At 70.9% G+C, this 114,833-nt stretch carries 96 protein-coding genes and 3 pseudogenes (1 of these 99 running past the window's edge); 51 read left to right on the top strand and 48 right to left on the bottom strand.

All coding sequences use genetic code 11. The features are described 5' to 3' along the window. Window positions 1-1,894, top strand: the 3' portion of a protein-coding gene (locus G3I71_RS00500; RefSeq protein WP_164311833.1) for a SpoIIE family protein phosphatase. Its footprint begins 257 nt before the window's first position; only the last 1,894 of its 2,151 coding nucleotides appear in the window; its start codon lies off the left edge, out of view; its stop codon occupies window positions 1,892-1,894. Between the two features lie 130 nt (window positions 1,895-2,024). On the opposite strand, the gene G3I71_RS00495 is transcribed toward G3I71_RS00500, so the two are convergent. Then, entirely contained in the window at window positions 2,025-3,425 is a 1,401-nt protein-coding gene (locus G3I71_RS00495; RefSeq protein ID WP_203728956.1) for a S1 family peptidase, read from the bottom strand. Window positions 3,426-4,444: 1,019 nt separating this feature from the next. Between G3I71_RS00495 and G3I71_RS00490 the strand changes: the two genes are divergently transcribed. The 4 genes from G3I71_RS00490 (at window position 4,445) to G3I71_RS00475 (ending at window position 10,661) form a co-directional block, all read left to right on the top strand. Next, window positions 4,445-4,663 carry a type A2 lantipeptide gene (locus G3I71_RS00490; RefSeq protein ID WP_164311832.1) on the top strand — a complete coding sequence of 73 codons (219 nt, stop codon included), beginning with the start codon at window positions 4,445-4,447 and terminating at the stop codon, window positions 4,661-4,663. A 154-nt stretch (window positions 4,664-4,817) separates the two neighbouring features. After that, a complete protein-coding gene (locus G3I71_RS00485; RefSeq protein WP_164311831.1) occupies window positions 4,818-5,624 on the top strand; it encodes an HlyD family efflux transporter periplasmic adaptor subunit in 807 nt (268 codons plus the stop codon). Next, window positions 5,621-7,843 (top strand): NHLP family bacteriocin export ABC transporter peptidase/permease/ATPase subunit, encoded by a 2,223-nt coding sequence (locus G3I71_RS00480; protein ID WP_164311830.1) that lies wholly within the window; start codon window positions 5,621-5,623, stop codon window positions 7,841-7,843. Before G3I71_RS00485 ends, G3I71_RS00480 begins: the two co-directional genes overlap by 4 nt. Window position 7,844: 1 nt before the next feature. After that, the gene (locus G3I71_RS00475; RefSeq protein WP_164311829.1) at window positions 7,845-10,661 is read left to right on the top strand and encodes an NHLP bacteriocin export ABC transporter permease/ATPase subunit; all 2,817 of its coding nucleotides are present in this window, start codon (window positions 7,845-7,847) and stop codon (window positions 10,659-10,661) included. Between the two features lie 13 nt (window positions 10,662-10,674). On the opposite strand, the gene G3I71_RS00470 is transcribed toward G3I71_RS00475, so the two are convergent. Then, window positions 10,675-11,529 (bottom strand): alpha/beta hydrolase, encoded by an 855-nt coding sequence (locus tag G3I71_RS00470; RefSeq protein ID WP_343242796.1) that lies wholly within the window; start codon window positions 11,527-11,529, stop codon window positions 10,675-10,677. A gap of 182 nt (window positions 11,530-11,711) precedes the next feature. Between G3I71_RS00470 and G3I71_RS00465 the strand changes: the two genes are divergently transcribed. Beyond that, window positions 11,712-13,223 carry an MFS transporter gene (locus G3I71_RS00465; RefSeq protein ID WP_164311828.1) on the top strand — a complete coding sequence of 504 codons (1,512 nt, stop codon included), beginning with the start codon at window positions 11,712-11,714 and terminating at the stop codon, window positions 13,221-13,223. Window positions 13,224-13,456: 233 nt separating this feature from the next. After that, window positions 13,457-13,861, top strand: coding sequence for an STAS domain-containing protein (locus G3I71_RS00460; RefSeq protein WP_239148764.1), 405 nt, complete (start codon window positions 13,457-13,459; stop codon window positions 13,859-13,861). Between the two features lie 177 nt (window positions 13,862-14,038). On the opposite strand, the gene G3I71_RS00455 is transcribed toward G3I71_RS00460, so the two are convergent. Beyond that, window positions 14,039-14,473, bottom strand: a complete 435-nt coding sequence (locus G3I71_RS00455) for a protease inhibitor (RefSeq protein WP_164311826.1) — start codon at window positions 14,471-14,473, stop codon at window positions 14,039-14,041. Between the two features lie 333 nt (window positions 14,474-14,806). Between G3I71_RS00455 and G3I71_RS00450 the strand changes: the two genes are divergently transcribed. Continuing rightward, entirely contained in the window at window positions 14,807-15,502 is a 696-nt protein-coding gene (locus tag G3I71_RS00450; RefSeq protein WP_164311825.1) for an alpha/beta fold hydrolase, read from the top strand. 105 nt (window positions 15,503-15,607) lie between these two features. Here the strand turns inward: G3I71_RS00450 and G3I71_RS00445 are convergent, their stop codons facing one another. The 5 genes from G3I71_RS00445 to G3I71_RS00425 all read right to left on the bottom strand — a co-directional run bounded on the left by G3I71_RS00445 (window position 15,608) and on the right by G3I71_RS00425 (window position 24,080). Then, window positions 15,608-17,272 (bottom strand): RICIN domain-containing protein, encoded by a 1,665-nt coding sequence (locus G3I71_RS00445; protein ID WP_164311824.1) that lies wholly within the window; start codon window positions 17,270-17,272, stop codon window positions 15,608-15,610. A 430-nt stretch (window positions 17,273-17,702) separates the two neighbouring features. Then, entirely contained in the window at window positions 17,703-18,080 is a 378-nt protein-coding gene (locus tag G3I71_RS00440; protein ID WP_164311823.1) for a toxin Doc, read from the bottom strand. Between the two features lie 3 nt (window positions 18,081-18,083). Next, window positions 18,084-18,332 carry a hypothetical protein gene (locus G3I71_RS00435; RefSeq protein WP_053745132.1) on the bottom strand — a complete coding sequence of 83 codons (249 nt, stop codon included), beginning with the start codon at window positions 18,330-18,332 and terminating at the stop codon, window positions 18,084-18,086. Window positions 18,333-18,431: 99 nt separating this feature from the next. Next, complete coding sequence (locus tag G3I71_RS00430; RefSeq protein ID WP_164311822.1) at window positions 18,432-20,675, bottom strand: glycoside hydrolase family 9 protein; 2,244 nt, start codon at window positions 20,673-20,675, stop codon at window positions 18,432-18,434. A gap of 312 nt (window positions 20,676-20,987) precedes the next feature. After that, a complete protein-coding gene (locus G3I71_RS00425) occupies window positions 20,988-24,080 on the bottom strand; it encodes a glycoside hydrolase family 2 TIM barrel-domain containing protein (RefSeq protein ID WP_164311821.1) in 3,093 nt (1,030 codons plus the stop codon). A 267-nt stretch (window positions 24,081-24,347) separates the two neighbouring features. Here G3I71_RS00425 and G3I71_RS00420 point away from each other — a divergent pair, with 267 nt between their 5' ends. The 3 genes from G3I71_RS00420 to G3I71_RS00410 all read left to right on the top strand — a co-directional run bounded on the left by G3I71_RS00420 (window position 24,348) and on the right by G3I71_RS00410 (window position 28,812). Beyond that, complete coding sequence (locus G3I71_RS00420) at window positions 24,348-26,732, top strand: SpoIIE family protein phosphatase (RefSeq protein WP_164311820.1); 2,385 nt, start codon at window positions 24,348-24,350, stop codon at window positions 26,730-26,732. 124 nt (window positions 26,733-26,856) lie between these two features. After that, window positions 26,857-27,435, top strand: coding sequence for a DUF4232 domain-containing protein (locus tag G3I71_RS00415; protein WP_164311819.1), 579 nt, complete (start codon window positions 26,857-26,859; stop codon window positions 27,433-27,435). Between the two features lie 75 nt (window positions 27,436-27,510). Further along, entirely contained in the window at window positions 27,511-28,812 is a 1,302-nt protein-coding gene (locus G3I71_RS00410; protein WP_164312041.1) for an arsenic transporter, read from the top strand. A gap of 21 nt (window positions 28,813-28,833) precedes the next feature. On the opposite strand, the gene G3I71_RS00405 is transcribed toward G3I71_RS00410, so the two are convergent. Further along, entirely contained in the window at window positions 28,834-30,753 is a 1,920-nt protein-coding gene (locus G3I71_RS00405) for an RICIN domain-containing protein (RefSeq protein WP_343242795.1), read from the bottom strand. A gap of 494 nt (window positions 30,754-31,247) precedes the next feature. Then, on the bottom strand, window positions 31,248-32,246 hold the full coding sequence (locus G3I71_RS00400) for a helix-turn-helix domain-containing protein (protein WP_164311818.1): 999 nt from the start codon (window positions 32,244-32,246) through the stop codon (window positions 31,248-31,250). 62 nt (window positions 32,247-32,308) lie between these two features. On the opposite strand from G3I71_RS00400, the gene G3I71_RS00395 reads away from it, so the two are divergent. Then, window positions 32,309-33,148: a phytanoyl-CoA dioxygenase family protein gene (locus G3I71_RS00395; protein ID WP_164311817.1), complete on the top strand. Its 840-nt coding sequence runs from the start codon at window positions 32,309-32,311 to the stop codon at window positions 33,146-33,148. An 18-nt stretch (window positions 33,149-33,166) separates the two neighbouring features. On the opposite strand, the gene G3I71_RS00390 is transcribed toward G3I71_RS00395, so the two are convergent. The 3 genes from G3I71_RS00390 to G3I71_RS00380 form a co-directional block, all read right to left on the bottom strand. Beyond that, on the bottom strand, window positions 33,167-34,135 hold the full coding sequence (locus tag G3I71_RS00390; protein ID WP_164311816.1) for an aldo/keto reductase: 969 nt from the start codon (window positions 34,133-34,135) through the stop codon (window positions 33,167-33,169). 57 nt (window positions 34,136-34,192) lie between these two features. Then, on the bottom strand, window positions 34,193-37,039 hold the full coding sequence (locus G3I71_RS00385; RefSeq protein WP_164311815.1) for a LuxR family transcriptional regulator: 2,847 nt from the start codon (window positions 37,037-37,039) through the stop codon (window positions 34,193-34,195). A 188-nt stretch (window positions 37,040-37,227) separates the two neighbouring features. Then, complete coding sequence (locus G3I71_RS00380) at window positions 37,228-37,833, bottom strand: NADPH-dependent F420 reductase (RefSeq protein WP_164311814.1); 606 nt, start codon at window positions 37,831-37,833, stop codon at window positions 37,228-37,230. A 239-nt stretch (window positions 37,834-38,072) separates the two neighbouring features. Here G3I71_RS00380 and G3I71_RS00375 point away from each other — a divergent pair, with 239 nt between their 5' ends. Then, window positions 38,073-38,951, top strand: coding sequence for an endo alpha-1,4 polygalactosaminidase (locus tag G3I71_RS00375; protein WP_164311813.1), 879 nt, complete (start codon window positions 38,073-38,075; stop codon window positions 38,949-38,951). 184 nt (window positions 38,952-39,135) lie between these two features. On the opposite strand, the gene G3I71_RS00370 is transcribed toward G3I71_RS00375, so the two are convergent. Next, window positions 39,136-39,687 carry a flavoprotein gene (locus G3I71_RS00370; protein ID WP_164311812.1) on the bottom strand — a complete coding sequence of 184 codons (552 nt, stop codon included), beginning with the start codon at window positions 39,685-39,687 and terminating at the stop codon, window positions 39,136-39,138. Window positions 39,688-39,845: 158 nt separating this feature from the next. Here G3I71_RS00370 and G3I71_RS00365 point away from each other — a divergent pair, with 158 nt between their 5' ends. Next, complete coding sequence (locus tag G3I71_RS00365; protein WP_164311811.1) at window positions 39,846-40,469, top strand: LysE family transporter; 624 nt, start codon at window positions 39,846-39,848, stop codon at window positions 40,467-40,469. Window positions 40,470-40,573: 104 nt separating this feature from the next. Beyond that, window positions 40,574-41,023 (top strand): nitroreductase family deazaflavin-dependent oxidoreductase, encoded by a 450-nt coding sequence (locus G3I71_RS00360; protein ID WP_164311810.1) that lies wholly within the window; start codon window positions 40,574-40,576, stop codon window positions 41,021-41,023. Between the two features lie 68 nt (window positions 41,024-41,091). Here G3I71_RS00360 and G3I71_RS00355 read toward each other — a convergent pair whose 3' ends face one another. From G3I71_RS00355 to G3I71_RS00345, 3 genes are all read right to left on the bottom strand, one after another. After that, on the bottom strand, window positions 41,092-42,096 hold the full coding sequence (locus G3I71_RS00355) for a cation diffusion facilitator family transporter (RefSeq protein ID WP_203728952.1): 1,005 nt from the start codon (window positions 42,094-42,096) through the stop codon (window positions 41,092-41,094). Further along, the gene (locus G3I71_RS00350) at window positions 42,093-42,485 is read right to left on the bottom strand and encodes a VOC family protein (protein ID WP_164311809.1); all 393 of its coding nucleotides are present in this window, start codon (window positions 42,483-42,485) and stop codon (window positions 42,093-42,095) included. The genes G3I71_RS00355 and G3I71_RS00350 overlap by 4 nt, the downstream gene beginning before the upstream one ends. Window positions 42,486-42,560: 75 nt before the next feature. Beyond that, window positions 42,561-43,289: a TetR/AcrR family transcriptional regulator gene (locus G3I71_RS00345; protein WP_164311808.1), complete on the bottom strand. Its 729-nt coding sequence runs from the start codon at window positions 43,287-43,289 to the stop codon at window positions 42,561-42,563. Between the two features lie 140 nt (window positions 43,290-43,429). Here G3I71_RS00345 and G3I71_RS00340 point away from each other — a divergent pair. From G3I71_RS00340 to G3I71_RS00325, 4 genes and pseudogenes are all read left to right on the top strand, one after another. Then, window positions 43,430-44,965, top strand: a pseudogene (locus G3I71_RS00340) (APC family permease). Window positions 44,966-45,067: 102 nt separating this feature from the next. After that, window positions 45,068-46,699, top strand: a complete 1,632-nt coding sequence (locus G3I71_RS00335; protein WP_164311807.1) for an amidohydrolase — start codon at window positions 45,068-45,070, stop codon at window positions 46,697-46,699. Between the two features lie 156 nt (window positions 46,700-46,855). Next, window positions 46,856-47,218 carry a DUF1304 domain-containing protein gene (locus G3I71_RS00330; RefSeq protein ID WP_164311806.1) on the top strand — a complete coding sequence of 121 codons (363 nt, stop codon included), beginning with the start codon at window positions 46,856-46,858 and terminating at the stop codon, window positions 47,216-47,218. Then, window positions 47,215-47,778: a TetR/AcrR family transcriptional regulator gene (locus G3I71_RS00325; protein WP_164311805.1), complete on the top strand. Its 564-nt coding sequence runs from the start codon at window positions 47,215-47,217 to the stop codon at window positions 47,776-47,778. Before G3I71_RS00330 ends, G3I71_RS00325 begins: the two co-directional genes overlap by 4 nt. A 134-nt stretch (window positions 47,779-47,912) precedes the next feature. On the opposite strand, the gene G3I71_RS00320 is transcribed toward G3I71_RS00325, so the two are convergent. Both G3I71_RS00320 and G3I71_RS00315 read right to left on the bottom strand, forming a co-directional pair. After that, the gene (locus G3I71_RS00320) at window positions 47,913-49,022 is read right to left on the bottom strand and encodes an NAD(P)-dependent alcohol dehydrogenase (protein ID WP_164311804.1); all 1,110 of its coding nucleotides are present in this window, start codon (window positions 49,020-49,022) and stop codon (window positions 47,913-47,915) included. 93 nt (window positions 49,023-49,115) lie between these two features. Continuing rightward, a complete protein-coding gene (locus tag G3I71_RS00315; RefSeq protein WP_164311803.1) occupies window positions 49,116-50,570 on the bottom strand; it encodes an aldehyde dehydrogenase in 1,455 nt (484 codons plus the stop codon). Between the two features lie 103 nt (window positions 50,571-50,673). Between G3I71_RS00315 and G3I71_RS00310 the strand changes: the two genes are divergently transcribed. Continuing rightward, entirely contained in the window at window positions 50,674-51,102 is a 429-nt protein-coding gene (locus G3I71_RS00310; protein ID WP_164311802.1) for a MarR family winged helix-turn-helix transcriptional regulator, read from the top strand. A gap of 232 nt (window positions 51,103-51,334) precedes the next feature. Beyond that, window positions 51,335-51,715, top strand: a complete 381-nt coding sequence (locus tag G3I71_RS00305) for an anti-sigma factor antagonist (RefSeq protein ID WP_164311801.1) — start codon at window positions 51,335-51,337, stop codon at window positions 51,713-51,715. Window positions 51,716-51,752: 37 nt separating this feature from the next. Here G3I71_RS00305 and tuf read toward each other — a convergent pair whose 3' ends face one another. Together tuf and G3I71_RS00295 are read right to left on the bottom strand one after the other, a co-directional pair. Next, a complete protein-coding gene (tuf, locus tag G3I71_RS00300; RefSeq protein WP_164311800.1) occupies window positions 51,753-52,946 on the bottom strand; it encodes an elongation factor Tu in 1,194 nt (397 codons plus the stop codon). A 78-nt stretch (window positions 52,947-53,024) separates the two neighbouring features. Then, window positions 53,025-53,975, bottom strand: a complete 951-nt coding sequence (locus G3I71_RS00295) for a ribose-phosphate pyrophosphokinase (protein WP_164311799.1) — start codon at window positions 53,973-53,975, stop codon at window positions 53,025-53,027. Between the two features lie 215 nt (window positions 53,976-54,190). Between G3I71_RS00295 and otr(A) the strand changes: the two genes are divergently transcribed. The 3 genes from otr(A) to G3I71_RS00280 all read left to right on the top strand — a co-directional run bounded on the left by otr(A) (window position 54,191) and on the right by G3I71_RS00280 (window position 57,639). Beyond that, window positions 54,191-56,077: a tetracycline resistance ribosomal protection protein Otr(A) gene (gene otr(A) / locus G3I71_RS00290; RefSeq protein WP_164311798.1), complete on the top strand. Its 1,887-nt coding sequence runs from the start codon at window positions 54,191-54,193 to the stop codon at window positions 56,075-56,077. Between the two features lie 103 nt (window positions 56,078-56,180). Continuing rightward, the gene (locus G3I71_RS00285; RefSeq protein WP_164311797.1) at window positions 56,181-56,840 is read left to right on the top strand and encodes a DUF4230 domain-containing protein; all 660 of its coding nucleotides are present in this window, start codon (window positions 56,181-56,183) and stop codon (window positions 56,838-56,840) included. 112 nt (window positions 56,841-56,952) lie between these two features. Beyond that, the gene (locus G3I71_RS00280; protein ID WP_164311796.1) at window positions 56,953-57,639 is read left to right on the top strand and encodes a VanZ family protein; all 687 of its coding nucleotides are present in this window, start codon (window positions 56,953-56,955) and stop codon (window positions 57,637-57,639) included. Window positions 57,640-57,669: 30 nt separating this feature from the next. On the opposite strand, the gene G3I71_RS00275 is transcribed toward G3I71_RS00280, so the two are convergent. After that, window positions 57,670-57,909: a hypothetical protein gene (locus G3I71_RS00275; RefSeq protein WP_164311795.1), complete on the bottom strand. Its 240-nt coding sequence runs from the start codon at window positions 57,907-57,909 to the stop codon at window positions 57,670-57,672. 135 nt (window positions 57,910-58,044) lie between these two features. On the opposite strand from G3I71_RS00275, the gene G3I71_RS00270 reads away from it, so the two are divergent. After that, on the top strand, window positions 58,045-59,205 hold the full coding sequence (locus G3I71_RS00270; protein WP_239148777.1) for a PHP domain-containing protein: 1,161 nt from the start codon (window positions 58,045-58,047) through the stop codon (window positions 59,203-59,205). A gap of 4 nt (window positions 59,206-59,209) precedes the next feature. Here the strand turns inward: G3I71_RS00270 and G3I71_RS00265 are convergent, their stop codons facing one another. Both G3I71_RS00265 and G3I71_RS00255 read right to left on the bottom strand, forming a co-directional pair. Continuing rightward, window positions 59,210-60,181, bottom strand: a complete 972-nt coding sequence (locus tag G3I71_RS00265; RefSeq protein WP_164311794.1) for an aminoglycoside phosphotransferase family protein — start codon at window positions 60,179-60,181, stop codon at window positions 59,210-59,212. 289 nt (window positions 60,182-60,470) lie between these two features. Then, window positions 60,471-61,331 carry a DUF3626 domain-containing protein gene (locus tag G3I71_RS00255; RefSeq protein ID WP_164311793.1) on the bottom strand — a complete coding sequence of 287 codons (861 nt, stop codon included), beginning with the start codon at window positions 61,329-61,331 and terminating at the stop codon, window positions 60,471-60,473. Between the two features lie 158 nt (window positions 61,332-61,489). Here G3I71_RS00255 and G3I71_RS00250 point away from each other — a divergent pair, with 158 nt between their 5' ends. Together G3I71_RS00250 and G3I71_RS00245 are read left to right on the top strand one after the other, a co-directional pair. Then, the gene (locus tag G3I71_RS00250) at window positions 61,490-62,746 is read left to right on the top strand and encodes an aromatic acid exporter family protein (RefSeq protein WP_164311792.1); all 1,257 of its coding nucleotides are present in this window, start codon (window positions 61,490-61,492) and stop codon (window positions 62,744-62,746) included. Between the two features lie 65 nt (window positions 62,747-62,811). Continuing rightward, window positions 62,812-63,852, top strand: coding sequence for a hypothetical protein (locus G3I71_RS00245; protein ID WP_164311791.1), 1,041 nt, complete (start codon window positions 62,812-62,814; stop codon window positions 63,850-63,852). 58 nt (window positions 63,853-63,910) lie between these two features. Here the strand turns inward: G3I71_RS00245 and G3I71_RS00240 are convergent, their stop codons facing one another. Beyond that, window positions 63,911-64,636 (bottom strand): DUF2470 domain-containing protein, encoded by a 726-nt coding sequence (locus G3I71_RS00240; RefSeq protein WP_164311790.1) that lies wholly within the window; start codon window positions 64,634-64,636, stop codon window positions 63,911-63,913. A 93-nt stretch (window positions 64,637-64,729) separates the two neighbouring features. After that, window positions 64,730-65,338: a TetR/AcrR family transcriptional regulator gene (locus tag G3I71_RS00235; protein ID WP_164311789.1), complete on the bottom strand. Its 609-nt coding sequence runs from the start codon at window positions 65,336-65,338 to the stop codon at window positions 64,730-64,732. A 107-nt stretch (window positions 65,339-65,445) separates the two neighbouring features. Between G3I71_RS00235 and G3I71_RS00230 the strand changes: the two genes are divergently transcribed. Next, window positions 65,446-66,921 (top strand): cytochrome P450, encoded by a 1,476-nt coding sequence (locus tag G3I71_RS00230; protein WP_164311788.1) that lies wholly within the window; start codon window positions 65,446-65,448, stop codon window positions 66,919-66,921. 105 nt (window positions 66,922-67,026) lie between these two features. Further along, complete coding sequence (locus G3I71_RS00225) at window positions 67,027-67,227, top strand: DUF5999 family protein (protein WP_164311787.1); 201 nt, start codon at window positions 67,027-67,029, stop codon at window positions 67,225-67,227. A gap of 14 nt (window positions 67,228-67,241) precedes the next feature. Here G3I71_RS00225 and G3I71_RS00220 read toward each other — a convergent pair whose 3' ends face one another. The 8 genes from G3I71_RS00220 to G3I71_RS00185 form a co-directional block, all read right to left on the bottom strand. Further along, the gene (locus G3I71_RS00220) at window positions 67,242-68,543 is read right to left on the bottom strand and encodes an alpha/beta fold hydrolase (RefSeq protein ID WP_164311786.1); all 1,302 of its coding nucleotides are present in this window, start codon (window positions 68,541-68,543) and stop codon (window positions 67,242-67,244) included. 112 nt (window positions 68,544-68,655) lie between these two features. Next, window positions 68,656-69,687: a LacI family DNA-binding transcriptional regulator gene (locus G3I71_RS00215; protein WP_164311785.1), complete on the bottom strand. Its 1,032-nt coding sequence runs from the start codon at window positions 69,685-69,687 to the stop codon at window positions 68,656-68,658. A 91-nt stretch (window positions 69,688-69,778) separates the two neighbouring features. Then, entirely contained in the window at window positions 69,779-71,203 is a 1,425-nt protein-coding gene (locus tag G3I71_RS00210; protein WP_164311784.1) for a BNR repeat-containing protein, read from the bottom strand. A gap of 85 nt (window positions 71,204-71,288) precedes the next feature. Further along, window positions 71,289-71,609, bottom strand: coding sequence for an L-rhamnose mutarotase (locus tag G3I71_RS00205; RefSeq protein ID WP_164311783.1), 321 nt, complete (start codon window positions 71,607-71,609; stop codon window positions 71,289-71,291). A 32-nt stretch (window positions 71,610-71,641) separates the two neighbouring features. Then, window positions 71,642-72,724, bottom strand: a complete 1,083-nt coding sequence (rhaS, locus tag G3I71_RS00200; protein WP_164311782.1) for a rhamnose ABC transporter substrate-binding protein — start codon at window positions 72,722-72,724, stop codon at window positions 71,642-71,644. 99 nt (window positions 72,725-72,823) lie between these two features. Beyond that, on the bottom strand, window positions 72,824-73,819 hold the full coding sequence (locus tag G3I71_RS00195; RefSeq protein WP_164311781.1) for an ABC transporter permease: 996 nt from the start codon (window positions 73,817-73,819) through the stop codon (window positions 72,824-72,826). Further along, window positions 73,812-74,852: an ABC transporter permease gene (locus G3I71_RS00190; RefSeq protein WP_164311780.1), complete on the bottom strand. Its 1,041-nt coding sequence runs from the start codon at window positions 74,850-74,852 to the stop codon at window positions 73,812-73,814. Before G3I71_RS00190 ends, G3I71_RS00195 begins: the two co-directional genes overlap by 8 nt. Continuing rightward, a complete protein-coding gene (locus G3I71_RS00185; RefSeq protein ID WP_164311779.1) occupies window positions 74,849-76,366 on the bottom strand; it encodes a sugar ABC transporter ATP-binding protein in 1,518 nt (505 codons plus the stop codon). The genes G3I71_RS00190 and G3I71_RS00185 overlap by 4 nt, the downstream gene beginning before the upstream one ends. Before the next feature lie 288 nt (window positions 76,367-76,654). Between G3I71_RS00185 and rhaI the strand changes: the two genes are divergently transcribed. The 8 genes from rhaI to G3I71_RS00145 all read left to right on the top strand — a co-directional run bounded on the left by rhaI (window position 76,655) and on the right by G3I71_RS00145 (window position 86,818). Further along, the gene (gene rhaI, locus G3I71_RS00180; protein ID WP_164311778.1) at window positions 76,655-77,815 is read left to right on the top strand and encodes an L-rhamnose isomerase; all 1,161 of its coding nucleotides are present in this window, start codon (window positions 76,655-76,657) and stop codon (window positions 77,813-77,815) included. Between the two features lie 161 nt (window positions 77,816-77,976). Beyond that, window positions 77,977-80,016: a bifunctional aldolase/short-chain dehydrogenase gene (locus tag G3I71_RS00175; RefSeq protein WP_164311777.1), complete on the top strand. Its 2,040-nt coding sequence runs from the start codon at window positions 77,977-77,979 to the stop codon at window positions 80,014-80,016. Next, window positions 80,013-81,464 carry a rhamnulokinase family protein gene (locus G3I71_RS00170; protein ID WP_164311776.1) on the top strand — a complete coding sequence of 484 codons (1,452 nt, stop codon included), beginning with the start codon at window positions 80,013-80,015 and terminating at the stop codon, window positions 81,462-81,464. The genes G3I71_RS00175 and G3I71_RS00170 overlap by 4 nt, the downstream gene beginning before the upstream one ends. A 72-nt stretch (window positions 81,465-81,536) precedes the next feature. Beyond that, window positions 81,537-82,292, top strand: a complete 756-nt coding sequence (locus tag G3I71_RS00165; protein WP_164311775.1) for a (Fe-S)-binding protein — start codon at window positions 81,537-81,539, stop codon at window positions 82,290-82,292. Then, entirely contained in the window at window positions 82,289-83,770 is a 1,482-nt protein-coding gene (locus G3I71_RS00160) for a LutB/LldF family L-lactate oxidation iron-sulfur protein (RefSeq protein ID WP_164311774.1), read from the top strand. The genes G3I71_RS00165 and G3I71_RS00160 overlap by 4 nt, the downstream gene beginning before the upstream one ends. Next, the gene (locus G3I71_RS00155; protein WP_164311773.1) at window positions 83,767-84,423 is read left to right on the top strand and encodes a lactate utilization protein C; all 657 of its coding nucleotides are present in this window, start codon (window positions 83,767-83,769) and stop codon (window positions 84,421-84,423) included. The genes G3I71_RS00160 and G3I71_RS00155 overlap by 4 nt, the downstream gene beginning before the upstream one ends. 161 nt (window positions 84,424-84,584) lie before the next feature. Next, window positions 84,585-85,442: a MoxR family ATPase gene (locus G3I71_RS00150; protein WP_164312038.1), complete on the top strand. Its 858-nt coding sequence runs from the start codon at window positions 84,585-84,587 to the stop codon at window positions 85,440-85,442. Continuing rightward, window positions 85,439-86,818, top strand: coding sequence for a VWA domain-containing protein (locus G3I71_RS00145; protein WP_164311772.1), 1,380 nt, complete (start codon window positions 85,439-85,441; stop codon window positions 86,816-86,818). Before G3I71_RS00150 ends, G3I71_RS00145 begins: the two co-directional genes overlap by 4 nt. An 8-nt stretch (window positions 86,819-86,826) precedes the next feature. On the opposite strand, the gene G3I71_RS00140 is transcribed toward G3I71_RS00145, so the two are convergent. The 6 genes from G3I71_RS00140 to G3I71_RS00115 all read right to left on the bottom strand — a co-directional run bounded on the left by G3I71_RS00140 (window position 86,827) and on the right by G3I71_RS00115 (window position 93,004). Beyond that, window positions 86,827-87,192 carry a cupin domain-containing protein gene (locus tag G3I71_RS00140; RefSeq protein ID WP_164311771.1) on the bottom strand — a complete coding sequence of 122 codons (366 nt, stop codon included), beginning with the start codon at window positions 87,190-87,192 and terminating at the stop codon, window positions 86,827-86,829. Window positions 87,193-87,732: 540 nt separating this feature from the next. Further along, the gene (locus G3I71_RS00135; protein WP_164311770.1) at window positions 87,733-88,398 is read right to left on the bottom strand and encodes a response regulator transcription factor; all 666 of its coding nucleotides are present in this window, start codon (window positions 88,396-88,398) and stop codon (window positions 87,733-87,735) included. Then, a complete protein-coding gene (locus G3I71_RS00130; protein ID WP_164311769.1) occupies window positions 88,395-89,654 on the bottom strand; it encodes a sensor histidine kinase in 1,260 nt (419 codons plus the stop codon). Before G3I71_RS00130 ends, G3I71_RS00135 begins: the two co-directional genes overlap by 4 nt. 191 nt (window positions 89,655-89,845) lie before the next feature. Further along, window positions 89,846-90,994, bottom strand: a complete 1,149-nt coding sequence (locus G3I71_RS00125) for an ABC transporter substrate-binding protein (RefSeq protein ID WP_164311768.1) — start codon at window positions 90,992-90,994, stop codon at window positions 89,846-89,848. 177 nt (window positions 90,995-91,171) lie between these two features. Further along, complete coding sequence (locus tag G3I71_RS00120) at window positions 91,172-92,329, bottom strand: alpha-hydroxy-acid oxidizing protein (protein ID WP_164311767.1); 1,158 nt, start codon at window positions 92,327-92,329, stop codon at window positions 91,172-91,174. 81 nt (window positions 92,330-92,410) lie between these two features. After that, window positions 92,411-93,004: a TetR/AcrR family transcriptional regulator gene (locus G3I71_RS00115; protein WP_164312037.1), complete on the bottom strand. Its 594-nt coding sequence runs from the start codon at window positions 93,002-93,004 to the stop codon at window positions 92,411-92,413. A 172-nt stretch (window positions 93,005-93,176) separates the two neighbouring features. Between G3I71_RS00115 and G3I71_RS00110 the strand changes: the two genes are divergently transcribed. The 4 genes from G3I71_RS00110 to G3I71_RS00095 all read left to right on the top strand — a co-directional run bounded on the left by G3I71_RS00110 (window position 93,177) and on the right by G3I71_RS00095 (window position 97,100). Next, window positions 93,177-94,151: an SMP-30/gluconolactonase/LRE family protein gene (locus tag G3I71_RS00110; protein WP_164311766.1), complete on the top strand. Its 975-nt coding sequence runs from the start codon at window positions 93,177-93,179 to the stop codon at window positions 94,149-94,151. A gap of 107 nt (window positions 94,152-94,258) precedes the next feature. Further along, on the top strand, window positions 94,259-95,089 hold the full coding sequence (locus G3I71_RS00105; RefSeq protein WP_164311765.1) for an SDR family NAD(P)-dependent oxidoreductase: 831 nt from the start codon (window positions 94,259-94,261) through the stop codon (window positions 95,087-95,089). After that, complete coding sequence (locus tag G3I71_RS00100) at window positions 95,086-96,318, top strand: amino acid deaminase/aldolase (protein WP_164311764.1); 1,233 nt, start codon at window positions 95,086-95,088, stop codon at window positions 96,316-96,318. Before G3I71_RS00105 ends, G3I71_RS00100 begins: the two co-directional genes overlap by 4 nt. Beyond that, a complete protein-coding gene (locus G3I71_RS00095) occupies window positions 96,315-97,100 on the top strand; it encodes an SDR family NAD(P)-dependent oxidoreductase (protein ID WP_343242793.1) in 786 nt (261 codons plus the stop codon). Before G3I71_RS00100 ends, G3I71_RS00095 begins: the two co-directional genes overlap by 4 nt. Before the next feature lie 27 nt (window positions 97,101-97,127). Here G3I71_RS00095 and G3I71_RS00090 read toward each other — a convergent pair whose 3' ends face one another. After that, window positions 97,128-98,645 (bottom strand): carboxylesterase/lipase family protein, encoded by a 1,518-nt coding sequence (locus G3I71_RS00090; RefSeq protein WP_164311763.1) that lies wholly within the window; start codon window positions 98,643-98,645, stop codon window positions 97,128-97,130. 175 nt (window positions 98,646-98,820) lie between these two features. On the opposite strand from G3I71_RS00090, the gene G3I71_RS00085 reads away from it, so the two are divergent. From G3I71_RS00085 to G3I71_RS00065, 5 genes and pseudogenes are all read left to right on the top strand, one after another. Next, complete coding sequence (locus G3I71_RS00085; RefSeq protein ID WP_164311762.1) at window positions 98,821-99,786, top strand: pirin family protein; 966 nt, start codon at window positions 98,821-98,823, stop codon at window positions 99,784-99,786. 130 nt (window positions 99,787-99,916) lie between these two features. After that, on the top strand, window positions 99,917-100,663 hold the full coding sequence (locus G3I71_RS00080; RefSeq protein WP_164311761.1) for a FadR/GntR family transcriptional regulator: 747 nt from the start codon (window positions 99,917-99,919) through the stop codon (window positions 100,661-100,663). 79 nt (window positions 100,664-100,742) lie between these two features. Further along, window positions 100,743-101,189: pseudogene (locus G3I71_RS00075) on the top strand (MarR family winged helix-turn-helix transcriptional regulator); the annotation flags it as partial. Window positions 101,190-101,216: 27 nt separating this feature from the next. After that, window positions 101,217-101,705, top strand: a complete 489-nt coding sequence (locus G3I71_RS00070; protein ID WP_164312035.1) for a winged helix DNA-binding protein — start codon at window positions 101,217-101,219, stop codon at window positions 101,703-101,705. Window positions 101,706-101,755: 50 nt separating this feature from the next. After that, a complete protein-coding gene (locus tag G3I71_RS00065; protein WP_164312034.1) occupies window positions 101,756-102,097 on the top strand; it encodes a tetratricopeptide repeat protein in 342 nt (113 codons plus the stop codon). A 68-nt stretch (window positions 102,098-102,165) separates the two neighbouring features. Here G3I71_RS00065 and G3I71_RS00060 read toward each other — a convergent pair whose 3' ends face one another. Then, window positions 102,166-103,590, bottom strand: a complete 1,425-nt coding sequence (locus tag G3I71_RS00060) for a PepSY domain-containing protein (protein WP_164311760.1) — start codon at window positions 103,588-103,590, stop codon at window positions 102,166-102,168. 206 nt (window positions 103,591-103,796) lie between these two features. Here G3I71_RS00060 and G3I71_RS00055 point away from each other — a divergent pair, with 206 nt between their 5' ends. Further along, window positions 103,797-104,438: a peptide deformylase gene (locus G3I71_RS00055; RefSeq protein WP_164311759.1), complete on the top strand. Its 642-nt coding sequence runs from the start codon at window positions 103,797-103,799 to the stop codon at window positions 104,436-104,438. A 42-nt stretch (window positions 104,439-104,480) separates the two neighbouring features. Here G3I71_RS00055 and G3I71_RS00050 read toward each other — a convergent pair whose 3' ends face one another. After that, window positions 104,481-105,917 (bottom strand): NAD(P)/FAD-dependent oxidoreductase, encoded by a 1,437-nt coding sequence (locus tag G3I71_RS00050; protein WP_164311758.1) that lies wholly within the window; start codon window positions 105,915-105,917, stop codon window positions 104,481-104,483. A 127-nt stretch (window positions 105,918-106,044) separates the two neighbouring features. On the opposite strand from G3I71_RS00050, the gene trxA reads away from it, so the two are divergent. After that, window positions 106,045-106,422, top strand: coding sequence for a thioredoxin (gene trxA / locus G3I71_RS00045; protein ID WP_164311757.1), 378 nt, complete (start codon window positions 106,045-106,047; stop codon window positions 106,420-106,422). Between the two features lie 38 nt (window positions 106,423-106,460). Here trxA and G3I71_RS00040 read toward each other — a convergent pair whose 3' ends face one another. From G3I71_RS00040 to G3I71_RS00030, 3 genes are all read right to left on the bottom strand, one after another. Continuing rightward, a complete protein-coding gene (locus G3I71_RS00040; RefSeq protein ID WP_164311756.1) occupies window positions 106,461-107,906 on the bottom strand; it encodes an aldehyde dehydrogenase family protein in 1,446 nt (481 codons plus the stop codon). A 223-nt stretch (window positions 107,907-108,129) separates the two neighbouring features. Beyond that, window positions 108,130-109,176 (bottom strand): LacI family DNA-binding transcriptional regulator, encoded by a 1,047-nt coding sequence (locus G3I71_RS00035; protein ID WP_203728950.1) that lies wholly within the window; start codon window positions 109,174-109,176, stop codon window positions 108,130-108,132. Window positions 109,177-109,463: 287 nt separating this feature from the next. Further along, a complete protein-coding gene (locus G3I71_RS00030; protein ID WP_164311754.1) occupies window positions 109,464-110,156 on the bottom strand; it encodes a TetR/AcrR family transcriptional regulator in 693 nt (230 codons plus the stop codon). 116 nt (window positions 110,157-110,272) lie between these two features. On the opposite strand from G3I71_RS00030, the gene G3I71_RS00025 reads away from it, so the two are divergent. Next, the gene (locus G3I71_RS00025; RefSeq protein WP_164311753.1) at window positions 110,273-110,830 is read left to right on the top strand and encodes an NADPH-dependent FMN reductase; all 558 of its coding nucleotides are present in this window, start codon (window positions 110,273-110,275) and stop codon (window positions 110,828-110,830) included. 75 nt (window positions 110,831-110,905) lie between these two features. Here the strand turns inward: G3I71_RS00025 and G3I71_RS00020 are convergent, their stop codons facing one another. Together G3I71_RS00020 and G3I71_RS00015 are read right to left on the bottom strand one after the other, a co-directional pair. After that, complete coding sequence (locus tag G3I71_RS00020; protein ID WP_164311752.1) at window positions 110,906-111,787, bottom strand: LLM class F420-dependent oxidoreductase; 882 nt, start codon at window positions 111,785-111,787, stop codon at window positions 110,906-110,908. 69 nt (window positions 111,788-111,856) lie between these two features. Beyond that, on the bottom strand, window positions 111,857-112,837 hold the full coding sequence (locus tag G3I71_RS00015) for a TerC family protein (protein WP_164311751.1): 981 nt from the start codon (window positions 112,835-112,837) through the stop codon (window positions 111,857-111,859). A 259-nt stretch (window positions 112,838-113,096) separates the two neighbouring features. Here G3I71_RS00015 and G3I71_RS00010 point away from each other — a divergent pair, with 259 nt between their 5' ends. Both G3I71_RS00010 and G3I71_RS00005 read left to right on the top strand, forming a co-directional pair. Further along, window positions 113,097-114,071, top strand: coding sequence for an alpha/beta hydrolase (locus G3I71_RS00010; protein ID WP_164311750.1), 975 nt, complete (start codon window positions 113,097-113,099; stop codon window positions 114,069-114,071). 338 nt (window positions 114,072-114,409) lie between these two features. Beyond that, window positions 114,410-114,833, top strand: a pseudogene (locus tag G3I71_RS00005) (PucR family transcriptional regulator); the annotation flags it as partial.

The raw sequence follows: 114,833 nt of genomic DNA, 5'->3' as shown, positions 1-114,833 counted from the left end.
CGAGCGGCGGTTCATCTGGGTGGGCGGCGAGGAGGACATGGCCCGGCGGTATCCGCGGGTCTCCGTGGTGCTGCCCTACCCCTTCACCCTGGCCGCCGTACCGGTGGCGACCGCCTCCACGGTGTACGGGGCGGTCTTCGTGACCTGGCCCGGCTCGCATCCGCCGGAGCTGTCGGACCGGGAGCGGGAGCGGCTCAGCACGGCCTGCGACCGGCTGGCGCTGCGTCTGGAGCGCGCCGCGGCCGAGCACCGTACGCTGCGGCCCGAGGCGGATCTGCTGGCCATCTCGCCCGAGGCGCCGACGGCCGACCCCCTCGGCACGGTCGAGGCGGCACGGATGGTGGCGCGGCTGCCGTACGGGCTGTGCTCGCTCGACCTGCATGGTCGGGTCGGTTTCGTCAACGCGGCTGCCGCGGACCTGCTGGGTGTCCCCGCGGATGCTCTGCTGGGCACCCAGCTGTGGGTGTCGGTGCCCTGGCTCGACGATCCGGTGTACGAGGACCGCTACCGCGCCGCGCTGTTCAGCCTGCACGTCACCTCGTTCGTGGCGCTGCGCCCGCCCGGCGACTGGCTGTCGTTCCGGCTGTATCCGAGCGCGACCGGGCTGAGCGTCCGTATCACCCGGGCGCGGGCGGTGGCCGAACTGGACCGGGCGGGGCGCAGACCGGGCGGCCCGTCCAGCCTGGTCACGATCTCGCAGGTGCTGTCCCTGGCGGGCGCGCTCACCGAGGCGGCGAGCGTCCAGGACGTCATCCAGCTGGCCGCGGACGAGATCATGCCGGCGGCCGGCTGTCAGACGCTCGTACTGCTGGGCTCGCAGAGCGGGCGGATGCGCGTGGTGGGGCATCGCGGGTACGCCGACCCAGAGCTCGTGGAGCGGTTCGACGGGTTGCCTCGGACCGCGCAGACCCCGGGAAACCAGGTCCTCACCACCGGTGTGCCCGCCTTCTTCGAGTCCCGGGGGGAGCTGGAGCGGGCGTATCCGGCGGTGCGGGAGATGTCCGGTCCGACGGCGGCCTGGGCGTTTCTCCCGCTGATCGCGTCCGGACGTCCGGTGGGCACCTGTGTGCTGGGCTATGCCGAACAGCACGCGTTCCCCGCCGACGAGCGCGCCGTCCTGACCAGTCTCGGCGGCCTGATCGCCCAGGCTCTGGAACGGGCCCTGCTGTACGACGCCAAGCACCGGGTCGCGCACGGCCTCCAGGCCGCCCTGCTGCCGAGTTCCCTGCCGTCGCTGCCCGGCTTCGAGGCCGCCGCGCGCTATCTGCCCGCCACCCAGGGCATGGACATCGGCGGCGACTTCTACGACCTGGTGTGGTCGCACGGGCGGGCCTCGGCGGTGATCGGCGACGTCCAGGGGCACAACGTGACGGCGGCCGGCCTGATGGGCCAGATCCGTACGGCCGTACGGGCGTACACGACCGTCGGTCAGGCGCCGGAGGAGGTCATGAGCAGCACCAACCGACTGCTGATCGACCTCGGGACCGAGCTGTTCGCGAGCTGTCTGTATCTGCGGCTCGATCCGGGCACCGGCCGGGCGGTGATGGCCCGTGCGGGGCATCCGCAGCCGCTGCTGAGACATCCGGACGGGCAGGTACGGGTACTCGACCTGGCCGGGGGTCCCCTGCTGGGGATCGATGCCTCGGCCACGTACCCGACGACCGAGGTCGAGCTGCTGCCGGGCTGCGTCCTCGCCCTGTACACCGACGGGCTGATCGAGTCCCCGGGTGTCGACATCGACGAGACGCTGGCCGCCCTCGGCCGGCGACTCGCGGCGACCGGGGACCGGCCGCTGGACGAACTGGCCGACGAGCTGGTCGAGTTCGGCGCGGGGGTGACGGAGCGGGTGGACGACATCGCGCTGCTTCTGCTGAGGGCGCGGGCGGAGAACTGACGGACGCTCCACGGGGCTCCGGCCCGTTCCGCCGGGCAGCCCCGCGCACGCGGAACGGTCCGGCCCTCCCGCCGGAGGGCCGGACCGTGTCAGTGGCGGCCGGAACTACTGGTGTTGCTGGTGTGGCCGGTCAGTGGTTGTTGTTGTTCTCCAGGCCGGTGCCGTCGTCCACGCCTGTGCCGTCGTCCGCGCCGTTGCCGGTCTGATCGTCGACGCCGCCGAGCTCGTCGCCGCCGACCTCTTCACCGAGTCCGGCCTCTTCGCCCGCACCGGCTTCCTCACCGGCAGTGGCACTGGGACTGGCAGTGGCTTCCTCGCCGACGCCGGCCTCCTCACCGGCACCCGCCTCTTCGCCCGCACCCGCTTCTTCACCGGCACCGGCCTCTTCACCAGCACCGGCGCCCGCACCGGCGTCTGCCGCGCCGAGGGTCGCGCCGACGGCCGCCAGGGCCGTGGTGACCGGCTGGAAGAAGGTCTCGCCGCCGACCGTGCAGTCACCGCTGCCGCCGGAGGTCAGGCCGATCGCGCCGCCGTCCTGGGTGAACAGCGAGCCGCCGCTGTCGCCGGGCTCCGCGCAGACGTCGGTCTGGATGAGGCCGGTGACCGTGCCCTCGGGGTAGTTCACGGTGGCATCGAGGCCGGTGACCTGGCCGTCGTTGAGGCCCGTCGTGGAACCCATGCGGAAGACCTGCTGGCCGACCGCGGCCTCGGCGGCCTGGAGGATGTCGACGGTCTGGCCGTTGCCGACGTCGACGGTGCTGGCCGCCACGGTCGCCGGGTCGTTGTACTTCACGAGTGCGAAGTCACCGTCGCCCGGGAAGGTGGCCGCCTCGACGGTGGCGATGGGTTCGCCGGTCTCCGAGTCCGACCACTCGGCCGCGGCCACGCCGCAGTGACCGGCGGTCAGGAAGCCGGGGGTCCCGTCTCCGGTCACCACGTTGAAGCCGAGGGAGCAGCGGGCGCCGCCGCCGAAGATGGCGTCGCCGCCCTCCACGAACGTCTTGAAGGTGCCCTCGGTCTTCTTGATGGTCGCCATGCCCGAGCCGAGGCTCTTGACGGTCGACTCGATCGTGTTCCAGTTGGCGCCCGTGACCGTGCTGTCCGCGGTGACCTGGATCTTGTTGGTCCGAGCGTCGAGGGACCAGGCGGTGCCCGGGATGGTCGCCTCGGCCTTCAGCGTCTGCGCGCCGGCCTTCAGCTCGGCGATGCTGTTGTCGACCTCACGGACGGCGGCGCCGGCCTTCTTGGCCTGGATGATGACGTTGTTGTTGTCACCGTCGACGACGTTGATGACCAGCTGCTGCTTGTCGGCGTCGTAGTAGGAGCCCGCGAAGGCATCCCCGAGCAACTGCTGCAGCTGCGAGGCGAGATCCGAGGCATCCGTCGCCTTCAGGGTCTTCGGAGCCGCGCTGTCCGCAGAGTCGGTCTGGGACGCCATGGCGTTGGGCAGCAGCAGGGCCGCCACTCCGAGCGCCGCGACACTGCCCACCGCTATCGCGGCCTTACGCTTCGGAACTCGCTTGTGACTCAACTTCTTGACCTCCTGCGGGGCGGGGTCTTAGCCGCCGATCGTTCATCGGCGACCGACTGGGGCGCCTGGATGGCTGTAGGTACGGACGGGTTGCTCGGGGCGTTCAAATTATTTGCCAACTCCCTTTGCGAAAGAGCGAATCGGCCATTGCCAGGGCCTGACCAACGGCTGCCGGGAACAACCGCACATATGGCGATGACGCCCGCCGAAGCGGACAGGATCCTTTCCCCCGGCTTCACACCCCGGACGCACGTCCTCGGCCGGCCGACCGAGGACCCGGGCGAGCACCGCACAGCGGCACGAATGTCCTGGTCGGCGCAGTGCCGGAGCAGGCCCCGACGACTGCCGCGGGCGCCCCGGCCGTGATCGCGGCGCCGACGGCACGCGGGGCCTTTGTCCCCATGACGACGGGCCGGCGGTCCACGACATTTCAGCGCGCGGTGACCGGATCCGATGTCCCGATCGAGGCAGTACTCGCGGCCCGCGCAGACACGGCCGAAACTGCTCACAGACCGACTTCGAGCACAGGAATTACACAGAAAAGCGCTTTCTGTAATCGCCTCATGGCGTTGCGTCGGTCAAACCGACACGAATCCCGGCTTCAGCGAATCTGCACAGCGAATACGCAGCCAGGTCACCGCATATGGCGGTTCCGCACATCCGCTCGTCACACACCACGCCTTTGGTGGCGGAATGTTCGATTCCGCCGTGTACCGGTGACCGACGCGGGTGCCCGACCGCAAGAGTGGAGGTGCGCCGAAGCCGTGCGGCATGTGAAGAAGCCGCCGCCAAGGCGTGCGCACACCCTCACGGTGTGAGGCCCGAGGCTCTCAAATGCCCTGGTGAGGCGGTTGGTTGATTGGAAGCGCGCTGCGCGGGCGTGCTTTGATCCATCGCATCGCAGGGACCGCCGAGGTTCCGGAAACGAGCCTGGGTGGCCCTGCGGTCGCGGCCGTCGTCTGTCCCCCGGCGGGGCCGCTCTCCCCTTGTGAAATCCCCCTATGAAGGGAAGTTCCATCATGAACTCCACCCCCCAGGTCGAGACCGCCGAGCTGTCGGACGCCGCTCTCGACGCCGTCTCCGGCGGCCTGTCCCTGCACGCCGTCGGCACCGTCACGAACCTGGTGGACAGCGTTGCCCCCGGCGCGCTCCCGCTGGTCGGCGCGGTCACCGGCACGGTCGAGGGCCTCACCGGAGTGAACACCGGTGCGGTCACCGGCCTGGTCGCCGGTCTCTGATCGACGCCTCGCACCGCTGAGTCCCGGAACCGCTTCCCGGTTCCGGGACTCTCGGGTTCCACAGACCCCCGCGCCCTTCGCAGGCAGGCAGGCCTTCCTCCAGGCCTCCCTGCAGGTTTTCCCACAGGTCTTCCTACGCAGGTGAGGACAGCCCGTGCAGTTCCGCCAACAGGCCCTCGCCAAGCTCCAGTCGGCCGAAGAGCTGGACCTTCCGGTGCGTTTCGCACGCCCGCAAGGCTGGCTGGTCCTCTCCGTCACGGTCGTCGTCATGGCCGCCGCGTCGGTGTGGGCGGTCACGGGGTCCGTCTCCTCCACGGTCGGCGCGCCCGCCATCCTCACGTACGGGGAGGGCAGTTACGTCCTCCAGAGCCCCGTCTCCGGCCAGGTCACCGCGGTCCTCGCCGACGAAGGCGCCCGGCTGCCCGCCAACTCCCCTGTGCTGAAGGTCCGTACGGCCTCCGGGGAGTCGGTCGTCCGCTCGGTCGCCGCGGGACGGCTCACCGCGCTCGCCGCCTCGATCGGTCAGATCGTCGGCACGGGTACGAACATCGCGGCCATCGAGAAGGTGGCCCGAGCGACCGACCCGCTGTACGCGACGGTGTACGTCCCGGCCGAGAGCGCCGCCACGATTCCCGCGAACGCGGCCGTCGACCTGACCGTCCAGACCGCGCCCACCCAGCAGTACGGGGTGCTGCGCGGCCATGTGAAGTCGGTGGACCGGGCCCCCCGGACCGAGCAGCAGATCGGCGCGTTCCTCGGTGACAGCCAGCTGGGCGAGCAGTTCACCAAGCAGGGCCGGCCGGTCGCCGTGCTGGTGAAGCTGGACAAGTCGTCGGCCACGAGGAGCGGTTACCAGTGGTCCTCTGCCGACGGGCCGCCGTTCGCGCTCACCTCCATGACGCTGGCCTCGGGCTCGATCCGGCTGGCCGACCAGCGTCCCGTCGATTGGCTGCTGCCGTGAGCGCCGCACCGAACTCCCGGGCCAGACGCCGCTCGGCCCCGCCCCGCCGCACGGTCCCCAAGGGCCGCGGCAAGTCCGTGCGCACGCCGACGGTTCTCCAGATGGAGGCCGTGGAGTGCGGCGCGGCCTCGCTCGCCATGGTCCTCGGGCACCACGGACGGCACGTCCCCCTCGAAGAGCTGCGCATCGCGTGCGGTGTCTCGCGGGACGGCTCGCGCGCCAGCAACCTCCTGAAGGCGGCACGGAGTTACGGTCTGACGGCCAAGGGCATGCAGATGGACACGGCCGCGCTCGCCGAGGTGAACGCGCCCGCGATCCTGTTCTGGGAGTTCAACCACTACGTCGTCCTCGACGGCATGGGCCGCCGCCTCGGCCGGCGCGGGGTGTACGTCAACGACCCCGGCAAGGGGCGTCGGTTCGTGCCGATGGAGGACTTCGACTCCAGCTTCACCGGTGTCGTCCTCGTCATGGAACCTGGCCCCGGCTTCGAGCGGGGCGGGCGCAGGCCGGGCGTCCTGGGTGCCATGCCCGCCCGGCTGCGCGGCACTTCGGGCACGATGCCCGCCGCGATCCTGGCGAGTCTGCTGCTGGTGGCGGTGGGTGCCGCGATGCCGGCGCTCAGCCGCACCTACATCGACACGTTCCTGATCGGCGGCCGGACCTCGATGCTTGAGGTGCTGTTCGCGTCGATGGGCGCGTGCGTGGCGCTGACGCTCGTGCTGACCTGGCTGCAACAGGCGAACCTGCTGCACGGCCGCATCATCTCCTCGACCCTGAGCAGCGCCCGCTTCCTGCGCCATCTGCTCCGCCTCCCGGTCACCTTCTTCTCCCAGCGCAGCCCGGCCGACCTGGTCCAGCGCCTCCAGTCGAACGACGCGGTGTCCGAGACGCTGGCCCGCGACCTCGCGGCGGCGGGCGTCGACTCGATCGTCGTCGTGCTGTACGCGGTGCTCCTCTATACGTACGACCCGCAGCTCACGGCCGTCGGCATCGGCGTGGCGCTGCTCAACATCGTGGCCATGCGGGTGGTGATCCGGCTGCGCGCGACCCGTACCGCGAAACTGCGTGCGGACAACGCCCGGTTGATCAACACCGCCTACTCCGGGCTCCAGTTGATCGAGACGATGAAGGCGACCGGCGGCGAGGAGGGCTACTTCCGCAAGTGGGCCGGACAGCACGCGACGACGTTGGAGGAGCAGCAGCGGCTCGGCGTACCGAGTGCCTGGCTGGGGGTGGTCGCGCCGACGCTGGCGACGCTGAACAGCGCGCTGATCCTGTGGATCGGCGGGCTGCGGGCCGTCGAGGGCCATATGTCCGTGGGTCTGCTGGTGGCGTTCCAGGCCCTGGTCGTGCGGTTCACCGCACCCCTCACCCGGCTCAACGGTGTGGCGGGCCGTATCCAGGACTTCGCGGCGGACGTGGCCCGGCTCAAGGACGTCGAGAACTTCCGGGCGGATCCGCTGTACGCCCGTCCGGGCGGCGGCGATTCGACGCGTCGGCTGCACGGCCACGTCGAGTTGCAGAACATCACCTTCGGCTACAGCCCGCTCGACCAGCCCCTGCTGTCGGGCTTCGACCTGACCGTCGGTCCGGGTCAGCAGGTGGCGCTGGTGGGTGGCTCCGGCAGCGGCAAGTCGACTGTCTCCAGGCTGATTTCGGGCCTGTACTCGCCCTGGGAGGGCGTCATACGGATCGACGGGCAGCGTCTGGAGGACATTCCGCGCGGCGCGCTGGCGGCCTCGGTCTCCTTCGTCGACCAGGACGTGTTCCTCTTCGAGGGCAGCGTCCGCGACAACGTGGCGCTGTGGGACCCGTCGATCCCGGACGAGTCGGTGGTGGCGGCCCTCGAGGACGCGGCACTGTACGACGTCATCACGCGCCGGCCGGGCGGTATCCACAGCCGCGTCGAGCAGGACGGGCGGAACTTCTCCGGCGGACAGCGCCAACGCCTGGAGATCGCGCGGGCGTTGGTGCGCGACCCCAGCATTCTCGTCCTCGACGAGGTGACCAGCGCGCTGGACGCGGAGACCGAGCAGACCGTGATCGACAACCTGCGCAAGCGCGGCTGCGCCTGTGTGGTGATCGCCCACCGGCTCTCCACCGTGCGCGACAGTGACGAGATCGTCGTACTCCAGCACGGCACGATCGTGGAACGCGGGCGGCACGACACCCTGGTGGCGGCCGGTGGCGCGTACGCCGAGCTGGTCGGGGAGCGATGAGATGAGAGCCGTTCACGAGGGCGATGTCGTCCTGGCCGCGCTCGGGCAGATGGGGACACGGTTCGACCTGTCCGGGCAGGGCCGCCTCGACCTCGAAGGCCCGCAGGTGCTGTGGCTCGTCGCGTCCGGCGCGCTCGACCTGTACGCGGTGGACGCCGTGGAGCGGGGCCAGTGGCACCACATCGGCCGGCTGGAGGCGGGCGCCCTGCTGCTCGGCCCGGTCACCGGACCGGACCACACCCTGGTCGCCCGCCCGGTGCGCGACTGCGCGGTGCACCGCATCGGCCTGCGGGAGCTGTACCGGTCGCCGGGCACGGAGACCTGGTCGTACGACGAGTACGGCAACGCCCAGTACGTGCCACCGGCGACCAGCCCACTGGAGTACGCCCTCGCCCTGGGCGTCGGACGAGGCCTGTCCGTCCTCTTCCAGGCGCCGATGGCCTCGGAACGGGCCGCCGCGCCGACCGACGACGACGTGTTCTGGATGCAGGTCCCGCCGGGCAGCGTCCGGTACGGGGCGCTGTACGGCGCGGAGGCCGCCGCCGATCTGCTGATGGAGCCCGGGGTCTGGCAGGGCATGGTCGATCAGCAGCACCGGCTGCTCGCCACCCTCGACCGGTGGATCGAGCAGCTGGAACGCAGCCACGAGACCCGTACGGCCGCCGGTATCAAGGCGGGCGAGGCCGTCCGCGCCCAGGCCGACCGGACGCTGCTGGCTTCGATCGGCAGGCCGTCGGCGAAGCGCACGACCACCGCCGACACCGATGCCACGTACGCGGCCTGCAAACTGGTCGCCGAGGCTGCCGGGATCACGCTCGCCGAGCCGGCGCAGAGCGGCACCGAGAGCGACCGGCTCGACCCGGTCGAACGGATCGCGCTCGCCTCCCGCGTCCGCACCCGGGCCGTCCGGCTCGACGGCCGCTGGTGGCACGACAACGTCGGCCCGCTGATCGGCCACCGCAGTCTGTCGGGCTCACCGGTCGCGCTGCTGTGGCGAAGAGGCGGATACGTGGCCCTGCAGCCCTCGTCGGGGCGCGAGACGCCGGTGGAGAAGGCGAACGCCGCGGAGTTCGAGGAGCGGGCGGTGATGTTCTACCGCCCGCTGCCCGAACGCGGAATGAGCCCGCTGCGACTGCTCCGGTTCAGCATGGGCGGCAGCCGGGGCGATGTGGTGAACCTGTTGCTGAGCAGCCTGGTGACGATCGCCATCGGCGCGCTGGTGCCCGTCGCCACCGGCAGGGTGCTCGGCGAGTTCGTACCGAAGGCGCAGACCACGCTGATCGTCCAGTTCTGTCTGGCCGTGATGATCAGCAGTGTGGTTGCGGCGGCCTTCACCCTCATGCAGAACCTCACCCTGCTCCGGATGGAGGGCCGGATCGAGGCAACACTCCAACCGGCCGTCTGGGACCGGCTGTTGCGGCTGCCGACGAAGTTCTTCACCGAGCGCTCGACCGGCGAACTGGCGAGCGCGGCGATGGGCATCAGCGCGATTCGCAAGCTGCTGGCGGGAGTTGCGCCCGTCGTCACACAGTCGGTCACGGTCGCGGCGATGAACCTGGGTCTGCTCCTCTGGTACAGCGTGCCGATGGCGCTGGCGGCGGTCGGCATGCTCGTGGTGATCGCCGCCGTGTTCCTCGGGCTCGGGCTGTGGCAGGTGCGCTGGCAGCGACGGCTGATCGTGCTCTCCAACAAGCTGAACAACCAGGCCTTCCAGACTCTGCGCGGCCTGCCCAAGCTACGCGTCGCGGCGGCCGAGAACTACGCGTACGCGGCCTGGGCGGCCGAGTTCGCGCGCAGCCGCGAGCTGCAGCAGAAGGTCGGCCGCATCAGGAACCTCACGACCGTGCTGGGCGCGGTGTACCTGCCGGTCTGCACCCTGCTCATGTTCATGCTGCTCGCGGGTCCGGCCCGCGGTGAGATGTCCGCGGCGGCCTTCCTCACCTTCAACACCTCGGTGACGATGCTCCTGACCTCGGTCACCCAGCTGACCGGCGCCTTCGTCTCCGGCGTGGCCGCGCTCCCGCTGTACGAGGAGATCAAGCCGGTGCTGGAGGCGACGCCCGAGGTACGCGTCGCCAGCACCCGGCCCGGCGTGCTGACCGGCGCGATCGAGGCCCGCCGTCTCTCCTTCCGCTACACGGACGACGGGCCACTCGTCCTGGACGACGTGTCCTTCCAGGTGAGGGCGGGCGAGTTCGTGGCGGTCGTCGGCCCCAGCGGCTGCGGCAAGTCGACGCTGCTGCGCCTGCTGATCGGCTTCGACAAGCCGGTCTCGGGCAGTGTGCTCTACGACGGTCAGGACCTGGGCGCGCTCGACCAGTCGGCCGTACGGCGCCAGTGCGGGGTGGTGCTCCAGCACGCCCAGCCGATGACGGGTTCGATCCTGGACGTCATCCGCGGCACCGAGCCGTACACACCGGAGGAAGCGATGGCCGCCGCCGGGATGGCGGGCCTCGCCGAGGACATCGAGCGGATGCCGATGGGCCTGCACACCATCGTCCAGGGCAGCGGCGCCGTCTCGGGCGGCCAGCGGCAGCGGCTGATGATCGCGCAGGCGCTGATCCGCAGGCCGCGCATCCTCTTCTTCGACGAGGCGACCAGCGCCCTGGACAACGAGACGCAGCGCACGGTCATCGAGAGCACCCGCGCGCTGAACGCCACCCGGATCGTGATCGCGCACCGCCTGTCCACGGTGCTGGACGCGGACCGGGTGATCGTGATGGAGGACGGCAAGGTCGCCCAGCAGGGCCCCCCGGACCGGTTGCTGGCCGACACGGGCGGCCGGCTGCACGAACTGGTGCGACGGCAGCTGGCATAGGGAGGGGGCAGGGTCAGGGTGTCTCCGGCACGCCCCGCCACAGTGCCGGGACCCTGCCGTCGGCGGCGTACATCTGCGTCGCCAGTACGCGCAGCGCCGCCGCGAAGAGGGACGGGTGACGCAGGAACTCCATGTGGATGCCGGGGAACTCCACCCACGGCACGCCGAGCCGGCGGGCGATCTCGACCGACGGGCGGGCGTAGTACGCGCCCCGGTCGTCCGCGCCGGCGCCCAGGACGATGGGGAACGGAGCCGCCCGCAGCGCCGCCTCGTCGGGGTGGAAGGCGGCGAAGGCGGGCCATTCGTGGCCGAAGAGGTGGTCGGCGTTGCCGAGGAACCGTTCCCACAGGTCGGGGGGCCAGCGGTAGGAACCCTCGCCGCGGACCGTCTCGGCGAAGCGGCGGCCCGCCGCCGGAGCGCCGCCCGCCGTGTACCGGGCGGTCAGTTCGGCGAAGAAGCCGCGCCCGGGGTCGTCGTCGGGGAGGACGTTGACCGCGGGCGGTTCATGGGCGATCAGGCCCACCAGGCACTCCGGGTGACGCACGGCCAGGGTCAGACCGATGATCGCGCCGCCGCTGTTGCCGAAGACCAGGGCCCGGCCGCCCGCGAGTCCGGCGACGAGTACGTGGGCGTCTGCGGCCTGCCGCGACAGCGCCATGAGGGCACCGCCGCCACCCGTGCTGCGGGAGTTGCCGCGCCGGTCGTAGGTGATCACCGTGAAGGCGTCGGCGAGGCCCTCGGCGATCCCGGAGTAGTAGCTGGCGTCTCCCCCGGCGCCGCTGATCATCAGCAGGGCCGGGCCGGCCCCGCGTACCTCGTAGTACAGCTCGGCCCCGTCGACCGTCAGCCTGCCGCTGCGCACTTCCACACATCCTCCCTAACGATACTTTCCCGTATCGATACTTTGCCGTTTCGATGAAAGTGGTCTAATCTCAAGAGGCCGAGAGTACGAAACCGTTTCGTTTACATACTCGTAACCTCTGGTCTTCTTCGCCTTCCTTCACCACTCGTCGCTCCACTCACGAGCGGCCCTCCCTGGAGTGTGCTCAAATGCCGCAGTCCCTTACCGAAGGCGCCCCGAAGGGCGTCGGGCACGACACGGACAAGGGGTCCGCCGCGCCGAACGCGAAGCGGTGGTGGATCCTCGCGATCATCGGAATCGCGCAGCTGATGGTCGTCCTCGACGCCACCATCGTGAACATCGCGCTCCCCTCCGCACAGGCCGACCTCGGCTTCTCCGACGGCAGCCGCCAGTGGGTCGTCACCGCGTACGCACTGGCCTTCGCCTCCCTGCTGCTGCTCGGCGGCCGGATCGCCGACCTGTTCGGCCGCAAGCCCGCCTTCCTCATCGGCGTCGCCGGATTCGCCGGCGCCTCCGTCCTCGGCGGCGCCGCGAACGGCTTCGAGATGCTGGTCGTCGCCCGGGCACTCCAGGGTGTCTTCGGCGCGCTGCTCGCGCCCGCCGCACTCTCGCTTCTCAACACGACCTTCACGGACGCGCGTGAACGTGCCCGCGCGTTCAGCGTGTACGGCGCGATCGCCGGGGCCGGCGGCGCGGTGGGCCTGCTGCTCGGCGGTCTGCTGACCGACGCGCTCGACTGGCGCTGGACGCTGTACGTGAACCTGGTCTTCGCCGTCATGGCCTTCGTGGGCGGCTGGATACTGCTGAGCAACCACCGCGACGCCGCCGACTCCAAGATCGACGTCCCCGGCACACTACTGGTCTCCGCCGGCCTCTTCTCCGTCGTCTACGGTTTCTCCAACGCCGAGTCGCACGACTGGAGTTCGCCGCAGACCTGGGGCTTCCTGGCCGCGGGTGTACTGCTCCTCGCGGCGTTCACCCGGTGGCAGACCCGCGCGAAGCACCCGTTGCTGCCGATGCGCGTCCTGCTGGACCGTGACCGTGCGGCCTCGTTCCTCACGGTGCTCATCTCCGGCGCCGCGATGTTCGGCGTCTTCCTCTTCCTCACCTACTACCTGCAGCTGAACCTCGGCTTCAGCCCGACCAAGACCGGCCTGGCCTTCATGCCGATGATGGCGGCCCTGATGGTCGCGGCCCAGGTGTCCACCACCATGCTCGTGCCCCGCTTCGGGCCCAGGATCATCATCCCGGCGGGCTTCGTCCTCGGCGCGGCCGGCATGGTCTGGCTGACCGGTATCGGCGTCGGCTCGTCCTTCAGCACCGCCGTGCTCCCGCAGCTGCTGGTGATCGGCGCGGGCATGGGCGCCATCATGCCGCCCGCGATGCAGCTGGCCACCAGCGGAATCGGCGCCGAGGACGCGGGCGTGGCCTCCGCGACGGTCAACACCATGCAGCAGGTGGGCGGTTCGATCGGCACGGCACTGCTGAGCACGCTTGCCGCGAGCGCCGCGACCAACTACCTGTCCGGCCGGAACGCGGCCGACAAGCTGGTCCAGGCCCAGTCGACGATCGAGAGCTACACCACCGCCTTCTGGTGGTCGGCGGGCTTCTTCGCCGCGGGCGCCCTGATCACCTTCCTGCTGTACCGCCCCGGCGTCCCGGTGCAGGACGAGAACGCCGCACCGGTCGTCCACATGTGACCCACCCGGGCCACCGAGGCCGAGGGGCCGCCGCCTGCAGGGAGACGGCGGCCCCTCCGGCTGTCGTGCCATACCCGATGCTTTGAATGCACAGTGCACGGAATGTCAATGGGTGTAGCTGTAATTCACCTTGTCGAGTGAACTAGATCTTGTGAACGGCGTGTCAGGGATGGGCCGGGCCCAGCCGGGGTAGCTACCGAGATCGAATGCGCCCCCGCCGAGGTGGAGCAGCCATGACGCCGGAAGCCGACGACCGCACCCCCGGGCCGCCCGAGCGCACGGCCTCGGATTCGTCCGGAGCCCTGCCGCCGACGGCCAACCCGTATGCCCGTACGTACCCGAACGGGCCGTTCACCGTGGTCGAGGTGTCCGGCGAGATCGACCTGGCGACCGCGGCTTTCCTCGCCGAGCATCTGGACGCCGCGACCTCGCGCCCCGGCCCCGACGTCCTGGTCGACCTCCGGCACGTCGGCTTCTTCGACTGCTCCGGCCTGCGCGAACTGTGCCGAGCCGACACCCGGGCCCGCGAGCGCGGCGGGCGGCTGCGCCTGGTCTCCGACACACCCCGCCTCCACCGTCTGCTGCGTGCCGCGCGCCTGCTTCACCGCTTTCCGCCCCTTGCCCGTATCCCGGAGTAGGAGGCGGAGCAAGGGAACCGGTCCCGCCTTCGCGTACACATGCCGATGGGCCGGCCGGTGGCCCCACACCACCGACCGGCCCCGCTACGAGATCGCGCGGCATCCCGCGACACAGGGGTTCGCACTCCCCATCCGCGTGCACCCTGCGTTGCTCACGGAAGCGCGCGACCCCGGTCTCTAGAACGTGAAGACGGCCGCCCCGTAGGTGTTCTTCACGCACTCGTTCGCGAAAGTCCGCTCATAGGCGACCCGCTGCCCCCGCCACACGCCCTCGACGGTGACGACCACAGGGTCGTACTGCTTGGTGCACTTCACGTCACTCTTCGCCGCCAGCAGGTCGAAGTCCCCACCGGCAGCCCGGAGTTCGGCGCACGCCTCGGACGCGGCCGGGTGCGTGCCCGAGGCCGTCGGGGCACAGGTCAGAGTGACGGCACGCTCGGGCGTGACGGCGGCCGCGGTGTCCCCGTGGCCCATGGTGAGCACCAGGGCCGACGGTGCGTAGAGCCCGGAGGCGGCGGAGCCCGGGGCGGCGACGGCGGCCCCGGTGAGAGGGGCGCAGACGGCGGTGGCCGTCAGGGTCAGAGTCGCTGCCCAGCGCGCGGTGTTCGGCATTGTGTGCATCCTTCCGCTCAGTTCGAAGATGCGAATCGAAGGTCCAACGGTCCGCATGGGTACTCGATCCCAGCCGGTCGGGCCGGATCGACGAGCGTGAGTCTGCCGAGTCCGGCGCCGAAACTCACCTCGACCCCATGCGTTTCGGTAACCTTGCGTATTGAATCAGTGGCGTGAAGTTACGTGATTCGAACGCGTGAAGCCCGTAACTGAGCGGCTGTTGATCACCTGAGGCGACCGAGTGGCCGGATCCACCTGCCTTTTTAATCGGCCTGAAACATTCCGATTCGGCGGCGTACGAGCTCCCCGGGCGACCGCGTTACGTTGTGCCCCATGAGCGAGTTCGTGTTGGTCGCGGGTGTGCGGCTCGGTGCCTGGGCGTGGGACGAGGTGGCGGTCGAACTGCGCGCCGCCGGGCACGGGGCGCACCCGTTGACGTTGTCGGGGGTGGCGGAGCGGCGGGGCGAGCCGGCCGGGCAGCAGACGCATGTGCGGGACATCATCGAGGAGGTCGAGCGCCTCGATCTGCGGGACGTCGTGCTCGTCGGGCACAGCTACGCGGGGATACCCGTCGGGCAGGCCGCCGAGCGGATCGGCGAGCGGCTGGGCCGGGTGGTGTTCGTCGACGCGAGTGTCCCGGCCGACGGAAGGTCGTTCCTGTGGGGCTGGGACAGTGCCGGGGTGGAGGCTTCCCTCGCCGAGAACGACGGCTTCTGGCCGACCCCGGCGCCGGACCGCTTCGCGGGCCAGGGGCTCACCGACGAGCAGATCGCGCGGATCGCGAACGGCTCGACACCCCACCCCGGGGCCACCCTCACCGAGCCGGCCGTCCTCACGCGCTCGATGGGTGACCTCCCCGCCACCTACGTCAAGTGTCTGCTCGACGACCCGGAACCGTCCGAGGACGTGGTCGAGCTGCTCAGGAGCGACCGGTGGGAACTCGCCGAGCTGGACACCGGGCACTGGCCGATGTTCTCCCGCCCGCACGAACTGGCCGCCGTCCTGCACCGGTCGGCGACCCGCACCTGACCGAGCGTTCCGCCCCGCCCCGCCGCCCCTACCCGTTCCGTCCCTGGGGGCTGGCGCCCTCAGTCCGGCCGAGGGCGTCGGTCGGGTGGGCGGGAAACACCGCCGCTACCTCGGGTCCGCGTAGACCTGGGCCGCCTTGCCCGGTGAGCCGCCTATCGACAGGGACTCGGGGCTGGCGGTGACCGTGTCGGTGAGCCAGTGTTGGTCCGCGGAGCCGTCGCGGACCTTGACGACCACGTCCGTGTCGGGGTCGCCGGAGGCGGGGGCGACGGCGAGGCCCTCCGCCCAGCGGGGCAGCAACTCGCCCCGCACGGTGAGGTCGTAGCGGACGTCATTACCGCGCTCGGCGGACGCGGCGGCACAGCGGCCGAGGATGACGACGCCGGCGTCGGCATGCGAGTCCAGGCACAGCTCGGGGTTGGCGACACTGCGCAGCTGACCGTCGTCCTCGTACGTCCACAGCTGGGTCCACGCGGTCGAGCAGGAAGCGAGCCTGGCGACAGCACCGGCCGTGGCCCGGCCGCCCCGGATGTCGAGGCACTGGTCGGCGGTGACATCGCGCAGCCGGGTCTGCCGGATGGAGGTCGGGTTGTTGCCCGTCGCGGGCGGCGAGGAGGACACCGCGGGCGTCGCGCCGCGTCCGGCGGTCGCGCTGGAGGAGGCGGCCGGGTCGGCGCCGCTGCCGTCCTTCGGCCACAGTCCGCTGCCCAGCACGACCGCGAGGACGACTGTCGAGGCCAGGCCCACGCTGGTGAGCAGGGTTCTCCTGTTCCGGGTCGCGCCCGGGAGCGGCCGGCGCGGGGAGGTAATCCGTGACAGCAGACGATGGCGCCCCAGGCCGACCCCCCTGCCACCGGCACCCTCGCCACTACTGCCACTGCCGCGGTGCCGGGCATGGCCCCGCAGCCGCGTGCCGCTCTGGCTGCGCCCCGGGCGCGAGTCGAGATAGCGCCGGGCGCCCCAGCCGAGCACCGCCTCGGCGAGCAACGTGCCCAGGCCGCCCTCGAAGTGGCTCAACTGCTCGGCGGCGTAACGGCAGTAGTGGCACACCGACAGGTGCTGCTGGACATCGGGCAGCAGAGCGCCGCCGCGCCGGATGGGTATGTCGAGCAGACGGTTGTAGAACCGGCATTCCTTGGACGGCGCGAGTTCCCGGTGGGCGCGTACACAGCCCTCACGGAATTGTTCGCGGGCCTGTTCCAGCGACGCCGCAGCCATATTCGTGTCCATGCCAAGAAGAACGGCAGGGAAATTCATCGGATCGGCCTCCACCTCGGTGTGCCAGAGCAGGCACTGGGCGAGTCCGGGAAGGGCCTGGAACGAGCGTTCCGCGAGCTTTCGGTTTTCGGCCGTCATGGCCTTCGCCGCGCGCATACCGCGACCGCCCGCCGGTTTCGTCAGATCGGGCAGCACATCGGATATGCGGTCGTCGGCGGACCACTCCCTGACGATGTCGCGCACGGCCACGAGGAACCTCGGGCGCAGCGCGACGGCCGACTCGGCGCGCATCACCCGCTCGAGGACCTGGTGGAAGGCTGCGGTGGTGACCATGGAGGCGGTCCGGGCCGAGGTGGCGAGGCAGATGACCGCGTACTCGTGGGTCGCCTGCCAGTGCCGCGCGGTCAGCAGGGCGACGGGCACGCCCGTCTCGCCCTCCGGCCTGCTTCTGAGCTGGGCCGCGAGACTCTCGTCCGATTCCCCCGGAACCCCACCGGAGTACGGGGGATACGACGGACGAGGGGGGTGGGGGTGGGGGTGGGGGTGGGGCACTGAGCGGTTCCTTCCCACGCGCGGGTAACTCACACTGGACCGCCACCGGATCACCACCGGCGAATTGGGTCCGGCCACTCCCCCTGTACAGGTGGTTCACCATTGCACAAGTCGGTCATGGCCAACAAGGCACTTGGGCAACATCCATTCATTGAAGGAAAGTCAGCAACAGGAGAAACTTCCGACACTCGTACCGGCTTTCGGCACTTTCCCCGCGCCCCGTGTGAACGGCGCGCACGCGCCGGTGCGCCGCGCACACTCCCGGCGCGTGCGGCGGTGCAGTCCACTGGAAGCGGCCCTCCTCGAAGGCCCCGCGCGGAAGGGCGGCTCTCCCGCGCGAAACGGCCGCCGACCCCGTTCTTCCCGCCCTCGGTCGGCGGCCCCGAGGGCGGGTCCGGCTCGACAACCGGGCTGAACTGCGCGAATCCGTTCAGATCTGCCAGGACCGCAGCCGGTCCGCCGCGCCGTAGACGTCGACCTTCCCCGAGATCAGGTCGCGGGCGAGGTCGACGAGGGCGCCGTAGGGCGGGTCGATGCCGACGTCACTGACGAACATGTACGCCACGGCGGTGGCACAGGCGAAGCGGGCGTTGGCCGACGGCAGCGGCTTGAGCAGGGCGAGGGTGTGCAGCAGTGCGGCGGCCCGCCAGGCCGGGTCGGAGTCCACGCCGAGGCGCGGCGGGTCGACCCGGTGCCGGGCCACCGCGGCCACCAGGGCGGAGAAGTCGTTGACCGTGGGCTGGTCCGGCAGGACCTCTTCGTGGCGCTGGAGCAGCCAGGGCACGTCGATGTGGATGACGGGAGCCATCGGTCAGGCGACCTGTCCCTGACGCCCCGGCGCGACCGGTTCGTCCTCGGGGAACGCGGCGGCGAACTCGTCGGCGTGGGCCGCGAAGAACCGCCGGAACTCCTCCGCGCCCTCCTGCAGGGCGCGGTGGCGGGCGATGTCGGCAGCCGCCGCCTCACGCACGAGGGCCTTCATGGACGTACCGCGCTCCTTGGCTATCTGCCGCAGGTCCTCTAGCTCGCGGTCACTGAACTCCACGTTGAGAGCTGGCATGCCCCCACGGTACCGCGCCGGTACTTACCCGTAAATATCCCCAGCTCAGGCGGGTAAGGCGGTGGTACCGAGGGGGCGGGACAGGGCCCAGCCGTCCGGCTATCCCTGGTCGGCCACGAAGGACGCCATCCGGGCCAGAGCCGCGTTCCAGTTGACCGTGTGCTCGTTCGTCGACCAGGACTGGATGTCGTCGATGTAGCAGAACTGGCCTGTGCACCCCTGGAGCTTGCTCTGTGCGTAGGGGTCCTGGATGCTCGAGTTGGGGCCTCCGGCGAGTGTGCCGTCCGGCGGGTCCGGCAGGCTCGGGTCGAGCTGGTGGGCGTACCAACGGCTGTGCTGCTGATGCGAGTCGACCTCGCCGTAACCCGTCACGTACGACATGTTCAGCGCGTTGCGGCCGAAGAGGTAGTCCATGCTCTGGAGCGCGCCGTCCCGGTACTTCGAGGCGCCGCTGATGTCGTACGCCGTGGCGACGACCACGGCGTTGTTGAGGATCTGGGCGTTGGAGCCCCAGTCGTACACGTTGGCGTCGGGGGCGTAGGGCATGCCGTACGGCTGTGCCGCCAGCGTGGCCAGATAGCGGTCGGCGCCCTTGATCACGGACTGGCGGACCTTGTCCCGGCCGGGCAGCCCGTTCGGCACGGTCGCCAGGTCGAGCCGGCCGGCCGCCGCGGTCCTGGCCCAGTCGAAGCCGAGGGGGACGAAGATGTCGGCCGTGTGGATCGGCGAGTTCAGGATGTGCCACTCGAACGCCTTCTCACCGGTGGTGAGGTACAGCTCGGCGGCGGCCCAGTAGAACTCGTCCCGCGCGTCGGTGTCGTTGTAGGCACCACCACCGGTCGCGTCGTTCGGGTCGGCGTGAAGGCCGGGGTGGGCCAGGGCCGCCGTCCAGGCCTTGCGCGCCACCGCGAGGGCACGCGCGGCGAACGCGCGGTCGTAGGGCCGGTACAGCCGGGCCGCCTGCGCCGCCGTGGCGGCGAGGTTCAGGGTGGCCTCGGTGGTCGGCGGGTGCAGCTGCCGCTTCTGCGGGTCGTCGCTCGGCAGCAGCGGCAGCCCGGTCCACTGTTCGTCGTGGATCTTGTGGTGCGCCATGCCGGCCAGCGGCTGCCCGTCCGGCACCTGCATCTTCAGCAGGAACTCCAGCTCCCAGCGGGCCTCGTCCAGGACGTCCGGCACCTTGTTGCCGCTCTCCGGGATGGCGAGCGTGCCGTCACCGAGCTTGTCCCGCTGCCCTGTACGCGCGTGCAGGGCGCGCTCGTAGGTGCTCAGCAGCTCCCACGTGGAGATACCGCCGTTGACGACGTACTTGCCGTGGTCGCCGGCGTCGTACCAGCCGCCGGTGACGTCGAGGCTGTAGTCGCACACGCCCGGCCGGCAGGGGACCTGGGAGTCGCCCTGGTTGGGCGCCACGTCGACGTGACCGGCGGGGCGGGCGTAGCCGGGGCGCAGATCGTCGCGGATCGCGATGCCGCTGCGCTGCGTGTAGTAGTACTTCAGCGAGTCCTGCCGCAGCCGGTCGTAGGCACTCGCGTCGATGTCGAAGGGACGGCTCGTCTCACCGTCGGCGACCAGCGTGAGGCCGGTGCCGCGCTTGCGGTAGGAGCCGAAGTCGATCGAGTGGACGTTCTGCCCGGAGGAGGCGTCGGTGCCGCGCGGTACGGTCCTGCCGTGGGCCACGGTCTTCCCGTCGGCCTTCTTCAGCTGCCAGGGCAGGGGCTGCGTGGCACCGGTGACCAGCGTGGCGTTCTTCGGGCCCGCGGGCAGATAGGCGACCTGGTTGACCCGCACCCGGGGTCCCGTGTCGGGCACGTACACCTCGGGCGGCACCCCGCCCACCAGCGACACGTCGTCCATGCAGAACCGGAAGGGGTCGGCGCTGCCGCCGAGCTGGAAACCGACCTGGCCCTGGGCCGTGTCGGCGGATGCGGTGAACGTGTACGTGTAGGCGTCGCCCGACACACTCAGTTGCGGGCTGACCTCGAAGTAGGTGTCGTACGGGGACACCGACAGGCCGACGATCGCCCGGACGACGTGTCCGGTGGGAGTGCCCAGTGCCTTGAAGGTGAAGCGGTACGACTCGCCCTTGACGAGGGTGATGTCGTTCTGGCCGACGGCGGCGTCCCAGCGGTTGGTGGTACCGCCGGGTACGTCCGCGCACAGGCCTCCGTCGGAGAGGCCGGCGGTGACGTTGCTGGTCGTCCACCAGGGCGCGGTGATGGTGTCGAAGGTGCCGTTCCTGACCTGCTCGATCTCCTCGGCGCCGGCCGGTCCGGCGGGGAGTGCGGTGAGTGCCGCCGCAAGGAGGGCGGTCACCGGGAGCAGGGTGGTTCTGCGTCGTTTCACGTCTGGAGCTCCTCGGGTGAGGGTGGGGGCGCGGGTGCCGGAAGAGCGGCGCTTGCCGTGGGAGCGCTCCCAGATGCGGACGTCGCCATGTTGTGCGAGGTCGTACGGCACGTCAACGGTGCGGACCGTACTGGGCTCAGGTGCATGGCGCTCGCCCCCGCCGCCCCTACCCGTCCCATCCTTCTGGGGCTCCGCCCCAGACCCCGCTCCTCAAACGCCGGAGGGGCTAATTTTTAGCCCCTCCGGCGTTTGAGGACGAGGCCCCTTCAGGGCCGAAGCGGGGGTCTGGGGGCGCAGCTGCGGGGGCGGAAATCAGCCTGCCGGTGCGTCCAGACGGCTGATGCGTACCGCGCCCCGCGCCTCCCCCGGGTAGCGGCTCGTCAGGTCCAGCCGCAGCGCGCTGCCCCGTACCGTCGCGAACGTGATCGCCGAGGGCGCGTCGGAGGCGTCGGCCCACTGGAGGGTCGCGTCCGGCAGCCGTACGTACCGGTCGCCGACCCGCACCGACACCTCGACCGACGCGGGCAGGCTGTGCGTCGCGTCCACCGTGAAGGCGACCTCGACGCGGGTGAAGTCGCGGGCCCGTCCCCAGTCGGCCGAGACCCAGTCCTCGGCGCGGGCCCCGCTGAACGCGGGCAGCAGCGCGGTCGGCGACTTGTAGAACGCGTTGGACCAGCCGGTGCCCGGCGCGCCGTCGAGCATCGCGGCGGGCAGGGTGTCCGGGCGGCCGGAGTAACTGGCGTCCGCCAGCGGGTAGGCGGGGGCTCCCGGACCCGGGTCGGGTGCGAAGAGCGCGGCCGGGGTCAGCGCCTCGTCGCGCGCGGGCGTCGTACGGACCACGGCCGTGCCCGTGCGCAGCCCCGCCGAACGGGCCGTGATTTTCAGCCGCCCGGCCGCCGTTCCGGCCCGGACCATGGCAAGTGCCTTGCCGTGGAAGGCGGTTCGGGTGCTCGCCTGATAGCGCTCGGCACTCTCCTCGCGCCCGTTGTCGAGACCGGCCAGGGAGCCACCGTCGACCTCGAAGGCGAGCAGGTGCTCGGCTCCGGGCACGACCACACCCCGGGCGTCGACCACGTCGGCGGTGACGAAACACAGTGAACGACCGTCGGCCGCCAGGGACTTGCGGTCCGCGGTGAGGCGTATCGCGTGTGCGGGGCCCGCCGTCCGCAGGACGTCCGTCGCCACGACCCGTCCGTCCCGCCGGGCCACCGCCTTCAACTCGCCCGGCTCGTACGGCACATGCCAGGTCAGATGCAGCTTGCCCGCGCTGCCGTTCGGGCTGGTGTAACTGCCGGGCCAGGCGCCCGAGGTGACCGTCTTGTCGTCGCCGGTGGCCTCCGTGGTCTCCAGGTAGACGCGGCCGTCGACCGTCTTCTTCGTGTCGAACCGCCTTGCCCCGAGCGGCTTTCCGTTGAGGAACAGCTCCACGGTGTCGACGTTGGCGTAGGCCCAGACCTCCACCGTGTCACCCGGTTCGTGGTTCCAGGTCATCGGGAGCAGATGGACCATGGGCTCGCTCGTCCACTGGCTGCGGAACAGGTGGTACATGTCCTTGGGGAAACCGGCCGTGTCGACCGCGCCGAAGAAGGACGCCTTCACCGGGAACACGTCGTACGGGGTCGGCTCGCCGATGTAGTCGATGCCCGACCACAGGAACTCGCCCGCGAACCACTTGCGGTCCCGGTCCTTCTTCAGGCCGTACTCACCGCTCATCGTCCAGGAGGCGAGGTTGTTGTCGTACGACGAGACCGCGCGCCGGCCCGGGGTGTGGTTCTCGCCGGTGTTGAGGCGTTCCGGTTCCTGGTAGGTCGCCCGGGTGGAGGTCTCGGACGAGGACTCCGACTCGAACAGGAACAGGTGCGGGTAGGCGACGTGCAGGGTGTCCACCGACTTCGCGGTGTTGTAGTTGAGGCCGAGGCCGTCGAGCTTGGCCAGCATCAGATCGGCCGCGGAGCCCTTCGCGGGCGGGTTGCGGTACTTGTCGGAGCCGATGACGAGCGGGCGGGTGTCGTCGGCCGCCCTGATCGCTCCGATGATCCGGTCGGCCATGGCGAGGCCGTCGGTCCGGGTGGAGTCGGTGATCTCGTTGCCGATCGACCACAGCAGCACGGCGGGCGAGTTGCGGGCGGCGAGCACCATCTCGGTGGCGTCCTTCTCGCACCACTCCTCGAAGAACCGGCCGTAGTCGTAACGGGTCTTGGCGGTCCGCCAGCAGTCGAAGGCCTCCACCATCATCACGATGCCCAGCTCCTCGCACACTTGGATCATCTCCGGCGAGGGCGGGTTGTGGGAGGTGCGGAAGGCGTTGACGCCCATCGACTTCATGATGGTCATCTGCCGGCGGATCGCGTCGATGCTGACGGCGGCCCCGAGAGCGCCCAGGTCGTGGTGGAGATCGACTCCCTTGATCTTGTGAGCAGTGCCGTTGAGCTGGAAGCCCTCGTCCGGGTCGAAGCGGAAGCTCCGGATGCCGAAGGCCGTGCGGTGGGTGTCGACGGTGGTGCCGCCGACGCGCAGTTCGGTCTTGAGGGTGTAGCGGTGCGGGGCCGCGATGTCCCACAACTTCGGTTCGGGGACGGTGAGTTCATGCGTCTCGGTCGAGCGGTCGGTGGCGGCGGCCGTGGTGGACGTACGGGCGACGGTACGGCCGCGTGGGTCGACGATCCGGGAGACGACCTCGACCTCGGCGACGGTGCCCGACGCGTTGACCACGGAGGTCCGCACCCGGACGACGGCCCGGTCCTCGGTGATCTCCGGGGTGGTGACATACGTGCCCCAGCGCTCCACGTGCACCGGTTCGGTGACGACCAGACGGGCCTCGCGGTAGATGCCGCTGCCCGAGTACCAGCGGCTGCTGGGCAGCCGGTTCTGTACCTTGACCGCGAGCACGTTCTCGGTGGTGCCGTCGGTGTGCAGGAGGTCGGTGAGGTCGACGGCGAATCCGGTGTAGCCGTAGGGGTGGCGGCCCGCCTCCGTGCCGTTGCAGTAGACGTACGAGTCCATGTAGACGCCGTCGAACTCCACCGAGATCCGCTTGCCGGCGAGCGTGGGCGGGAGTATGAAGGCGAGGCGGTACCAGCCGAGGCCGCCGGGGAAGAACCCGGTGCCGCTGGTGGTGCCGTGGTCGGTGGTCGGGGCGAGTTCGATGCTCCAGTCGTGGGGGACGGCTACCGTCCGCCACGCCGAGTCGTCGTAGGCGGGGTCGGGGGCGTTCGCGTACGCGCCCGTGGGGTCGGTGATCCCGCCCGGGTCGACCAGCGCGAAGCGCCAGCCGTCCCGCAGCGGGACGGTTCGGCGGCCGGCCCTGCCGGCGGCGGCCCGTGCGTCGGCCGCGGTGCCCAGCAGGGCACCGGCCGCGGGGGCGGACGTACCGGCGACCAGCACCGATCTGCGAGTGACCGTCATGGCGGCTCTCCCTCATCAGGGCCCAGAAGTACTCACAATTGATCGTTAGCAAACAGATTCTGACGGTACGGAACATGCGCCCGTCAAGAGTCCGGTGACGTACTTCGGCCTCACCTGTCACAACGGCCTGAATCCCGCCCCATGCGGCGGCCTTCGCGATGATCCGGGGAGATGGGTGTTACTGACCATGCGGGGACAGAACGCACTAGTGTGGAACACCAGTGACATCCCTTGCTCACTGTGAGTGTTCACGATGGAGTGGCGACGATGAGTCCGGTGTACCCGTTCGACGATGCCGCCACGGCGCGGGCCGTCGTCGACGCGCGGGGCGCACTGACCGGCTGGAACGAGGGCGCCCGTCGGCTGCTGGGCTGGTCGGCGGCCGAGATGCTGGGCCGTCCCGCCGCTTCCCTGCTGGCCGTCGACGGTTCCGAGGAGCCCGGACGGCCTGCGGAGGACATCTGGCACGGCACTCTCGCGCTGCGTCACCGCGACGGCCGGACGGTGTCCTCCTGGCTCCTCGCCCACTACCGGCCGGCCCCGGACGGCGGCCGGGGTGACTGGCTCCTGGTCACCCCCATGGAGAACGGTGCCCGGCCCGCGGACGAGCCGCTGATGGGGGCCGCGCTGGCCCAGGCGCCCTGCGCGACGGCCGTCTACGACGACAGGCTGCGGCTGCACGGCGTCAACGACGCCATGGCCGGGGTCATCGGGCTGCCGCTGGAGCGCGTCCGGGGGCTCAGAATCGCCGAGATAGGGGGCCGGGAGCGCAGCGCGGAGCTGGAGCAGCACATGCTCGAGGTGCTGACCAGCGGCCGGGCGAAGGACGTCCAGACCTATCTGCGCACCGGCGGCGAGGACCACGCGCACGCGTGGCTGGCCCGGCTGGCGCCGCTCAAGGACGCCGAGGGGCGGGTGCGGGGGGTCTGTCTCGCGGCCCACGACTTCACCGAGCAGTACCTCGCCCGGGAGCGGCTCCAGCTGGTCAACGAGGCGAGCGTGCGTATCGGCACCACCCTCGACGTCACCCGGACGGCGCAGGAGCTGGCGGACGTCTGCGTCCCGGCGCTCGCCGACTTCGTCAGCGTCGATCTGCTGGACCCGCCGCAGCACGGCGGTGACCATCGCCCGGCAGAGTTGACAGCGCCCCTCACCCTGCGCCGGGCCGCCCATCGGTCGATCATCCCGGGCAGCCCCGAAGCCGTGGCCAAGCCGGGACAGCTGGAGGAGTACCCCGCCTTCTCGCCCCAGGCCGACTCCCTCCTCGCGGGCCGCACCATCGTGGCCGCCCTGCCCTCCGACGACCTCGAACAGCGGCTGGCCTGGGACAAGGCCCGCCTCAACCGGGTCAAGGAGTTCGGCATCCACTCCATGATGTCCGTACCGATCACGGCACGCGGTGTGACGCTCGGTGTCGCCGTCCTGACCCGGTACCGGCGGCCCGACCCCTTCACGGCCGACGACGCGCTGCTCGCCGAGGAGGTGACCGCCCGGGCCGCCGTCTGTATCGACAACGCCCGCCGGTTCTCCCGCGAACGCGACACCGCTCTCGCCCTCCAACGCAGCCTGCTCCCCCGGACCCTGCCGCGCACCGCCGCCCTCGAGGCCGCCTCGCGCTATCTCCCGGCAGCGCGGGCCGGGGTGGGCGGCGACTGGTTCGACGTCATCCCCCTGTCCGGGATGCGCGTCGCGATGGTCGTCGGGGACGTGGTCGGCCACGGCATCCAGGCCTCCGCCACCATGGGCCGGCTGCGCACCGCCGTGCGCACGCTCGCCGACATCGACCTCGCCCCGGACGAACTGCTCACCCACCTCGACGACCTCGTCGTACGGCTGTCCGCCGAGGCCGGCAGCGAGGGCGGCCCGGGCGAGGTCGGGGCGACCTGTCTGTACGCGGTGTACGACCCGGTGTCGCGGCGCTGCACCCTGGCCCGCGCCGGGCATCCCCCGCCGGTCATGCTCACCCCGGGCGGCACTCCCCGACAGGTGCGGCTGCCCGCGGGGCCGCCACTGGGCCTGGGCGGGCTGCCGTTCGAGTCCACGGAACTGGAACTGCCGGAGGGCACGGTCCTCGCGTTCTACACCGACGGGCTGATCGAGAGCCGCGAGCGGGACATCGACGCCGGTCACCAGCTGCTGTGCGACGCACTGGCCGCGTACGCCGACTCGCTCGACGAGACGTGCGACCGCATCCTGCACACTCTGCTCCCACCGGGCGGCGCGGCCGACGACGTGGCGCTGCTGCTGGCCCGCACCCAGGGCCTGCCCGCCTCCCGGGTCACGACGTGGGACATCCCGGCCGACCCGGCGCTCGTCGGGCCGATCCGCAAGCAGGTCGGCGAGCAGCTCGACGTCTGGGATCTGAGCGAGGCCGCGTTCACCACCGAACTGGTGGTGAGCGAGCTGGTCACCAACGCCATCCGCTACGGCTCGCAGCCCATCAGGCTGCGCCTCATCCATGACGCGGCCACCCTGATCTGCGAGGTCTCCGACTCCAGCCACACCGCCCCGCACCTGCGGCGCGCCAGGACCTTCGACGAGGGGGGCCGCGGACTGCTGCTGGTCGCCCAGCTCACCGAGCGGTGGGGCAGCCGCCACACGCCCGACGGGAAGACCATCTGGGGAGAACTGTCCCTGACGGGCGAGATGTGAGTCCCGGCGCTCGCTGACGACGGCTTGAATCGGTGCCACGTGGGACTTTTGGGTTCCGGTTCCACCGGACACTCGTGACGGTGCACGAGATGCCGTACGCGCAGTGACCTCCAGGAGTGTGGACATGGCGACCTTCCGTACCACCCGGCCGGGCCCCCGGGCCACGCTGCTCGCGGGCGCGCTCGCCTTACCGGTACTGCTCGGGGCCTGCGGCAGCGACAGCGGCGGAGGCGCCTCCGTCCCGTCGACCACCACTCCCCCTACGGCCGTCCCGTCGACCGGCGACACCCGCTGCCGTACCTCCGAGCTGCGCGCATCGGTCGGGCGCCCTGATCCGGGCGCCGGGCAGAAGAACTTCCCCGTCGTCCTCACCAACGACTCCGCCCGCATCTGCACCCTGCGCGGCTACCCGGGCGTCGCCTTCGTGGACGCGGCCGGCACACAGCTGGGCCACGCCCCGAAGCGCTCCGACGCCGAGCTGACGACGGTCCATCTGGCGCCGGGCGACAGTGCCTGGGCGGGCCTGAGCTTCGCGAACCCTGAGCTCAGCGAGGCCGAGACGGCGACTCCGGCCGAGCTGCTGGTGACCCCGCCGGACGAGCGGGACCAGCTGAAGGTGACGTGGGAGAGGGGCGAGGTGCCCGTCGGCGGGAACAAGTCGTCGGTGTTCCTGTCGGTCTTCGGTCCCGGTACCGGCGCCTGACCCGGTCCAGGGGCCGGTGAGCGGGGCCTGCTTTCATGGAGGGGTACCGACACCCCTGTCCCGGAGGACCGAACCCTGAACGCCCCGTCCGCCGAGGCCCTGTCCATCGTGCTGCTCATCGCCGTCCTGGCCTGCGCCGTCGTCCGCCCGTTCGGATTGCCGGAGGCGGTCGTGGCGGTTCCCGCCGCCGGGCTCGTGGTCGTCACCGGCGCCATCTCCCCGGCTCACGCGTGGGAGGAGGCCGAGCGGCTCGGGCCGGTGGTCGGCTTCCTCGCGGCGGTGCTGGTGCTGGCCCACTTCTGCGATGTCGAGGGGCTCTTCCGGGCCTGCGGCGCGTGGATGGCCCGGTGGGCGAAGAACCGGCCCGGGAGACTGCTGACCTCGGTCTTCGTGCTCGCCTCGGCGATCACGGCCGTACTGAGCCTGGACGCGACCATTGTGCTGCTCACCCCGGTGGTGTTCGCCACGGCCACCCGGACGGGGGTCAGGCCCAAGCCGCACTCCTACGCCTGCGCGCATCTGTCGAACACGGCGTCGCTGCTGCTGCCGGTCTCCAACCTCACCAACCTGCTGGCGTTCAGCGCGAGCGGTCTGAGCTTCACCCGGTTCGCCGCGCTGATGACGCTGCCCTGGCTGGTCGCGATCGGCGCCGAGTACCTGGTGTTCCGGCGCTTCTTCGCCGCCGACCTGGCCGGTCCGACGCCGGACACTCCGCACTCGGACAAAGACAAGGACACGGACACGGACACGGGCCCGGACACGGCTGACGCGCCCCCGCTCCCCCTGTTCGCCCTCGTCACCGTGGCCTGCACGCTGGCCGGGTTCGTCGTGGCCTCCGCGGTTGGCGTCGACCCCGCGTGGGCCGCGCTGGCGGGGGCACTCGTACTCTCCGGACGTGCGCTGCTGCGACGGCAGGCCACCCCGGTGACGGTGCTGCGGGCCACGGCGCCCGGGTTCCTCGCGTTCGTGCTGGCACTGGGCGTCGTCGTCCGCGCGGTCGTGGACAACGGGCTCGCCGACGCGCTCGGCCGGGTGCTGCCCGACGGGACCGGACTGGCCGCGCTGCTCGGGATCGCCGCGCTGGCCGCCGTACTCGCCAATCTGATCAACAACCTGCCCGCGGTGCTCGTGCTGCTGCCGCTGACCGCCACGGCAGGCCCCGGTGCGGTGCTCGCCGTGCTGCTCGGGGTGAACATCGGCCCGAACCTGACGTACGCCGGATCACTGGCGACCCTGCTGTGGCGGCGCATCGTGCACCAGCACGAGCACGAGGTCGGGATCGGGGAGTTCACCCGGCTCGGGCTGATCTCCGTGCCGGCCGCGCTGATCCCGGCAGTGGCGGCTTTGTGGGGCTCGCTGGTTGTCCTCGGGGGCTGAGGGACCGACGGGCCCCGGTCGTCAGCGGCCTCCCCAGCCGCCGTAACCGCCGTATCCGTAGCCGTTTCCGTATCCGTAGCCGCCGCCACCACTGGCGTTCTGGCCGTTCCCGCAGTTGTAGTACCCGTAGTAGTAGCAGGGGACGCTCGTCGGGTTCGAGGCCGAGGAGGTCGAGGTGGCCGACGGTGTCGGGGACGGCTGGGCCGACGTGGTGGCGGTGGGAGTCGGGGTCGGCGAGGCCTCGGGACTCTTCTTGACGGCAGGGGATTCGGACTCGGACGCCGCGTCCCAGTTGACGGCCTGCATCTGGAGCGAGGGCGCCGAGGAGTCGAAGACCCAGTGCTGGTCGGCGGACTCCTCGCGTGACTTCAGGACCAGCGGCGCGTCGCCCTCGCCCGCGGCGTCGGCGGGCGTCAGCGCCAGCTCCTGGTCCCAGCGCGGGACCAGGGTGCCCTGGAGGGTGAAGTCGTAGCGCACGTTCTTGGCGCCGGGCTGGGACGTGCCCGCGCACGCGGCGAGCTGGACCGAGTAGCCGAGGTGGGAGTCCAGGCAGAGGTCCGGAGCGGCGACGTTGCGCAGGAGGCCGTCCTTCTCGTACGACCATTCCTGGCCGGCCGCCGACGAGCAGCTGGTCAGCTCGGCCTCCGCGCCCTCGACGGCCTTGCCGCCGACGATGCCGATGCACAGTCCGGACTCGACGTTGTGCAGTCGGCCGCGCAGGGCGCCCTTCGTCGTCTCGCCCGACCCGATCCAGGAGGGGTCGCCGGCCGTGTCGGAGCCGGTGGTGGCGGTGTCCGGGGGGCTGGTCTCGGCCGTCGAGCCGTCCTCGTCGTCCGAACCCAGGACGGACCACAGGGCCAGCGGGACGAGGACCAGCGCGCTCACGGTCGCGGCGGCCAGGACACGGTTGCGGCGGCGGACCGCGCGCCGGGCCGCCTTGTGCGCCGAGCGGTGCGAACCGGGGCGGACGGCCAGCTCGGTGGAGACGGGCGGGTTCGTGGGCATCGGCGGAGCCTGGGCCAGGACACGCGGGACCGGGAGCACGCTGTCGACCGTGGCCATCTCGATGATCGGGGCCTGCTCGACCTCCACGATGGCGCTCTCCGCGGCGCGTCCCGGGCGGGATTCCAGATAGGCGCGCGCACCCCAGCCGAGGACACCCTCGGCCAGCGCGAGGGCGAGGTCGCCGTTGAACTGGTTCAACTGGTCGGCGGCATACCGGCAGTGCATGCAGCCGGCGAGGTGCTTGGCGAGGTCGGGGTCGATGTCGAAGCTGCGGCGCCGACAGGTGACGTCGATCAGCCGGATGTAGCGGCGGCACTCCTCCTGGGGCACGACCTCGCGGTGGACGTGCAGGCACTCCTCGCGCAGACGTCCGCGGGCCCGGCCGAGTTCCACGACGGCGTCCTCCACGCTCAGGCCCAGCAGGCCGGCGGGTATCTCCAGCGGTTCGGCCTCGACCTCGGCGTGCCAGAGCAGGCAGCGCGCGGACTGCGGGAGGTTCTGGAACGCCCTGGAGAGCAGTCGCCGGTCGGGGGCGGGCAGCAGCCGGGCGGCGACGCGGTTTCCGCCACCGGGTCTGGAGCGCAGCTCGGGGTGGAGGCTTTCATGGCGGTGGTCGCCCTCCCACTCCGCCGCCAGCCGACGCACGGTGACCAGGAGGTGGGGCCGCCAGGCCGAGGTGGGACCGCTCTGGCGCAGGGATTCCCCGAAGAGGCGGGTGAAGGCGGCGGTGGTGAGCATTCCGGCGGGGCGCGGACCGCTGGTGCACAGACGGGCATAGGCGAAGGCTGCTTCCCAGTGCCGGTCGAGCAGTTCACCGACGGGATGGAGCGCGGGCGTCGTCCCCGTCCACTTCTTCAGCTCCGCGCTGAGTTCGACATCCGAGGCGTCGTACGCGGGAACCGGCGTAGGGGAATTCGACAGGCCTGCGTCTTTCACGTCTGTATTCCTCCACGGACAACGCGGGTTTTAGTCCATACCAAGGGGTATGCGACCCTGCCGACGAAGCGACAGGATCCGACCAAACAGGGGATCGGTATCGCGAACACCCGCAGCGGACAGCTCTTTTGGAGCGGGGAGTCAGCGGGGGTGTCGCGTGCGTGCGGGGGAAAAAGATTGTCCGCACGCCGACGTGCACACCTTTGCACAGCTCATCGAGCCGTAACAAGAGATCACGCCGTTTTCCGCATTGCACTGTGACCTAAAGCGGTTGACGGCGTGTCAATGGGATGCACCTTTAGGGATTGCCACTGTATCAACATCCTCATTGCAAACGGTATTCACTTCGCTCAGGGACGTTTCGCAACCATTGAGGGACGACGTCCGGCGATGGCGCAAAACCGCCCGCCCACGGTGTCCTGTCCCCGCCTCTTGTGCGTTTCCGCAGCTCATGGTTCCGGGCGTGCGGGCCGCCGCCGTAACACAGAGCGCCGTCATGGCAGTTGACCGGTTCCTTCGCCTCTCCGTCCGGGAGCGGCCGTGAAACCAATAGCGGGCGCGGTTTCCGCCGGATCGCGTCTGCACAGTGCCCGGTACGCGCCCGGCGGCGTTCCGTGACACTCGCGGAAGACCCGGTTGAAGTGGAACGGGCTGGCGAAACCGGAGGCGAAGGCGACGCGTTCCACCGGCAGGTCCGTGGCTTCCAGCAGCCGGGCCGCATGGCGCAGCCGGGCCTCACGCAGCGCCCGCATCGGGGACCGACCGAGCTGCTCGGTGAACAGGTGCGCGAACCGCGAGGGCGAGAGCGCGACCTCCTCGGCGAGCGACCGCACGGTGTGCGGGGCTGCGGGGTCGGCGGTGATGAGTGCTTCCGCCCGGCTCACCCGGGGGTCGACTCCCGGCCGTTCCGGAAGGGGACGGGCTACCGCCGAGGCCAGCAGCACGATTTCCTCCAGGGAACAGAGGGCGAGCTCCCGGGCGGCGGCGCCGTGTGCGACGGCTGTCGGACCGTCGGGCGCGGCCTGGGCGTCGGAGGCGGAGGCGGGCGGCCGGGTGTCACTGCCCGGCCAACGGGCGTCCGACAGCATGCGTGCGAACGCGGTCTCCAAACGGTCGTGCAGGGCTTCCGGAACCGGGGCGACGACGTACATGCCGTCACCGACGGCGTACGGGCTCAGCCAGGCCGTCCAGGAAGGGCGGGGCTGGCAGTGCGCCCACCAGAACCGCCAGTGCCGGGCACCCGGCAGGACCAGGTAGCGGTGTGGCACCCCGGGGCCGAGGACGACCAGGTCCCCGGCGCCGGCCCGCGCCCCGGCCGCACCCTGGGTCAGCAGACCGTGACCGTCCGTCGTCCAGGTGAACAGCCAGCTGTCGGCGCCTCGCGGCCGGTTGACGGCGTAACCGGGCCCCTCGTCGTAGCGTCCGACGGTCACCAGACCCGGTGGCGGCGCGGGGACAGCGGTGTCGGGCAAGCCGACAGCGTTCACGGGCATCCTCCCTCGGGTGTGGCAGCCCTAGTCTGGCGGCCGATGACAGCGGATCGAAGGAGTGGACGATGACAGCCACAGGCATCGGTGCCGCCGGGGCTCCCATCCTGCCAAAGGACGAGCGCCGACGGTTCGAGGAAGACGGATTCACCGTTGTGCGAGGTCTGTTCGAGTACGACGAGATCGTCGCGCTCCGCGCCGAGTTCACGGCGCTGCACGCGGCCGGTCCGGTGCCGGGGCATTTCGAGCCGCGCCTGTCCGGGCAGGACGGGCGCCCGGCCGACCCGTTGGACGCGTATCCGCGCGTGATGCAGCCGCACGAGTTCCACGAGCCGTCGCTCGGCGTGCTGTTGGATCCCCGGCTGCGCGCGGTCCTTGAGGTGCTGCTCGGCGAGGAGGTCCTGGCCGCGCAGAGCATGTTCTATTTCAAGCCCCCGGGTGCCCGGGGTCAGGCGCTGCACCAGGACAACTTCTATCTGCGGGTGGAGCCGGGCACGTGTGTGGCCGCGTGGATCGCCTGCGAGTCGATCGACAGGGACAACGGCGGTCTGGAGGTCGTGCCGGGCACGCACCGTATGGACCTGTTCTGCCCGGAGGTGGCGGACGCCGGTGTGTCCTTCGCCCGGGAGTACGTGTCCCCGCCGCCCGGACTGACCACGGTGCCGGTCGACATGGCCCCGGGCGACGTCCTGTTCTTCAACGGCAGTCTGGTGCACGGCTCGCAGCCCAACCGGAGCGCCGACCGGTTCCGCCGCTCGTTCATCGGGCACTACGTGGGCCGCTCGGCCGAGCGCATCGGCCACTTCTACCGCACGATCTCCATGAACGGCGACCGGGTCCGGCTGCGCGAGAGCGAAGGCGCGGGACCGTGCGGTACGGAGTTCGGGTCGGCCTCCGCACCGCACTGACCCGTCGCCGCCGTCCGGTCAGTGACCGCTGATCGCGTGCGGGGTGTAGGGCTGCCCCAGTTCCTCGATCTCCTTGTCGGTCAGGTCGAGGTCGACGGCGGCCACCGCATCGTCGATGTGGTGCGGCTTGGTGGCACCGACGATCGGGGCGGTCACCGGGCTCTGGTGCAGCAGCCACGCCAGGGCGACCCTGGCACGCGGGACGTCCCGCTGGGCCGCGATGCGGGCGACCGCGTCGACGATCGTACGGTCGCCCTCCGGATAGAGGGTGCTGCCGAAGGTGTCGGTGGCGCTGCGCCCGGTGGTGGTGTCCCAGTCGCGGGTGAGCCGGCCGCGGGCCAGCGGGCTCCACGGCAGGACGCCGACACCCTGGTCGGCGCAGAGTGGCAGCATCTCGCGCTCCTCCTCGCGGTAGAGGAGGTTGTAGTGGTTCTGCATCGACACGAACCGGGTCCAGCCGTGCTCGCGGGCCGTGTACTGGGCCTTGGAGAACTGCCAGGCGTACATCGAACTGGCCCCGATGTAGCGGGCCTTGCCCGCCTTGACGACATCGTGCAGGGCCTCCATCGTCTCCTCGATCGGGGTGACGGAGTCGTAGCGGTGGATCTGGTAGAGGTCGACGTAGTCGGTGCCGAGGCGGGTGAGGCTGTGGTCGATCTCGGTCAGGATGGCCTTGCGGGACAGGCCGCCGCCGTTGGGCCCTGGCCGCATCCGGCCGTGCACCTTCGTGGCCAGCACGATCTCGTCGCGGCGGGCGAAGTCGGCGAGCGCCCTGCCGACGATCTCCTCGCTGGTGCCGTCGGAGTAGACGTTCGCCGTGTCGAAGAAGGTGATCCCGGCGTCGAGGGCCTGGCGGATCAGCGGACGTGACGCCTGCTCGTCGAGGGTCCACGCGTGGTTGCCGCGGTCGGGGAGGCCGTAGCTCATGCAGCCCAGACAGATCCGCGACACGTCCAGGCCCGTCGAACCGAGCTTCACGTACTGCATCGTTGCTGCTCTCCTGCCTTCGGGTGGGATGTCAGAGGGAGCGTACGCCTGACCTGATCACGGGCCCGGTGCCCGGTCCAGGGGCTCCGACGGCTCCGGCAGCGCGTCACGGAGCTGGGCGCGGCCCGTGATGCCGAGTTTGGGGAAGATGCGGTAGAGGTGGAAGCCGACCGTGCGGGGCGAGAGGAAGATACGTTCGCCGATCTCCCGGTTGGTGAGTCCCGCTGCGGCCAGGCGGGCGATCTGGAGCTGCTGCGGGGTGAGTTCGGCAAGGACGTCGCGCGGTGCGCTGCTGGTGGCGGTGACACCGGCGGCCCGCAGTTCGGCGCGGGCTCGTTCGGTCCAGGGGCGGGCGCCGACCCGCTCGAACGCGTCGAGTGCGGCGGTGAGTTGCGGGCGGGCCTCCACCGACCGGCGTCGGCGGCGCAGCCACTCCGCGAAGTCCAGGCGGACCAACGCCCTCTCGAACAGCCACTGTTCGCCGGCCGGGTCGGCGAGGGCCGCAGTGAAGTGCTCCTCCGCTTCGTCCCCTTCGGCGAGCAGGGCGTCCGCCCGGTGCAGTACGGCGTCCAGCCGGGCGGAGACCCCGCCTGCCGTGAGACGACGACGGGTCGCGTCGACGATCCGGCGTGCCTCGTCGGCGCGGCCGGTGCGCACGGCCGCGGCCGTGAGGTCGGCCAGGTAGTAGTCGGAGGCATGGAAGTGGAGCGGCTCGGGCTCGGCGTCCTGGGTGTAGACGGCCCGGAAGCGGGTGTAGGCAGCGGCGTGATCGCCCTCGGCGAGGGCGGCGGCGCCGAGGGCGTAGTGCGTCCGTACCTGCAGGCTGCGGGAGTTGGGCAGATCGATGCCGTGGACAGCGCGCTGCACGGCCGCGCGGGCCGCCTCCGTGTCGCCGCGCAGGGCGAGAACGGTGGCACCGACGACGGGCGAACCGGCCGCCACGATCTCCAGGCCGGCCTCGGCCGCCGTCCGGTACGACTCGTCGAAGATCGTGCGGGCCCGGGTCCAGGAGCCGCTCTCGTACAGGGCCAGCGCGAGGGCGCCTGCGACGGTGGCGTTGGCGCCGGCCGTCGGGGTGCGCCGCAGATGGTCCAGGGCGGCGCCGAGCAGGCGGACGGCCTCGGCGGTCTCGTCCAGGATCCAGGCGGCGGCCCCCACGACGACCAGCCGGGCCAGCCTCTGGTCCTGGGCAGCCCCTGGCAGGAGCCCGGGCGGGTCCTCGGTCCAGTCGGTGCCACTGAGCAGAGCGAGGGCCTGTTCACGGTTGCCTACGGGATCGCAGCCCGCCAGCACCCACACCCGTCCCCCCTCGTCGTCCTGCGGCGGGACGCGTTCGGTGATCCGCTGTATCCGCTCACGGAACGAGGGATCGCCGGAGTGGTAGGCGGGGGTGGTGGCCGTGGCCAGGGCGTCGAGAGCGAGGACCGGATCGGTCTCGACGGCGGCCTCGGCGACCGGCAGCAGGAAGCCGAGCGCGTCCTCGAAGCGGGTGGTCACCGCGAGCGCCCAGCCGGCCCGGAGCGAGGCCTCGGCGAGCACGGCCGGGTCGTCGGTGAGGGTGAGGACGCGGGTGGCCAACTCGCTCACCCAGCGCGGGTGTCCGGCGTACATCGCCATGGTCGCGGCCCGGACCAGCCGCGAGGAGCGGACGTCGGGGTCGGGGCTGAGCCGGGCCGCCCGTTCGAGGGCGACGGCCGCCGCCGAGTAACCGCCCCGGCGCTGCGCGCGGCCCGCGCTGTCCTCCAGGCCCTGGGCGGCCTCCTCGTCGACGCCCGAGACGGCGGCGGCCAGATGCCAGGCGCGTCGGTCGGGGTCGCCCGCGAGGACGTCGGCCAGGGCGGTGTGGGCCGCGTGGCGCTCGGCGTAGCTCGCGGACTGGTAGACGGCGGAGCGGATCAGAGGGTGCCTGAAGTGGAGCCGACCGTCGTCGATGCGGACGAGTCCGGCGAGTTCGGCGGGCCGCCAGTCGACCGGGGCCGCGGTGTCCCCGGCGGCGGAGAGGATGACGGGCAGTTCGGCCGTCTCGGCGGCTGCCGCGAGGAGCAGCAACCGGCGGGTGGGCGACGGGAGTTCGGGCAGGTCGGCGGCGAAGATCGCCTCCAGGCGGTCGGTGAGGGGCAGCGCGTCGGTGGCGCCGTCCTGTCCGGCGGCGGGGTCCCGGCTGATCGCGCGGGCGAGTTCGACGAGGGCGAGGGGGATGCCGGCCGCCTGTTCGAGGACGCGGGAGCGGGCGCGTCCGACGGGCGGTTCGGGCTGGAGGTCGAGGAGACGTCCGGCGGCGGCCGGGGCCAGCGGCTCGACGGTCAACTGCCGCCTTTCGCGGGCGAACTGCCGGGGTACGGCGTTGTCCCGGGCGGCGAGCACCATCGCGACCGGTTCCCCTTCGAGGCGCCGGGCGACGAAGGCGAGGACGTCGAGCGTGCCCACGTCGAGCCAGTGGGCGTCGTCGATCACCAGCAGCAGCGGCCCCCGGCTCGCCGCGTCGGAGAGCAGCGTGAGGGCGCCGAGCGAGGTGAGCAGCGGGTCGGGAACCGGGTCCTGTGCCTGCTCGGGGTCCAGCCCGAACACACCGAGCAGCGCGGCCCGTTGGCGTGCGGGCAGCTCCCCTGCGAGGTCAAGTACGGGCCGCAGCAGTTGATGCAGTCCGGCGAACGGCAGCCCGGACTCTCCCTCGCAGCCACGGCAGCGCAGGACGCGCAGTCCGGCCCTGAGCGCCGTACGGCCGACGGCGTCGAGCAGGACGCTTTTGCCCGCGCCCGGTCCGCCGGTCACGACCAGGACGCCGGGCGGGGCTCCCGGCGGGTCGGTGGGCTCGGCCGTGACCTCGTTCACCAGGTCGGCCAGCAGGGCGAGTTCGCGGTCGCGGCCGACTATCCACTCCGCGCCGAAGCGGGAGGGGCTCATACGGCGGACCCGGCCGGCCGGGAGGCCGACGCGACTGGTCCGCCTGCCGAACCAGCTGCGAACGACTGGTCGGCACGGGCCGGCGAGTGGCATAAGTCCGACGGGTTGCGGTCTCCGTTCATGTCCTGACAATAAACGGTGAGTTGGCTGACCGCCGGTCCTGAAGTACTCCTGGACCGGCCCTCGGTTCAGGGCTGAAGGAGCAGACTGAGCGTCGGCAGCGGGCCGCCGGGAAACTGCTGGAGGCGGCCCCCATCAGCCAGGGGGCCCAGGTCCACGGCCGCCCAGCCGACGTGTTCGACGAGCCGGGCGACCCGGTTGTTGGCGCCCGCGTGGTTGCCGGAGAGAAATATCACCCGGCGTCCGGCGGGCGTGCGCGGATCGGCGCCGACGAGCGCCGGCGCCAGGGTGTTGAACGCCTTCACCAGGCGGGCCCCGGGCACCGATCCGGCGACGACCTCGCTGGACGGCCGCCCCTGGAGGTCGACTACCAGGAAGTCGGGCGGGCCCAGCGGATTGGTGGTGTCGATGACGATCCGCTCCTGCCAGTCGGACACCTCGGCCGCCGCCACCGTCTCGGACAGCTCCCGCCAGGGCACCGCGAGTACGACGATCTCGGGGTCGGCCGCCTCCGCCACGGTCACCGGTGTGAGCCCCGGCCCGATCGAGTCGGCGAACTCCCGCAGGCACCGGGTACTTCGGCTGTCGCTGAGGAGCACCTCCACTCCGGCGGCCACGAACCGGACGGCGAGGGCCTGCCCGAGGGCTCCGGCGCCGATGATGCCGATACGCATGACGTGCCTTCCTTTACTCGCCGCGAACGAGCGTGCGAGGGCGCTTCCTGAGCATGTCCGTGATGTCAGGCCGCGGGCTTCTGTCAAGTGACTGGGTCTGGGCGGACGTCCGCGCAGCGAGGTCTGTTTGACTGGCGGGTGTGCCGGACGCTTTGATCTTGACTGTGCCGAGCCGAGGGCCCGGTACGCAGAGGTGCGCCCAGCCGGTAGTGGTCGTACCCGCGACCGATGGAGCGGACATGCCCGTCGAGGGTGCACCCGGCGCCGGAGGCATCCGGAGGGTGGCCGTCGTACTGACGACCGTCTGCGCGGCCGTGTGGGGACTGACGGCATGCGGTGGCTCGCCGGAGACGGAGAACGAGGCCGAGTCCGGGTCGACGTCCTCGCCCTCGCCCTCCACGTCGACCACGGTCGAACTGCCGCCGCTGCACGCCGGTTTCGACTACCAGATCGGCGGCGCCTACCCGCCCCCGGCGGGCGTGCGCATCGTCAGCCGCGACCGTACGGCGACTCCCGCGCCCGGCCTCTACAACATCTGCTACGTCAACGCCTTCCAGGCACAGCCCGGCGACGAGAAGACGTGGCCCGCCGATCTGCTGCTGCGCGACGCGAACGGCGAGGCCGTCATCGACGACGACTGGGACGAGGCCCTGCTCGACATCGGCACGGCGGCGAAGCGGAAGCGGATCGCGGCGCGGGTGAACGAGTGGATCGACGGCTGCGCGGACAAGGGCTTCGACGCGGTCGAGCCCGACAACTACGACAGCTACACCCGCTCCGACGACCTTCTCACCGCGGGCGACGCCACCGCCTTCATCACCCTCCTCTCCCGGCACGCGCACGCCCGCGGGCTGGCCATCGGCCAGAAGAACACCGTGGAGCTGGCCGGGCTCCGGAAGAAGACAGGGCTGGACTTCGCGGTCGCGGAGGAGTGCGGGGAGTTCGACGAGTGCGGGGAGTACGCGGCGGCGTTCGACGACCGGGTGGTCGTGATCGAGTACACCGACTCCGGCCTGCGCAAGGCCCGCGCGGCCTTCGGTGACCGGCTGAGCATCGTCCGCAGGGATGTCGACGTGTCGACGCCGGACAGCGCGGGATACGTCCGCCGGACCCGTTGACCGGACCGGATCATGAGAGTGCCGGCAACGGATCACCGTGGCGCCGGACTCCCACCACCTCGACCCGGCGGGTCAAGCGGCCTCCTTGTGCGGCCGGTTGATCACTCGGGCCGCGCCGCCCGCCCACACGACCACCGACCACCGACTGCCACCTGCCAACTGCCAACGGGATCTCCCTTGGACATCACCGTGTGCCGAGCAGCTCCAGCCCCCGCTCCCACCCGAACTCCGGCCGCCCACCACCCTGTCGACCGTCCTGTTCGGCACCTCCGGCGTACGGGTCCGCGAACCGGACCCCCATGCCGCGCAGCCGTTCCGTACTCGCCCGGTAGGCGGGATGGGCGGCCAACGCGTCGCCCACACACGGCAGTACGGCGATCGGCACTCCCAGCCCGTGCGCCTCGCACAGGGTTCCCAGGGCGAGGGTGTCGGCGATGCCGGCCGCCCACTTGTTGACGGTGTTGAAGGTGGCGGGCGCGACAAGGACGGCGTCGGGCTCCGGAAAGGGCCGCGGATCACCGGGCCTGCGCCACGCGGACCGGATCGGGCGTCCGGTCTGCGCCTCGACGGCGTCCGTGTCGAAGAAGCCCATGGCGAGGGGCGTCGCGATGACCCCGACCTCCCAGCCCCGTTCCTGCGCCGCGGTGATCAACTTGCTGACGTCGGAGGCGATTCCGGCGGCGCAGACGACGACGTAGAGGAAGGGTTTCGGGGCCTGTGCGGACGTCTCGGTCATCCGGAAACCCTAAATGGGTTGCCGGTGGCCGGTCCCCGACCCCAGGATCACGCCATGCCTACGATCGAAGCCCGCCCGCCGCTGTCCCCCACCACCGCTCGTCCGGTGCGGGTCCAGCAGCAGCCCGGCCGCCCCCGGAGGCCCGTGCTTCCCCGGTCATGACGGCCGCGCTCGTCGCGGGGCTCCTCGCGGGGTACGGCATCGCCGTTCCTGTCGGAGCCGTCACGACGTATCTCGTCTCCCTCACCGCACGTACGTCTCTTCGGACCGGTGTCTGCGCGGCGCTCGGTATCGCCACCGCCGACGGTCTCTACGCCCTGCTGGCCGCGCTCGGCGGAACCGCCCTGTCCGGTGCCCTACAACCGGTGCTGGTCCCGCTGCGCTGGGCCTCCGCCCTGGTGCTGGCCGCACTCGCGGTCCGGGGCGGGGTCGGCGCCCTGCGGCGGTACCGTGCCGGTCTGCTCTCCGTACGGGCCGACACCACACCGCCGGGCCCGCTGCGGGCGTTCCTCATGCTGGTCGGCATCACGCTGCTCAACCCCACCACCGTGATCTACTTCGCCGCGCTGGTCCTCGGCAGCCGGGCCTCGGACGCCGTGTCCCCCTGGGAGCAGGGGGTGTTCGTGCTCGCGGCCTTCCTCGCCTCGGCCAGCTGGCAGGTGCTGATCGCCTCCGGCGGCGCACTGCTCGGCCGGGCGCTGACGGGCCGACGCGGGCGGCTGGTGACGGCCCTCGTGTCCAGCGCGGTGATCATGGCGCTGGCGGTACGGATGGTGGTGTGACCGACGTGATGACGATCCCCGGATGAATCCGCACCGCCCCCGTGTTGACCCTTCGTACACAGCGGTCACACGCGACGGCGCGACAAGACGATGGGACGAACTCCATGCCTCTTGAGGGCGAGTACGAAGCCAGTCCGACACAGTGGGTGCGTGAGCAGGTGGAGCTGTACGAGAGCTCCGGCGGCACCGAGGGAACGACGCTGCTCGACACCGGCATGCCGGTCGTCCTGCTCACCACCCGGGGCGCCCGGAGCGGCAAGATCCGCAGGACGCCGCTCATGCGGGTGGAGCACGACGGCGTGTACGCGGTGGTCGCCTCACTGGGCGGTGCCCCCAAGCATCCGGTCTGGTACTTCAACGTCCTCGCCGACCCGCACGTCGACATCCAGGACGGGCCGGTGCGCCAGGACAGGGTCGCCCGTGAGGTGACGGGCGAGGAGAAGTCCGTGTGGTGGGAGCGGGCGGTCGCCGCGTACCCCCAGTACGCCGACTACCAGAAGAAGACCGACCGCGACATTCCCGTGTTCGTCCTCGAACCGGCCGTCGGGAACTGATTCCGGCCTGGTAGAAAACAAGTTCGATGCCCGGAGGAATGAACGTTTCACCTCCGGGCACCCGAACCTCAGGCCCCGCCGCGTTCCCCCGTCGCGGCGGGGCTTGCCGCCGCCTCGTTCGCCGCCGCGTCGGTGATGTCGAGAAAGATCTCGCCGGCCTCGGGGACCGCTCGGGCGACCGATCGCTTGATGCGTACGGCGACCTCCTCGACCCGCTCGCTGTCGAGGCCGGGGACGAGGTCGATCCGGGCGGCCACCAGGGTGGAGTCGAGCCCCATCTTCATCGTGAAGAGCGCCTCCACGCTGTCGATCTCGGGCTGGTCCGCCAGCAGGGCGCGGATCTCCCGGCTCAGCTCCGGGTCGGCGGCCTCGCCGATGAGCTGGGCGCGCGCGTCCCGGCCCAGCCAGAAAGCGACGCACACCAGCAGCACCCCGATGGCGATGGAGGCCGACGCCTCCCACACGACCTGCCCGGTGACCATGTGCAGGGCCATGCCCACGATGGCGAACGTCACGCCGAGCACCGCGGTACCGTCCTCGGCGATCACCGTACGCAGGGCGGGGTCCCGCAGAGCACCCGCACTGCCCCCTGTGCCCTTGCCCTTCTCCCCGCGCGCCTGGTGCACGGCACGCAGCAGTGAGGCTCCCTCGGCGAGCAGCGCGACCCCGAGCACGACCAGGCCCGCGACATAGCCGCCGAAGGACTCCTCCTTATCGCTGCTGAGCGCCTCCACGCCCTGGAAGAAGGAGAAGCAGCCGCCCATGACGAAGATGCCGACGGCCGCGAGCAGCGACCAGAAGAAACGTTCCTTGCCGTAGCCGAAGGGATGCCGCTGGTCGGCGGGGCGGCGGCTGCGGCGCAGGGCGGCGAGCAGGAAGACCTCGTTGAGGCTGTCGGCCACCGAGTGCGCGGCCTCGGACAGGAGTGCGGGCGACCCGGTGAGGAGGCCGCCCACCGCCTTGGCGACGGCGATCAGCAGGTTGGCGCCGAGCGCCACCAGCACGGTCACGCGCGTGCGCCGGTCCGCGGACCGCGCGCCGTCCGACTCCCTCCGCTTCTTTGCCGCCGTCAACGCTGTTCGGGTGCCGTCGGCGTGACCTGGCGGAGGGTGAAGGAGTGGCCGGCCGGGTCGGAGTATCCGCGCTCCTCGAACGGGGTACCGGCGTCCTTCGTCTCCAGCGAGCGGCCGCCGAGCCCGACCACCCTGCGTTCCGCCTCGTCGAGATCGCTCACCCGGAAGTCGAGGTGAACCTGGAAGGAGTTCTCGGCGCGCGACCAGCTCGGCACAGTCATGTTCGCGTCGAGGCGGAACTCCATCCGGGTTCCCCCTGCGCCCCTGATCTCGATCCGGTTGACGGTCGTCTCCGTCTCCTCGCCCTCCAGCAACTCCATGTAGAAGGCGGCGAGCTTCTCCGGCTCGGCGCAGTCCAGCACCACGACGCCTGCTGTCACCAAGGTCATGCTTCCTCCGTACGGGGGTCGGGGGCGGCCCTGTGCGCCGCGGCCCTCTCCCTTCGGGTACCCCGCACACCGGAATCACACGGGCCGTACGTCGTCGGGTGCGGTGAGTTGTGCGAGGCGGGTCGCCGCCGCCGTCAGGAGGAGGTCGAGTGCCGCCGGGTAGGAGCTGTGCCGCATGTCCGTCACGAGGTGGCGGGCGGTCGCGTTGATGTGCGGGTGGGTGTCGGCGGGCAGCCGGGCGTAGGTCGCCCGCCACACCGCGGTCTCCGCCTCGCGCGCGGCCTTCGGCAGCGCCGTGTTCGCCGAGTCGAGGGCGCCGAAGGCGAGCGCCTGGTCGACGAAGGCGTGGTAGATCCGTACCGCCTCGGCGTCCGGGAACCCGGCACCGCGCAGCACCCCGAGGCCGGTCTCCACAGCCTGGATCTCGTACGCCCGTCCGGTCACCCGGTACGAGCTGAGCACCGCCGCCTGCGGCTGCGCGAGCGCCCCGGCGTGTATCCGCAGGCCGAGGTCCCGCAGGTCGGCGCGCCAGTCTCCGCTGGGGCGCCAGGTGCGCAGCGTCCGGCCGATCAGTTCGTCGGCGATGGCGAGCAGCAGGTCGTCGGTGTGGCGGAAGTAGCGGTACAGGGCGCTCGGGTCGGCGCCGAGGGCGCGGCCGAGGCGGCGCACGGAGAGGGCTTCGGCACCGTGTTCCCCGAGCAGCCGCATCGCCGTCTCGACGATCAGTTCCTCGGAGAGGACGACACCGTGTTTGGTGGGGCGCCTGCGACGCCTGGCGTCGGGCGGGACGACACGTTCGCTCACGGGATTCCTCCAGCGCGGTGGCCGGTGCCTTGACCGGTGCGGGCACCTTATGACAACACCGTTGACCTGTTAAGGCCCCGGGCAGTTTCATGTGCGTTCACCGGGGTCGTCCGAGGCCCCAGGTGTGAGCGGAGACCGCCATGACCGATCCCCAGCCATACGGAGCTGCCCCACCCGCGCCGACCGCGTCGCCCACGCAGCCCGCGCTGCGCAAGTCCCTCGGCATGCTGGACAGCGTCGCCATCGCCGCGTCCAGCACGGCGGCGACCACCAGCATCGGTATCGGTCTCGGGGTCACGGCCGGGGTGGTCGGGCTGCATCTGCCGGCCATCATGCTGCTGGCGTTCCTGCCGGTCCTGGGCATCGCGGGCGCCTACTCCCGGCTGAACCGGGTGGAGCCGAACGCGGGCAACGGCTATGTGTGGGTGGGGCGTTCGCTCAGCCCGTGGCTCGGCTTCATGGTCGGCTGAGTGAACATCGTTGCCTCGGTGGTGTTCCTGGCGTACACCACGGCGGTCACCGGCTCGGCGGTCATCCAGCTGGCCGGCGACGCGGGCCTGCACCGGTTGGCCGGGCTGACCCTCGACCCCGGATCGACCGCGCAGACGACCGGCGTCGGCATCCTGGTCCTCGTCGCCGTCACCCTGACGGCGGTCTCCGGCATCAGGACGGCCGCCCGGCTCCAGGGCGGACTGCTGATCTTCGAGTACGTCGTCCTGCTGGGCTTCTGCGGCTACGGCATCGTCGCCGGACCGCACCCCTTCAGCCTGAGCTGGTTCGACCCCTTCCAGATCCCCTCGGCGTCGGCGCTCGCGCAGGGCATGCTGCTGTCGGTGTTCTGCTACTGGGGCTTCGAGGCCGCGTTCAGTGTGAACGAGGAGGTGAAGGACCCGAGGCAGGCGTCGCGGGCCGGGATCACCACCCTGGTGACGATGCTCGGGCTGTTCCTGCTCGGCTCGATCGCCTTCCAACGGGTACTGTCGGAGGGCGAGTTGGCGGGCCATGGCGCCGAGGGGCCGGCGTTCTTCGGCAACCGGCTCGCCGACCAGCCGCTGGCCGCGCTGCCGCTCGTCGCGCTGATGTTCTCGGCGGTGGCCTCACTGCAGGCCGGGGTGATCCCGACGGCCCGCGCGATGTTCGCGATGAGCCGCGACCGTACGCTCGGCCCGGCCTGGTCCCGGGTCAGCCCCCGGTACGGCACCCCGGCGGCCGGCACGGTGATGATCGGCGCGCTGGCGGCGGCCGTCGCCGGGCTCGCCCTGGTCATTCCGCGCCTCGCCGACATGATCCTGGCGGCGGTCAACGCGATCGGCATGGTCGTCGCCCTGTCGTACGCGCTCACGGCACTCGCCGCCGCGGTGCGCTTCCGGGGTCTGCTGCGGGAGAACTGGCGGGAGGGCGTACGTGCGGTGGTGCTGCCCGCGCTGAGCGCCGCCACGCTGCTGGGGCTCGGCGGCTATCTCGGCTGGTCCTTCTACACCTCCGCCGACCATCTCGAACTCAGCCCGGACAACGGCTGGTTCCTGCTCCTCGTACCGTCGCTGATGGTCGCGTCCGGTTTCGTGGCCGCAGCCTGGGCGAAGTGGGGACGCAGGTCTCCGTACTTCCGCACGGGCCGGGGCACCGACGCGGATGCGCCGCAGCTGCTCGCCTTGCAGGAGACATCGACACGTTGAGCTCCGGGGATACGCAGTTCATTACCTGCGGGCCGGTGGGGGCTGGTCGCGCAGTTCCCCGCGCCCCTGTCGGGGCGCCCCACACCATCAAGGAAACGGAACATGCACGCTGATCTCCTCTTCACCGGCGGCCCCGTCTTCGCCCCCGGGAATCCCACGGCCGTCGCGGTCACCGGCGGCCGGATCGCCGCCGTGGGCCGGGCCGAGGTGCACGATCTGATCGGACCGGGCACCGAGGTCGTCGATCTCGCCGGGCGACTGCTCCTGCCCGGCTTCCAGGACGCCCACGTCCATCCGCTGCCGGCCGGCCTCGAACTGACCCAGTGCGATCTGACCGGCACGAAGACCGCCGAGGACACGGTGGCCGTAGTCCGCGCGTACGCCCTCGCGCACCCCGAGCGGGAGTGGATCACGGGCGGCGGCTGGTCCATGGAGGCCTTCGAAGGGGGCACGCCCACCCGGGAGTTGCTGGACGCTGTGGTCCCGGACCGGCCGGTGTACCTGCCCAACCGGGACCATCACGGGGCCTGGGCCAACAGCCGCGCCCTCGAACTCGCGGGCGTCACCCGGGACACCCCGGACCCGGCGGACGGCCGCTTCGAGCGGGACTCCTCCGGCGAGCCGACCGGGATGCTCCAGGAAGGAGCCATGGAGTACGTGGGCCGGCTGACCCCGCCGGTAACGGCCACGGAGCGGCTGGCGGCCCTGCTGTCCGCGCAGCGCCAGTTGCACTCGCTGGGCGTCACGGCCTGGCAGGACGCGCTGGTCGGCTCGTTCCTCGGTATGGAGGACCCCGCCGAGACCTACCTGGCCGCCGCCCGGGACGGTTCACTGACCGCACGGGTCGTCGGCGCGCTGTGGTGGGACCGGGAGCGTGGGGCCGAACAGATCCCCGAACTCGTCGAGCGGCGGGCCGCGTTGAGCCATGACAGGTTCCGGGCGGGCAGCGTGAAGCTGATGTTGGACGGAGTCGCCGAGACGGGCACGGCCGCGCTGCTCGACCCGTACCTCGACAAGTGCGGCTGCGCCACGGCCAACCGGGGCACGAGCTTCCTGGACGCGGCCGAACTGCCCAAGTACGTCACGCAGTTGGACGCGCTCGGCTTCCAGTGCCACTTCCACGCGCTGGGCGACCGGGCGGTACGCGACGCCCTGGACGCCGTGGAGGCGGCGCGCGCGGCGAACGGGCCGAGCGACACCCGGCCCCATCTGGCCCATCTCCAGGTGGTACACCCGGACGACGTACCGCGCTTCGCCCGGCTCGGCGCGGTCGCGAACATCCAGGCGCTGTGGGCCATGCACGAACCCCAGATGGATGACCTGACGATCCCCTTCCTCGGCCCCGAACGGGCCGCGTGGCAGTACCCGTTCGGCGCGCTGCTGCGCTCCGGGGCCATCCTGGCGGCGGGCAGCGACTGGCCGGTCAGCAGCCCCGACCCGCTCCAGGCGATCCACGTCGCGGTCAACCGCACGGCACCGGGTTCCCCGTCCTCCCCGGTGTTCCTCCCCGCCGAACGCATCGGCCTGACGGACGCGCTCACGGCCTACACCGCGGGTTCGGCGTACGCCAACCACCTGGACGACACGGGCAGCGTGCGCGCGGGGGCGCTGGCCGACCTGACGATCCTGGACCGCGATCCGTACACCGGCCCGCCGGAGACGATCGGGGAGACGAAGGTGGCGCTCACCTATGTGGGGGGCGAGAGGGTGTACGCGGCGGAGGGCGCCGCCTGACCACAGGCCCAGGCGAAGCGTCACCGCCTGGGGCGCGAAGCCGTTCCGCTCATGGAAACGTATCGCGCCGGCCAACTTGTTGGACAGCTGTCCATATATGCTGGTCACCTGTCCAAGAAGATGCTTTCACAAGCCTGACGTAGGAGATTGCCGAGCATGGAGACGGTCGCGAACGTGCTGGTCGGCCTGGTGGCCGCGCTGCATCTGTACATCCTGGTGATGGAGATGTTCCTGTGGCAGCGACCGCAGGGGCGCAAGTTCCACGGGTTCGACGCGGAGATGGCCGGCGCGACGGCCAAGATGGCCGCCAACCAGGGGCTCTACAACGGGTTTCTCGCGGCGGGCCTGGTCTGGGGGCTGATCGCGGCCGATCCGACCGGGTTCCGGGCGCAGGTCTTCTTCCTCGCCTGTGTGATCGTGGCGGGCGTCTACGGGGCCGTGACCGCGAACCGGCGCATCCTGTTCGCCCAGGCGCTGCCCGGCGCCATCGCCCTGGCCGCCGTCCTCGTCGCGCGGTGACGCGCGGCGCGCCCGAGGACCCTCGGGCCGCCCGCACCCGGGCGAAACTCCGCGAGGCCCTCCTCGCGGAGTGCGCCGAACACCCGCTGGCGGAGATCGGTGTCGCCGCGCTGGTGCGCCGGGCGGGAGTCGGCCGGGCCACGTTCTACGTCCACTACCCCGACCTGGAGGCGCTGGCCGTCGACGCCTGCGCCGATGTCGTACGGGAGGCCGTGGACGCCCTGCACGCCTGGCGTGGCCGGCCCGACCCGGTGATCGCCCCGGCCGCGCTGGTGGAGTTCTTCGCGGCCCTCGAACCGCACACCGCGCTGTACCGGACCCTGCTGAGCCCGGGCGGCGGGGGGCCGCTGGGGCAGGTACTGCACCGGGACCTGCGCGCGCGGAGTCTCGCGGAGCGGGAACTCGCGGGCGCGGCGGACGCTCCTCTGGTCGCCTCGGCGGTGGCCGCCACGTTCGCCGGGGTGCTGGCGGACTGGTTGCACGGGCGGATCGAGGCGACGTCGGACCAGATGGCCCACCAGGTGTGGCAGTTGCTGGTGGCGCTGCACCGGAGCCGGTAGGGGTTTTCGCCACCGCCACCCCTACCCGTCCCATCCCGCATCTGGGGGCTGCTCGCCCCCAGACCCCCCTACGGCGCTGAAGGGGCCTCGTCCTCGTCCTCAGACACCCGACAGGCTGAAAACGCCACCGCCGGTCAGCCGAAGGTCAGTACCGGCTTGATCGTCTTGCCCGCGCCCATGTCCCGTACCGCCTGGTCGATGTCCGCGAACGGGTAGGTGCTGATCAGGCGGTCCACCGGGAGCCGGCCGGCCTTCACCAGTTCCACGAGGGCCGGGATGAAGGTCTGCGTCTCGGCGTCGCCCAGGGTGAGGCCCACGACACGCTTGCCGGGGAGCAACCCGTTGACGTCCAGGGCGACTTCGGTGCCGAAGGGCGGGGCGCCTACCACGACGAGCGTGCCGCGCTGGGCGAGCGCGTCGACGCCCTGGCGCAGGACGGCGACGTTGCCGGTGGTCTCGACGACACCGTCGGCACCCTGGCCACCGGTGATCTTCGCGACGGCCTCGCCGAGGTCGGCCTCGCCCGCGTTGATCGTGTGGGTGGCGCCCAACTCCCGCGCCAGTGAAAGACGTTCACCGACCCTGTCCACGGCGATGATCCTGGTCGCCGGGGTCAGCGCGGCGGCCATGACCGCGGAAAGGCCCACGGCTCCGGCGCCGAGGACGAGGACCGTGCTGCCCATGCCCGGCTTCAGCACGTTCCAGACGGCGCCGACACCCGTCTGCACACCGCAGCCCAGCGGGGCGATGGACTCCAGCGGTACGTCCGGGTCGACCTTGACCAGGCTGCGCTGATCGACCAACGCCCGTTCGGCGAAAGAGGACTGGCCGAAGAAGTGGCCACCCAGCTCCGTGCCGTCACGGCTGATCGTGGCGGTGCCGTCGGCCCGCCGGCCCCCGAGGAGGTTCAGCGGCAGCCAGGCCACACAGTAAGCGGGGTGCCCGTCACGGCAGTTGCGGCAGCCGCCGCAGGAGGTGAAGGACAGGACGACGTGGTCGCCGGGCGCGATGCCGGTGACGGCCGAACCGACCGCCTCGACGACGCCGGCGCCCTCGTGCCCCAGAACTCCGGGCAGGGGGAAGGGCAGTCCGCCGCTCGCCACACCGAGGTCCGTGTGGCACAGGCCTGCCGCGACCAGGCGTACGAGCGCCTCGGTGGGCGCGGGCTCGGCCAGTTCGACATCGGCGAGGGTGAAGGGCGCACCGCCGGACTCGACGACAGCGGCGCGGGTGGAGATGGACATCGTGAACTCCCTTACGGGCATACGGGCATACGGGCATACGGACTGACGAGTTGGCGAGTGGCGTGTGGCGAGTTGGGTGATCGCGGAGCGCCCTCAGTCGAGCGAGACGACGATGGACTTGACCTTGGTGTACGCGGCGAGCGCTTCGGGGCCGTACTCGCGGCCGAAGCCGGAGTCCTTCACACCGCCGAAGGGGATCGCGGGGTCCAGCATCGCCCAGTCGTTGATCCAGACGATGCCCGCCTGGAGCCGGCCCGCGACCCGGTGGGCGCGGGCCAGGTTGGTGGTCTGGACACCCGAAGCCAGGCCGTACGGCGTGGAGTTGGCGAGTTGGACCGCCTCGTCCTCGGAGTCGAAGGGCTGGACGGTGAGGACCGGGCCGAAGATCTCCTCCTGGACGACCCGGGAGTCGTTGGCCAGGTCGGCGATCACCGTCGGCTTGTAGTAGTAGCCGCCGTCCAGGTCGAGCCGCTCGCCCCCGCAGACGATCCGCGCACCTTCCTTGCGGGCCAGCGCCACGTACTCCTCGACCTTGCGCAGGTGCTTCTCCCCCGCCATCGGCCCGACCACGGTCTCGGGCTGCCGGGGGTCGCCGACCGGCACCCCGGGCACCGCGTCGGCGAGGATGCCGATCAGGGTCTCGTACACGGCGCGCGCGACCAGCAGTCGCGGGCCGCCCATGCAGAACTGGCCGGTGTTGAAGACGAAGCCCTTGATGACCGCGCCGACCGCCTTCTCCACGTCGGCGTCGTCGAAGACGATGTGCGCCGCGTTGCCGCCCAGCTCCATGGTGACCGGCTTGAGCGCCTCGCCCGCGGCGCTCGCCACATGGCGGCCGATCGCCGTGGAGCCGGTGAAGGCGATCTTGTCGACGCCGTTGTGCCGCAGCAGCGCCTCGCCTGCCACCGGGCCGGTGCCGGTGACGACGTTGACGACGCCGTCCGGGACACCCGCCTCCTGGAACAGCCTGGCCATGTAGAGGGCGCTGAGCGGGGTCTCGTCGGCGGGCTTGTGCACCACCGTGTTGCCCGCGGCCAGCGCCGGGCCCAGCTTCGAACCGGCAAGGATCAGCGGGAAGTTGAAGGGTGTGATCGCGGCGACGACGCCGATGGCCTCGCGCTTGGTGTACGCGAGGGCGTTGTGGACCGTCTCGCGGGTCGCGCCGTCGAGGGAGAAGGCGAGGGCGGCGAAGTACTCGTAGTCGTTGGCCGCGTTCGTGACGTCGACGGCGTGGCACAGGCTGATCGGCTTGCCCACGTCGAGGCTCTCCAGCTGGGCGATCTCGTCCGCGTTCTCCCGGATCAGCTGGGCGACCCGGTTCAGGATCCGGCCGCGCTCGCGTCCGGTCGTCGCGGCCCACGGGCCGTTGTCGAAGGCCTCCCGCGCGGCACGCACGGCCGCGTCCACGTCGGCCGCCGACGCCTCCGCGACGGTCGTGACGACCGTACCCCTGGACGGGTCGACCACCTCGGTACGTGCTCCGTCGGCCGCCTCACGCCACTGTCCTCCGACGAACAGTCGCCCGGGTTCGATCTCGAAGGTGGTCATCACCACTCCTCAGCCTCATTGCCAAGATTTCAATCAACAGGATTCCTGTTGGTTGGCAGTCTGATTACGGACAGGTTTCCTGTCAATGCTCTAATCTGAATCCATGGTCAGCACCAAGGCACCCCCCTCACTGCTCTACATGGTCAAGCAGGTGGAGCTCGTAGTGCGCTCCCATCTGGACGAGCTGGTCAGACCGGCTGGGATCACTGCGCTCCAGTACACCTCGCTCACCGTCCTGGAGCGACACGACGGCCTCTCCGCGGCCCAGCTGGCCCGTGACTCGTTCGTCACCGCACAGTCCATCGCCGATCTCGTCCGGTCCCTGGAGAACCGGGGACTCGTGCGCCGGGAGCGCAATCCGCGCAATCGCAGGGAGCTGCTGATCCTGCTGACCGACGCCGGCCGCGAACTGCTCGACCGCTTCACCGAGCCCGTACGGGAGCTGGAGGAGCGGATGATCCGCGACCTCACGTCGCACCAGGCGGACCAGCTCCGGCAGGCTCTCTCCAAGGCCTGGCACGCCCTGTCGTAGCCCCGCCTCACGGCTCACGGAAAGACGTGTGCGAGACACGCTTCAATTTCGAAGACATATGTCAATCGAACATGCTCAAATTCACTCCAACGAGGGTAACTTGCAGGGCGGGACACTCAGTTGCGCTCATCTGGGCCCGGCAGTACGTCTACGCTCACGGCACGACGTCACCCCGGCCCCCGGTGACCGGCTGGTTCCGCCATCACAACAGTCGGTTGGAGGCGATGTCGTCGTGCAGCAGGATCCTCCACCACCCACCCGGTATCTGCGTGTCCACCAGGACCGCGGCCACACGGTCCTGGAGTTCCACGGCGAGATCGACATCGCCGCGGCCGTCGAGATCATCCCGCACCTGGACGCGGCGACCGGCCATCCGGACGCCCGGGTCGTGATCGACCTGACGGATGTCGAGTTCTTCGACTGCTCGGGGCTGCGCCTGCTGTACCGGGCCCGGCACCGGGTGCTCGCCCATGACGGCAGCCTCCACCTGGTCTGCACGCACCCGCTCACGCTGCGCGTCCTCAAGGTCACCGGCCTGGCCAAGGTGCTCCCGCCTGCGGCGTCCCTGGACGCGGCTCTGGAGCTGCCCGAGACCACGTCCGGCACGTTATGACCCGCACCTGACCCGCACCGACCACGGCATGGAACGGCTACTTCAGGATCTTCGTGACCTGACCCGCGCCCACCGTCCGGCCGCCCTCCCGGATGGCGAACTTCAGCCCCTCCTCCATGGCGATCGGCTGGACCAGCTGCACACGCATGGTGGTGTTGTCGCCCGGCATGACCATCTCGGTACCCTTCGGCAGGGTCACCACCCCGGTCACATCCGTCGTCCGGAAGTAGAACTGGGGACGGTAGTTGTCGAAGAACGGCGTGTGCCGGCCGCCCTCGTCCTTCGACAGGATGTACGACCTCGCCTCGAACTCCGTGTGCGGAGTGACCGATCCCGGCTTGATGACGACCTGGCCGCGCTGGACGTCCTCCCGTTTCACCCCGCGCAGCAACAGCCCCACGTTCTCCCCCGCCCGGCCCTCGTCGAGGAGCTTGCGGAACATCTCGATACCGGTGACGACTGTCTTCGTCCGCTGCTCGTGGATGCCGATGATCTCGACCTCGTGGTTGACGTGCAGCACTCCACGTTCGATCCGGCCGGTGACGACCGTGCCGCGGCCGGTGATGGTGAACACGTCCTCGATCGGCATCAGGAACGGCCGGTCCACGTCCCGCACCGGCTCGGGCACCGCCGCGTCGACGGCGTCGAGGAGTTCGAGCACCGAGGCGCTCCACCGCGGGTCGCCCTCCAGGGCCCTGAGCGCGGAGACCTTGACGACCGGGGCGTCGTCGCCCGGGAACTCGTAGTCGGTGAGCAGTTCCCGCACTTCCAGCTCGACGAGTTCGAGGATCTCCTCGTCGTCCACCATGTCCGCCTTGTTGAGCGCGACCACGATGTACGGGACGCCCACCTGCCGGGCCAGCAGCACATGTTCCTTGGTCTGCGGCATCGGCCCGTCGGTGGCCGCGACGACGAGGATCGCGCCGTCCATCTGCGCTGCGCCCGTGATCATGTTCTTGATGTAGTCGGCGTGCCCGGGGCAGTCCACGTGCGCGTAGTGCCGGCGCTCGGTCTGGTACTCGACATGGGCGATGGAGATGGTGATGCCCCGCTGCCGCTCCTCGGGTGCCTTGTCGATCTGGTCGAACGGCGTGTACGGGTTCAGGTTCGGGAACCGGTCGTGCAGCACCCTGGTGATCGCCGCCGTGAGCGTCGTCTTGCCGTGGTCGATGTGCCCGATGGTGCCGATGTTGACGTGGGGTTTGGTCCGCTCGAACTTCGCCTTGGCCACTGCGAGCCCTCCTGATCACCTCGGGTGACGCGGGGCGTTCCTCCGCTCGACCTCGTACGGGGTCGTCCTTCCTGTCTATTAGGTTCCCGGTGCGTCGAACAGGGCGCTGACCGACTCACCGTTGTGAATGCGACGCACGGCCTCGGCGAGCGCCGGGGCGATCGACAGCACCCGCAGTTTCTCGGTGCGCTCCTCCTCCGGGATCGGAACCGTGTTGGTGCACACGATCTCCAGCACGTCCGGCTGCTCGCTCAGCCGCTTGAGCGCGCCCGCCGCGAACAGCCCGTGGGTGCAGGCGACCCGGATGGACCGTGGCTCCAACTCCCTGAGCCGTTCGAGGAGTTCGAGGACCGTACTGCCCTTGGCGATCTCGTCGTCCAGCACGATGACGTCCCGCCCGGTGACCTTGCCGATCACGGAGCTGATGCTCACCCGGTCGTCCGCGAACCGCTGTTTGGCCCCGGCGGCCACCTCGGCGCCGATCAGCCGGGCGAAGTGCGCGGCCTCCTTGGCGTTGCCGAGGTCCGGCGACACGACCGTCGTACGGGACAGGTCGTACTGGCGGAAGTGCTCGGCGAGCTCGCGCAGGGCGTGCAGATGGTCGACCGGGACCGAGAAGAAGCCGTGGACCTGCGGGGAGTGCAGGGTCATCGCGAGGACGCGGCTCGCGCCGGCCGCCACCAGCAGGTCCGCGACCAGGCGTCCGCCGAGCGAGATGCGGGGCATGTCCTTCTTGTCGGAGCGGGCGTACGCGTAGTGCGGCATGACGACCGAAATCCGCCCCGCCGACGCCCCGCGTGCCGCGTCGCACATCATCAGCAGCTCGACGAGGTGTTCCTGGACCGGCGTGACCAGTGGCTGGATCAGGAAGACGTCCCGTTCACGGCAGTTGGCCTGGAGCTGGACCTCCAGGCAGTCGTTGGCGAACCGGCTGACCTGGGTGGGCCGCAGGGGCACTCCCAGGTGCTCGCAGACCTCGGCGGCCAGTTCGGGGTGGGCACTACCGCTGAACACGGCGATGTCTCGCACGATCTGCTCCTAGCATGATCATTCCGGTCGGCCGGTGCCCATGCTACTGACCTTCCCGGTCCGCCACCGGCCGGGATATTCGGTTGCGGTCGGCCGCCGGGGCTGCGTCATGATGGCCACGGCCGAATCTCCCCGACCTCAGGAGCACCGAATGCGCCGATTCCTCGGAACCCTCCGCCCATGCCGGATCACCGTTCCCGAGGACTCGACCACCCATGCGCACCTTGCAGACCCCGCACACCCCGCACACCCTGAACATCGGGATTCTGGCCCACGTCGACGCCGGTAAGACCAGTCTCACCGAGCGGCTGCTGTTCGACTCGGGCGCGATCGAACGGCTCGGCAGCGTCGACGCCGGTGACACCCGGACGGACGACGGCGCGATCGAGCGGCAGCGCGGGATCACCATCCGCTCGGCGGTCGCCGCGTTCACGGCCGGTGACACCCAGATCAACCTCATCGACACCCCGGGGCACTCCGACTTCATCGCCGAGGTCGAACGCGCCCTGGAGGTCCTGGACGGCGCGGTGCTGCTGCTGTCCGCCGTGGAGGGTGTCCAGGCGCAGACGCGCGTGCTGATGAGGACGCTGCGGCGGCTGCGGCTGCCCACACTGGTCTTCGTCAACAAGATCGACCGTGCGGGCGCCCGGTCCGAGGCCCTGCTCGCGGACGTCCGCCGCCGCCTGACCCCGCACATCGTCCCGCTCACCGACGTCGACGGCGTCGGCACTCCGGCCGCCCGCACCCGGCCCCGCCTCCTCATGGCCGCGGCCTCGGCGGAGGCGATCGCGGACGTCGACCCGGGCATTCTCGCGGCGCTCGTGGACGGCCCCGCGCCGACCCCGGACGAGCTGGACAAGGCCCTGGCCGCCCGCACGGCCGACGGCTCGCTCCACCCGGTCCTCTTCGGCTCCGCACTGGGCGGCCAGGGTGTACCCGAACTCGTCGAGGCCCTGACCTGGCTGGTCCCCCGGCCCGCCCCGACCTGCGCGGACGTGCCCCCACGCGGCACGGTGTTCGCCGTACGCCCCGCACCGGACGGCGGGCGGACGGCGTATCTGCGGCTGTACGAGGGTGAGGTGACGGAGCGTCAGCGGCTGACGTTTCTGCGCCGTGAGGCCGACGGCCGGACCAGCGAGGTCCCCGGCCGGGTCACCGGTCTTGAGGTGATCGGCCGCCGTGGCCCGCTCACCGCCGGGAACATCGGCGCCCTGACCGGTCTCGGAGCCGTCCGGGTCGGCGACCGCCTCGGCGAACTCACCGCCCGAGCACCGCAGTTCGCGCCTCCGACTCTGGAGACCCTGGTCCGGGCCCGCCGACCGGAGCAGTCGTCGCGCCTTCGCTCGGCCCTGCTGACCCTGGCCGACCAGGACCCGCTGACCCACGCCCGGCCCGCGGCCGACGGAAGTACCGCGCTGTTGCTCTACGGCGAGGTGCAGAAGGAGGTCCTCGCCGCCACTCTCGCCCAGGACTTCGGCGTCGACGCCGAGTTCGAGCCGAGCCGCGTCCGGTTCCTGGAGCGGCCCGCGGGTACCGGCGAGGCGTCCGAGGAGAACCCGTGGCTGGACCGCGCCCGCTGCTTCGCGACGGTCGGGCTGCGCGTCGAGCCGGGCACGCTCGGCTCGGGCGCCGTGTTCACGTACGAGACCGAACTCGGCGCTCTCCCCCGCGCGTTCCACCAGGCGATCGAGGACTCCGTCCACGCCGGCCTGCTGGCCGGGCCGCACGAGTGGCCGGTCACGGACTGCCGGGTCGTCCTCGTCCGCTCCGGGTTCGTCGGGCCGCTCAGCACCGCCGCGGACTTCCGGGCGCTCACTCCGGTGGTACTGCGCCGCGCCCTGGAGCGGGCCGGGACGCGGGTGTACGAGCCGTACCACGCCTTCGAGTTGGAGATCCCGACGAGCGCGCTGGCGCCGGTGACCGGTCTGCTCGCGTCCCTCGGCGCGGAGTTCGGCCGGACCACGGGTGGCGGCACCCTCTGGCACCTCACCGGTGAACTGGCCGCGCGGCGGGTGCGCGAGGCTGAGCTGCGGTTGCCGGGGCTGACGCACGGCGAGGGGGTGTGGTGGTCACGCGTGTCGGGCGACCGCGCGCTCCGGTAGGCCTCCCTCAATTCTCAATTGTTGCGATACGTCAACAGGACGGTCTGCCAGGGCATTTGGCGGGCATGCGGTTCAGTACGTAGGAAGAAGGAGGTCCGTCGCCATGACGACGCCCATCAAGGCCGTGCGACGCATGCCCCTCTGGGCCAAGGTGCTCAGTGGCGTGGTGCTGGTGTTCGCGCTGCTGCTGGCCGGGCTCCGGCTGGCGGTGCTGCCGGGGCTGGGGGACATCTTCGGCGAGGAGACACACGACCGTTCAGGACCCGCGCTCCTCGAATCCATCCAGGACATGAGCCGTTACGAAGCGGCGTCCGGCAACTTCCAGATCGTGGTGGACCTGGAGAAGGACACCAAGTACCTGCCCGACGCGATCAAGGGCACCCGTGTGCTCTACGTGGGTGCCGGCACGGTCGACGCCTATGTCGACCTCGGCAAGCTCGCCAAGAACGACGTGACGGTCAACAAGAACCGCACTTCCGCGACGCTCCGGCTGCCCCACGCGGCACTCGGCAAGCCCGCGCTGGACCCCGACCGCTCCTATGCGGTCTCCAAGCAGCGCGGAATCTTCGACCGGATCACCGACCTCTTCTCCGACAACCCCAACGACGAGCAGGCCGTCCAGAAGCTGGCGGCCCGGCACATCGGCGACGCGGCGAAGGAGAGCGAACTGACCGTGCGTGCCGAGCAGAACACGACCGCCATGCTCAAGGGTCTGCTCGGCTCCCTCGGCTTCACGGACGTGAAGGTGACGTACGGGACCTGAGGGAAGCCGGCCTGCCCGGGTCCTGGGATCCGGGCAGGCCGGAGCGGCATTCTCGGCCTGTTCGGGGGTAGCTGCCGTTGCACGGGGATCAGTTGAAGACCGGAGGACGTTGATGGCCCGATCAGCTCCGCGCACCCTCGCCGCGCGCCTGCGCCCGGCGAAGGCCGAGAGCAAGCCGCCCAAGATCACACCAAAGGCCGCACGCGAGTCACCACCGAAATCCACGCCCAAGTCGTCGAAGGTGTCGTCGGGGTTCTCGTCGAAGATCTCGTCGAAGATCCGGAGGGCCCCGAAGGCCGTCCCGAAGCCGCCGCCCGAGCAGGCTCCGCCGAAGCGTCGGCCGTTCGCCTTCCTGGCCCGGGTGCTGACGATTCTGTGCGCCTTCGTGTTCATGGTGGCGTTCGCCGTGGTCCTGGCCCGGCTGACCCTGGAGCCGTCTCCCGCGTCCGTGGCGCTGACCCACACCAACCTCCATCCGGGCCGCTCGCTGCGCGCCTACCTCGACCAGCCCGAAATGCGGGACGCCATCCGGCAGATCGGCGGAAACCTGCTGCTCGGAGTGCCCTTCGGCATCCTGATGCCCGTCATCGCGCCCCGGACCCGGGGAGTTCTGCGGGTGGTGTTCCTGACCGCGATCGTCATGCTCATGGTCGAGGTTGCCCAGGGCGCGATGATCACCGGCCGCGCCTTCGACGTCGACGACGTCATCCTCAACACCACGGGCGCGCTGATCGGTTACCTGCTCCTCGGCCGTCGGCTCAGCCGAGCGGTGCACGCACCCAAACGGCAGCGGGCGTAGCCCGGAGGCGAGCCGGCCCGCCGGGGCCGGCTACCTCGACCTCGTCCAGGTGAGTTTGTCGCCGCCGACCCAGCGGACCGTGTCCGGATCGTCGAGATCATGAACCGTGATGCCGGCCGAGGCGGCGACCCTCAGCACATCGGTGAGCGTCCGCGCCGCTCCGGCCACCTCACCGTCGATCTCCACGATCCGGAACGGCGGGACGCCCGGCTGTACCCCGAGCACCATGATCCGCGGATGGGACATGTAGGGGCTCGCTATTTCGGTCATGCATCGAGCGTAGAGCGAATCCGGCCATCACGTACCGGCCACGGGCGGTTCCGGAACGGTCACCTCCGCCTCTCCGTGGTGCGGATCCGCCGAGCCCGCGCGACGCTGGAGGCGGAGGTGACGACGGTCATGGCGATGGATCCCGTCGAGGCGCTGGACCGGATCGCCTTTCTGCTGGAGCGCTCCCTGGCGCCGACGTATCGCGTACGTGCGTTCCGTACGGCGATCGACGTGCTGGCGACGCTGCCCCCGGACGAGATACGGCAGCGGGCCGACACCGGCACGCTGGAGTCGCTCAAGGGCATCGGCCCGAAGACCGCGCAGGTGGTGCGGGAGGCGCTCGCCGGGCAGGTGCCCGACTACCTGGAGAAGCTGGAGCGCGAGCAGGGAGTGACCCCGCCTCTCCGGGACGGGGAGCGACTGCGGGCGCTGCTGCGCGGGGACTGCCATCTGCACTCCGACTGGTCGGACGGCGGCAGCCCGGTCGAGGAGATGGGCCGCACCGCGGCGCGGCTCGGGCACGAGTGGGCCGTGCTCACCGATCACTCCCCGCGTCTGACGGTGGCGCACGGCCTGTCCGCAGAGCGGTTGCGCGAGCAGTTGGCCCTGGTCGGGGAACTCAACGCGACCTGGGCGCCGTTCAGGCTGCTCACCGGTATCGAGTGCGACATCCTCGACGACGGCTCCCTGGATCAGGACCCGGAGCTTCTGGACCTGCTGGACGTCGTGGTGGTGTCCGTGCACTCCAAGCTGCGCATGGACGCGCGCGCGATGACCCGCCGGATGGTCGCCGCCGTACGCGATCCGCACGCGGACGTGCTCGGGCACTGCACCGGCCGGCTGCTCGTCGGGCCGGAGCCCCGGGGTGGCGGTGGCGGGCGGGGCAAGCGGGGCGGGGGGCGCGAGCGGCCCGAGTCGGAGTTCGACGCGGAGGCGGTGTTCGCCGCCTGTGCCGAGACGGGCACGGCCGTGGAGATCAACAGCCGACCGGAGCGACTCGACCCGCCACGCAGGCTGCTGCGGCAGGCCGTGACGGCGGGCGTGCTGTTCGCTATCGACACCGACGCGCACGCGCCCGGCCAGCTGGACTGGCAGATCCACGGCTGCGCCCGCGCCGAGGAGTGCGGCGTACCGGCCGAGCGGGTGGTCACGACCTGGCCGGTGGACGACCTGCTGGCCTGGACGCGCGAGCGCCGACTGCCACCGCCCCTCGCGGAGGGCGTCGGCCACCGTGGTGTCGGCCATCAGGATGATCTCACTCATGGCACGAGCATCTCCCGCCCGCCACCACGGTGAGCACCTAGTACGGGCGGTGCGCGGTCCGGAGATCGTCCAACGCGCCCGTCAGCGCGGGCCCCACCACCTCCCGCGTCCACTTCACGCGTTCCTCCCCCACAGCCCGTGGCACCGTCTCGGTCAGCATGATCAGGTACAGGTAGGCGCGGTACAGAGCAAGCCGGCAACTGGTCGCCTCGTCGAACTCGACGCGCCCGCCCGCTTCCCGATAACCCCTCAGAAACGCCTCGTCGCCCCTGATGTCCCCCAGCAGAGCCAGTGACACGAAGTCGGCCACCGGGTCGCCCCAGAACATGCGCTCACCGTCGATGAGACCGCCGATCCGGGGCGTCCCCGCCGAACGGTCGACCAGGATGTTCCCCTGCCAGAGATCGAAGTGGACCAGTCGGGGAACGGTGACCTCGTCAAGGGCGTCGTACGCGCCCCGGACGGTACGGGTCACCTCGTCCACCGGAACCGGGAGCCAGGCGTCGTAGCGGACGGCGTCGTCGAGCACGGCGTCGAGCATCCCCGTGAAGGCCGTACGCCAGTCGGGGGCGAGGGGGCCCAGGGCACCGGAGGGGTAGCCGAAGGCGGGCCCGGTGACCTCGTGCAGACGGGCCACCAGGCCGCCCAGCTCGCCTCTCAGGAGCGCCTGCTCGGCGCCGGTCGTGGAGTCGTCCCACGGATCGCCCGGGCAGGCGGTCATCAGCAGGTGCCCGTCCCCGAGGGCCACGACACTCGGCGCCGGTACGCCGACTGGAGCGGCGGCTCGGTAGAACTCCGCCTCGGAGAGCAGTAGTTGGGACTCGTGGCGCAGCCCCGGCACCGTTTTCGGCGGCGGGACCTTCAGGACGAACCTGTCGCCGTCGACCAGCCGGAGTTCCTCGACGGTGTTGTACGTCCCGCCGGTGAGCGGACGGCAGTCCGCGAGGCGGTCCGGGGGCAGCCCCGCCGATACGAGGGCCTGTCTGGCCCGCTCCCACGAATCGGTCACCGTCCGCGCCTCCCCTGCCTCGACCAGCCGGCGCCCGCACTCTGCGTACGGCCCCGGAACAGGGTACGGAACGGGACGCCGGCCGTGCCCGCCCGCGCAGGACAGAACCGGGGTGCGGGGGAAACCAGTGCCGTGGCAGGCAACGTTCGCCCGTGAAGGAGCGGCGTCCGGTGCGTGCTCTCGGCGTGCCGGCCGGAGGCCCTCGTACTGGACGTACTTGGGACTTCGGCCGGTGCGGCGAGAGTGCGTGCCGGGCGTCGCGACGGGGCGAACGTTGCCTGTCGCGGCACTAGGCCGTGCAGGCGGTCCCCGCGCCCTCGGGGGCGCCGAACCGGGCGAGGCAGTGCCACACCATCTTCAGGTGCTGGAGTTCATGGCGCCCGGTGCGAGCCGCGTCGCCGATGATCCGTGGGTCGAGACGGCCGTCCTCGGCGATCCGGGCGCCCAGTTCGGTGTACTCGGGCCCCCGGTAGTCGGCGTAGCGGCGCAACTCCCCCACGGAGAGCCGGTATCCGGGGTGCCATTCGAGCGGTACGGGCAGGGTGCGGGCCGCCTTCTCCACCGGGGTGCCGCGATAGCTCGCGTCGAGGACCAGCGCCTCGACGTCCCGGGCGAGCGCGACCGGGCCGTGCACCTGGGCCTCGATGTAGTCGTCGAGCGCATCCCGCGTGTCCGCCTCGGCGAGGGCGACGAGGGACATGCCGGCGGCGACCCCGAAGTGGTCGGGTTCCGCCGCGCTGTCCGGGTAGCAGAAGGTGGCCCGCGCGAGGGCGGCGCCGGTCAGCCTGAAGTGCGACGAGCCGAACCTCGGTGCGGCGCCCACGACTTGGCGGCGGAAGTTCAACGCGCCGTACACCGGACGCTGTTGGGCGGGCGCGCTGTCGTACACCCCGGCGAACATCCGGCTCTCCCAGCGCCAGCGGTCCCCGCCGGGACGGGCGGTGAGCCCGCCGTTGCTGGCACCGGTGACGAACTGTGAGCGGTAGAAGCCGTCCTGCGCCAGCGCCCGCAGCAGGGGCAGTTCACGGACCGTCCGGTCGGGGTGGAAGTTCAGGGTCACCCTGAGGTCCGGGGGCACGGCCGGGCCGGCGGAGAGGGCTGCGACATGACGGAGAGCCTTCGTGTGCGCGGAATCGGGGTCGTCCACCATGAGTACCAGGAGATCACCCGAAGGCCCCGAAGATCCACAATTTTTTGGTCAACGCGGGAAACTCGCTGATCACGTGAGGAATGCCTCCCTCCGCATGTCGCGCGCCCGGGGACCTGGGTGAGTACGCTCGGTCCGTTTGCGGGAAGGGAGGCGCGCGCATGCGAGTGGTACCCGGTGAGTGGACGGCGTCCGTCGTCCGGTTCGTGCGAAAGCGCCGCGAGCCCGTGGTCGTGCAGTCCCTGCGGTCGGCGGCAGCCGCGACGATCGCATACGTCGTCGCGCTCCGCTTCAGTCCCGAGGCAGCACCGCTCACCGCCCCGCTGACCGCGCTCCTGGTCGTCCAGGTCACCCTCTACGCCACCATCACCACCGGCATCCGCCGGGTGAACTCCGTGGTCGCCGGGGTGGTCATCGCGATCGGCTTCAGTGTGCTGGTGGGCCTGACGTGGTGGAGCCTCGGGCTGATCATCCTGGCCTCGCTGGCGGTCGGGCATCTGGTGCGGGTCAGCGAGTTCGTGCCCGAGGTGGCGATCAGCGCGATGCTGGTGCTGGGCGTCACGCGGGTCGGGGACACGGCCTGGGCGCGGGTCCTGGAGACCGTGATCGGCGCGGCCGTCGGGCTCGCCTTCAACCTGCTGCTCGCCCCACCGGTGTGGGTGGACGCGGCCGGCGAGTCCATCGAGGACCTGGCGCGCCGGGTACGGCAGTTGATGCTGCGCATGGGTGAGGAGGCCGCCGGCCGCACCCCCGTGGACCATGCGACCGCCCGGCTGCACGAGGCCCGCCGGCTCGACCACGACATCGTCGAGGTGGACGCGGCCCTGAAGCAGGCCGAGGACAGTCTGCGGCTCAACCCGCGCGTCCGGGAGGGCCTGTTGCACCGGGTGGTGCTGCGCACCGGCCTGGACACCCTGGAGATCTGCACGGTCGTCCTGCGCGTCCTCGCCCGCAGCCTCACCGACCTGGCCAAGGAACGCGAGCCGGAGCGGCTGTTCGCCCCGGAGACGGGCGCCGCGCTGGAGCGGCTGCTGGCCGAGATCGCCGATGCCGTGGTCAGTTTCGCGGTTCTCGTCACCACCGACGTCAGTGTCAGCGCCGAGTCGGCGGAGACCCGGCTCGCCACCGAACTCCGGGCCGCGACAGCCACCCGCGACAAGCTGGCCCAGCTGCTTCTCGCGGAGATCCAGCAGGACGCGGGACAGTGGCAGCTGCACGGTGCCGTCCTGACCGAGGTCAACCGCATCCTCGACGAGCTGGACACCGAGCACCGCTCACGGCGGCTGCTGGAGGAACTGGACCGCTGCACCCGTGAGGAGCGGGAGCGGATGCCCTGGCTCACCCGGCTGCGGACGTACATGAAGCATGTGCCCGTGCCGGGCAGGAACCACAAGGCGGTGTCACGTCGTTCTATGTGACGAGGTCACATGAGAAGTCACATGAACAGAACGACTGGCACCGACTGGGATTGAGGGGGCTGCGCATGGGCGACTCCGGTATGCGGATCGACGGAAACACACTCAGGCTGCCGGGCGGTGTGGCCGTACGGTTCATCCGCACCCTCCGACTGCCGGAGACCGGCACGCATCCGCTGCCGCCGGGGCTCGGCGAGTTCCCGGTCCGCCGGGTCGCCGACTACGCCGACACGGTGCCTGAGGCCTGGCGGGCGCGCGGTGGGGTGCTGCTGCCGGTGTATCTGCGCGAGGCGATGTGGCTGAGCTTCGGGGGCACGACGCAGCCCGCCGCGTTGCAGGTGGGCGTGGGCAAGGTGTGCGCGGTGTCGGGCGAGCCGTGGAGCGACCGGCTGTCCGGGAAGCCGCAGAACTACGTGGTGCTGCCGCGTCAGCCCTGGCTGGACGGCATCAACTCGGGCAAGGGCACGGTCCGCCAGTTCGTGGCGGTGCCGCTCGGGCTGGGCGCGACCGTCGAGGGCCAGGTCACCGGCGAGGAGGTGTGGGGCGGCGTACAGCTCCAGTCGTTCCCGCTGACCGACGCGGAACTGGCGAAGTGGCGCGAGGAGGAGCGACGGGCGGAGCAGGCGCGGGCGGCGATCACTTCGACCGGGGGTTACGGCGGGGCCGTACCCATGGCCCCCATGGCGATGGGTAGCCCGCCGGCGCCCGGTGGCGCGGCGGGCCCGCAGCGGTCGGGGGCGGCGATGGGTCTCGGAGTCGGCGGTTCCATGCGTCAGGAGGTCTACCGGGACGACCGGCCGCTCACTGCATGGTCCGAGCACCCTGCCGGACGTGTGTTCGTGCACCTCGTGACGCCGCCCGAGTGGCGGCGCATCACCGGCGAGGCGCCGCCCCCGTCGCCCGTGGACCGAGCGGCGTACACGCGGGCCGGCCTGCCCTGGTTCGACTACTTCGACCAGGACGCCCAGGACCTCGCCCCCACGGACCCCCTGACGGCCGTGAACCCGGTCGGCGACTGGCTCGGCGACGACCACGAACCCTGGCAGGCACCGTCGCCCGGGCAGGTGAAGCCGCTGCCGGGGAAGCAGGTGGAGGACGGGGACTGGTAAGCCCTCAGCCCCCTGGCGGCGTTGCAGCGTCCGCGACATGCGTTGCGAGCCGTTCGCGTCACCCGTCGTCGTCCGTGCGCTGCCGCTGCAGCGCGCGGGGGCAGGAGGCGGCGCTGGCCCGGGTGAGCAGGATGTGCATGCGCTCGGTGAGCTGCGAGACGGTGTCCGCGGGCTGGTGGAACGTCAGCCGTACGTCGCCGTGGGTGCGGGCCCGCTCGATACGCAGGGTGAGTCCGTGCCGGTCGACGGCGATCGGCTGGACCTTGACGGCGCCGTGCAGGCTGTCCGGCTCGACCAGGCGGGTGAGGCGCTCGACGGCGTCGCCGTGGCAGTCGGCGAGATGGGTCAGCAGTCCCGCCTCGGCCATGGCCAGCGGGTCGGGCGCGGCGGCGGCGAACTCGTCGAGGTCCACGACGGTGGCACCGGAGGTCTGGCGCAGCACCACACGCGTCGGCCGGAACGCGAGCCGCTCTCCCTCGACGGAGAACCAGCCGGCCATCCACAGCCGGGCGCGGATGCGGTTGCGTACGGGGACGGGCGAGACGTCGGCGAACTCCAGCACGGCCGACGGCTCGCCGCGCGGGGCGCATACGGCGGCCGCGAGCAGCGTGCTGTCCGCCGGTACGTCCAGGACCACCCGGCCGTCCTCGCCGACGGTGTGCGCGCCGACGAACTCCTCGCGCCCGCCGTCCGCGGTCACCGCGCAGGACCACGCGGCCGCGAGCACCGAACGCGCGCGTTCCGCCGCTGCGGGCGCGGCCGTCCAGGTCTGACTGTCACCCATCCCGATCTCCTTAGGTAAGCCTTGCCTAACCTATCGAAGATCCGGGCGTACGCCAACCACCTGCCGCAAGGAGGCCGACCGCGAACCGGCCGCTCAGGGCGCGAGGGTGCCGAGCAACGACCGCGCGCACAGGTCCCGTACCTGCTGCCGGGACAGGTCCGAGCCGCGCAGCCACTCCAGACACACCGCGGTCGTGAACGCCAGCCAGCCGCGGACGGCGAGCCGCAGTTCGGGCCGCTCCCCCGACAGCCGCCCGAACTCCGGGTCCGCCGACAGCGCCGCGAGGATCTGCCGCTCCTGCGCGGCCAGCGCCCGCTGATAGACCTTCCGCACGGCCTGGTCGCCGGACGCGTCGGCACGATGGAAGGCGCGATAGCCGTGCGCGTGCTCCTCGACATACGCGAGAAAGGCGTCGAGGTTCGCGTCCAGCTGCTCCCGTGCGGGAACGCCCGGCACGGTGGCCGTCATCCGCAGCATGCGCTCGCTCTCGCGCTCCACGACCGCAGCGAAGAAGTCCCGCTTGGTCGGAAAGTAGTGGTAGAGCAGCCCGCGCGAGACACCGGCGATCTCGGCGACCTGCTCGATCCACACGTCGTCGTACGGGCTCTCCGAGAACAGGCGCGCACCGACCGCGAGGAGCTGCTCCCGGCGCTCCTCGGTGCTGAGCCGGCGACGCGTGCGCGCACCCTCTTTCGCGGCCATGCCCGCACTTTACTTGACGCCGATTCAATAGCGGGATCAGACTGACCTCGCTATTGAATCCACGTACAACAGCATCAACACGCCCCTGCATCAAGGGAGATGGCGTCATGACCGAGACGGCTGCCCGGACCGCTCCGTCCAGGGGATTCCGCAGTGCCGAGCTGGGCTGGCCGGAGCTGCACCGGATCCCGCGACCGCCGCACCGGATCCCGCTGCTCGGCGACCTGGTCGGCGTCAGTGCCCGTACTCCCCTCCAGGACTCGATGCGCATCGGGCTGCCCCTGGGGCCGATCTTCCGGCGCAGGGCGTTCGGCAAAGAGATCGTGTTCGTGTGGGGCGCGGATCTCACCGCCGATCTGGCGGACGAGTCACGCTTCGCCAAGCATGTGGGCCTCGGGGTGGCCAACCTGCGCCCGATCGCCGGGGACGGACTGTTCACCGCGTACAACGACGAGCCCAACTGGCAGTTGGCGCACGACGTTCTCGCCCCCGGTTTCAGCCGCGAGGCGATGGCCGGCTACCACCCGATGATGCTGGCCGTGGCCGAGCGGCTCACCGACCACTGGGACCGGGAACTGACGGCGGGCCGTGCGGTGGACGTGCCTGGCGACATGACGAAGCTGACCCTGGAGACGATCGCGCGCACCGGCTTCGGGCACGACTTCGGCTCCTTCGAACGCGACCGCCCGCACCCCTTCGTGACCGCGATGGTGGGCAATCTGAACCACGCGCAGACTCTGAACATCGTCCCCGCGCCGCTCGCCCCGCTGCTGCTGCGCCGGGCCACGCGCCGCAACGAGGCGGCCATGGCGTACCTGAACCGCACGGTCGACGACCTCGTGCAGGCCCGCCGGGCGTCGGACGGCGCGGGCCGCGGCAGCGGCGACCTTCTCGACCGCATGCTCGACACCGCCCACCCGGAGACCGGCGAACGCCTCGCGCCGGAGAACGTGCGCCGGCAGGTCCTCACCTTCCTCATCGCGGGCCACGAGACGACGTCCGGCGCGCTCTCCTTCGCCCTGCACTACCTCTCCCGGCACCCGGAGGTCGCCGACCGTGCCCGCGCCGAGGTGGACCGCGTCTGGGGCGGGGCGGCCGTCCCCGGCTACGACCAGGTCGCCAAACTGCGGTACGTGCGCCGGGTGCTCGACGAGTCGCTGCGGCTGTGGCCGACGGCGCCCGGCTTCGCCCGCGAGGCCCGTCACGACACGGTGCTCGGCGGCGAGCATCCCATGCGCGAAGGCGCCTGGACGCTGGTACTCGCTCCGCTGCTGCACCGCGACCCGGCCGTCTGGGGCGCCGACGCCGACCGTTTCGACCCGGACCGATTCGACGCGGCAGCCGTACGCGCCCGTTCCGCACACGCGTTCAAGCCCTGGGGCACCGGGGCCCGGGCGTGCATCGGCCGCCAGTTCGCCCTGCACGAGGCGACACTCGTCCTCGGCCTGCTCCTGCGCCGCTACGACCTGAAGCCCGACCCGGACTACCGGCTGCGGGTGGCGGAACGCCTGACGGTGATACCGGAGGGACTGCGGCTGCATCTCGAACGCCGTTCCCCCGGACCGGAGTTGGCGGCTGCCTGAACCGTCACCTCACAAATGAATTTCCCGGCGTGTCGGTGTCTCCACATACAGAGGAAAACAACCTCCGCTACTACAGAGGTAGACCCTTGAGACGCGGGAGAGACCATGTGCACCCATCAGCCTTCGTGCCCGACCGTCGACAGCCCGGACCACGACGCCGCAGTCATCGTCGTGGCCCACCCGGAACAGGGCTGGAACCTGCTCTGCAACGGAACCATCGTCTTCGACGACACAGGTGAACTCCTGCCGGACGGACGGGCCGTGGGCCCGCTGCGCGGCGGCGGCGGACTCGCCGCCGCCGCCTGAGGAGCCGGTTGTCGTCACACCTCGTCGCGGGTCAGGGCGAGCAGCCGGTCGAGCACCCGGGGGCCGCCCGCCCGTACCCCGTCGTGCTCGAACTCGTCCGTCACCCAGGTGCGAAGGCCTCGGACGGCTCGTGCCGTCCGGAGGGAGTGGGCGGTGTCGACGTACATGTCGTCGTGGTAGACGGCGGCCGCGACCGGCACCTCGTTGACGGCGAGCCGGTCCGGTTCGTACAGGGGCGGCCAGCCCCGCTCCCCGGCCAGGTCCTCAGCGGTCTCGCGCAGCGGGCGCAGGGCGGGGTCGTTGTCGAACATCCAGGGGTGCACGGACTCGCCCGTGAACAGCAGCGGGCCGTCTCCGGTCAGCGTCTTGGCGGCGTCGAACTGCGGGAACTCGCGGCGCACCCGCTCCGCGGCCCAGTCCGTGGGGCCCGCGTCCTGTCCGTAGACCGCCTCGTGGAGGAGCGCGTACAGCGGGTGACCCGCGTACGACAGCAGCCCCTGGGCATCCTCCTGGAAGGAGTCGGACAGGGCGGGGCCCTGTGGGGTGCGGACGAAGGCGTCCTCCAGCAGGAAGTGCAGCCGGTGACTGCCGTCGCCGCGGCCGAGCATGATGCCCAGCGACTGGAACGCCTCGACGGTGAACCGGTAGCCGTTCGGCAGGGCGACGTCGTGCTGGAGGAGGTGCTCGGCGATCTGCCGGGCCCGCTCGACGTCCTGCGGGTAGCGGGCGTAGTGCGCGGCGACCTTGCGTTCGATGCGCGGGTAGGCGGCCCGGTAGACGTCGTCGGCGCTCGCGTCGAGGGAGGGCAGCCCGCCGGTGATGACGACGGTGCTCAGGCCCTCGGGCGCGTTGGACAGATAGGTGACCGCGCAGAAGCCGCCAAAACTCTGGCCGAGGACGGCCCAGGGGGCGCCCCCGGTGACCTTACGACGGATGGCCTCGCAGTCGCGGACGATCGAGTCGGCACGGAAGTGGGCCAGGTAGTCGGCCTGTTCGCCGGGGCCGCCGCGCAGCGGGAGGGTCTGGCGGTTGGCGGGTGTGGAGGCGCCCGTGCCGCGCTGGTCCAGGAGCAGCACCCGGTACTCCCGCAGGGCCCGCTCCAGCCAGGCCTCACGGCCGATGAAACGGTTCGCCCCGAAGCCTGGTCCGCCCTGCAGATAGACCAGCCAGGGCAGTTCGGCGTCCGCCCTGTCGCTCGCGACGACCTCGCGGGCGTAGAGCTCGATGCGCTCCCCCGCCGGGTCGTCGTGGTCGAGGGGGACAGTGAAACGACGGTCGGTGAGGACGACACCGACCTGCCGGTAGCTGGCGGACAACAGGGCTCCTTGAGCGTACGGATTCCAGGCCGTGGTCCAGTCCAGCACAGATTCTTCGCCCGGCCGACCCCGTGGATCAAGAAATTCCCGGGAACCCCTGCTGAATGAGGGCTCAGCGCGCCGAAAGGCTGGAGCGCCGGACCACCAGTTCCGGCTGGAGGACGACCCTGCGGTGGGAGTGCCGCCGCCCGCCGGACTCCGCCTCCGTCTCGGTCTCCTCCAGGAGGAGTTCCGCGGCCAGGGCGCCCATGGTCACGGCGGGCTGGCGGACGGAGGTCAGCGGGACGGCCGCGGCGGCGGCGAACTCGATGTCGTCGTAGCCGACGATCGCGAGGTCGTCGGGGACCCCGACACCGGCCGCGTACATGGCCTGCAGGACGCCGAGGGCGAGCAGGTCGTTGGCGCAGAAGGCGGCGGTCGGGCGGTCGGCGAGGCCCAGGAGGCGGGCGCCGGCGTCCCGGCCCGCAGCCACGTCGAGGCGCTCGGTGGGCAGCTCGCGCAGCGCCGAGGGGCTGAGGCCGGCCTCGGCGAGCGCGTTCATGGCGCCCGTACGGCGGTCGCGCACCTGGTTGAAACCGGGCGGTCCGCTGACGTACGCGATGGAGCGATGTCCGGCGTCGATGAGATGGCGGACGGCCAGTGCGCCGCCCGCGACGTCGTCCACGGACACCGAGCACTCGGTGGTGCCCTCGGCGACCCGGTCGACGAGCACGAAGGGGATGCCGTGCCGGCGGAACGACTCGATGTTGCGGCCCGTCGCGTCGGCCGGGGTGAGCAGCACACCACGCACTCGCTGCTCGGCGAAGAGCGACAGGTAGTCGGCCTCCTCACTGGCGCTCTGCGCGCTGTTGCAGACCATCACACCGAGCCCGGCGTCCCGCGCGGCCCGCTCGGCACCGCGTGCCACGTCCACGAAGAAGGGGTTGCCCATGTCGAGGACCAGCAGCCCCATGATCCGGCTGCGCCCGGCACGCAGCTGACGGGCCGACTCGCTGCGGACGTAGCCCAGGCGGTCGATCGCGGACAGCACACGGGCACGAGTCTCGGTGGCGACCGAGTCCGGGCGGTTGATGACGTTCGAGACCGTGCCCACCGAGACTCCGGCGGCGCGTGCGACGTCCTTGATTCCCACCGGCTGGGCCATCGGGCGGGGACCTCCAGGGAAACGAGCGATGCCGGGCAGACCTTTACATTAGCGGCCTGCCCGGCCCTGACTAATCCGCTGATCATTCCGGTCACGTGGGAAGCCGGAAGTCGACGACATGGAGCGCCGAGGGGGTCGTACCGCTCGACGTCTCCTGGTAGAGGACGGACAGGACGTTGTCCTGGGCGATCCGTGTCTCGTCGACCACGACCTCACCGAAGGCGTTCAGACCGCTGCCGTCGAACAGCACCGTCCAGTCGGTGTACCCGGAGGACTTCGAGGCGCCGGCTATTCGCCCGAACGGGAAGATCGCGTAGGCGTTGTCGTACTTGTCGAGGACCAGCTTGGTGCGCTGGCTGGAGCCCAGCGCGACCGGGATCTCGGTCTTCTGCCAGGTTCCGGCGGAGTTCTTGCGCAGGTGGAAGGCTCGGCCGCTGGCGGTGCGGTTGGTGACGTAGTTGGTGGTGCACTGGCCGAAACGGCCCGGGACGTAGCTGATGATCGCGTGCGGCAGCCCGGACGAGTCGGTGAACTGGCTCTCCTGGTTCATCAGGGAGTGGTCCGGGTTCAGCGCGTCGACCACCAGGCCGCTGTCGGTGACCGCGACCGTGTCGGAGCTCCCCGTCGTGCCCACGAGGGTGCCCGCGTTGTTGCGCCAGGTGCGGCCCCGGTCGTCGGAGTAGACGTAGCCGGTGTCGTGGTTGGTGATGCCACCGCTGTTGCACATGACGGCGCCGTTCTGCTCGCGCCAGGTGAAGAACGAGTGCAGGCGGCCGTTCTTGTCGTAGTCGATGCCGTGCAGGTACATGTTGCGGACCGTGGAGGAGCCGTGCTCGCTGGTGTACGTGCCGGTGGAGCTGGACCACTCGCCGAGGCTGGTCCAGGACGTGCCGTCGTACTCGGCGATCGCGTTGCGGCCGTTGCCGGAGATGCCGACGCGGTAGCTGAGCTGGAGCTTGCCTTCGGGCGTCGAGACGAACTGCGGGTACGTGAACTGGGTGGTGAGCGCAAGTCCGTCGAGCGTCGACTGGGGTGTGCCGAAGCGGGACGCGATCCAGCTGAGCCCGGACGGGTTGTCCAGGAGCCCGGCCACCGACTTGACGTAGGTGAAGCCGTCGCTGTGCGAGTCCATGTTGAGGTGGAGGCGGCCGTCGGTCTTGGAGACGCCCATGGAGATGACGTTGTGGGAGTCGCTGGACTTGAGGGTGTGCCCGACCTGGACCGTCGACCAGGTGGTGCCGCCCAGGACGCGGCGGCCGACGACGGCGTTCTTGTCGGCGGTGTACCAGACCGCGTACTGGTAGCCCTTGTACGTCAACAGTCCGTTCTTCTGGAACGAGTTGTTGTTGACCAGGCCGTCGTAGGAGACGAAGAAGACGGCCTGTGAGTCGAGCGTGGTGTTGCCGGTCTGGGTGACCGAGGGGCCGGGGTCGGCGGCGCGGGCGCTGCCGACGGCGAAGGCGGGGGTCACCACGGCACCGGCGAGGGCGGCGCCCAGCAACGTACGTCTTTTCATCTCGGGGACTCCGTTGTCTTGCGAAATGAGAGGAGCGGGGTGAAGGAAACGGGGAGAGCGGGGAGGGGAGAGGCGAGCGGGGTGATCAGGCGAGGTGGAACACCTCGGTGAGGGGCTTCATGGCCTCGTCGGGGCGGGCGCCGTCCAGCGACTCGAAGAACGGCGCCATCTCCGTCTGCCAACGGGCGTTGACCTCTGCGGCTTCCATACCGGCCTGGGCGGCGGCGAAGTCCTCGGTCTCCAAGTAGCCGACCAGCAGGCCGTCCGCGCGGAGGAAGAGCGAGTAGTTGTGCCAGCCGGTGGCCGAGAGCGCGTCGAGCATCTCGGGCCACACGGCGGCGTGCCGCTCGCGGTACTCGTCGAGGCGGTCCGCCCGGACCTTCAGCAGGAAGCACACGCGTTGCATCAACAGCCCCTGGCCAATCAGAAGTTGAACTGTCAGAAGTTGAACTGGTCGATGTTGTCCTTGGTGAACACGGTCGGCTTGCCGAGGCTGATCACGCCGTCCTTGCCGATGGTGTACTCGCCCATGTCGCCGGCCTTGAAGGTCTCGCCCTCCTTGCCGGTGATCTGACCCGAGACCAGCGCGACAGCGGTGTACGCGGCCAGCTCGCCGAGCTTCGCCGGGTCCCACAGCTCGAAGCCCTCGACGGTGCCGTTCTTGACGTACTTGCGCATGTCGTTGGGGGTGCCGAGACCGGTCAGCTTGACCTTGCCCTTGTACTTCGAGCCGGACAGGTACTGGGCGGCGGCCTTGATGCCGACGGTGGTCGGGGAGATGATCCCCTTCAGGTTCGGGTACTCCTGGAGGAGGCCCTGGGTCTGCTGGAAGGACTGCTGGGCGTCGTCGTTGCCGTACGCGACCTTGACCAGCTTGATGTCCTTGTACTTCGGGTCGGCCAGCTCCTTCTTCATGAAGTCGATCCAGATGTTCTGGTTCGTCGCGGTCTGGGCGGCGGACAGGATCGCGATCTCGCCCTTGTAGCCGATCTGCTCGGCGAGCAGCTGCACCTCGGTACGGCCAAGGTCCTCGGCGCTGGCCTGCGAGACGGCCGCGTTGCGACAGTCCGCCTTGGTGTCCGAGTCGTAGGTGACGACCTTGATGTCGTTCTTCATGGCCTGCTTGAGCGCGGTGCACAGGGCGCCCGGGTCCTGCGCGGACACGGCGATCGCGTCGACCTGCTGCTGGGTCAGGGTGTTGACGTACGACACCTGCCCGGAGGTGTCCGTTGCGCTGGTCGTGCCGACCTCCTTGTAGCTGGAGCCCAGCGCCTTCAGCGCGGTCTCGCCGCCCTTGTCGGCGGAGGTGAAGTACGGGTTGTTGACCGCCTTCGGCAGGAAGCCGACGGTCAGGCCCTTCTTGGTGGCCGCGTTCGGGTCGGCCTTGCCGGTCGCGGCGGCGGAGGCGCCCTCGTCCTTGACGTCGTTCTTGGTGGTACCACCACAGGCGGTGAGCGCCAGAGCGAGCGAGGTGGCCGCGGCGAGAGCCGCGGAAGCACGGCGGACGGATGACTTACGCATGAGGGTTCCTTAGAAACAGAGGGTGAGCAGGAGCGCCCTCAAGGGGCGCGGGGAACTGCGCGACCAGCCACAACGGGCCCGCAGCTTGCAAACGGCCTTCTACGTCAGCCTTTGAGACGCCCGGGCCAGTGACACCTGCCGAGCGACCCGAGGTCCAAGCACGGAGAGAACCAGCAGGATCCCGGTGACGACGATCTGTGATTGAGCGGAAACGTCCTGAAGGCTCATCACGTTCTGCAGCGCACCGAGCAGGAAGACTCCCGCAATCGCGCCACCGAGCGTGCCCTTCCCCCCGTCGAAGTCGATCCCACCGAGCAACACGGCAGCGATGACGGAGAGTTCAAGCCCCGTGGCGTTGTCATAGCGAGCGCTGGCGTAGTGCAGCGCCCAGAAGATCCCGGTGAGGGAGGCCGTGAGACCGGTCACCGCGAACAGGATCAGCTTCTGTCGCTTGACCCGGAGGCCGGCGAAGCGGGCCGCCTCCTCGTTCGCGCCGATCGCGAACAGCGAGCGGCCGAACGGGGTGGCATGCAGCACGACCACGGCGATCGCGAGCAGCACGAGGAAGGGCAGCAGGGCGTACGGGACGAAGGTGTCCCCGATGCGTCCGGCGGCGAAGTCCAGGTACTGGGTGGGGAAGTCGGTCACCGCGTCGGAGCCGAGCACGATCTGTGCGATGCCCCGGTAGGCGGCCATGGTGCCGATGGTGACGGCGAGGGAGGGCAGCCCGAGCCGGGTGACGAGCAGCCCGTTGATCAGCCCGCAGACGACTCCGAGGAGCAGGCAGATCGGGATGATCACCTCGATCGTCAGGCCCTGGTTCCACAGGGCGCCCATCACCGCGCCGGAGAGACCGGCGGTGGAGGCGACGGACAGATCGATCTCGCCGGAGACGACGAGGAGGGTCATGGGCAGCGCGATGAGCGCGATCGGGAGGGTGTTGCCGATCAGGAAGGACAGGTTGAGCCCGTTGCCGAACCCGTCCACGAACCCGAAGGACAGCAACAGGACGACGACGAGGAGGACGCCGACGGCCGAGTCCCACCTTTTCAAGGAGATCCCGCGGATGGCGCGCGCGAGCGACGAGTCAGCCATGGCGGGCGTTCCTCTTCTTCAGGGCGGACGCCACGCGCAGGGCGACGATCCGGTCGACCGCGATGGCGAGGATGAGCAGGATGCCGTTGATGGCCATCACCCATACGGAGCTGACGCCGAGGGCGGGCAGCACACTGTTGATGGAGGTCAGCAGCAGCGCGCCGAGCGCGGCACCGTAGACGCTGCCGGAGCCGCCGGTGAAGACGACACCGCCGACCACGACCGCGCTGACGACGGTGAGTTCGTACCCGTTGCCCGTGCTGGAGTCGACGTTGCCGAACCGCGCGAGATAGAGCGCGCCGGCGAGTCCGGCGAGTCCGCCGCAGAAGGTGTACGCGGTGAGGATCCGCTTGCGTACGGGGATACCGGCGAGCCGGGCGGCCTCGGGGTTGGAGCCGAGGGCGTACAGCTCACGGCCGCTGCCGAAGTGCCTGAGGTAGTAGGCGGTGGCGATCAGTACGGCAAGTGCGATCAGCGCGAGATACGGGACCGCCGAGATGCCGCTGGAGCCGAAGTTGACGAATCCGTCCGGAAGGTCGGCCGCCGTGATCTGCCGGGAGCCGACCCAGATGGAGTCGATGCCGCGGATGATGTAGAGCGTGCCCAGGGTGACGACGAGGGCGGGTACCTGCCCGAAGCTGACGAGCAGTCCGTTGAGGAGCCCGAAGCCGATGCCGAGGAGGACGGCCAGGGCGATGGCCACGACGGGGTTTCCGCCGTCCTGGAGGTAGACGCCGGCGGCGAAGGCGCTGATGCCGAGCGTGGAGCCGACCGACAGGTCGACGTTGCGGGTGATGACCACCAGCGACTGGCCGGTGGCGACCAGGATGAGGATCGTCGCGTTCAGCAGCAGGTCCTTGATGCCCTGCTCGGACAGGAACTCGCTGTTGCCGGCCTGGGTGACGGCGATCATCACCAGGAAGACGACCAGGATGGCGAGTTCGCGCATCTTGAACACGCGGTCCACCAGCCGGGTGCCGCTGGACTTGGGCACCTCGGCGGCGGGGGCGGGGTTGGGAGCGGTCACCGTCATGCGGCGGCCCTCCCGGTGGCTGCGGCCATCACCGTTTCCTCGGTTGCTTCGGAGCGCGGGATCTCGGCGGCGAGGCGGCCCTCGTACATCACGAGCACGCGGTCGGCCATTCCGAGGATCTCGGGCAGGTCGGAGGAGATCATCAGCACGGCCACACCGTCGGCGGCCAGCTCGCTGAGCAGGCGGTGCACCTCGGCCTTGGTGCCGACGTCGATGCCACGGGTGGGCTCGTCGACGATCAGCACCCGGGGGCCGGTGGCGAGCCACTTGGCCAGGACGACCTTCTGCTGGTTGCCGCCGGACAGCGTGTTGACGGTGTCGGCGATACGGGCGTACTTCACCTGGAGCTTGACGGCCCAGTCGAGGGAGCGGCTGCGCTCGGCGCCCCGGTCCATCAGTCCGGCCCTGACGGTCGTACGCAGGCCGGTGAGGCCGATGTTCCGCTCGATGGACATGTCCATCACCAGGCCCTGGGCGCGCCGGTCCTCGGGGACGAGGGCGAGCCCGGCGGCCATGGCCGTGGAGGGCGCTCCGTTCGTCAGCAGGGTGCCGTCCACCTCGACCTCGCCCGCGTCCCAGCGGTCGATGCCGAAGACGGCCCGGGCCACCTCTGTGCGGCCGGCGCCGACGAGTCCGGCGAGGCCCACGATCTCGCCGTGCCGGACCTCGAAGGAGACGTCGGTGAAGACGCCCTCGCGGGTCAGCCGGCGCACGCTGAGCGCGACCTCGCCGGCCTCCACTTCCTGCTTCGGGTAGAGCTCGTCGAGGTCGCGGCCGACCATCCGGCGTACCAGATCGTCCTCCGTCATGCCCTCCAGCGGCTCGCTGGCGATCCAGGCACCGTCACGGAGGGTCGTCACCTGCTGGCAGATCTTGAAGATCTCCTCCAGCCGGTGCGAGATGAACAGCACGGCGGCGCCCTGTTCGCGCAGGGTGCGGACGACGCCGAAGAGGCGGGCCACCTCGCTGCCGGTGAGGGCCGCGGTCGGCTCGTCCATGATCAGGACACGGGCGTCGAAGGAGAGCGCCTTGGCGATCTCGACGATCTGCTGGTCCGCGATGGACAGGCCGCGTGCGGGACGGTCGGGGTCGAGTTCGACGCCGAGTCGCCGCATCAGGGCGGCGGTCGCCGCGTGGGTCGCCTTGTGGTCGATCCTGCCGAGGGCGCGCCGGGGCTGGCGGCCCGTGAAGATGTTCTCGGCGATCGAGAGGTCCGGAAAGAGCGTGGGCTCCTGGTAGATCACGGCGATACCCGCGTCGCGGGCGTCACCGGGACCGTGGAAGACGACGGGCGCGCCGTCGAGCAGCACCTGGCCGGCGTCCGGTCGGTGCACTCCGGCGAGCGTCTTGATGAGGGTCGACTTACCGGCGCCGTTCTCACCGGCGAGTGCGTGCACTTCGCCGGGAAACAGTTCCATGGAGACATCCCGCAGGGCACGCACCGCACCGAAGGACTTCGAGATGTCCTTGAGTGCCAGCACAGGGGCCGGCCCCGGGTCGGACGGGTGGGTCATGAGGGCTCCTCGACGACGCCGGTGGGACTGGCCTCACGACGTCGTGAAAGGTTTCAACTGGGTTGCCGGGACGTTAGACACGGGAGCCATGTCACGTCAATGGGTCCGTATCGAATTTCTTTCGATAGTTGAAGGTCACAGGCAAGTCACGGTAGTCCGAATCAGCCAGAGGGCTTGACACCCCTCCGGAGGGCTCATAGCTTCCCGTTCTGAATCGTTTCATCAGATCGTCGTTCCGCGTGCTGATTCCCAGCAGTCGTTCCGACCGGATGCCACAGGAGTCCTGAAGTGACCGAGCTCAGCGCGGTGAAGGCCGCTCTCAAGGCCCAGGCCATCGAAACGCCGTCGTGGGCGTACGGGAACTCGGGGACCCGTTTCAAGGTGTTCGCCCAGCCCGGCGTCCCCCGGAACCCCTTCGAGAAGCTGGACGACGCCGCCCAGGTGCACGCCTTCACCGGTGTGGCCCCGACCGTCGCCCTGCACATTCCGTGGGACAAGGTCGAGGACTATGCGGCCCTTGCCAAGTACGCCGGGGAGCGCGGCCTGAAGCTGGGCGCGATCAACTCGAACACCTTCCAGGACGACGACTACAAGCTCGGCAGCATCTGCCATCCGGACGCGGTGGTGCGGCGCAAGGCGCTCGGCCATCTGCTCGAATGCGTCGACATCATGGACGCCACCGGTTCCAAGGACCTGAAGCTGTGGTTCGCCGACGGGACGAACTATCCCGGTCAGGACGACATCCGTGAACGGCAGGACCGGCTCTCCGAGGCGCTGGCCGCGGTGTACGAGCGGCTCGGCGACGATCAGCGGATGCTCCTCGAGTACAAGTTCTTCGAGCCGGCCTTCTACGCGACCGACGTCCCGGACTGGGGCACGGCCTACGCGCACTGCCTCAAGCTCGGCCCGAAGGCACAGGTCGTGGTCGACACCGGGCACCACGCGCCCGGGACCAACATCGAGTTCATCGTCGCGACGCTGCTGCGCGAGGGGAAGCTCGGCGCGTTCGACTTCAACTCGCGGTTCTACGCGGACGACGACCTGATGGTCGGTTCGGCGGACCCGTTCCAGCTGTTCCGGATCATGTACGAGGTGATCCGCGGCGGGGGGTTCGTGCCCGAGGTCGCGTTCATGCTGGACCAGTGCCACAACATCGAGGCGAAGATTCCGGCGATCATCCGGTCGGTGATGAATGTTCAGGAGGCGACGGCGAAGGCGCTCCTTGTTGACAAGACGGCGTTGGCTGTTGCTCAGCGCTCGGGGGACGTTCTCAGTGCCAACGCGGTTTTGATGGACGCGTACAACACGGATGTGCGGCCGTTGCTTGTGGAGGTTCGGGAGGAGCTGGGGTTGGACGGGGACCCGATCGCTGCGTATGCCCGGTCCGGGTGGGGTTCGAAGATCGTTGCGGAGAGGGTTGGTGGGGAGCAGGCCGGTTGGGGGGCGTGACTTCCGCGTCTCGTCTGCCCGGTTCGGTTCGTCGCGGACCACCGGTTCGTTGTGGCTTGTCGCGCCCACTCGGCGGTAGCCGCAAATTGATACAGCCCCGCGCCCCTGTCAGGGCGCTGTCCTCGCCCTCGTTGAAATTGTCACGTAAGGATTGATCTCGCATGGCTACCCATCCCGAAGCCGCCGCCCTCATCTCTCGGTCTCGTCGGCTTGGTGCTGACGCGCGTAACACGAACTACGCGGGTGGCAACACGTCCGCGAAGGGGACCGACATCGATCCCGTCACCGGGGGTGATGTCGAGCTGATGTGGGTGAAGGGGTCCGGGGGTGACCTGGGGACCCTGACCGAGGGTGGGCTGGCCGTGTTGCGGCTGGACCGGTTGCACGCGCTCAAGGATGTGTATCCGGGCGTCGAGCGCGAGGACGAGATGGTCGCCGCGTTCGACTACTGCCTGCACGGCAAGGGTGGGGCGGCTCCGTCCATCGACACCGCGATGCACGGGCTCGTCGACGCCGCGCACGTGGATCACCTCCACCCCGACTCCGGTATCGCGATCGCCTGCGCGGCCGACGGGGAGAAGCTGACCGCCGAGTGTTTCGGGGACGGCGTGGTGTGGGTGCCGTGGCGCCGCCCCGGCTTCCAGCTCGGCCTGGACATCGCCGCCGTGAAGGCCGCCAATCCTCAGGCGATCGGATGCATCCTCGGCGGCCACGGCATCACCGCCTGGGGCGACACCGCCGAGGAGTGCGAGAAGAACTCGCTGCACATCATCCGGACCGCCGAGGCGTTCCTCGCCGAGCGCGGGAAGGCCGAGCCGTTCGGCCCGGTGATCGAGGGGTACGCGGCCCTCGCTCCCGAGGAGCGGCGTGAGCGGGCCGCCGCGCTCGCCCCGTACGTGCGGGCCATCGCCTCGCAGGACAAGCCTCAGGTCGGGCACTTCACCGACTCGGACGTCGTGCTGGACTTCGTGTCGCGCGGCGAGCACCCGCGGCTGGCGGCCCTTGGTACCTCCTGCCCTGACCACTTCCTGCGCACGAAGGTCAGGCCGCTCGTCCTCGACCTGCCGGCCGCCGCGCCCCTGGACGAGGCCATCGCGCGCCTCAAGGAACTGCACGCCGAGTACCGCGAGGAGTACGCGGCCTACTACGGGCGCAACGCCCTGCCCGACTCCCCCGCGATGCGCGGCGCCGACCCGGCGATCGTGCTGATCCCGGGCGTGGGCATGTTCAGCTTCGGCAAGGACAAGCAGACCGCTCGGGTGGCCGGTGAGTTCTACGTCAACGCGATCAACGTGATGCACGGGGCCGAGGCGGTCTCGACGTACGCGCCGATCGAGGAGTCGGAGAAGTTCCGGATCGAGTACTGGGCCCTGGAGGAGGCGAAACTCCAGCGGATGCCGAAGCCGAAGGCGCTGGCCACTCGGGTCGCTCTCGTCACCGGTGCGGGCAGCGGGATCGGTAAGGCCATCGCCGAGCGGCTGGTCGCCGAGGGTGCCTGTGTCGTCGTCGCCGACCTCAACGCGGAGAACGCCCAGACTGTGGCGGAGGAGCTGGGCGGGGCGGACAAGGCGGTCGCCGTCACCGTCGATGTGACGAGCGAGGAGCAGATCGCGGAGGCGTTCCGGGCCGCCGTGCTGGCCTTCGGCGGGGTGGATCTCGTCGTGAACAACGCGGGGATCTCGATCTCCAAGCCGCTGCTGGAGACCACCGCGCGGGACTGGGATCTGCAGCACGACATCATGGCGCGCGGTTCGTTCCTCGTCTCGCGTGAGGCGGCGCGGGTGATGATCGCGCAGGAGCTCGGCGGCGACATCATCTACATCGCCTCCAAGAACGCCGTCTTCGCCGGACCGAACAACATCGCCTACTCCGCCACCAAGGCCGACCAGGCGCACCAGGTGCGGCTGCTCGCCGCCGAGCTGGGCGAGCACGGCATCCGGGTCAACGGCATCAACCCCGACGGCGTGGTGCGCGGCTCCGGGATCTTCGCGGCCGGCTGGGGTGCCCAGCGTGCGGCGACGTACGGGATCGAGGAGGAGAAGCTCGGCGAGTTCTATGCCCAGCGGACCATCCTCAAGCGCGAAGTACTGCCCGAGCACGTCGCCAACGCCGTGTTCGCGCTCACCGGCGGCGAGCTCACGCACACCACCGGGCTGCACGTGCCGGTCGACGCCGGCGTCGCCGCCGCCTTCCTGCGATGACGCAGACCGTGAAGTCGTACGCCGCGGTCGACCTCGGCGCGTCCAGTGGACGCGTCATGGTCGGCCGCGTCGGGCCCGACACGCTGGAGCTGGCCGAGGCGCACCGGTTCGTGAACCGGCCCGTACGGGTGCCCGAAGGGCTGCGCTGGGACGTTCTCGCGCTGTACGGGGGTGTGCTCGACGGGCTGCGGGCAGCCGGGCAGGTCGACTCCGTCGGCATCGACAGCTGGGCCGTGGACTACGGCCTGCTGGACGCCGACGGCGCCCTGCTCGGCAACCCGGTGCACTACCGCGACGCCCGCACCGAGGGCGTCGCGGAGAAGGTGTGGGCGTCCGTCCCGGCCGCCGAACTGTACGCGGCGACCGGGTTGCAGTACGCACCCTTCAACACCCTCTACCAGCTGACGGCGGCCCGTGGCACGCGCCAACTGGCCGCCGCACAGCGTCTGTTGCTCATCCCCGATCTGCTGACGTACTGGCTCACGGGCCAGGCCGGCACCGAGCTGACCAACGCCTCCACCACCCAGCTGATCGATCCCCGCACGCGTGACTGGGCCCATGACATCGCGCGGAGACTGGACATCGACCTCGGACTGTTCGCACCTCTGCGCCGGCCCGGTGATCCGGCGGGTGTGCTGCGGGCCGAGGTGCTGGAGGAGACCGGCCTCACCGGACCGGTGCCGGTGACCACGGTCGGGTCGCACGACACCGCCTCCGCGGTGGCGGCCGTGCCGGCGGTGGACGAGCGGTTCGCCTACATCTGCACCGGCACCTGGTCCCTGGCCGGCCTGGAGCTGGAGGCGCCCGTCCTCTCCGAGGAGAGCCGGGCCGCCAACTTCACCAACGAGCTGGGGCTCGACGGCACGGTCCGCTATCTGCGCAACATCATGGGGCTGTGGCTGCTCCAGGAGTGTGTACGGGCCTGGGGGAACCCCGACCTGGGCGACCTGCTGCGGGCGGCGGGCGAGGCACCGGGGCTGCGGTCCGTGGTGGACGCGGGGGACGCGGCGTTCCTGGCGCCGGGACGGATGCCGGAGCGGATCGCCGAGGCCTGCCGGGTCTCCGGGCAGCCGGTGCCCGGGACTCCGGGCGAGATCACCCGCTGCATCCTCGACTCCCTCGCCCTCGCCCATCGGCGGGCGGTGGCGGACGCCCAGCGGCTCGCCGGGCACTCCGTCGACGCCGTGCACATCGTCGGGGGCGGGACACGCAACGCGCTGCTGTGCCAACTCACCGCCGACGCCTGCGGGTTGCCGGTGGTGGCGGGTCCGGCCGAGGCCGCCGCGCTCGGCAACGTCCTCGTCCAGGCGAGGGCCCACGGCCTCGTCGGCGACCGTACGGACATGCGCCGGCTGCTCGCCCGTACCCAGCCGCTGACCCGCTACGAGCCGTCCGGCGACCCGGCGGCCTGGCGTGCGGCCCAGGCCCGTCTCACCGAAGCCCGATGAGACGGGGATTCCCCCACCACGCGGCCTCCGCGTACCCTTCACTCATCCGATGATCGATCGCTAGGAGCCGCGATGCGTGTCGCCCTGTTCCTTACCTGTGTCAACGACACGCTGTATCCGGACACGGGCCGCGCCGTAGTGAAACTGCTGACCAGGCTGGGTGTCGACGTCGACTTCCCGATGGCGCAGACCTGCTGCGGGCAGGCTCACTACAACACCGGGTACCGACACGAGGCCGAGCCTCTCGCCCGGCATTTCTCCGATGTATTCGGGGGGTACGAGGCGATCGTCACGCCCTCCGGGTCGTGCGGCGCGATGGTGCGCGAGCTGTATCCGCGGATGGGTGAGCGGGCGCGTGCCGAGGGGCGCGGGGACGGACTGGCGGCCACGCTGGCGCCCGTGGTCCCGAAGACGTACGAGCTGACGGAGTTCCTGGTGGACGTGCTGGGGGTGACGGACGTGGGCGCCTACTACCCGCACACCGTCACCTACCACCCGACGTGCCACGGGCTGCGCGGCCTCGGGCTGGCCGACCGGCCGTTCAAGCTGCTCCAGGCCGTCAAGGGGCTTGAGCTGCGCGAGCTCCCCGGGGCCGACGAGTGCTGTGGCTTCGGCGGCACGTTCGCGCTGAAGAACTCCGATGTCTCGGCGGCGATGGGCACCGACAAGGTGCGCAACGCCGAGTCGACGGGGGCGGAGGTGCTGTGCGCCGCCGACAACTCGTGTCTCATGCACATCGGCGGGACCATGACCCGGCTGAGCACCGGCATGCGGCCGGTGCACATCGCGGAGATCCTGGCGAGCACGGAAAAGGAGCCGAGCGTATGAGCGGCGGTACGTTCGTCGGGATGCCGGCCTTTCCCGAGGCGGCCCACGAGGCGGTCAACAACAAGACCCTGCGCGCCAATCTGCGCCACGCCACCCACACGATCCGCGGGAAACGGGCGAAAGCCGTCGCCGAGGTGTCCGACTGGGCGGAGCTGCGCGAGGCGGGCAAGCGGATCAAGGACCACACGCTCCGTCATCTCGACCGCTATCTCGTGCAGTTGGAGGAGTCGGTCATGGCGGCCGGCGGTGTCGTGCACTGGGCCGCCGACGCGGAGGAGGCCAACCGGATCGTCGTCGACCTGGTGCGGATGACCGGTGAGTCGGAGGTCGTCAAGGTCAAGTCGATGGCCACGCAGGAGATCGGGCTGAACGAGGCCCTGGAGGCCGAGGGCATCGCGGCCTACGAGACCGATCTCGCCGAGCTGATCGTGCAGTTGGGCAAGGACCGGCCCTCGCACATCCTCGTCCCTGCGATCCACCGCAACCGGGGCGAGATCCGGGACATCTTCGCGCGCGAGATGAGCGAGTGGGGCCGCCCGGCCCCCGAGGGCCTCACCGACACGCCCGCCGAACTGGCCGAGGCGGCACGGCTCCACCTCCGGGAGAAGTTCCTGCGCGCCAAGGTGGGCGTCTCCGGCGCCAACTTCATGGTCGCCGAGACCGGCACCCTGGTCGTGGTCGAGTCCGAGGGCAACGGGCGGATGTGCCTGACCCTGCCCGAGACGCTCATCTCGGTCGTCGGCATCGAGAAGATCGTGCCGACCTGGCAGGACCTGGAAGTCTTCCTCCAGACCCTCCCCCGCTCCTCGACCGCCGAACGCATGAACCCGTACACGTCGACCTGGACCGGCACCACGGACGGCGACGGCCCGCAGACCTTCCACCTCGTCCTGATCGACAACGGCCGCACCGACACCCTCGCCGACGAGGTCGGCCGCCAGGCCCTGCGCTGCATCCGCTGCTCGGCCTGTCTCAACGTCTGCCCGGTGTACGAGCGGGCCGGCGGCCACGCCTACGGCTCCGTCTATCCCGGCCCGATCGGCGCCATCCTCAGCCCTCAACTCCGGGGCACCGCGAGCGAGATCGACGCCTCGCTCCCGTACGCCTCCTCGCTGTGCGGGGCCTGCTACGAGGTCTGCCCGGTCGCCATCGACATCCCGGAGGTGCTGGTGCACCTGCGCGAGCGCATCGCCCAGGGCGGGCCGGCCACCCGGGAGGGCAACAAGGTCGTCCTGAAGCCCGCGAAGGGGCACGCCGCCGAGCGGGCCGCGATGCGCGCCGCCCGCTGGGCGTTCAGCCATCCCGGCGCCCTGCGTACCGGCCAGCGCCTCGCCTCCCGCACCCGGCGCTTCCACCCCCGCACCCTGCCCGGCCCCGGCAGGGCCTGGAGCGGCACCCGCGATCTGCCGGCCGTACCGGCGGAGCCGTTCCGCGACTGGTGGCAGCGCACGAACGGCGGAAAGGACACCCGCAAGTGAACAGCCGCGATCTGATCCTGGCCCGGGTGCGGCGCGCACTCTCCGATGTGCCCCGCGACGACACGCCGTACGAGCAGGCCGTCGATCGCGACTATGTGCGCGAGCACGGAAACCGGAGCGTCGAGGAGACGGTCGAACTCCTCGCCGAGAACCTGGCGGACTACCGGGCGATCGTCCACCGATGCACCACCGGCGAGCTCCCGGGAGTCCTCGCCGGGATACTGGCCGCGCACGGGTCGGCGTCAGTGGTCGTACCGCCGGGGCTCCCGCCGGAGTGGCTGTCGGCCACGGACACCGCCCGGGTCGAGGACAGCGCGGTGAGCACCGCGTACGACCTGGACGAGGTGGACAGCGTCGTCACGGCCTGCGCCCTCGCCATCGCCGAGACCGGCACCATCGTCCTGGACGGCGGTCCGGACCAGGGCCGCCGCCGGATCACCCTGGTCCCCGACCACCACATCTGCGTCGTCCGCGTGCCCGACCAGGTCGTCTCCTCCGTACCCCAGGCCTTTGAACTCCTGGACCCGGCACGGCCGTTGACGTGGATCTCCGGTCCGTCCGCGACCAGTGACATCGAACTGGACCGGGTCGAGGGGGTGCACGGTCCGCGCACGCTGGAGGTGGTCCTGGTGGGCGGTGAAGGTTCCATCTGAACGGGCGTGAACGGGCTTGAGTGGTCGGGCGCTTCGGCGGCCGGCCCCCGTCCCGGAGTGCCGTCGTGAGTGCCGTTCTGCGGATTCATACGTGACACAAGCGGTGAACAAGCGCTTAGATAGCGACTTGGAACCTGTTCGTGCCCGCGCTGGAGGCCCCGTTGTTCACATCCGTCGACGACGTCTCCGCGCGCCTCGCCGAAACCGGATATCTGGCCTCGCCCGCCGTCGCCACCACGGTCTTCCTGGCCGACCGCCTCGGCAAGCCGCTCCTGGTGGAGGGCCCGGCCGGCGTCGGCAAGACCGAGCTGGCCAAGGCCGTCGCCGAGATCGCCGGCGCCGAGCTGATCCGCCTCCAGTGCTACGAGGGCGTCGACGAGTCCAGGGCGCTGTACGAGTGGAACCACGCCAAACAGCTCCTGCGCATCGGCGCGGGCCGTGACGAGACGTGGGACGCGGCGCGCACGGACATCTTCAGCGAGGAGTTCCTGCTCCCCCGGCCCCTGTTGACCGCCATTCGCGGCGACGAGCCCAAGGTTCTACTGATCGACGAGACCGACAAGGCGGACGTCGAGGTGGAGGGGCTGCTCCTGGAGGTGCTCTCCGACTTCCAGGTCACGGTCCCGGAGCTGGGCACGATCACCGCGACCCGCCGCCCCTTCGTCGTCCTCACCTCCAACGCCAGCCGTGAGCTGTCCGAGGCCCTGCGCCGCCGCTGCCTCTTCCTCCATATCGGTTTCCCGGACGCCGAGTTGGAGCGCCGCATCGTACGGCTGAAAGTGCCGGAACTCGACGCGGCGCTGGCCGACTCGGTGGTGCGGGTGGTGGGCGCGCTGCGCGCGATGGACCTGCGGAAGGTGCCGTCGGTCTCCGAGACCATCGACTGGGCCCGCACCCTGCTGGCCCTGGGGGCGGACACCCTCGACGAGACGGTCGTACGGGACAGCCTGGGCGTTCTCCTCAAGCACCAGGACGACATCCTCAAGGCGAGCGCCAAGTTGGACCTGGACGCGATGTGAACGCGCGGTCCGCGCACGGCGGTTCTGGTGCGGGCGTCACCGAACGGCTGACAGGGCTCGTCGGGGCGCTGCGCTCGCACGGTGTGCGGATCGGCACCGGGGAAACCGTGGACGCGGCCCAGGCGGTGGCCGTACTCGGCTTCACCGACCGGGAGTTGCTGCGCGAAGGGCTGGCCGCGACCCTGCTGCACGGCACGGACCAGCGCCCGGTGTTCGACCCCGTCTTCGACCTGTACTTTCCCCGGGGTGTCGGAGCGCCCGGTACGGAGCCCGCGGAGCGGGACGAACTGCGCGACCGGCTCGCCGCCGCGCTGGCCGCGAACGACCAGGCACTGCTGGCCCGGTTGGCCACCGAGGCCGTCGACGGTTTCGGTGGGTACGGCTCCTCGCCGGGGTCTGACGGCTGGTCGTCGTACCAGACGCTGGACCGGCTCCGGCCGCAGACGCTGCTGGCCCGGGTGCGGGCGAGTCTCCGGGAGGGGACCGCGGACCCGGGCTTCGCCGACCGACTCCTCGACGACGAGATCCGGCGGCGGATCGAGGAGTTCCGGCGGCTGGTCGGCGCTGAGGCGCGGCGCCGGGTGGCCGAGCGGCGCGGCCGGGACGAGATCGCCCGGCGGGCGGTGGCGCCGACCGCCGACCGGGTCGACTTCCTTGTCGCCGGGCGCGCCCAACTGGCCGAACTGCGCAGGGCTGTTCAGCCGCTCGCGCGGAAGCTGGCCACCCGGCTGGCGGCGCGCCGCCGTAAGGCGGCACGCGGCTCGATCGACCTGCGGCGCACGGTGCGTGCGTCGCTGTCGACGGGCGGGGTGCCGATGCGGCCCGTACTGCGCCGACGCCGGCCCGCCCGGCCCGAACTGGTGCTGCTGTGCGATGTGTCGGGCTCGGTGGCCGGGTTCTCCGACTTCACGATGCTGCTGGTGCAGGCGCTGCACGACCAGTTCAGCAAGGTCCGCGTGTTCGCCTTCGTCAATCGCGTCGACGAGGTGACCGGCCTGTTGGTGCACGGCGCCGCCGACGCCGAGGGGCTGGGCGCCCGCATCCGCGCCGAGGCGACCCTGACCGGCTGGCACGGCAGCAGCGACTACGGCGTCGCCCTGGGCGAGTTCACGCAGCGGTACGCCGACGCGGTCGGCCCGCGTACGACCGTGTTCGTGCTGGGTGACGCCCGTACGAACATGAGCGACCCGAACCTCGCCGCCGTACGGCAGCTGGCCGAACGGGCCCGCCGCGTGTACTGGTTGAACCCCGAGGCACGGTCACAGTGGGGCACGGGCGACTCGGCCGCGCCCGCCTACGCCGAGCTGGTGGAGATGCGCGAGTGCCGCAACGCCCTCCAACTCGGCGCACTGATCGGCCGGTTGCTCCCCGTGTGAGCCGAAGGTCAGCTTCCCGGCGGCTTCGCGTACTCCTGTGCCATGCCGCCCGCGAAGTCATGGACGATGACCTGTTCGTCGCCGACGACCCATGCGTCGTGCCCGGGCGGACACACGAAGACGTCGCCGGGGCCGACTTCGCCCTCGCCGCCGTCATCCATGCGGATGCCCATCCGGCCCTGGACGACGTAACCGTTGTGGTGGATCTCGCAGCTGCTCGTGCCCACGACGGGCCCGACGCACTCGGACCACCGCCAGCCCGGTTCGAAGGTTCCCACGGCGAAGTCGAGGCCTGTCATGTGTACGGCTTCGAGGTGTCCCCGGGGGAAATCACGCCGCTCGTCCGGCTTCTCGACCGTCTTGATCTCCAGCATGTCCGCTGCCTCCCATTCCCCTCCATGACTGTCGGCCCCCTGTTTCCTTCCGCTCCCTTCCATCGTCCGCCTGTCAAGCCGGGGCCGCCATCCGAGCGACCTGCGGTGTCAGAGTTCGAAGGTCACGAAGCCGTCCTCCGCGTCCGGCTCCGGCGCCGTCACCGTCCACTCGGACGTCGGCGGCACCTTCGAGGACTACCGCCGTCGCCCTCAAGTGGGTCGTGGACGGCGCCCTCGCACCCGACGGCATAGGTCTCCTGCCGTGCGGCCCGGGGCGTACCGGCGCGAGGTGACGGTCGGCCCGACGTACGCGCTGGGCACGGTGCGCCGGATGGGCCGGGTCTGGGCCCTGCTGACCTACCGGCGCCGCCCGACTGCCCCCGCACGCCCGGGTGCACGCGAGTGTCCGTGCCCGCGTCGACGAGTCCGGCAACTACGGATCACGCATCCCGCAAGACGGTGACCTGGGCGGACGAGGACTGGCTCACCGCCCGGGATGGCCTCCGGACGGCCCTGGCACTCCTCCGACTCACCTCCGCGTCAGGTCAGTTCGAGTACGCCCCGGCGCACGGCCTCCGAGACCGCAGCCGCCCTGTTGTCGACCTTGAGCTTGCGGTAGACGCGCACGAGATGCGTCTTGACGGTGGCCTCGCTCAGGAACAGGGCCCCGGCGATGGCCCGGTTGCTGAGCCCCTCGGCCATCAGCCGTACGACCTCGACCTCGCGTCCGCTCAACTCCTGCGCCGGGCTGACCACTTGCCCGACGAGTTCCCCGACGATCTCCGGTGCCAGCCCCAGCGCCCCGGCGGCGGCCCCGCGCACCGCGCGGAACAGCTCCTCGGGCGGGCCCGCCTTGAGCACATAACCCCGGGCGCCCGCCTCCAACGCCCGCACCACATCGGCCCGTCCGGCATAGCTGGTCAGCATCACCACTGCCACACCGGGCGCCTCGGCGGCCAGCCGTCGGATCGCCTCGATCCCGTCGATCCCACCCCCCGGACTCCCGAACCGGAGGTCCATCAGCGCGACATCGGGAAGCATCCGGGCGACCAGAGCGACCGCCTCCTCACCACTGCCGGCCTCGGCGATCACCTCGATGTCGGCTTCACCTCCCAGAAGCGCGCGCAGACCGGCCCGTACGACGGCGTGGTCGTCCGCGATCAGGACGCGCAGCGGTTCGGCCGCGCCGGGCGGGTCCGTGGTCATCGGGCGGTCGCCGCGGGAACGGCCGCGACGGGCCCGGCAGCCGTCTGCGGCCGGGGCCGCGCGGAGACCGTGGCCCGGATCCGGGTGCCCCGGCCCGGCGCGCCGCTGACGTCCAGGTCACCGCCGTACTCGCGCAGCCGGGCGCGCGCCGCGGGCAGTCCGAAGCCTCGGCCCTGGCCCTGCGACGTACGCGCGAGGACCTCGGCCGGGTCGAACCCCACGCCGTCGTCGCTGACTTCGAGGTCCACCCGGTCGGGCTGCCGTCGGCTGAGGGTGACCTGCACGTTCACCGCGTGGGCGTGTTCGCGGACGTTCGCCAGCGTGCTCTGCGCGACGCGGAACAGGGTGGTGGCGGCATGTTCGTCGAGGACGGGCTGGGGGTCGCCGACCGCCCGGAACCGTACCTGCGCCGCGGTCCCGTCGGCCTGGGAGCGGGCGCACAGTACGCGCAGCGCACCTTCGAGGCCGGTCTCGGCGACGGCGGACGGGGTGAGGTCCCCGATCATGCGGCGCGTCTCGGCGAGGTTGGTGCCCAGCCCGTCGGCGACCGCGCGCACGCGCGTGCGTGCCACGTCCGGGCGGTCGTCCCAGTCTCGGTCGGCGGCCTGGAGCAGCATCAGCCCGCCGGCGAGTTCCTGGGCGAGGGTGTCGTGCAGATCGCGGGCGATGCGCGTCCGCTCCGCCAGCACACCCGCCCGGCGCTGCTGCCGGGCGACGAGGTCACGCGTGTCGCGCAGTTCCTCGACGAGACGCCGGCGCGCCTCGGCGTCCCGTTGCTGGGCACGGTAGAGGGCGACGGTTGCCCAGACGGCCGCCACGGGCACCAGCACCGTGTCGATCACGAACCGGCCGTCGGCCCCGACCAGTGCCGTGACGAGGACAAGGGTGATCAGGGCGAGCGCCGCGGTCGCGGACCGGCGGCCGAGCACGCGCTGCGCGGCGCACGCCAACGGCAGGGCACACCACACGAAGGCGGACGTCAGCGCGGCCGGGACGAGGAAGAGAAGGAGGCCCCACAGCGCGAGCAGCACCGGAATCCAGGCCGCTCGCCCCACCGCCCCGAGCCGGTCCCACAGCATCACTCCGCCCGTGTAGGTGAGCGCGAGCAACCCGCTGACCGTCGCGATGTACCAGCACAACTCGCTGTTGAGTCGCGTGAGTTGCAGCAGCGCGGACACCACGATGACGAAGAACGCCAGATGCGACACGTGTTCCAGGGTGAACCGACTGCCGCGGACGGGGAGACGGTCGGACACGGCAGATCCCCTTGGGCAGACTGATCCAATCGAACAGGGCCCCGATTCTATCGACCGCTTGTATGACCACTGTGAAGAGACGGCAGAAACCGGCGGTTCCCCGCGACCCTGAAGGGGCGCGGGGCTGTATCGATATGCGGCTCCGCCGCGGGGCACGACCAGACCCCACCGTGCCCGCGGCCAAGAACCGACTACACCCCGGGATGCAGCCCCAACGAACCGGGGGTCGGCTCCCCCTTGACCTCACCGAAGTACAGCGCGAACGTCTGCTTCCAGCGCTCGATCTGCGCCCGGTCGGCCATGAAGCGGGGGAAGCCGTCGAGGTTGGCGTTCGGGTACGTCCAGACAGGCTTCAGACCACCGGCGGGGGTGACGTCCGTCCGTACCGACCAGCCGTTGAACGCGCTCTGCTGCCGGTCGGTGGCGAGCTGCCAGTTGAGGTAGAGCTTGGCGGCCGTCGTGTTCCGGCCCTGCTTGAGGATCGCGGCCCGCTGGCCCCAGGCCATGAACGGGTGCCCTTCGGCGACGGCCCACCGGGAGGCTGCCGTGGACGGCGCAACGAGCGAGCCCGAGCCGCCGACGCCGAGCGCCTTCTGCCCACCCGATACGGCCAGCCCCGGAGTGTGACTGCCGCGGGCGAACCGGACGTCCTGGGCGGCGAACCTGGCGGCCCAGTCCCAGCCGTAGTGGTCCACGTACAGCTTGAAGAGGTAGAGGACGGCGTCGTCGTCGTGCGGGTAGGACGACGCGATCTGTCCCTTCCACTTCGGGTCGATCAGGTCGAGCGGGGACTTCGGGGCGTCGGCGCCGACCGCGGCGACGTTGTACGAGTAGCTGAAGCCGATCACCGCGATGGCGGTCCAGGCGCCGTGCGGGTCCTTGAGACCGTCGTACACCTTGGAGAAGCCCGCCGGCTTGTAGGGCAGCAGGCGGCCCTGTCCCTTCCAGCGGGTGAAGTCCTGGAGGGTCTGGAGCTGGACGACGTCCGGGACGAGGGTGTCGGTCGCGAACTGGTTGTCGACGCGGACGTCGTGGTACTTGCTGTAGTCCACGACGACCTTGAGGTCGATCTCCGGGAAGCGGGCCGCGAAGCCCGCGCGTATGCCGTTGCCCTGACTGTCGACATCGCCGCCCGCGTAGATGACCAGCTTGCCGCCCTCGGCCAGGGCGGCCCGGTACAGCTCGTCGAGGGTCCGGGTCTCCTCGGCGCCCGTGGCCGAGCGGGATCCGGCGGACGAGGCCGCGGCGGCGGGGGTCCCGGTGGCACCGAGCGCACCGACGCCGAGCGCCGCTCCGGCTCCGGTGGCGAGTACACGTCGTCGGCTGAGGAAACTGGACACTCTGCGGGCCTCTCGATGGGGGGGAGCTGTGCTGGGGGTTCGATCCTGACGCGGGCGAGAGGGTCCTCGCGTCGGCTGTACGGAGCGTGGTGGAGAGCCGCCGGATGAACTCCCGTTCAACCGATCGGTTGAACGGGGTGACCGAGGTGAACGGGGCGACCGGGGTGACCGGGGCGGTCAGACGGCCTGGAGCACGGTGGGGACGAGGTCCTTGAGGGACGGATATCCGTCCACGGCCATGATCAGGTCCGTCTCGGCGAGCAGGGCGCGCAGGACGTGGACGATGCCGTCGGTGCCGCCGAGGGCGCAGCCGTAGGCGTACGGGCGGCCGATACCGACCGCCGTCGCGCCGAGGGCGAGGGCCTTGACGATGTCGGCGCCGCTGCGGACACCGGAGTCGAAGAGGACGGGCAGCTCGCCGGCGGCCTCGACGACGGCGGGAAGGACGTCGAGGGCGGGGAGGCCGCCGTTGGCCTGCCTGCCGCCGTGGTTGGAGCAGTAGATGCCGTCCACTCCCGCGTCGCGGGCCCGGCGCGCGTCCTCGGGGTGGCAGATGCCCTTCACGATCAGGGGCAGGTCGGTCAGCGAGCGCAGCCAGTCCAGGTCGTCCCAGGTGAGCGGGTTGCCGAAGACCTGGGTCCAGTGGAGGATCGCGGCCTGCGGATCCTCCTCGGGCGGTCGTCCGAGCGCGGCCCTGAAGGCCGGGTCGCTCGTGTAGTTGGCGAGGCAATGTCCCCGCAGCTGGGGGAAGTTGGCGGTCGCGAGGTCCCTCGGGCGCCAGCCGGTGATCCAGGTGTCGAGGGTGACGACGATGCCCCGGTACCCGGCCCGCTCGGCACGGTGGACGAGGCTCTCGGCGATGTTCCGGTCGGTCGGGGTGTAGAGCTGGAAGAAGCTGGGGGTGTCGCCGAGTTCGGCGGCCACGTCCTCCAGCGGGTCGACGGACAGGGTGGAGGCGACCATCGGGACTCCGGTACGGGCGGCGGCGCGGGCCGTGGCCAGGTCGCCGTGTCCGTCCTGGGCGCACAGGCCGATGACACCGATCGGGGCGAGGAACACCGGCGACGGGAGTGTCGTGCCGAACAGCTCGACGGTCAGGTCGCGCCTGGCGGCACCGACGAACATGCGCGGGATCAGGCCCCAGCGGGTGAAGGCGGCGACGTTGGCCCGCTGGGTGTGCTCGTCGCCGGCGCCCCCGGCGACGTAGGACCAGACGGACGGCGGCAGCGCGGCCCGGGCCCGCTCCGCCAGCTCGGCGAACTCCATGGGGAAAGAGGGCAGGACACCGCCCAGCCCGTTCAGGTAGATCTCGTTCTGGTAGTCGGCGAACGCCATGCGGTCACCCTTTCGCTCAGGTCAAGCGGCTCGCATCGCGGCTCGCGGCTCAGGCGATTCGCGGCTCGGACAGGTCGCGGCTCAGACAGCCCGTGGCCGGGCGTGCAGGAGGAGGTGATCGGCGAGCAGTTCCAGAGCGGCCTGGCTGTCGGCGGTGTTGCGGTCGACGAGCCAGGTCATGTTGAGGCCGTCGATCGTCGAGTGGACGTACCGTGCGAGCACCGGCACGGGTCGGGTCCACTCGATCGCGGCGTTGTCCGCGGCGAGTTCGAGCAGGCCCACGAAGGCGCGCAGGAAGATCTCGTACTGCTTGCCGGCGACATCCTCGAAGCCGGGGTTGCGCAGCGCGTACTGGGTGAGTTCGTAACTGATCTGGTGCTCGCCGGGGTTGGCCTCGAATCCCTTCCAGAACGCGTGCAGGCTGTCGAGGACGCTGTCACGGATGTCCTTGTGCGGGGCGAACAGGCCGCGGACCTCGGCGACGTACCGCTCGGTGAGGGTCTCGGTGACGAGTTCGAGCAGTTGCGCCCTGGACTCGAAGCAGTAGTGGAAGGCCCCGAGGGTCATGTCCGCCTCGGTGACCACCGCGCGGGTGGTGGCCTTGGCCACGCCGTCGCGCGCCATGACCCGGATCGCCGCCTCAAGGAGCTCGGCCCTCCGGTCGCTCGCCGCCATGCGGGGCACGCGCTCTCCTCTCCGCACCGGTCTCACCTGTGGATTCGTCCGTTAAGGATAACCAGTCGGCCAGAGAAGTAAGTCAGTTGTCCAGGACGCTTGACTTACTTCTCTGCTTTGGGCCACCGTAGCGTGAACCGAACGTCGGCAAGAGCAGCCTCAGGAGGCAGGGGTGCGACCGAGAGCCACAGTTGTCCTGGACGGATTCGGAGTCCTGGAGTCATTGCGCTGGCACGACGACGCCCTGTGGTTCTGCGACCTCGCCCACGGGACGGTGCACCGCTGGGACACCCGGGGCGAGCCGGAGACGGTGGCGGAGGTCCCGGGCCGGGCCGGTGGTCTGGGCTGGCTGCCCGACGGGCGGATGCTGGTCGTCTCGATGGACGGCCACTGTGTGTACCGGCGGGAGCCGAACGGCAGCCTGGTCGTCCACGCCGACCTCAAGGACATCGCAGGGGGTCCCGTCAACGACATGTTCGTCGACCGGCTGGGCCGCGCCTACGTGGGCAATTTCGGCTTCGACTACCACGGCTTCGTCCGCCGACAGCCCAACTCGATGCTCTACGTACCGCCTGGACCGCCCCGAACCCCCCTCGCCTGCTTCTCCCCCGAGGGCGAACTGCTGGGCCTGAGCGAACCGTTGGCGTTCCCGAACGGCCTGTTCCTGCTCGACGACGAGTCCACGCTACTGGTCGCAGAGACCCTGGCGATGCGCCTCAGCGCACTCCCCGTACTGCCCGACGGGCGCCTCGGACCTCCCCGGCCCTGGGCGCCGCTGATCCCGTCCGCCCTGTGGCGGGCCCTCAACCACCCCGGGCTGCTGGGCCGCGTCACCCGGCGCGTCTCCGCCCTCCTCGACCTCCCGGCGATCGCCGACCGCTCCGCCAGTCCCATCGCCCCGGACGGCATCGCACCGGGGCGTGACGGCACCGCGTGGGTCGCCAACGCGCTGCGCGGCGAGTGTGTCCGGGTCGGCCCCGGCGGCGCGGTCCTGGACCGCGTCTCCACCAGCCAGCGCACTCTGAGCTGCCTGGTCGCCGGGCCAGACGGCAACACCCTGTACGCGGCCACCACACCGACCGACGACCCGGTGGAGGCGGCCCGGCTGGGTGGATCGCGGCTGGAGGCGTACGTCCTGCCATCCTGAGCGTGCCCTTCGTCAACTCGGCCTATTTTACCGGGAGTTACCATGCACGGACAGCGAACGGACGGCGCCCCTCCCCCGACCACGGGCGCCCGTCACGGGAGACCTCAGTGAGTGTCGTCCTGATCACCGGCGCCGCGAGCGGCATCGGTGCGGCGACCGCGCGCGAGGCGGTACGCCGGGGCCACCACGTCGCCCTCGCCGACATCGACCTGCCCGGCGCGACCCGGATCGCCGATCAACTGGGCTCCGCCGCCCGGGCGTTCGAGCTGGACATCCGCGACGAGGCCGCGTGGGAGCTGGCGTTGGACGCTGTGGCGGACCAACTCGGCCCGGTCGACGTGCTCGTCAACAACGCGGGGATCATCCACACCGGGTACGCACGCCAGTTGTCGCCGGCCGAGCATAGGCACATGGTGGAGGTGAACCTGCTCGGTCCGATCAACGGCATGATGGCTGCCCTGTCCCGGATGCGGGCCCGGGGCCACGGGCACATCATCACCATCTGCAGCATGAGCTCGTTCCTGCCGCTGCCCGGCTACACCACCTACGGCGCCACCAAGCACGGGCTGCGCGCCTTCCACCACAGCGTGGCCATCGAGGAACGCGAAGGCCCCGTGACCTTCAGCATCATCCATCCGCCCGGCACCCTGACTCCCATGCTGGAGCAGGAGATGGCCGATCCCAGCGCGGTGATCACCTTCGCCGAGAAGCCCCTCACTCCCGAGAAGGTCGCCTCGGTGATCGTCGACGCCATCGTGCGTAAGCCGGTCGAAATCGTCCACCCCGCCATCGGCGGACGCGTACAGCGGGTCGCCGGTGTGTTCCCCCGGCTGATGCGCTTCGTGATCCCCAAGGTGGCAGCCATGGCCAAGCGCCGCAGCACGGGACTCGTCCCGGCGCCGACGGCGGTACCCGAACAAGGAGACAGCAACCGATGAGCGTCAACACCACCACACCCAGAGCCACTTCGGCCCCCGCGACCGAAAGTCACTTCGACAGCCTGCGGGCGGCCACCGCCGGCCTCGAACCCCCCTTCGGCGTCATCGACCTGGACGCCTTCGACGCCAACGCCCGCGACCTGGAACGCCGTGCGGGCGGCAAGCCGATCCGGCTGGCCAGCAAGTCACTGCGCTCCCGCGCCCTCATCCGGCGAGCCCTGGACCGCCCGGGATTCGACGGCATCCTCGGCTTCACCCTGCCCGAAGCCCTGTGGCTGGCCGAGGAGTTCGACGACATCGTCGTCGGCTACCCCACCGCCGACCGCACGGCGCTGCGCCGACTGGCCGCCGACGAGCGGCTCGCCTCCCGCATCACCCTGATGGTGGACTGCGTCGAGCACCTCGACCTGATCGACGCCGCCACCGGGCCCCGCCGGACCCGTATCCAGGTCTGCCTGGAACTGGACGCGGCTCTGCGCCTCGCGGGCGGCCGGCTCCACCTGGGGCCGCGCCGGTCCCCGGTGCACACCCCGCAGGAGGCGGAGACGTTCGCGCGCGAGATCGTGTCCCGTCCGGGCTTCGAGCTGACGGGCATCATGGGGTACGAGGGTCAGGTCGCCGGCATGGGCGACAACCAGCCCGGCAACGCCATCAAGCGGGCCGTGGTGCGGGCGATGCAGCGTTCCTCCGTCGAGGAGCTGAGCCACCGCCGGGAAGCCGCGGTCGCGGCCGTACGGGCCGTGACACCGCTGCGGTTCGTCAACGGCGGCGGCACGGGCAGCCTGGAGACCACGACACGCGAGGACTCCGTCACCGAACTCGCGGCGGGCTCCGGCCTGTACGGTCCGGGGCTGTTCGACTTCTACCGCGCCTTCCGGCCCGTCCCGGCCGCGTACTTCGTGCTGCCCGTCGTACGCCGTCCCTCGCCGTCGGTCGCGACGCTCCTGGGCGGCGGCTGGGTGGCGTCCGGACCGCTCGGCAAGGACCGGCTGCCCACGCTGGCCTGGCCTCTGGGGCTGCGTGTCACCGCCACCGAGTCCTTCGGGGAGGTGCAGACCCCTCTGGTGGGCAAGGCCGCGAGCGTGCTGAACATCGGGGACCGGGTGTGGCTGCGGCACGCCAAGGCCGGTGAACTGTGCGAGCGCATCGGCGACTTGCACCTGGTCAGCGGCGGCGCGGTGGTCTACACCGTGCCCACCTTCCGCGGTGAGGGCCACCACTTCCTGTGACCGCCACAGCCACGACCGCCATCACCGGCCGGACCGTCCTGATCGTCGGCGCCTCCTCCGGCATCGGGGCCGCGGTGGCCCGGCGGCTCGCCCCGGCGGGCAACCGGCTCGTCCTCACGGCCCGGCGCGCCCCCGAACTGGCCGCCGTGGCCCAGGAGGTACGGGCCGCGGGCAGCGCCTGCCTCGACATCGCCGCCGACGCCCTGGACCCGGAGGCGGCGGCCGGAGTCGTGGCGGCGGCCGTCGCGGAGTTCGGCACGATCGACATCGCGCTGCTCAACGCCGGTCAGGGACCGGACATGGCCATGGACCGGGTGAGCACGGCGGACGTCTCCCGGATCATGGCGTTGAACTACGACGTCGTCGTCAACTATCTGATCCCGCTGATCCGGCAGTTGAGCGAGCAGCGCGGCGGCGGGCTGATCGCCCACACCAACTCCCTGGCGGGGCTGATGGGCATCCCCCGCCAGGGCCCGTACTCGGCGGCGAAGGCGGCCGTCCGTACCCTCATCGACGCCGCGCGCGTCGAACTGGCGCCCAGGGGCATCCGGTTCACCTCGATCCACCCGGGCTTCGTGGGTACGGACCGGGTCGACGCGGACGGCCTGCCCAAGCCCTTCCAGGTCACTCAGGAGCGCGCGGCCCGGTACGTCGTACGCGCCCTGGAGCGGGAACCGGCGCAGGCCTGTTTCCCCTGGCGGACAACGGCGTTGGTGCGCGCGCTGCGTGCCCTGCCCGCGCCGGCCTCCGACCGGGTGCTGCGGCTGCTGGCCTCGCGGTAGCGGCCCTTGCGAGGACCGTCGGTCCGCTTACGCCGTGGTCAGTGGCAGCACGCCGAAAGCGTGCCGCTGCCAAAGGCGCCGGGAGGCATCCTCAAGGTAGGCGGCGACGGCAGGTTCGGCGTCGAAGACCTGGACGAGGCGCTGCTCGTTGTCGTACGCGGGCCAGCCCGGGTCGCCCGTGGCGGCGAAGGAGGTCCAGGAGGAACGGAAGCGGGCGGACAGCGCCTCGGTCTCGGGCGGCGGCGTGGGACCGACCAACATGCCGCCGAGCCCGCCGACGGTGTCGCCGTAGTTGCCGAAGGTCAGCGGCACGTCCAGGCCGTGACAGGCGCCCAGGGCTCCGCCGTTCACCGGGGCGGGCCAGGTCAGCTCGTACACATGGGCCCGGCCGCCGCCGGCCACCTGGGCCTGGGCCAGGTGCAGCGACGGCATGCGGAACAGCCAGTCGGACTGGACGAGTTCGAACAGGTACTCCGCCGAGGCGTCCGGGAACGCGGCACGATAGGCCTGCTCCGGCTCGGGTCCGGGTCCGAACGTGCGCAGCACCGCCGACGCCATCTCCTCGTCCACGCGGCCGAACAGCCCGCCGAACATGAGGAAGAGGCGGTACTCGTCCCGGGTGTGTCCGACGATCAGGTCCACGTCCCGCGCGGCGCCGCCCGCCAGCGCCTCCCACGGGGCGGTGGGCAGGACGTCTCCGTCGACGACGGGCGAGAACGGGGTGGGCGTGAGGGCGACCGCACCCCACCTCGGCACGTACTCGCGCATCCGGGGTGCGAGCGCGGCCCCCGCCTCGGGCAGCTTGCGGGGATCCACGCCGGACAGGTCGGCGACCGTCGGACGCAGCCCGAGCTCCCCGGCCAGCGCCTCGGCGATGTCCCCGGCCAGCGCGTCCGAGAAGTACGTGCCGGGCACACTCTGCGCGATCGCCCGCCGGAACAGTCCGCGCGCCCTCGGCATGGCCAGCAGTGCGGCGATCGACCCGGCGCCCGCCGACTCCCCGAAAACGGTGACCTGGTCGGGGTCGCCGCCGAACCCGGTGACGTTCTCGCGCACCCACTCCAGGGCGGCGACCTGGTCGAGCAGCCCGCGGTTGGCCGGGGCGCCCTCGATCCGGGCGAACCCCTCGATGCCGACCCGGTAGTTGAGGGTGACCACGACGATGTCTCCGTCGCGGGAGAGACGGCCACCGTCGTAGTTCGGGTCGTCGGCGGAGCCCAGCTTGTAGGCACCGCCGTAGATCCACACCATCACCGGTCGACGTGCCCCCGGATCCGCGTCAGGCGTCCAGACGTTGACGGTCAGCCAGTCGTCGCCGACGAGCGAGGCGTCGGGACCCATCACCTCCTGAGGAGGAGGCGGCCCGAACGCGAAGGCCTCCCGCACCCCGTCCCAGCGGTCCGCCGGCCGCGGCGCCGCGAACCGCAGTTCCCCGACCGGCGGCTGCGCGAACGGAATCCCGCGGAACACAGCGAGGCTGCCCTCCTGGCGCCCCCGGACCGCGCCTGCGGCCGTCCTGACCTCGGGAAACTCGCCTGTACTCATCGTCGACTCCTCAGGAAACGCCTGCCGATGGCGGTCCACGACACGGTATCCGAGGCGAACTAGCTTTCACCAGGCGAACCGGAGTGCGGAGGTGCGTGTCGCCACGTCGGCGTGAGGGGGCCCGAGGGCACTGCTCCCGTGCGTACAAGCTTGGTCCCGGACTAGGTTGTGCGCCATGAGCAACCTTGACCGCGCGCCCGTACCCAGCGTCTGTGGCGGCCGCGGATTCGTCGTCGCCGAACCCGTGCGCGAGCTGCTGAGTCCCCGGCACGTCAAGCTCGGGGAGGGCACCGAGGTACGTCGGCTGCTGCCGAACCTCGGCCGGCGCATGATCGGCGCGTGGGCCTTCGTCGACCACTACGGGCCGGACGACATCGCCGACGAGCCCGGCATGCAGGTGCCGCCGCATCCGCACATGGGCCTCCAGACGGTGAGCTGGCTGCACGAGGGCGAGGTGCTGCACCGCGACTCGACCGGCAGCCTCCAGACGATCCGCCCGCGCGAACTGGGCCTCATGACCTCCGGCCGGGCGATCAGCCACTCCGAGGAGAGCCCCGCGTCCCACGCGCGGTTCCTGCACGGGGCGCAGCTGTGGGTCGCCCTGCCGGACGGCCACCGCCACACGGACCCGCACTTCGAACACCACACCGGCCTGCCCATGGTCACGGCACCCGGCGTGACGGCGACCGTGATCCTGGGCGACCTCGACGGCTCGACCTCGCCCGGCACGACGTACACCCCCATCGTCGGCGCCGACCTGACGCTCACCGCCGACGCCGACGTACGCCTCCCGCTCGTACCCGACTTCGAGTACGGGGTGCTGGCGATGTCCGGGGAGGTGCACGTCGACGGGGTGCCGGTGCTGCCGGGCTCGATGCTCTACCTCGGCTGCGGTCGCACCGAACTCCCGTTGCGCGCCGCGTCCGACGCGAGCGTGATGCTCCTGGGCGGTGAGCCGTTCGAGGAGGAGCTGATCATGTGGTGGAACTTCGTCGGGCGTACTCAGGAGGAGATCGTGCAGGCGCGCGAGGACTGGGCGAAGGGAACCCGGTTCGGCGAGGTGAAGGGTTACGACGGAGACCCGCTCCGTGCGCCGACCCTCCCCGAGGCTCCGCTGAAGCCGCGCGGAAGGGTGCGCTGAACAGGGAACTCCGAGCCGCCGGTCCCGGGCGCTCGGGACCGGCTCCCCCTCGCCTCTGGGACGATCTTCGCGCCCAGGAACCGATCAGGTCGGACGTGCCCGCGGAGAGCGGTCATGGAAGGAGTTCGCGTTGTCACTGACGGACAAGGCCATCGCGCAGATCCGTGAGCTGATCCGCACCGGCGCCCTGCCCCCGGGATCGAAGCTCCCGCCGGAACCGGAACTGGCCGCCCAGCTCGGCCTGTCCCGCAACCTCGCCCGCGAGGCGGTCAAGGCCCTCGCCGTCGCGCGGATCCTGGAGGTCCGGCGAGGCGACGGCACGTATGTGACCAGTCTGCAGCCGAAGTTGCTCTTCGAGGGCCTCGGCGGGGCGGTGGAACTGCTCCAGGGGGACTCGGCCGCCCTGCAGGACCTCATGGAGGTACGACGGCTCCTCGAACCGATGGCCACCGCGCTGGCCGCCACCAGGATCTCCGACGAACAGCTCGCCGAGGTCAAGAGTCACCTCGACGCCATGCGTGAGGCCCGGGACGACGTCGAGCAGCTCAACGCCCATGACGCGGCCTTTCACCGCGCCGTCGTCTCGGCGACGGGCAACGACACGCTGCTCACTCTCCTGGAGGCCATCTCCGGCCGTACGCTGCGCGCCCGCATCTGGCGTGGCCTGGTCGACGCCCGGGCCGCGGGCCGCACTCTTGCCGAGCACGAGGCGATCTACCGGGCACTGTCCACCCGGGACGCCTCCCTCAGCCAGGCCGCCGCCCTGCTGCATGTGAGCAGTACCGAGCAGGGGCTGAGAGAACACCTGCGCTCCGCCGACCCCCTCACCTACCGAACGCCGACGACAGCCGCCACCGGCACCGGCACCGGCACCTGATCGTCACGGCCCGCCACCGCTACCGGGCTTAGCGGAAATTTAGTAGCCATGTACATAGTAGCCATGTACTGTATTTGCCATGAGTCCGACATCCGAGGAAGCGACCCCCGGCTACCTGGTGTGGCGTCTGTCGACGAAGTGGCGCGTGGCAGTCGACCGGGCGGTCGCCCCCCTGGGGCTGACCCACGCGCAGTACGCACTGGTCGCATCGCTGCATGGCATGCGGCGCGCCGGTCTGCGTCCCAGCCAGCGGCAGCTCGCCGACCACACCGGCCTCGAACCGCTCTACGTGTCGAAGCTCGCCCGCGCCCTGGAGACCGCCGGCCTGCTCGAACGCACCCGGGACCCGCAGGACCCCCGCGCGGTGCGGCTGGCCCTCACCGAGGAGGGCAGCGAGGTCACCCGACACTCGATCAAGGTCGTACAGGGACTGCTTCAGCAGTTGCTGGAGCCCCTCGGCGGCCTGGACAGCGAGCGCGCCCGGGACTTCACCCGCGAACTGGCACTACTGCTCGACACCCCTCTCCACGCCGACCCCGAGAAGGAGGCAGTCATGACCTCACCCACCGCGTCCACCGCAGTCCCCGCTTCCGCCCCGCCCGCCCTGAATCCCCGCGTCATAGCCCTCGCCCACTACGCCGGGCGGGCGGTCCTCGAAAACGTACTGGCCCGGCACGGCGCCACCTTCCAGCAGTCGGTGACGCTCAGACTCGTCGCCGTCGCGGACGGACCCGTCGACCGCGAGTGGCTGGTCGGCGAGGTCGTCGGCGCGCTGAAGACCGATGCGGCAGCCGTGCGCGCGGTCGTCGCGGAACTCGTCGAAAGCCGGCTGCTGGCGGCCGAGTCCACGACCTTCCTCACCATCACGGACGCGGGACGCGAGCTGTACCGCACCACCGGCAACGAGACCGCCCCGATCTCCGCGCGGATCTACGCCGGTATCCCGGACGGCGATCTGGCCACCGCAGGCCGGGTGCTGTCACTGATCAACGAACGGGCGAACGCCGAGCTGGCCGCCATGGCCGGACCAGGGGCGGAATGAACAACCGCCCGGGCCGGTTACCGCCTCCGAAGGAGGCACGAGTGGAGACCATGACGTACACGTACTACGACCACGGAACCGCCGCGGAGCGCTGGGAGCGGGCGGGACTGTTCTTCGACGCCAAGGACTACGCCGGCGCGGCGCGTGTTCTGGACGGGTTGGTCAAGGAGGTGCCGGAGCAGACCGCACCCCGGCTGCTGCTGGCCCGCGCCTACTACCACTCGGCCCAACTGCAGCGCGCTGAGGCCGAGTTGCGCGTCCTCGTCGACCGCGACCCGGTGGAGCAGTACGCCCGGCTGATGCTCGGGCGCACGCTCCAGCGCCAGGGCCGCCATGAGGAGGCCGCACCGCACATGAAGCTCGCCTCGGCTCTCGCAGGCGACTTCGAGTAGATCTCCGTACGACGGACGAGACGGCCCGGCTCCCCAGCTCAGGAGGGGAGCCGGGCCGTCTCTCGTATCTACTTCGCGCCGACCCGCTCCCCGCGTGTGCGCCCGCCCCGCCGGTGGTCGATCTCGCCCAGGATCACGTCGACGGCGATGAAGGCGGCCAGCGGAATACCGAGCAGCGGAACGAAGTAGCCCACGACGGCCACGCCCGCCAGCAGCGCCACGAGGAGCAGCGGGGGCACCTGCTGCCAGGCGCCGCGCGGGATCGGGCGGCCGAAGGCGGAGGCCCGGCCGCGAAGCCACCACATGCGGTATCCCCACAGGATGAGCAGGACGAGCGAGAGGGCGAGGGCCATCAGCGCGAGCTGGTTGACGATCCCGAACAGGACCCCGGTGTGCGCGTCGATGCCCCAGCGGGTCAGCTTCGCGAGGACCGGGTAGTCGGCGAACCGGAGGACGTCGAGGACCTCGCCGGTCGACGGGTCCACGGCGACCGCGTCCTGCTTGGTGGGCCAGCTGCGCTGGACCTGCTTCACGACGTACGCGGAGGACTCGTCCGCCGGCGGGACGATCTCGACGGGGTCGCCCAGGCCCTCGGCGCGGGCCGCGGCCAGCACCTTGTCGAGGCCGACGCCGTGCTCGCCGGTGCTCCCGGCACCGGCCGCCGCGCCATGGCCCGTGTGTTCGCCGCCCGCCGCCGCCGAGACGGACGGGGTGGACTGGCCGAGGGAGGTGCGCAGGACGTCGATGTTGGCGCCCGCGTACGTCGACCAGGTCAGGCCGGTGGCGGAGAGGAAGATGAAGCCGGCCGAGGCCCAGACGCCGACGGTGCCGTGCAGACCGAGGGTGCGGCGCCGTCCGCTGGTGCCGCGCACCTTGCGCTGGGTACGACGGCGGGCGAACCACAGCACCAGGCCGCCGCCCGCGATCACCCACAGCCAGCTCGCGGCGAGTTCGCTGTAGAGGCGGCCGTTCTCACCGAGGTGCAGATTGCGGTGGAACTCACTGAGCCAGGTACGCAGAGGCAGCGCGCCCGTCGAACCGTACTGCTCGAGCGCGCCCTTCACCTTCGCGGTGTACGGGTCGACGAACACGGCGAGCGTGTGGTCGGCACCGACCCCGGCCACACCGGACAGCATGACCCTCGTCGTGGCGTCGTCCTCGGGCGAGGGACGTACGGCCGCGACGGTGCCCTCGGGATGGGCCTTGCGCGCCGCGGCCACCTGCTCGGAGATCGGCAGCTTGGTGTCGCCCACGGAGACGGTGAACTCGTCGGCGTAGACGATCTTCTCGGCCTGGAAGGAGGCCGCGTACAGACCACCGCTCAGGGCGGCGACCAGCAGGAACGGGGCGACGAGCAGGCCCGCGTAGAAGTGCAGCCGCAGGACGAGCGGGCGGAGCGTGGCGGCTGCGGACGGTTTCGCCGGGGTGGAGGATTTCGACGAGTCCGGTGCGTCCGGGGTTTCGTCCGTCGTGGTCGTGGGAGCGATGGACATCGGCGGGCTTCTCCGGTGGGCTGGGGAGGGTGAGCGGGGAAGACGGCTGTGGGGGTGCACGGCTGAAGGCGGTAGGAATGTGAGCGGTACGACTGTGGGGACGGTTCAGTAGTCGGACCGTCGGGCCGTCGAGTTCCCGGCCCGGCCAGTGGCGTACGTCACACAGGTGGGCGCCGGGTGTCGGAGACGCGTGGCATCCTGGCGCCATGGCAACTCCCCATGACCCGAGCACCCTTGCCGACCGGGTCGAACGACTCCTCGCTGTCGGCGGCCCGTTGCCGATCGTCGCCGCCGGCGATCCGGTGCTGCGCCGTGGCACCGTGCCCTTCGACAGGCAGCTCGGCCCGGAGCTGCTGGGCCGCTTCGTCGAGGCGCTGCGCGAGACCATGCACGCCGCACCGGGCGTCGGTCTGGCGGCGCCGCAGGTCGGGGTGGAGCTGCGGATCGCGGTCGTCGAGGACCCGGCGCCGGTGCCGGAGGAGGTGCGGCTGGTGCGCGGGCGCGTGCCGCTGCCGTTCCGGGTGCTGGTGAATCCGTCGTACGAAGCGGTCGGCGCCGACCGGGTCTCGTTCTTCGAGGGCTGTCTGAGCGTCCCGGGCTGGCAGGCGGTGGTGTCCCGGCCCGCGACGGTACGGCTCACGGGCCAGGACGAGTACGGGCATCCGGTGGACGAGGTGTTCACCGGCTGGCCGGCCCGGATCGTCCAGCACGAGACCGACCATCTGGACGGCACGCTCTATCTCGACCGCGCCGAACTGCGCTCGCTGTCCTCCGGCGCGGCCATGGCGGAGCGGTGGGCCCAGCCGACCCCGGCGCGAGCGGCCGAGGAGCTGGGTTTCCCCCTCTGACCGCTCATCTCCGCCGACCGCCGGTGCTGTTCCTGCTTTCTCCTACTTCCCGTCCCGGTAGGCCTCCAGCAGCCGCAGCCAGACCTCGCTGATCGTCGGGTACGACGGCACCGCGTGCCACAGCCGTCCCAGCGGCACCTCGCCGGCGACGGCGACGGTCGCCGAGTGGATCAGTTCGCCCACGCCGGGTCCGACGAAGGTCACGCCGAGCAGGGTCTCGCGGTCCAGGTCGACGACCATGCGGGCGCGGCCCCGGTAGCCGTCGGCGTACAGGCCGGCGCCCGCCACCGAGGAGAACTCCACGTCGACCGCGCGCACCCGGCGGCCCGTCTGCTCCGCCTCGGCGAGGGAGAGGCCGACGGACGCCGCCTCCGGGTCGGTGAAGACGACCTGCGGGACGGCGCCGTGGTCGGCGGTGGCCGAGTGGGCGCCCCAGGGGTCGGTCTCCAGGAGCGGTACGCCGGCCGCGCGGGCGGCGATGGCGGCGCCCGCGATCCGGGCCTGGTACTTGCCCTGATGGGTGAGGAGGGCGCGGTGGTTGACGTCGCCGACCGCGTACAGCCACTCGCTGCCGGTGACCCGGAGGCTGTCGTCGACCGACAGCCAGGAACCCGGCTCCAGGCCGACCGTGTCGAGGCCGATGTCGTCGGTGCGCGGGGCGCGTCCGGTGGCGAAGAGGATCTCGTCGGCCTCGATCCGGTCGCCAGTGTCCGTGACCGCCACGACGGTGCCGTTCTCCCTGGTCACCGACTGGACCGAGGTTCCCGTGCGGACGTCCGTGCCTGCCTCCGCCAGCGCCTCGGCGACCAGTTCGCCCGCGAACGGCTCCATGCGGGGCAGCAGGCCCTTGCCGCGCACCAGCAGGGTGACCCGTGAGCCGAGCGCCTGCCAGGCCGTGGCCATCTCCACCGCGACGACACCGCCGCCGACGACGATCAGGCTGCCGGGCACCGACTTGGCGCTGGTCGCCTCCCGGCTCGTCCAGGGCCCGACCTCGGCGAGGCCCGGCAGGTCGGGCAGTTGGGCGCCGGTGCCGGTGCACACGGCGACCGCGTGCCGGGCCGTCAGCGTCCGCGTCGAGCCGTCCTCGCCCGTCACGGTCACGGTGCGCGGGCCGGCCAGGCGTCCCTGGCCCCGGTAGAGGTCGGCGCCGATGCTCTCCAGCCAGCCGATCTGTCCGTCGTCCTGCCAGTTCGAGGTCTCGTAGTCGCGGTGGGCGAGGACCGCCTCGGCGTCCAGGGGGCCCTGGACGAGGTGGCTCAGGCCGGGCACCCGTCGGGCGTCGGCGCGGGCGATGACCGGGCGCAGGAGGGCCTTGCTGGGCATACAGGCCCAGTAGGAACACTCGCCGCCGACCAGTTCGCTCTCCACGATCGCGGTGGACAGGCCGGCCGCGCGGGTGCGGTCGGCGACGTTCTCCCCCACGGGCCCGGCACCGAGCACCACGACGTCGTACACGTTGGTTTCCGTTTCCGTCATGGGGTCAGTCTGGTAGGTGGCGTGGCCCGTGGCCACACGGGTACGGGCGCGGAATACGCGGTGGCCGGGCCGTGTTGTGCGAGCGCACCGGCAACGACCCGACAGCAGGAAGAAGAGGAATCAGGTCATGAGCAGCACCGTGGAGCTCACCAAGGAGAACTTCGACCAGACGGTCACAGAGAACGAGTTCGTGCTGCTCGACTTCTGGGCGTCCTGGTGCGGGCCGTGCCGTCAGTTCGCCCCGGTGTACGAGAAGGCCGCCGAGGACAACCCGGATCTGGTGTTCGGCAAGATCGACACGGAGGCGCAGCCGGAGCTGGCGCAGGCCTTCGGTATCCAGTCGATCCCGACGCTGATGATCGTCCGGGACCAGGTCGCGGTGTTCGCGCAGCCGGGTGCCCTGCCCGAGGCCGCCCTGACGGACGTCATCGGGCAGGCCCGGAAGCTGGACATGGACGAGGTCCGCAAGTCGGTCGCCGAGCAGCAGGCCCAGCAGGGCGAGTAAGCCCCGCCGGGCCCGGCATCAGGGCCCGGGGCCAACTCCTAGAAGGGGTACGGCGCCACGTCTCCCCGCACCGTCGTCCAGCGGACGTCGGTGAAGGCCTCCAGGTTGGACTCGCCGCCGAACCGGGCGCCGGTGCCTGAGGCGGCGACCCCGCCGAAGGGGGCCACGGCCTCGTCGTTGACCGTCTGGTCGTTGATGTGGACGATCCCGGTCGGGATGCGTTCGGCGAGGTCGAGGCCGCGTGAGGTGTCGCGGGTGACGATGCCGAGGGAGAGCCCGTAGGGGCCGGCCGAGGCGAGGGCGGCGGCCTCGTCGAGGGTGGTGAAGGGGCGTACGGGCGCGACCGGGCCGAAGACCTCCTCCGCGTAGGCCGGGGTCCGGTCGTCGACGTCGGCGAGGACCGTCGGCCGGTAGAAGAGGTCCTCGTGCGTGCCGCCCGCCGCGAGCTTGGCGCCGCTCGCCGTGCTGGCCTCCACCAGGCCGTGGATCTTGGCGAGTTGGGAGCCGTCGATGATCGGGCCGAGGTGGACCTGCGCGCGGTGCGGGTCGCCGACGGCGAGGGAGTCGGCCTTGGCGGCGAGCCGCTCGACGTACTCCCCGTACAACGACTGGTGGACGAGGTGGCGGCCGGTCGTCATGCAGATCTGGCCCTGGTGGAAGAAGGAGCCCCAGGCGGCGGTGGAGATCACCGCGTCGAGGTCGGCGTCCTCCAGGACGATCATCGCGGAGTTGCCGCCGAGTTCGAGGTGGGCGCGCTTCAGGTGGCGTCCGGCCGCCTCGCCGACCGCCCGGCCCGCCGCCGTGGAGCCAGTGAAGGAGATGACGGGCACCAGCGGGTCGGCGACCAGTGCCTGGCCGGCGTCCGGGCCGCCCGGCAGGACGTGCAGCAGGTCCTCGGGCAGGCCCGCCTCGGCGAAGACCGCGGCCAGGGAGAGCCCGCCGCAGACCGCCGTGCGCGGGTCCGGCTTCAGGACGACCGCGTTGCCGAGCGCGAGAGCCGGCGCGACGGAGCGGATGGAGAGGATCAGCGGGGCGTTGAACGGCGAGATGACGCCGACCACCCCGACGGGCACCCGCCGTGTGTAGGACAGCCGGGGCGCCTCCGAGGACAGCACCTGCCCGACCGGGCGGGAGGCGAGGGCGGCGGCCTCGTAGCACTCCTGGGCGGCGACGTGCAGTTCGAACTCGGCCTTGCCGGGTATCGAGCCGGACTCGCGGACGATCCAGTCGCGCAGCTCGTCGGTGTGCGCGGCGAACAGGTCGCCCGCCCTGCGGAGTACTCCGGCACGCACGAAGTGCGGGGTGCGTGCCCAGGCGGCCTGGGCGGTACGGGCGGCCTGCGCGGCCGGTCCGACGTCCTCGCCGGTGGCGAGCGTGACCGTGCCGAGCGCCTCGCCGGTGGCGGGCTCGGTGACGGCGTACTCGGGGCCCGACAGGGGACGGGCGGCATGGGACTGCCAGGTCTTGGGGTCGAGCAACGGCATTGCGGCTCTCCGTTTCGTCACCGGCGGGACGCGCGGAGCGAACGCGGGTCCCGTGTGGTTCGCGGCCGTTCGTCAGCCGCGGGGCGGGATGCGGTGATCCGGTGCGCGGCAGAGCAGCACGCGCCTCCGGTGGTCGACGGCATCCCCACTGGTTGAGCGTGCAACATCCTAGTCACGCCGTACGAGAACCGCGCCGCAGAAGTCGCCGCGCGCGGAAGACGGTTCAGCTGGAGTCGCGGTGGACGAGCGTCGCTCCGTGGACGTGGTGGGTCTCGGCGTCGGCACCGGGGTTGCGCACGGCTCGGTCCACGAGTTCCGCGAGATCCCGGCCGGCCGGGAGTTCGATGTGCACCGTGCTCAGTCTGGGCCGCAGCAGCCGGCCGAGGACCAGGTCGTCGGCGCCGACCAGCGCCGTGTCGTCCGGGACGGTGACGCCCGCGTCCTGCAGGGCCCGCATCAGCAGCATCGCGTACTCGTCGTTGAACGCGAAGACGCCGTCCAGGCCGAGTTCGGGCCAGCGGGCGGCCAGTCGGGCCGCGGACTCCTCCTCGTACGCCAGCGGCAGCACGGTCACCGAGGCGTCCGTGCCCTCCACCGCGCCGCGCACCCCGTCGAGGCGGGGCTTGGAGAAGACCTTCAGGCCGGGCTCCTCGGGCACGACGACGCCGATCCGGCGGCGGCCACGGGCGTACAGGTGCGCGCCCGCGACGCGGCCGACGCCTTCGTGGTCGACGAGCAGGCTGTGCGCGCCCTCGATGCGCTCGGAACCGAGCGTGACGACGGCCCGGGCGCCGGAGCGCTTGAGGACGGCCACGCCCTCGGGTCCGATCCCGCCGACGGGCACGAGGACGGCGGCGGGCCGCAGTTCGGCCCAGGCCCGGGCGGCCTCGTCGCCGCGCAGGCCGACGGAGGCGTACTGGACGACGGTGTAGTCGAGGCGGCTGAGCGCCCACTGGAGGTCGTTGATGAACTGGCTGTAGAGCGGGCCGATCGGCATGCTCGGCGCGGGCATCAGGACCATGCGGCTGTGCCCGGCCCGCAGACTGCGGGCCGCCGCGTGCGGAACGTACCCGAGTTCCTTCGCGGCCTCGTGGACCCGACGGCGGGTGGGTTCGCTGATCCGGACGGCACTGGTGTTGTTGAGGACGTAGGAGACGGTTGCGCGCGAGACGCCGGCCAGGCGTGCCACATCCGCGCTCGTGGGCACGGAGCGCGGCTGGGGCGTCGCCGGGGCGGCCGAATTCGGTATCTGCACCATGACGTATGGCATCTTTGCAGAAGCTCGGGGCACAGTTTTGACCGGGGGAACTTCGCAATCGACCCGATAGCAAAGGCAGTTGACGAAAGCGCTTCAGGAAAGCGCTTTACTGAAACGCTTTAATAAGATCATTCCCAGCAGCCCGAAGCCTGTTGTACGACCACTTCACGACCACACTCCGCACCACCGCGCAGTGAACGCGCTTTCCGGACACGCGGGGTCAAGTCACGGACAGGTGCGACCGGTTGGCCGATCCCGCACACCGGAGTGCGACCGGCGCAGTTGGCCGAAACTCGCCCTCAACGCGAAGGCGTACCGCCCGCGATCCGGTCGACGAGGTCGATCCAGCCCGCCTCCAGCCGCTCCGGCGCCATCCCGCACTGCTTGGTCAGGTGATGGATGAGGGCCGGATCCAGGTATCCCATCAGCGTTTTCGCGAGGAGTTCGCAGTCGGCACCCGGGATCGCCTGACGGAGCAGCATGGTGACGTGGGCGGACAGCACCATGCGCGGTGCGGAAGCGAAGCGGCGGCCCGGTTCGCCCTCTGCGGCGAGTTGCAGTTCCAGTTCGTCGACGGCCCGGCGCAGCACCGCGACACCGAACGCGCGCAGCCGCTCCACGGGCGGCGCCCCGGGGCCGAGCGGCGGCGGACCGGCCAGGAAGGCGGCCTGGAGTTTCCGCTCCGAGTGGTCGAGCAGGGCCATCAGCAGACCGGTGCGGTCCCCGAAGCGCCGGAACACGGTCCCCTTGCCCACCTGCGCCGCGGCGGCCACCGCCTCCATCGTCACGCCCGCCGCGCCGAACTGCTCCACCAGGCGTGCGGCGGCCTCCAGCAGGCGGGCGCGGTTGCGTGCGGCGTCGGCGCGCAGGCACGGCTCGTCGGCTCTGGCCTCGGTCCCGGCATCGGCGCCGACACCGGGACCCAGTTCCAGCAGCAGGGGCTCACCGGCCCCCCACGAGGGCTTCGGGAAGGGCGGCAGGGAGTCGGACATGAAGACAGCGTAACGCCTCGGAAGAAAACTGGACCGCGGTCCGTTTCACTGGTAGAACTGCAAACGGACTTCGGTCCGGATCGTGACGACAACGTTTCAGCCCCTGTGGAGTCCTTATGTCTGTTCGCATACTCGCCCTCGTCGGCAGCCTTCGTGCCGGTTCCACCAACCGCCAGCTCGCCGAGGCTGCCGTGAAGCTCGCCCCCGAAGGCGCCGAGGTCGTGCTGTTCGAAGGCCTCGCGGACGTCCCGTTCTACAACGAGGACATCGACGTGGAGGGCAGCCTGCCGGCCTCCGTCGTCGCACTGCGCGAGGCCGCCAACTCGGCCGACGCGCTGCTGCTCTTCTCGCCCGAGTACAACGGCACGATTCCGGCCGTCCTGAAGAACGCCATCGACTGGCTGTCCCGCCCGTACGGTGCCGGCGCCCTCACCGACAAGCCGCTCGCCGTGGTCGGCACCGCGTACGGCCAGTTCGGCGGCGTCTGGGCGCAGGACGAGGCGCGCAAGGCCGCGGGCATCGCCGGCGCCAAGGTTCTCGACGTCAAGCTCGCCATCCCCGGCTCGCTGGTCCGTTTCGCCGAGACGCACCCCTCCGACGACGCCGAGGTCGCCGCTCAGCTGATTGAGGTCATCGGCCTGGTCCACGCCGAGGCCACGTCCGCCGCCGCCTGATCGGCGTACACATGACGGAGGGCCGGAGCCGCACAGGTTCCGGCCCTCCGTCATGTCCGCCCGGCCGCCCCGGCCTCAGCCCAGCTCGGCCGCGCGCCGCGCCGCCGGGGCCACGAACCGCTCGATCCAGGCGGCCGGTTCGCCCGTGCGCGGTCCCAGCATGACCGTCTCGATGCCGAACTTGGCGTAGCCCTCGATGTCCCGGACGAAGGCGTCGACGTCGTTCTCCTCGGGCGCGTCGCCCATGTAGAGAAGCGTCCTGGTGATGTCGTCGTACGGGCGTCCCACGCTGTCGCAGTGGCCGCGCAGGACGTCGAGCTTGTGCCCGACCTCCTCCGGGGTGCTCGCGAACAGGTTGCAGGCGTCCGCGTACTGGGCGACCAGGCGCAGGGTCTTGCGCTCTCCCCCGCCGCCGATCATGATCTCCGGACGCGGTGAGCTGACGGGCGCCGGGACGCAGAGGGTCTCGGCGAGCCGGTAGTGCGTGCCCTCGAAGGGCCCGTTGGCGTCCGGGTCCCACATCTGGAGACAGATCCGCAGAGTCTCCTCCAGCCGCTCGAACCGCTCGGCCGTCGCCGGGTACGGCACCCCGAGCCCCTCGTGCTCCCGGTCGTACCAGGCCGCCCCGATGCCGAGACCGGCCCGGCCGCCGGAGAGCACGTCGAGGGTGGTGGCGATCTTGGCGAGCAGTCCGGGGTGGCGGTACGTCACGCCGGTCACCAGCGCGCCGAGGCGGACCGTGGAGGTGTGGGCGGCGAGGAAGCCGAGGGTTGTGTAGGCCTCCAGCATGGGATCCTCGGCGCCGCCGTTGAACTCCATCTGGAAGTAGTGGTCCATGACCGTGAGCCGGTGGACGCCCGCCGCCTCAGCCGCGGCACCGGCCGCCGCCAGCTCGGAGCCGAGCGCGGGGCCGCCGCCGGGATGGTTGAACCGATTGATGTGCACGCCGAGCCGCATGTCCGTCTCCGTTCGCCTGCATCCAGCGGTGTTCCGGGTACGAAGCTAGTTCTTGGAGCGCACACGAAGTCAAGCGTGAGGCTGGGCCGCCTCGGCCTCCTCCTGCTTCTTCGACGCCCGCAGGCTCGTCACGGTCGTGACGGCCAGTACGAGGACGATGAAGCCCAGCGAGAAGGGGATGGAGATCTCCGGCACGTGGACGCCGGACTCGTGCAGCGCGTGGAGCACGAGTTTCACCCCGATGAAGCCGAGGATGATCGACAGGCCGTAGCTGAGGTGCACCAGTTTCTTCAGCAGGCCGCCGATGAGGAAGTACAGCTGGCGCAGGCCCATCAGGGCGAAGGCGTTGGCGGTGAAGACGATGTACGGGTCCTGGGTCAGCCCGTAGATGGCGGGGATGGAGTCGAGCGCGAACAGCACGTCCGTGGAGCCGATCGCGAGCATGACGACCATCATCGGCGTCATGATCCGCTTGCCGTTCTCCACGATGAACAGCTTGGTGCCGTGGTAGCGGTCCGCGACACCGAACCGCTTCTCGGCCATCTTGAGCAGCTTGTTCTCCTCGTACTCTTCGGCCCCCTCCTCGTGCGAGCCCTTCTTGGCGTCCTGGACCAGTTTCCAGGCGGTCCAGATGAGGAAGGCGCCGAAGATGTAGAACACCCACGAGAACGTGGAGATGATCGCCGCGCCCGCCGCGATGAACCCGGCGCGCAGTACGAGGGCGACCAGGACACCGACCATCAGTACCCGCTGCTGGTACTGCGAGGGCACCGCGAACTTGCCCATGATCAGGACGAAGACGAACAGGTTGTCGACGCTCAGCGACTTCTCGGTGATGTACCCGGCGAAGAACTCACCGGTGGGCTTGGAACCACCGTAGATCGCCAGCCCGAGCCCGAACAGACAGGCGAGGACGACCCACACCACGGTCCAGGTGCCGGCTTCTTTGAGGGACACGTCGTGGGGTTTGCGGCCGATGAAGAAGTCGACGGCGACGAGGACGCACAGGCCGACGACTGTCAGCGTCCAGACGGCGAATGAGACGTTCACAGGTACTCCAGAGGAAGGGGGGCAATGGCAGCGTTGTCATCACCACTGATCATTTCCACCCCAATACGGTGAACAACGATTCATCACCTGGCAAAATCCCCAGGTCAGTGGCGCAGGCGCCGTTTCGGCCGAGACAGGGCCGACCGGGCTACCCGCCGGATGGCGGGCAAGTCCCGCCGTACGGCGGTGTGCCGGAACCCCGGGGCCGCGCGGATCATCGCCGTACGAGCCGCCGCACGCAGCATGAGGAGCAGAGGCAATGACGCTTACGCCGCCCCCGTTCGACCCTGAACTCGCCGCCGTCCTGGAGATGATCAAGGACACGTTGCCGCCCAGGCTGACCATGGACGAGATCGAGGCTGTGCGCAACGGACCCGGCATCGCGATGCTCGCGGACATGGACCTGACGCTGGACGGGGCCTTCGAGGTCGAGGACCGGGTCGTGCCCGGCCCCGAGAACGCGCCCGGTATCTCACTGCTGATCTGTCGTCCGACCGCTCCGGCGACGGACGGCCCCCTCCCCGTGATCTATCACGTGCACGGCGGCGGCATGGTGCTCGGCAACAACCGTGTCGGTGTGGACGGCCCGCTGCGGTGGGGCAAGGAGCTGGGCGCGGTCGTGGTGTCCGTGGAGTACCGGCTGGCGCCGGAACACCCGTACCCGGCGCCCATCGACGACGTGTACGCCGGGCTGCTGTGGACCGCCGAACACGCCGTGGAGATCGGCGGCGACCCCGAGCGGATCGTCATCGCGGGCGCCAGTGCGGGAGGTGGCCTGACGGCCGCGCTGGCACTGCTCCTCAGGGACCGCAAGGGTCCGCGGCCCCTCGGGCAGCTGCTGATGTGCCCGATGCTCGACGACCGCAACGACACCCCGTCCACGCACCAGATGGCGGGCCTCGGAGTGTGGGACCGCACGGCCAACGACACGGGGTGGACGGCGTTGCTCGGCGAACGGCGCGGCGGCCCGGACGTCTCCCCGTACGCGGCTCCGGCCCGCGCGCAGGACCTGTCCGGCCTTCCTCCGGCCTTCCTCGACGTCGGCTCCGCCGAGACGTTCCGCGACGAGGTCGTCGCCTACGCCACGAGCCTGTGGCAGGCCGGCGGAGTCGCCGAGCTGCACGTATGGCCGGGCGGCTTCCACGGCTTCGACGGCTTCGCCCCCCAGGCGGTCCTCTCCCAGGCCTGCCAGTCGGCCCAGCTGGAGTGGCTGCGCAGGCTCCTCGCGGAATAGGACGGCTGGGGACTGCGAGTCCCCCGATGGGGCGCAGCCCCAAAGGGGCGCGGGGAACCGCGCGACCAGCCACCGCCGAGCCCGCGGCGAAATGCTGGGCCATAGCCGGCAGGGGGCATGGCCAAGACCTGGGGGCGCAGCCCTCCAGGGGCGCGGGGAACTGCGCGACCAGCCCCCACCGGGCCCGCAGCAGAATACTGAGCCACTACCCCGCAAGGAGCATGGCCAGTGCCTGGAGGCGCAGCCTCCCAGGGGCGCGGGGAACCGCGCGGCCGGCCCCCACCGGGCCCGCAGCCAAGGAACCGCGCAACCTGCGGAGCAACTGGCACCATGGGGCCATGAAAGAGCTCGCGGGGCGGCTGACCGCGCTGGATCCGGATGCCGGTGCCGCCGTCCGGGTCATCGCCTACTTCGACCGGCTGGCCGAGCACCGGGCCGGCCTCGAGGCGCTGGTGCGCGGGGTCGCCGTGCTGGCCGGTTGTCCGGCGCGGCTCGCCGACGCCGGGCGGCGGGTGCGTCTGCGCGTCGAGACCGACGGGCGCCGCCGGGACACGGACCGGCCGCCGGACCCCGACTGGCCGTCCGCCCCGCTGTCGCCGGACGGTGCCCCGGCGCTGTGGCTGGAGCGGACGGGGGCGCCCAGTGTCGTCGACGCGGTGATCCTGGAACGCGCGGCGGCTGCCATCCGGAGCGTCCTGGACCGCACCCGTGGCCGTGCGCCGACGGCCCCCGCCGACGACCCGGCGAGATCGGAAGAGCACA

The sequence above is a fragment of the Streptomyces sp. SID12501 genome (assembly GCF_010550245.1).
GTDB lineage: Bacteria > Actinomycetota > Actinomycetes > Streptomycetales > Streptomycetaceae > Streptomyces.
Note: the sequence above shows the minus strand (reverse complement) of the source record. Positions and strands in the feature narration are given on the sequence as shown.

What these genes read in the sequence shown, in the direction of transcription:
- G3I71_RS00490 (WP_164311832.1), top strand. Translation starts at nt 4,445, where the DNA reads ATGAACTCCACCCCCCAGGTCGAGACCGCCGAGCTGTCGGACGCCGCT.
- G3I71_RS00475 (WP_164311829.1), top strand. Translation starts at nt 7,845, where the DNA reads ATGAGAGCCGTTCACGAGGGCGATGTCGTCCTGGCCGCGCTCGGGCAG.
- G3I71_RS00465 (WP_164311828.1), top strand. Translation starts at nt 11,712, where the DNA reads ATGCCGCAGTCCCTTACCGAAGGCGCCCCGAAGGGCGTCGGGCACGAC.
- G3I71_RS00460 (WP_239148764.1), top strand. Translation starts at nt 13,457, where the DNA reads ATGACGCCGGAAGCCGACGACCGCACCCCCGGGCCGCCCGAGCGCACG.
- G3I71_RS00455 (WP_164311826.1), bottom strand. Translation starts at nt 14,473, where the DNA reads ATGCCGAACACCGCGCGCTGGGCAGCGACTCTGACCCTGACGGCCACC.
- G3I71_RS00450 (WP_164311825.1), top strand. Translation starts at nt 14,807, where the DNA reads ATGAGCGAGTTCGTGTTGGTCGCGGGTGTGCGGCTCGGTGCCTGGGCG.
- G3I71_RS00440 (WP_164311823.1), bottom strand. Translation starts at nt 18,080, where the DNA reads ATGGCTCCCGTCATCCACATCGACGTGCCCTGGCTGCTCCAGCGCCAC.
- G3I71_RS00435 (WP_053745132.1), bottom strand. Translation starts at nt 18,332, where the DNA reads ATGCCAGCTCTCAACGTGGAGTTCAGTGACCGCGAGCTAGAGGACCTG.
- G3I71_RS00425 (WP_164311821.1), bottom strand. Translation starts at nt 24,080, where the DNA reads ATGACGGTCACTCGCAGATCGGTGCTGGTCGCCGGTACGTCCGCCCCC.
- G3I71_RS00420 (WP_164311820.1), top strand. Translation starts at nt 24,348, where the DNA reads ATGAGTCCGGTGTACCCGTTCGACGATGCCGCCACGGCGCGGGCCGTC.
- G3I71_RS00415 (WP_164311819.1), top strand. Translation starts at nt 26,857, where the DNA reads ATGGCGACCTTCCGTACCACCCGGCCGGGCCCCCGGGCCACGCTGCTC.
- G3I71_RS00400 (WP_164311818.1), bottom strand. Translation starts at nt 32,246, where the DNA reads ATGCCCGTGAACGCTGTCGGCTTGCCCGACACCGCTGTCCCCGCGCCG.
- G3I71_RS00395 (WP_164311817.1), top strand. Translation starts at nt 32,309, where the DNA reads ATGACAGCCACAGGCATCGGTGCCGCCGGGGCTCCCATCCTGCCAAAG.
- G3I71_RS00390 (WP_164311816.1), bottom strand. Translation starts at nt 34,135, where the DNA reads ATGCAGTACGTGAAGCTCGGTTCGACGGGCCTGGACGTGTCGCGGATC.
- G3I71_RS00385 (WP_164311815.1), bottom strand. Translation starts at nt 37,039, where the DNA reads ATGAGCCCCTCCCGCTTCGGCGCGGAGTGGATAGTCGGCCGCGACCGC.
- G3I71_RS00380 (WP_164311814.1), bottom strand. Translation starts at nt 37,833, where the DNA reads ATGCGTATCGGCATCATCGGCGCCGGAGCCCTCGGGCAGGCCCTCGCC.
- G3I71_RS00375 (WP_164311813.1), top strand. Translation starts at nt 38,073, where the DNA reads ATGCCCGTCGAGGGTGCACCCGGCGCCGGAGGCATCCGGAGGGTGGCC.
- G3I71_RS00370 (WP_164311812.1), bottom strand. Translation starts at nt 39,687, where the DNA reads ATGACCGAGACGTCCGCACAGGCCCCGAAACCCTTCCTCTACGTCGTC.
- G3I71_RS00365 (WP_164311811.1), top strand. Translation starts at nt 39,846, where the DNA reads ATGACGGCCGCGCTCGTCGCGGGGCTCCTCGCGGGGTACGGCATCGCC.
- G3I71_RS00360 (WP_164311810.1), top strand. Translation starts at nt 40,574, where the DNA reads ATGCCTCTTGAGGGCGAGTACGAAGCCAGTCCGACACAGTGGGTGCGT.
- G3I71_RS00350 (WP_164311809.1), bottom strand. Translation starts at nt 42,485, where the DNA reads ATGACCTTGGTGACAGCAGGCGTCGTGGTGCTGGACTGCGCCGAGCCG.
- G3I71_RS00335 (WP_164311807.1), top strand. Translation starts at nt 45,068, where the DNA reads ATGCACGCTGATCTCCTCTTCACCGGCGGCCCCGTCTTCGCCCCCGGG.
- G3I71_RS00330 (WP_164311806.1), top strand. Translation starts at nt 46,856, where the DNA reads ATGGAGACGGTCGCGAACGTGCTGGTCGGCCTGGTGGCCGCGCTGCAT.
- G3I71_RS00320 (WP_164311804.1), bottom strand. Translation starts at nt 49,022, where the DNA reads ATGTCCATCTCCACCCGCGCCGCTGTCGTCGAGTCCGGCGGTGCGCCC.
- G3I71_RS00315 (WP_164311803.1), bottom strand. Translation starts at nt 50,570, where the DNA reads ATGACCACCTTCGAGATCGAACCCGGGCGACTGTTCGTCGGAGGACAG.
- G3I71_RS00310 (WP_164311802.1), top strand. Translation starts at nt 50,674, where the DNA reads ATGGTCAGCACCAAGGCACCCCCCTCACTGCTCTACATGGTCAAGCAG.
- G3I71_RS00285 (WP_164311797.1), top strand. Translation starts at nt 56,181, where the DNA reads ATGACGACGCCCATCAAGGCCGTGCGACGCATGCCCCTCTGGGCCAAG.
- G3I71_RS00280 (WP_164311796.1), top strand. Translation starts at nt 56,953, where the DNA reads ATGGCCCGATCAGCTCCGCGCACCCTCGCCGCGCGCCTGCGCCCGGCG.
- G3I71_RS00275 (WP_164311795.1), bottom strand. Translation starts at nt 57,909, where the DNA reads ATGACCGAAATAGCGAGCCCCTACATGTCCCATCCGCGGATCATGGTG.
- G3I71_RS00270 (WP_239148777.1), top strand. Translation starts at nt 58,045, where the DNA reads ATGGATCCCGTCGAGGCGCTGGACCGGATCGCCTTTCTGCTGGAGCGC.
- G3I71_RS00255 (WP_164311793.1), bottom strand. Translation starts at nt 61,331, where the DNA reads ATGGTGGACGACCCCGATTCCGCGCACACGAAGGCTCTCCGTCATGTC.
- G3I71_RS00250 (WP_164311792.1), top strand. Translation starts at nt 61,490, where the DNA reads ATGCGAGTGGTACCCGGTGAGTGGACGGCGTCCGTCGTCCGGTTCGTG.
- G3I71_RS00245 (WP_164311791.1), top strand. Translation starts at nt 62,812, where the DNA reads ATGGGCGACTCCGGTATGCGGATCGACGGAAACACACTCAGGCTGCCG.
- G3I71_RS00240 (WP_164311790.1), bottom strand. Translation starts at nt 64,636, where the DNA reads ATGGGTGACAGTCAGACCTGGACGGCCGCGCCCGCAGCGGCGGAACGC.
- G3I71_RS00235 (WP_164311789.1), bottom strand. Translation starts at nt 65,338, where the DNA reads ATGGCCGCGAAAGAGGGTGCGCGCACGCGTCGCCGGCTCAGCACCGAG.
- G3I71_RS00230 (WP_164311788.1), top strand. Translation starts at nt 65,446, where the DNA reads ATGACCGAGACGGCTGCCCGGACCGCTCCGTCCAGGGGATTCCGCAGT.
- G3I71_RS00225 (WP_164311787.1), top strand. Translation starts at nt 67,027, where the DNA reads ATGTGCACCCATCAGCCTTCGTGCCCGACCGTCGACAGCCCGGACCAC.
- G3I71_RS00215 (WP_164311785.1), bottom strand. Translation starts at nt 69,687, where the DNA reads ATGGCCCAGCCGGTGGGAATCAAGGACGTCGCACGCGCCGCCGGAGTC.
- G3I71_RS00210 (WP_164311784.1), bottom strand. Translation starts at nt 71,203, where the DNA reads ATGAAAAGACGTACGTTGCTGGGCGCCGCCCTCGCCGGTGCCGTGGTG.
- G3I71_RS00205 (WP_164311783.1), bottom strand. Translation starts at nt 71,609, where the DNA reads ATGCAACGCGTGTGCTTCCTGCTGAAGGTCCGGGCGGACCGCCTCGAC.
- rhaS (WP_164311782.1), bottom strand. Translation starts at nt 72,724, where the DNA reads ATGCGTAAGTCATCCGTCCGCCGTGCTTCCGCGGCTCTCGCCGCGGCC.
- G3I71_RS00195 (WP_164311781.1), bottom strand. Translation starts at nt 73,819, where the DNA reads ATGGCTGACTCGTCGCTCGCGCGCGCCATCCGCGGGATCTCCTTGAAA.
- G3I71_RS00190 (WP_164311780.1), bottom strand. Translation starts at nt 74,852, where the DNA reads ATGACGGTGACCGCTCCCAACCCCGCCCCCGCCGCCGAGGTGCCCAAG.
- G3I71_RS00185 (WP_164311779.1), bottom strand. Translation starts at nt 76,366, where the DNA reads ATGACCCACCCGTCCGACCCGGGGCCGGCCCCTGTGCTGGCACTCAAG.
- G3I71_RS00175 (WP_164311777.1), top strand. Translation starts at nt 77,977, where the DNA reads ATGGCTACCCATCCCGAAGCCGCCGCCCTCATCTCTCGGTCTCGTCGG.
- G3I71_RS00170 (WP_164311776.1), top strand. Translation starts at nt 80,013, where the DNA reads ATGACGCAGACCGTGAAGTCGTACGCCGCGGTCGACCTCGGCGCGTCC.
- G3I71_RS00165 (WP_164311775.1), top strand. Translation starts at nt 81,537, where the DNA reads ATGCGTGTCGCCCTGTTCCTTACCTGTGTCAACGACACGCTGTATCCG.
- G3I71_RS00160 (WP_164311774.1), top strand. Translation starts at nt 82,289, where the DNA reads ATGAGCGGCGGTACGTTCGTCGGGATGCCGGCCTTTCCCGAGGCGGCC.
- G3I71_RS00140 (WP_164311771.1), bottom strand. Translation starts at nt 87,192, where the DNA reads ATGCTGGAGATCAAGACGGTCGAGAAGCCGGACGAGCGGCGTGATTTC.
- G3I71_RS00135 (WP_164311770.1), bottom strand. Translation starts at nt 88,398, where the DNA reads ATGACCACGGACCCGCCCGGCGCGGCCGAACCGCTGCGCGTCCTGATC.
- G3I71_RS00120 (WP_164311767.1), bottom strand. Translation starts at nt 92,329, where the DNA reads ATGGCGTTCGCCGACTACCAGAACGAGATCTACCTGAACGGGCTGGGC.
- G3I71_RS00115 (WP_164312037.1), bottom strand. Translation starts at nt 93,004, where the DNA reads ATGGCGGCGAGCGACCGGAGGGCCGAGCTCCTTGAGGCGGCGATCCGG.
- G3I71_RS00100 (WP_164311764.1), top strand. Translation starts at nt 95,086, where the DNA reads ATGAGCGTCAACACCACCACACCCAGAGCCACTTCGGCCCCCGCGACC.
- G3I71_RS00090 (WP_164311763.1), bottom strand. Translation starts at nt 98,645, where the DNA reads ATGAGTACAGGCGAGTTTCCCGAGGTCAGGACGGCCGCAGGCGCGGTC.
- G3I71_RS00085 (WP_164311762.1), top strand. Translation starts at nt 98,821, where the DNA reads ATGAGCAACCTTGACCGCGCGCCCGTACCCAGCGTCTGTGGCGGCCGC.
- G3I71_RS00070 (WP_164312035.1), top strand. Translation starts at nt 101,217, where the DNA reads ATGACCTCACCCACCGCGTCCACCGCAGTCCCCGCTTCCGCCCCGCCC.
- G3I71_RS00065 (WP_164312034.1), top strand. Translation starts at nt 101,756, where the DNA reads ATGACGTACACGTACTACGACCACGGAACCGCCGCGGAGCGCTGGGAG.
- G3I71_RS00060 (WP_164311760.1), bottom strand. Translation starts at nt 103,590, where the DNA reads ATGTCCATCGCTCCCACGACCACGACGGACGAAACCCCGGACGCACCG.
- G3I71_RS00055 (WP_164311759.1), top strand. Translation starts at nt 103,797, where the DNA reads ATGGCAACTCCCCATGACCCGAGCACCCTTGCCGACCGGGTCGAACGA.
- G3I71_RS00050 (WP_164311758.1), bottom strand. Translation starts at nt 105,917, where the DNA reads ATGACGGAAACGGAAACCAACGTGTACGACGTCGTGGTGCTCGGTGCC.
- trxA (WP_164311757.1), top strand. Translation starts at nt 106,045, where the DNA reads ATGAGCAGCACCGTGGAGCTCACCAAGGAGAACTTCGACCAGACGGTC.
- G3I71_RS00040 (WP_164311756.1), bottom strand. Translation starts at nt 107,906, where the DNA reads ATGCCGTTGCTCGACCCCAAGACCTGGCAGTCCCATGCCGCCCGTCCC.
- G3I71_RS00035 (WP_203728950.1), bottom strand. Translation starts at nt 109,176, where the DNA reads ATGCCATACGTCATGGTGCAGATACCGAATTCGGCCGCCCCGGCGACG.
- G3I71_RS00030 (WP_164311754.1), bottom strand. Translation starts at nt 110,156, where the DNA reads ATGTCCGACTCCCTGCCGCCCTTCCCGAAGCCCTCGTGGGGGGCCGGT.
- G3I71_RS00025 (WP_164311753.1), top strand. Translation starts at nt 110,273, where the DNA reads ATGTCTGTTCGCATACTCGCCCTCGTCGGCAGCCTTCGTGCCGGTTCC.
- G3I71_RS00020 (WP_164311752.1), bottom strand. Translation starts at nt 111,787, where the DNA reads ATGCGGCTCGGCGTGCACATCAATCGGTTCAACCATCCCGGCGGCGGC.
- G3I71_RS00010 (WP_164311750.1), top strand. Translation starts at nt 113,097, where the DNA reads ATGACGCTTACGCCGCCCCCGTTCGACCCTGAACTCGCCGCCGTCCTG.